Source organism: Phenylobacterium sp., assembly GCF_030693625.1.
GTDB lineage: Bacteria > Pseudomonadota > Alphaproteobacteria > Caulobacterales > Caulobacteraceae > Phenylobacterium > Phenylobacterium ferrooxidans.
The window spans coordinates 1-112,559 of the sequence record NZ_JAUYAF010000063.1 but is presented as its reverse complement, the minus strand read 5'-3'; the positions used below and the strand labels follow the sequence as shown (position 1 = coordinate 112,559).

General features: G+C 68.8%; 101 protein-coding genes, 2 pseudogenes and 1 other annotated feature (1 of these 104 running past the window's edge). Of the genes and pseudogenes, 49 read left to right on the top strand and 54 right to left on the bottom strand.

Annotated features, from left to right (window positions below):
- The 8 genes from Q8N10_RS13645 to Q8N10_RS13610 all read right to left on the bottom strand — a co-directional run.
- Window positions 1–388, bottom strand: the 5' end (the start) of a protein-coding gene (locus Q8N10_RS13645; protein WP_304783248.1) for an acetyl-CoA acetyltransferase. It extends 833 nt beyond the left edge of the window; 388 of the gene's 1,221 nt are visible here — the first part of the coding sequence; the start codon lies at window positions 386–388; the stop codon falls past the left edge of the window.
- Between the two features lie 70 nt (window positions 389–458).
- Window positions 459–1,517 (bottom strand): SO2930 family diheme c-type cytochrome, encoded by a 1,059-nt coding sequence (locus tag Q8N10_RS13640; RefSeq protein ID WP_304783246.1) that lies wholly within the window; start codon window positions 1,515–1,517, stop codon window positions 459–461.
- A complete protein-coding gene (locus tag Q8N10_RS13635; RefSeq protein WP_305663939.1) occupies window positions 1,514–2,806 on the bottom strand; it encodes a parallel beta-helix domain-containing protein in 1,293 nt (430 codons plus the stop codon). The genes Q8N10_RS13640 and Q8N10_RS13635 overlap by 4 nt, the downstream gene beginning before the upstream one ends.
- 80 nt (window positions 2,807–2,886) lie before the next feature.
- A complete protein-coding gene (locus Q8N10_RS13630) occupies window positions 2,887–3,630 on the bottom strand; it encodes an aminoacyl--tRNA ligase-related protein (RefSeq protein ID WP_304783241.1) in 744 nt (247 codons plus the stop codon).
- 238 nt (window positions 3,631–3,868) lie between these two features.
- Window positions 3,869–5,080, bottom strand: coding sequence for an acyl-CoA dehydrogenase family protein (locus tag Q8N10_RS13625; RefSeq protein ID WP_304783238.1), 1,212 nt, complete (start codon window positions 5,078–5,080; stop codon window positions 3,869–3,871).
- Window positions 5,081–5,174: 94 nt separating this feature from the next.
- Window positions 5,175–6,392, bottom strand: a complete 1,218-nt coding sequence (gene glcF / locus Q8N10_RS13620) for a glycolate oxidase subunit GlcF (RefSeq protein ID WP_304783235.1) — start codon at window positions 6,390–6,392, stop codon at window positions 5,175–5,177.
- The gene (gene glcE / locus Q8N10_RS13615) at window positions 6,393–7,442 is read right to left on the bottom strand and encodes a glycolate oxidase subunit GlcE (protein WP_304783232.1); all 1,050 of its coding nucleotides are present in this window, start codon (window positions 7,440–7,442) and stop codon (window positions 6,393–6,395) included. It lies immediately after the preceding gene.
- Window positions 7,420–8,919: an FAD-linked oxidase C-terminal domain-containing protein gene (locus tag Q8N10_RS13610; protein WP_304783228.1), complete on the bottom strand. Its 1,500-nt coding sequence runs from the start codon at window positions 8,917–8,919 to the stop codon at window positions 7,420–7,422. Before Q8N10_RS13610 ends, glcE begins: the two co-directional genes overlap by 23 nt.
- 122 nt (window positions 8,920–9,041) lie before the next feature.
- Between Q8N10_RS13610 and Q8N10_RS13605 the strand changes: the two genes are divergently transcribed.
- From Q8N10_RS13605 to Q8N10_RS13595, 3 genes are read left to right on the top strand one after another with little or no spacing between them, the layout of a single operon-like run.
- Window positions 9,042–9,812, top strand: a complete 771-nt coding sequence (locus tag Q8N10_RS13605) for an SDR family NAD(P)-dependent oxidoreductase (RefSeq protein WP_304783225.1) — start codon at window positions 9,042–9,044, stop codon at window positions 9,810–9,812.
- A gap of 10 nt (window positions 9,813–9,822) precedes the next feature.
- A complete protein-coding gene (locus Q8N10_RS13600) occupies window positions 9,823–10,398 on the top strand; it encodes a hypothetical protein (RefSeq protein ID WP_304783222.1) in 576 nt (191 codons plus the stop codon).
- Window positions 10,399–10,405: 7 nt separating this feature from the next.
- Window positions 10,406–11,131, top strand: coding sequence for a dienelactone hydrolase family protein (locus tag Q8N10_RS13595; RefSeq protein WP_304783219.1), 726 nt, complete (start codon window positions 10,406–10,408; stop codon window positions 11,129–11,131).
- 60 nt (window positions 11,132–11,191) lie between these two features.
- Here the strand turns inward: Q8N10_RS13595 and Q8N10_RS13590 are convergent, their stop codons facing one another.
- The 4 genes from Q8N10_RS13590 to Q8N10_RS13575 form a co-directional block, all read right to left on the bottom strand.
- Window positions 11,192–13,741, bottom strand: coding sequence for a TonB-dependent receptor (locus tag Q8N10_RS13590; protein WP_304783217.1), 2,550 nt, complete (start codon window positions 13,739–13,741; stop codon window positions 11,192–11,194).
- Between the two features lie 380 nt (window positions 13,742–14,121).
- Window positions 14,122–15,378 carry a cytochrome P450 gene (locus tag Q8N10_RS13585; RefSeq protein ID WP_304783215.1) on the bottom strand — a complete coding sequence of 419 codons (1,257 nt, stop codon included), beginning with the start codon at window positions 15,376–15,378 and terminating at the stop codon, window positions 14,122–14,124.
- A gap of 111 nt (window positions 15,379–15,489) precedes the next feature.
- On the bottom strand, window positions 15,490–16,776 hold the full coding sequence (locus Q8N10_RS13580) for an MFS transporter (protein WP_304783212.1): 1,287 nt from the start codon (window positions 16,774–16,776) through the stop codon (window positions 15,490–15,492).
- An 82-nt stretch (window positions 16,777–16,858) separates the two neighbouring features.
- Window positions 16,859–17,689 carry a 2-keto-4-pentenoate hydratase gene (locus tag Q8N10_RS13575; protein WP_304783210.1) on the bottom strand — a complete coding sequence of 277 codons (831 nt, stop codon included), beginning with the start codon at window positions 17,687–17,689 and terminating at the stop codon, window positions 16,859–16,861.
- Window positions 17,690–17,807: 118 nt separating this feature from the next.
- Here Q8N10_RS13575 and Q8N10_RS13570 point away from each other — a divergent pair, with 118 nt between their 5' ends.
- Window positions 17,808–19,139 (top strand): polysaccharide lyase family 1 protein, encoded by a 1,332-nt coding sequence (locus Q8N10_RS13570; protein WP_304783208.1) that lies wholly within the window; start codon window positions 17,808–17,810, stop codon window positions 19,137–19,139.
- A gap of 135 nt (window positions 19,140–19,274) precedes the next feature.
- Window positions 19,275–20,315 (top strand): LacI family DNA-binding transcriptional regulator, encoded by a 1,041-nt coding sequence (locus Q8N10_RS13565; RefSeq protein WP_304783206.1) that lies wholly within the window; start codon window positions 19,275–19,277, stop codon window positions 20,313–20,315.
- A 187-nt stretch (window positions 20,316–20,502) separates the two neighbouring features.
- Here the strand turns inward: Q8N10_RS13565 and Q8N10_RS13560 are convergent, their stop codons facing one another.
- Both Q8N10_RS13560 and Q8N10_RS13555 read right to left on the bottom strand, forming a co-directional pair.
- On the bottom strand, window positions 20,503–20,892 hold the full coding sequence (locus tag Q8N10_RS13560; protein WP_304783203.1) for a PIN domain-containing protein: 390 nt from the start codon (window positions 20,890–20,892) through the stop codon (window positions 20,503–20,505).
- A gap of 3 nt (window positions 20,893–20,895) precedes the next feature.
- Window positions 20,896–21,135, bottom strand: coding sequence for an antitoxin (locus Q8N10_RS13555; RefSeq protein ID WP_304783200.1), 240 nt, complete (start codon window positions 21,133–21,135; stop codon window positions 20,896–20,898).
- A 208-nt stretch (window positions 21,136–21,343) separates the two neighbouring features.
- Here Q8N10_RS13555 and Q8N10_RS13550 point away from each other — a divergent pair, with 208 nt between their 5' ends.
- The 5 genes from Q8N10_RS13550 to Q8N10_RS13530 all read left to right on the top strand — a co-directional run bounded on the left by Q8N10_RS13550 (window position 21,344) and on the right by Q8N10_RS13530 (window position 25,684).
- Window positions 21,344–22,882, top strand: a complete 1,539-nt coding sequence (locus Q8N10_RS13550) for a cryptochrome/photolyase family protein (RefSeq protein ID WP_304783197.1) — start codon at window positions 21,344–21,346, stop codon at window positions 22,880–22,882.
- Window positions 22,879–23,028, top strand: a complete 150-nt coding sequence (locus Q8N10_RS13545; RefSeq protein WP_304783194.1) for a DUF2256 domain-containing protein — start codon at window positions 22,879–22,881, stop codon at window positions 23,026–23,028. Before Q8N10_RS13550 ends, Q8N10_RS13545 begins: the two co-directional genes overlap by 4 nt.
- A gap of 31 nt (window positions 23,029–23,059) precedes the next feature.
- On the top strand, window positions 23,060–23,671 hold the full coding sequence (locus Q8N10_RS13540; protein ID WP_304783191.1) for a CDP-alcohol phosphatidyltransferase family protein: 612 nt from the start codon (window positions 23,060–23,062) through the stop codon (window positions 23,669–23,671).
- An 80-nt stretch (window positions 23,672–23,751) separates the two neighbouring features.
- Window positions 23,752–24,564: a DUF1499 domain-containing protein gene (locus Q8N10_RS13535; protein WP_304783187.1), complete on the top strand. Its 813-nt coding sequence runs from the start codon at window positions 23,752–23,754 to the stop codon at window positions 24,562–24,564.
- A gap of 13 nt (window positions 24,565–24,577) precedes the next feature.
- Entirely contained in the window at window positions 24,578–25,684 is a 1,107-nt protein-coding gene (locus tag Q8N10_RS13530; protein WP_304783185.1) for an NAD(P)/FAD-dependent oxidoreductase, read from the top strand.
- Here Q8N10_RS13530 and Q8N10_RS13525 read toward each other — a convergent pair.
- Both Q8N10_RS13525 and Q8N10_RS13520 read right to left on the bottom strand, forming a co-directional pair.
- Window positions 25,668–27,092, bottom strand: coding sequence for an NAD(P)/FAD-dependent oxidoreductase (locus Q8N10_RS13525; RefSeq protein ID WP_304783182.1), 1,425 nt, complete (start codon window positions 27,090–27,092; stop codon window positions 25,668–25,670). The two genes, Q8N10_RS13530 and Q8N10_RS13525, sit on opposite strands and share 17 nt — an antisense overlap.
- Window positions 27,089–27,805, bottom strand: coding sequence for a TVP38/TMEM64 family protein (locus Q8N10_RS13520; RefSeq protein ID WP_304783179.1), 717 nt, complete (start codon window positions 27,803–27,805; stop codon window positions 27,089–27,091). The genes Q8N10_RS13525 and Q8N10_RS13520 overlap by 4 nt, the downstream gene beginning before the upstream one ends.
- Before the next feature lie 220 nt (window positions 27,806–28,025).
- On the opposite strand from Q8N10_RS13520, the gene Q8N10_RS13515 reads away from it, so the two are divergent.
- Both Q8N10_RS13515 and Q8N10_RS13510 read left to right on the top strand, forming a co-directional pair.
- A complete protein-coding gene (locus Q8N10_RS13515; protein ID WP_304783176.1) occupies window positions 28,026–29,690 on the top strand; it encodes a class I adenylate-forming enzyme family protein in 1,665 nt (554 codons plus the stop codon).
- Between the two features lie 25 nt (window positions 29,691–29,715).
- Window positions 29,716–30,159 (top strand): GFA family protein, encoded by a 444-nt coding sequence (locus Q8N10_RS13510; RefSeq protein WP_304783173.1) that lies wholly within the window; start codon window positions 29,716–29,718, stop codon window positions 30,157–30,159.
- A gap of 19 nt (window positions 30,160–30,178) precedes the next feature.
- Here the strand turns inward: Q8N10_RS13510 and Q8N10_RS13505 are convergent, their stop codons facing one another.
- Window positions 30,179–31,429 carry an MFS transporter gene (locus Q8N10_RS13505; protein WP_304783170.1) on the bottom strand — a complete coding sequence of 417 codons (1,251 nt, stop codon included), beginning with the start codon at window positions 31,427–31,429 and terminating at the stop codon, window positions 30,179–30,181.
- Between the two features lie 157 nt (window positions 31,430–31,586).
- Here Q8N10_RS13505 and Q8N10_RS13500 point away from each other — a divergent pair, with 157 nt between their 5' ends.
- The 3 genes from Q8N10_RS13500 to Q8N10_RS13490 are packed head-to-tail and all read left to right on the top strand — an operon-like array spanning window position 31,587 to window position 34,089.
- A complete protein-coding gene (locus tag Q8N10_RS13500) occupies window positions 31,587–32,261 on the top strand; it encodes a hypothetical protein (protein WP_304783167.1) in 675 nt (224 codons plus the stop codon).
- 8 nt (window positions 32,262–32,269) lie between these two features.
- Window positions 32,270–33,496, top strand: a complete 1,227-nt coding sequence (locus Q8N10_RS13495) for a M48 family metallopeptidase (protein WP_304783165.1) — start codon at window positions 32,270–32,272, stop codon at window positions 33,494–33,496.
- A 2-nt stretch (window positions 33,497–33,498) separates the two neighbouring features.
- A complete protein-coding gene (locus tag Q8N10_RS13490; protein ID WP_304783162.1) occupies window positions 33,499–34,089 on the top strand; it encodes a hypothetical protein in 591 nt (196 codons plus the stop codon).
- A 45-nt stretch (window positions 34,090–34,134) separates the two neighbouring features.
- Here Q8N10_RS13490 and Q8N10_RS13485 read toward each other — a convergent pair whose 3' ends face one another.
- The gene (locus tag Q8N10_RS13485; protein ID WP_304783158.1) at window positions 34,135–34,935 is read right to left on the bottom strand and encodes a DUF2306 domain-containing protein; all 801 of its coding nucleotides are present in this window, start codon (window positions 34,933–34,935) and stop codon (window positions 34,135–34,137) included.
- An 85-nt stretch (window positions 34,936–35,020) separates the two neighbouring features.
- Between Q8N10_RS13485 and Q8N10_RS13480 the strand changes: the two genes are divergently transcribed.
- Window positions 35,021–36,046 carry an AraC family transcriptional regulator gene (locus Q8N10_RS13480; RefSeq protein ID WP_304783151.1) on the top strand — a complete coding sequence of 342 codons (1,026 nt, stop codon included), beginning with the start codon at window positions 35,021–35,023 and terminating at the stop codon, window positions 36,044–36,046.
- On the opposite strand, the gene Q8N10_RS13475 is transcribed toward Q8N10_RS13480, so the two are convergent.
- Entirely contained in the window at window positions 36,043–36,465 is a 423-nt protein-coding gene (locus Q8N10_RS13475) for a hypothetical protein (protein ID WP_304783148.1), read from the bottom strand. The two genes, Q8N10_RS13480 and Q8N10_RS13475, sit on opposite strands and share 4 nt — an antisense overlap.
- Window positions 36,466–36,613: 148 nt before the next feature.
- Between Q8N10_RS13475 and Q8N10_RS13470 the strand changes: the two genes are divergently transcribed.
- Window positions 36,614–37,552, top strand: a complete 939-nt coding sequence (locus Q8N10_RS13470) for a DUF808 domain-containing protein (RefSeq protein ID WP_304783145.1) — start codon at window positions 36,614–36,616, stop codon at window positions 37,550–37,552.
- A 2-nt stretch (window positions 37,553–37,554) separates the two neighbouring features.
- On the opposite strand, the gene Q8N10_RS13465 is transcribed toward Q8N10_RS13470, so the two are convergent.
- From Q8N10_RS13465 to Q8N10_RS13440, 6 genes are all read right to left on the bottom strand, one after another.
- The gene (locus Q8N10_RS13465) at window positions 37,555–38,964 is read right to left on the bottom strand and encodes an NAD-dependent succinate-semialdehyde dehydrogenase (RefSeq protein WP_304783142.1); all 1,410 of its coding nucleotides are present in this window, start codon (window positions 38,962–38,964) and stop codon (window positions 37,555–37,557) included.
- A 100-nt stretch (window positions 38,965–39,064) separates the two neighbouring features.
- Entirely contained in the window at window positions 39,065–39,424 is a 360-nt protein-coding gene (locus tag Q8N10_RS13460) for a YciI family protein (protein ID WP_304783139.1), read from the bottom strand.
- 125 nt (window positions 39,425–39,549) lie between these two features.
- Window positions 39,550–39,960: a glyoxalase/bleomycin resistance/extradiol dioxygenase family protein gene (locus Q8N10_RS13455; RefSeq protein ID WP_304783135.1), complete on the bottom strand. Its 411-nt coding sequence runs from the start codon at window positions 39,958–39,960 to the stop codon at window positions 39,550–39,552.
- 97 nt (window positions 39,961–40,057) lie between these two features.
- Window positions 40,058–41,314, bottom strand: a complete 1,257-nt coding sequence (locus tag Q8N10_RS13450; protein ID WP_304783133.1) for an RNA polymerase sigma factor — start codon at window positions 41,312–41,314, stop codon at window positions 40,058–40,060.
- The gene (locus Q8N10_RS13445) at window positions 41,311–41,682 is read right to left on the bottom strand and encodes a YciI family protein (RefSeq protein ID WP_304783130.1); all 372 of its coding nucleotides are present in this window, start codon (window positions 41,680–41,682) and stop codon (window positions 41,311–41,313) included. Before Q8N10_RS13445 ends, Q8N10_RS13450 begins: the two co-directional genes overlap by 4 nt.
- A 94-nt stretch (window positions 41,683–41,776) precedes the next feature.
- The gene (locus tag Q8N10_RS13440; RefSeq protein WP_304783127.1) at window positions 41,777–42,370 is read right to left on the bottom strand and encodes a TetR/AcrR family transcriptional regulator; all 594 of its coding nucleotides are present in this window, start codon (window positions 42,368–42,370) and stop codon (window positions 41,777–41,779) included.
- Window positions 42,371–42,439: 69 nt separating this feature from the next.
- Between Q8N10_RS13440 and Q8N10_RS13435 the strand changes: the two genes are divergently transcribed.
- Window positions 42,440–43,627 (top strand): serine hydrolase, encoded by a 1,188-nt coding sequence (locus Q8N10_RS13435; RefSeq protein ID WP_304783123.1) that lies wholly within the window; start codon window positions 42,440–42,442, stop codon window positions 43,625–43,627.
- A gap of 6 nt (window positions 43,628–43,633) precedes the next feature.
- Here Q8N10_RS13435 and Q8N10_RS13430 read toward each other — a convergent pair whose 3' ends face one another.
- From Q8N10_RS13430 to Q8N10_RS13410, 5 genes and pseudogenes are all read right to left on the bottom strand, one after another.
- The gene (locus tag Q8N10_RS13430) at window positions 43,634–44,305 is read right to left on the bottom strand and encodes a hypothetical protein (RefSeq protein WP_304783120.1); all 672 of its coding nucleotides are present in this window, start codon (window positions 44,303–44,305) and stop codon (window positions 43,634–43,636) included.
- Between the two features lie 168 nt (window positions 44,306–44,473).
- Window positions 44,474–45,145: an HAD family phosphatase gene (locus tag Q8N10_RS13425; protein WP_304783117.1), complete on the bottom strand. Its 672-nt coding sequence runs from the start codon at window positions 45,143–45,145 to the stop codon at window positions 44,474–44,476.
- On the bottom strand, window positions 45,142–46,110 hold the full coding sequence (locus tag Q8N10_RS13420; RefSeq protein ID WP_370690267.1) for a phosphoribosylaminoimidazolesuccinocarboxamide synthase: 969 nt from the start codon (window positions 46,108–46,110) through the stop codon (window positions 45,142–45,144). The genes Q8N10_RS13425 and Q8N10_RS13420 overlap by 4 nt, the downstream gene beginning before the upstream one ends.
- A gap of 111 nt (window positions 46,111–46,221) precedes the next feature.
- Window positions 46,222–46,533: pseudogene (locus Q8N10_RS13415) on the bottom strand (MerR family transcriptional regulator); the annotation flags it as partial.
- Window positions 46,534–46,667: 134 nt separating this feature from the next.
- Window positions 46,668–48,260, bottom strand: a complete 1,593-nt coding sequence (locus tag Q8N10_RS13410; protein ID WP_304783114.1) for an isocitrate lyase — start codon at window positions 48,258–48,260, stop codon at window positions 46,668–46,670.
- Window positions 48,261–48,406: 146 nt separating this feature from the next.
- Between Q8N10_RS13410 and Q8N10_RS13405 the strand changes: the two genes are divergently transcribed.
- Both Q8N10_RS13405 and Q8N10_RS13400 read left to right on the top strand, forming a co-directional pair.
- A complete protein-coding gene (locus Q8N10_RS13405; RefSeq protein WP_304783111.1) occupies window positions 48,407–49,816 on the top strand; it encodes a short-chain fatty acyl-CoA regulator family protein in 1,410 nt (469 codons plus the stop codon).
- Between the two features lie 129 nt (window positions 49,817–49,945).
- Window positions 49,946–52,090 carry a malate synthase G gene (locus Q8N10_RS13400; protein WP_304783108.1) on the top strand — a complete coding sequence of 715 codons (2,145 nt, stop codon included), beginning with the start codon at window positions 49,946–49,948 and terminating at the stop codon, window positions 52,088–52,090.
- Between the two features lie 166 nt (window positions 52,091–52,256).
- Here the strand turns inward: Q8N10_RS13400 and Q8N10_RS13395 are convergent, their stop codons facing one another.
- The gene (locus Q8N10_RS13395; RefSeq protein WP_304783105.1) at window positions 52,257–53,153 is read right to left on the bottom strand and encodes an aminoglycoside phosphotransferase family protein; all 897 of its coding nucleotides are present in this window, start codon (window positions 53,151–53,153) and stop codon (window positions 52,257–52,259) included.
- 110 nt (window positions 53,154–53,263) lie between these two features.
- On the opposite strand from Q8N10_RS13395, the gene Q8N10_RS13390 reads away from it, so the two are divergent.
- Complete coding sequence (locus Q8N10_RS13390; RefSeq protein WP_304783102.1) at window positions 53,264–54,748, top strand: NAD(P)/FAD-dependent oxidoreductase; 1,485 nt, start codon at window positions 53,264–53,266, stop codon at window positions 54,746–54,748.
- On the opposite strand, the gene Q8N10_RS13385 is transcribed toward Q8N10_RS13390, so the two are convergent.
- Both Q8N10_RS13385 and Q8N10_RS13380 read right to left on the bottom strand, forming a co-directional pair.
- A complete protein-coding gene (locus Q8N10_RS13385; protein WP_304783098.1) occupies window positions 54,745–55,239 on the bottom strand; it encodes a GNAT family N-acetyltransferase in 495 nt (164 codons plus the stop codon). The two genes, Q8N10_RS13390 and Q8N10_RS13385, sit on opposite strands and share 4 nt — an antisense overlap.
- Window positions 55,236–55,553: a MazG nucleotide pyrophosphohydrolase domain-containing protein gene (locus tag Q8N10_RS13380; RefSeq protein WP_304783095.1), complete on the bottom strand. Its 318-nt coding sequence runs from the start codon at window positions 55,551–55,553 to the stop codon at window positions 55,236–55,238. Before Q8N10_RS13380 ends, Q8N10_RS13385 begins: the two co-directional genes overlap by 4 nt.
- A 105-nt stretch (window positions 55,554–55,658) precedes the next feature.
- On the opposite strand from Q8N10_RS13380, the gene Q8N10_RS21055 reads away from it, so the two are divergent.
- From Q8N10_RS21055 to Q8N10_RS13345, 8 genes are all read left to right on the top strand, one after another.
- Complete coding sequence (locus tag Q8N10_RS21055) at window positions 55,659–56,069, top strand: GFA family protein (RefSeq protein ID WP_370690265.1); 411 nt, start codon at window positions 55,659–55,661, stop codon at window positions 56,067–56,069.
- Window positions 56,070–56,487: 418 nt separating this feature from the next.
- Complete coding sequence (gene kduI, locus Q8N10_RS13375; RefSeq protein ID WP_304783090.1) at window positions 56,488–57,333, top strand: 5-dehydro-4-deoxy-D-glucuronate isomerase; 846 nt, start codon at window positions 56,488–56,490, stop codon at window positions 57,331–57,333.
- Between the two features lie 5 nt (window positions 57,334–57,338).
- Window positions 57,339–58,094, top strand: coding sequence for a 2-dehydro-3-deoxy-D-gluconate 5-dehydrogenase KduD (gene kduD, locus Q8N10_RS13370; RefSeq protein WP_304783086.1), 756 nt, complete (start codon window positions 57,339–57,341; stop codon window positions 58,092–58,094).
- Between the two features lie 193 nt (window positions 58,095–58,287).
- The gene (locus tag Q8N10_RS13365) at window positions 58,288–59,766 is read left to right on the top strand and encodes a L,D-transpeptidase family protein (protein WP_305663938.1); all 1,479 of its coding nucleotides are present in this window, start codon (window positions 58,288–58,290) and stop codon (window positions 59,764–59,766) included.
- A gap of 299 nt (window positions 59,767–60,065) precedes the next feature.
- Window positions 60,066–62,912: a TonB-dependent receptor gene (locus tag Q8N10_RS13360; protein WP_304783083.1), complete on the top strand. Its 2,847-nt coding sequence runs from the start codon at window positions 60,066–60,068 to the stop codon at window positions 62,910–62,912.
- A 92-nt stretch (window positions 62,913–63,004) separates the two neighbouring features.
- Complete coding sequence (locus Q8N10_RS13355) at window positions 63,005–64,021, top strand: sugar kinase (RefSeq protein ID WP_304783080.1); 1,017 nt, start codon at window positions 63,005–63,007, stop codon at window positions 64,019–64,021.
- Window positions 64,022–64,145: 124 nt separating this feature from the next.
- Entirely contained in the window at window positions 64,146–66,263 is a 2,118-nt protein-coding gene (locus Q8N10_RS13350) for a M13 family metallopeptidase (protein WP_304783077.1), read from the top strand.
- 10 nt (window positions 66,264–66,273) lie between these two features.
- Window positions 66,274–67,083, top strand: a complete 810-nt coding sequence (locus Q8N10_RS13345; RefSeq protein WP_304783075.1) for an RNA methyltransferase — start codon at window positions 66,274–66,276, stop codon at window positions 67,081–67,083.
- Here Q8N10_RS13345 and Q8N10_RS13340 read toward each other — a convergent pair.
- The 5 genes from Q8N10_RS13340 to Q8N10_RS13320 all read right to left on the bottom strand — a co-directional run bounded on the left by Q8N10_RS13340 (window position 67,080) and on the right by Q8N10_RS13320 (window position 69,692).
- Window positions 67,080–67,490 carry a helix-turn-helix domain-containing protein gene (locus tag Q8N10_RS13340; protein ID WP_304783072.1) on the bottom strand — a complete coding sequence of 137 codons (411 nt, stop codon included), beginning with the start codon at window positions 67,488–67,490 and terminating at the stop codon, window positions 67,080–67,082. The genes Q8N10_RS13345 and Q8N10_RS13340 overlap by 4 nt on opposite strands.
- Window positions 67,491–67,730: 240 nt before the next feature.
- Window positions 67,731–67,982, bottom strand: a complete 252-nt coding sequence (locus Q8N10_RS13335; RefSeq protein WP_304783068.1) for a hypothetical protein — start codon at window positions 67,980–67,982, stop codon at window positions 67,731–67,733.
- The gene (locus tag Q8N10_RS13330; RefSeq protein ID WP_304783065.1) at window positions 67,979–68,503 is read right to left on the bottom strand and encodes a cysteine hydrolase family protein; all 525 of its coding nucleotides are present in this window, start codon (window positions 68,501–68,503) and stop codon (window positions 67,979–67,981) included. Before Q8N10_RS13330 ends, Q8N10_RS13335 begins: the two co-directional genes overlap by 4 nt.
- A complete protein-coding gene (locus tag Q8N10_RS13325; protein WP_304783062.1) occupies window positions 68,500–69,132 on the bottom strand; it encodes a GNAT family N-acetyltransferase in 633 nt (210 codons plus the stop codon). Before Q8N10_RS13325 ends, Q8N10_RS13330 begins: the two co-directional genes overlap by 4 nt.
- Entirely contained in the window at window positions 69,132–69,692 is a 561-nt protein-coding gene (locus tag Q8N10_RS13320; protein ID WP_304783059.1) for a hypothetical protein, read from the bottom strand. The genes Q8N10_RS13325 and Q8N10_RS13320 overlap by 1 nt, the downstream gene beginning before the upstream one ends.
- Window positions 69,693–69,796: 104 nt before the next feature.
- Here Q8N10_RS13320 and Q8N10_RS13315 point away from each other — a divergent pair, with 104 nt between their 5' ends.
- Both Q8N10_RS13315 and Q8N10_RS13310 read left to right on the top strand, forming a co-directional pair.
- Entirely contained in the window at window positions 69,797–70,774 is a 978-nt protein-coding gene (locus Q8N10_RS13315) for a LysR family transcriptional regulator (RefSeq protein ID WP_304783056.1), read from the top strand.
- Window positions 70,775–70,899: 125 nt separating this feature from the next.
- Window positions 70,900–73,344 carry an ATP-binding protein gene (locus Q8N10_RS13310; RefSeq protein WP_304783053.1) on the top strand — a complete coding sequence of 815 codons (2,445 nt, stop codon included), beginning with the start codon at window positions 70,900–70,902 and terminating at the stop codon, window positions 73,342–73,344.
- Between the two features lie 219 nt (window positions 73,345–73,563).
- Here Q8N10_RS13310 and Q8N10_RS13305 read toward each other — a convergent pair whose 3' ends face one another.
- Window positions 73,564–75,027, bottom strand: coding sequence for an NAD(P)/FAD-dependent oxidoreductase (locus Q8N10_RS13305; RefSeq protein ID WP_304783050.1), 1,464 nt, complete (start codon window positions 75,025–75,027; stop codon window positions 73,564–73,566).
- A gap of 57 nt (window positions 75,028–75,084) precedes the next feature.
- On the bottom strand, window positions 75,085–75,876 hold the full coding sequence (locus Q8N10_RS13300) for an enoyl-CoA hydratase (protein ID WP_304783047.1): 792 nt from the start codon (window positions 75,874–75,876) through the stop codon (window positions 75,085–75,087).
- A 149-nt stretch (window positions 75,877–76,025) separates the two neighbouring features.
- Between Q8N10_RS13300 and Q8N10_RS13295 the strand changes: the two genes are divergently transcribed.
- The 8 genes from Q8N10_RS13295 to Q8N10_RS13260 all read left to right on the top strand — a co-directional run bounded on the left by Q8N10_RS13295 (window position 76,026) and on the right by Q8N10_RS13260 (window position 84,728).
- Window positions 76,026–76,622 (top strand): TetR/AcrR family transcriptional regulator, encoded by a 597-nt coding sequence (locus Q8N10_RS13295; protein ID WP_304783044.1) that lies wholly within the window; start codon window positions 76,026–76,028, stop codon window positions 76,620–76,622.
- A 269-nt stretch (window positions 76,623–76,891) separates the two neighbouring features.
- A complete protein-coding gene (locus Q8N10_RS13290; protein WP_304783039.1) occupies window positions 76,892–77,869 on the top strand; it encodes an ATP-binding cassette domain-containing protein in 978 nt (325 codons plus the stop codon).
- Window positions 77,859–78,656, top strand: a complete 798-nt coding sequence (locus Q8N10_RS13285) for an ABC-2 family transporter protein (RefSeq protein ID WP_304783036.1) — start codon at window positions 77,859–77,861, stop codon at window positions 78,654–78,656. The genes Q8N10_RS13290 and Q8N10_RS13285 overlap by 11 nt, the downstream gene beginning before the upstream one ends.
- Window positions 78,653–79,432, top strand: coding sequence for an ABC-2 family transporter protein (locus Q8N10_RS13280; RefSeq protein ID WP_304783033.1), 780 nt, complete (start codon window positions 78,653–78,655; stop codon window positions 79,430–79,432). Before Q8N10_RS13285 ends, Q8N10_RS13280 begins: the two co-directional genes overlap by 4 nt.
- Before the next feature lie 41 nt (window positions 79,433–79,473).
- Entirely contained in the window at window positions 79,474–80,505 is a 1,032-nt protein-coding gene (locus Q8N10_RS13275; RefSeq protein ID WP_304783030.1) for an FAD-binding oxidoreductase, read from the top strand.
- A gap of 10 nt (window positions 80,506–80,515) precedes the next feature.
- On the top strand, window positions 80,516–81,682 hold the full coding sequence (locus Q8N10_RS13270; protein WP_304783028.1) for an acyl-CoA dehydrogenase family protein: 1,167 nt from the start codon (window positions 80,516–80,518) through the stop codon (window positions 81,680–81,682).
- A gap of 370 nt (window positions 81,683–82,052) precedes the next feature.
- Window positions 82,053–83,840, top strand: coding sequence for an ATP-binding protein (locus tag Q8N10_RS13265; RefSeq protein WP_304783025.1), 1,788 nt, complete (start codon window positions 82,053–82,055; stop codon window positions 83,838–83,840).
- Window positions 83,841–83,903: 63 nt separating this feature from the next.
- Window positions 83,904–84,728, top strand: coding sequence for a transglycosylase SLT domain-containing protein (locus tag Q8N10_RS13260; protein WP_370690263.1), 825 nt, complete (start codon window positions 83,904–83,906; stop codon window positions 84,726–84,728).
- Between the two features lie 490 nt (window positions 84,729–85,218).
- On the opposite strand, the gene Q8N10_RS13255 is transcribed toward Q8N10_RS13260, so the two are convergent.
- The 3 genes from Q8N10_RS13255 to Q8N10_RS13245 form a co-directional block, all read right to left on the bottom strand.
- On the bottom strand, window positions 85,219–85,701 hold the full coding sequence (locus Q8N10_RS13255; protein WP_304783020.1) for an N-acetyltransferase: 483 nt from the start codon (window positions 85,699–85,701) through the stop codon (window positions 85,219–85,221).
- 66 nt (window positions 85,702–85,767) lie between these two features.
- Complete coding sequence (locus tag Q8N10_RS13250) at window positions 85,768–86,964, bottom strand: CaiB/BaiF CoA-transferase family protein (protein ID WP_304783017.1); 1,197 nt, start codon at window positions 86,962–86,964, stop codon at window positions 85,768–85,770.
- A gap of 141 nt (window positions 86,965–87,105) precedes the next feature.
- Window positions 87,106–88,917: an ATP-binding protein gene (locus Q8N10_RS13245; RefSeq protein WP_304783013.1), complete on the bottom strand. Its 1,812-nt coding sequence runs from the start codon at window positions 88,915–88,917 to the stop codon at window positions 87,106–87,108.
- Between the two features lie 180 nt (window positions 88,918–89,097).
- Between Q8N10_RS13245 and spbR the strand changes: the two genes are divergently transcribed.
- A complete protein-coding gene (spbR, locus tag Q8N10_RS13240) occupies window positions 89,098–90,246 on the top strand; it encodes a pole-localized protein SpbR (protein ID WP_304783010.1) in 1,149 nt (382 codons plus the stop codon).
- Window positions 90,247–90,288: 42 nt separating this feature from the next.
- Complete coding sequence (locus Q8N10_RS13235) at window positions 90,289–91,074, top strand: NUDIX hydrolase (RefSeq protein ID WP_304783007.1); 786 nt, start codon at window positions 90,289–90,291, stop codon at window positions 91,072–91,074.
- A gap of 39 nt (window positions 91,075–91,113) precedes the next feature.
- On the opposite strand, the gene Q8N10_RS13230 is transcribed toward Q8N10_RS13235, so the two are convergent.
- From Q8N10_RS13230 to Q8N10_RS13220, 3 genes are all read right to left on the bottom strand, one after another.
- Window positions 91,114–91,596 (bottom strand): Hpt domain-containing protein, encoded by a 483-nt coding sequence (locus Q8N10_RS13230; RefSeq protein WP_304783005.1) that lies wholly within the window; start codon window positions 91,594–91,596, stop codon window positions 91,114–91,116.
- A gap of 109 nt (window positions 91,597–91,705) precedes the next feature.
- On the bottom strand, window positions 91,706–92,491 hold the full coding sequence (locus tag Q8N10_RS13225; protein WP_304783002.1) for an NAD kinase: 786 nt from the start codon (window positions 92,489–92,491) through the stop codon (window positions 91,706–91,708).
- Window positions 92,492–92,522: 31 nt separating this feature from the next.
- A complete protein-coding gene (locus Q8N10_RS13220) occupies window positions 92,523–93,650 on the bottom strand; it encodes a DUF2336 domain-containing protein (RefSeq protein ID WP_304783000.1) in 1,128 nt (375 codons plus the stop codon).
- A gap of 118 nt (window positions 93,651–93,768) precedes the next feature.
- Between Q8N10_RS13220 and glpK the strand changes: the two genes are divergently transcribed.
- Both glpK and Q8N10_RS13210 read left to right on the top strand, forming a co-directional pair.
- Window positions 93,769–95,268 carry a glycerol kinase GlpK gene (gene glpK / locus Q8N10_RS13215; protein ID WP_304782997.1) on the top strand — a complete coding sequence of 500 codons (1,500 nt, stop codon included), beginning with the start codon at window positions 93,769–93,771 and terminating at the stop codon, window positions 95,266–95,268.
- Window positions 95,269–95,344: 76 nt separating this feature from the next.
- Window positions 95,345–95,397, top strand: a sequence feature (sul1 is cis-regulatory element that is thought to sense ions involved in sulfur or methionine metabolism; They are found in Alphaproteobacteria).
- Window positions 95,398–95,466: 69 nt separating this feature from the next.
- Window positions 95,467–96,945 carry a SulP family inorganic anion transporter gene (locus tag Q8N10_RS13210; protein ID WP_304782994.1) on the top strand — a complete coding sequence of 493 codons (1,479 nt, stop codon included), beginning with the start codon at window positions 95,467–95,469 and terminating at the stop codon, window positions 96,943–96,945.
- Window positions 96,946–96,948: 3 nt separating this feature from the next.
- Here Q8N10_RS13210 and Q8N10_RS13205 read toward each other — a convergent pair whose 3' ends face one another.
- The 3 genes from Q8N10_RS13205 to Q8N10_RS13195 are packed head-to-tail and all read right to left on the bottom strand — an operon-like array spanning window position 96,949 to window position 99,898.
- Window positions 96,949–97,725, bottom strand: coding sequence for a dienelactone hydrolase family protein (locus tag Q8N10_RS13205; protein WP_304782991.1), 777 nt, complete (start codon window positions 97,723–97,725; stop codon window positions 96,949–96,951).
- Window positions 97,726–97,760: 35 nt separating this feature from the next.
- On the bottom strand, window positions 97,761–99,143 hold the full coding sequence (locus Q8N10_RS13200; RefSeq protein ID WP_304782988.1) for an MmgE/PrpD family protein: 1,383 nt from the start codon (window positions 99,141–99,143) through the stop codon (window positions 97,761–97,763).
- Complete coding sequence (locus tag Q8N10_RS13195) at window positions 99,140–99,898, bottom strand: IclR family transcriptional regulator (protein WP_304782985.1); 759 nt, start codon at window positions 99,896–99,898, stop codon at window positions 99,140–99,142. The genes Q8N10_RS13200 and Q8N10_RS13195 overlap by 4 nt, the downstream gene beginning before the upstream one ends.
- Before the next feature lie 100 nt (window positions 99,899–99,998).
- Here Q8N10_RS13195 and Q8N10_RS21050 point away from each other — a divergent pair.
- Window positions 99,999–100,220: pseudogene (locus tag Q8N10_RS21050) on the top strand (carboxylesterase family protein); the annotation flags it as partial.
- Between the two features lie 56 nt (window positions 100,221–100,276).
- Window positions 100,277–101,593: a carboxylesterase/lipase family protein gene (locus Q8N10_RS13190; RefSeq protein ID WP_304782982.1), complete on the top strand. Its 1,317-nt coding sequence runs from the start codon at window positions 100,277–100,279 to the stop codon at window positions 101,591–101,593.
- Here the strand turns inward: Q8N10_RS13190 and Q8N10_RS13185 are convergent.
- The 3 genes from Q8N10_RS13185 to selD form a co-directional block, all read right to left on the bottom strand.
- A complete protein-coding gene (locus Q8N10_RS13185) occupies window positions 101,590–102,432 on the bottom strand; it encodes a DUF523 domain-containing protein (RefSeq protein WP_304782978.1) in 843 nt (280 codons plus the stop codon). The genes Q8N10_RS13190 and Q8N10_RS13185 overlap by 4 nt on opposite strands.
- Window positions 102,433–102,595: 163 nt before the next feature.
- A complete protein-coding gene (locus Q8N10_RS13180) occupies window positions 102,596–103,201 on the bottom strand; it encodes an HAD-IA family hydrolase (protein WP_304782976.1) in 606 nt (201 codons plus the stop codon).
- A gap of 10 nt (window positions 103,202–103,211) precedes the next feature.
- Window positions 103,212–104,258: a selenide, water dikinase SelD gene (selD, locus tag Q8N10_RS13175; protein ID WP_304782974.1), complete on the bottom strand. Its 1,047-nt coding sequence runs from the start codon at window positions 104,256–104,258 to the stop codon at window positions 103,212–103,214.
- A gap of 99 nt (window positions 104,259–104,357) precedes the next feature.
- Here selD and mnmH point away from each other — a divergent pair, with 99 nt between their 5' ends.
- From mnmH to Q8N10_RS13155, 4 genes are all read left to right on the top strand, one after another.
- Window positions 104,358–105,413, top strand: a complete 1,056-nt coding sequence (gene mnmH / locus Q8N10_RS13170) for a tRNA 2-selenouridine(34) synthase MnmH (RefSeq protein WP_304782971.1) — start codon at window positions 104,358–104,360, stop codon at window positions 105,411–105,413.
- Between the two features lie 77 nt (window positions 105,414–105,490).
- Entirely contained in the window at window positions 105,491–106,261 is a 771-nt protein-coding gene (locus Q8N10_RS13165) for a class II aldolase/adducin family protein (RefSeq protein WP_304782969.1), read from the top strand.
- 281 nt (window positions 106,262–106,542) lie between these two features.
- On the top strand, window positions 106,543–107,778 hold the full coding sequence (locus Q8N10_RS13160; RefSeq protein WP_305663937.1) for an efflux RND transporter periplasmic adaptor subunit: 1,236 nt from the start codon (window positions 106,543–106,545) through the stop codon (window positions 107,776–107,778).
- Window positions 107,778–111,002 (top strand): efflux RND transporter permease subunit, encoded by a 3,225-nt coding sequence (locus tag Q8N10_RS13155; RefSeq protein WP_304783259.1) that lies wholly within the window; start codon window positions 107,778–107,780, stop codon window positions 111,000–111,002. The genes Q8N10_RS13160 and Q8N10_RS13155 overlap by 1 nt, the downstream gene beginning before the upstream one ends.
- Before the next feature lie 259 nt (window positions 111,003–111,261).
- Here Q8N10_RS13155 and Q8N10_RS13150 read toward each other — a convergent pair whose 3' ends face one another.
- Window positions 111,262–111,768 (bottom strand): cytochrome c family protein, encoded by a 507-nt coding sequence (locus Q8N10_RS13150; RefSeq protein ID WP_304782963.1) that lies wholly within the window; start codon window positions 111,766–111,768, stop codon window positions 111,262–111,264.
- Window positions 111,769–111,943: 175 nt separating this feature from the next.
- Window positions 111,944–112,411, bottom strand: a complete 468-nt coding sequence (locus tag Q8N10_RS13145) for a YaiI/YqxD family protein (protein WP_304782960.1) — start codon at window positions 112,409–112,411, stop codon at window positions 111,944–111,946.
- Between the last annotated feature and the right edge of the window lie 148 nt (window positions 112,412–112,559).

Below are 112,559 nucleotides of genomic sequence, written 5' to 3'. Positions count from 1 at the left end.
CCAGATTCTGGGCGGCCTGCTGGCCCGAGACATTGCGCATCATCTCCAGGCCGATGACGCAGGTGGTATCGTAGCGGCCGGCCTCGATCTCGGCGGTGGCCGCCAGGATCGCCACGCTGCCCGAGGCGCAGGCCGCCTCGTGGCGGGAGGTGGGCATGCCGTCGAAGTCGGGGTGGACCAGGCCGAAGAACCCGCCCAGCAGGCCCTGGCCGGCGAACAGGTCGCCGACGAAGTTGCCGACGTGGCCGGTGTCGATGTCCTTGGGCTCCAGGTCCACGGCGGCCAGGCCCTGGCCCACCACCTCGGCGAAGGCGTCGGCGAAGTCCATCTGCTCGCGCGCCCAGTTCTTCGAGAAGTCGCTCTGCCAGCCGCCCAGGATGTAGACCATGACCTTCGTTTCCTCTTGGGGCGCTCTTGCCGTCGCCCTGTGGCGACAAGAGGCGTCCCCTGGTTGGGTGTCAACGCGAAGCCGGAAGGCTCCGCAGATAGTCGGCGATCAGGGCCACGCCTTGCTCATCCACCAGGGAGCGGCCCAGCTCCGGCATCATCACGCCCGGTTCGCGGGACTTCATGCGGTGCAGCAGGATGGAGGTTTCAGGACGGCCCGGATCGATATCGAATTCGAGGCCGCCGGACCCGCGCCCCGCCGCGACCGGCCGCCGGCGGACGCCCAGGTTGGCGGGGTCGGTCTCCTCCAGGTGCAGGAAGAGCCCGGAGTTGCTCGCCATGCCCTCGGGGTTGTGACAATGGCCGCAATTGGCGTCGAGATAGGCGCGCGCCCGGTCGGCCAGGGGCTCGGCCGGGTCGTTCCAGACCGCCGTGCGGGGCGCGGCGTGCGGATCCGGCGCGCCGGCCAGCAGGCCCGTCCTCGTCCAATGGGCCAGCTGGTTTTCGCGCCGCGACCCATAGGCCAGGTCGCCATTCAGGTTGCGCGCCTTGGGACCGATGGGCGCCAGCACGCCGGAGAGGGAATGGCACTCCTTGCACTGGTTGGTGTTGGGGACCGCGTAGTCGATGGTCAGCGGCCTGCCAGCGTGGTCGATCACTGCGACCGGCAGCCGCGCTCCGGCGCGCTTCAGCACCGCCTGGGTCTGCTCGGGGTTCCAGACATAGGTCAGGGCCACCCAGCCACGGGGCTTGTGGATCAGCAGGCGGGTCTCGATGAACCGCACCTGATCCCCCGGTTTCCGCAGGTCGGCGGGATAGGCGAAGGTCTTCACCAGGGCCGCCCCCACCGGGAAGGCGAAGGCGCCCGTGGCGGCATAGGTCGCCTGGGTCCCCGGCGGCAGGAACAGGAAGCGGGACTTTTCCGAGTGGTCGCTGAACAGCGGGGTGTTCAGGGCATAGGGCGTCAGGCCGGCGTTCGGAGCCCGCGCGCCCTGGTCGGTGAACAGCCGGTAGGCGTCGAGGGTCGGCGCCGGCGCCTCGGCCAGCAGCGCGTCCAGCGCCACGGGCGCGGGCTGGGGCGCCGCCCCAAGCGACAGGACCGCCGCCAGCAGAGCGGCGAGACGGATCATTGGGCGGGCTTGTCCTGGCCGACCGGCAGCACCACGGCGGCGCGCTCCGGGAGGCCTGGCGATCCGAGGGTCGCGGTGACCGTCGGCTTGGCGGCTTCCACCTCGCCCGCCTTGGGAAGGTTCAGGTTCAGCACCGGGCCGTCCTTCAGGTAGAGGCGCGGGGCGGGTCCGTCGTAGCCGGGATAGGTGGTGACGCCGTCCCAGAGGATCGGAGGCAGAGACCCGCCGGTCGCCGCGGCGAGCATCTTGCCGCCGGGCAGGCCGGGCAGCCAGCCGTTGCGCCCCAGCCGGTTGTCCCGCACCACGATGTCCCGGGGCAGGGGGTTGTAGCTCTTGTCGTCGAAGCTGCGGCTGAAGCTCACCAGCATCACCGCGCTGGTCTGATTGCCGGAGATGTCGTTGTCGAACACGTGGACGTCGCGGTTGGCCATCAGCATGATCCCGACCCCCACCGGCACACTGGCCACGATATTGCCCTTGGGCGCGAAGTTCGGGTTGTCGTTATCCACCACCTTGTTGCGGAAGATGCGGGTGGAGTGGCCGCCCATCACCGGCAGGCCCGGCAGGTCGAACACCAGGATGCCGCCGGTGTTGTGGGTGGCGACATTGTCGAACACATCGGCGTCGGTGGAGTTCTCGATCTCGATCCCGGCGACGTTGAACTCCGCCAGGCTGTTGCGGACGATGATGTTCTTCGACTGGCCGACATAGATGCCGGCGTCCGAGGCGCCGCGCCCCGTGACCTGGTCGATCAGCACATTGGTGGAGGATACCGGATAGACGCCGTAGGCGCCGTTGGTCTCCTTGGGGCCGCCGGTCCACTGCACGGTGAGGCTGACGAAGCTGATGCGGTCGGCGCCCTTGGACTTGATGCCGTCGCCCTTGCTGTCCTGCAGGGTCAGGTCGCGCACCGTGACACCGTCCGAGGTGATGAGCAGGCCCTCGCCCGCGCCCTTCTGGCCGGCGAAGGACAGCACCGTCTTGCCCTGACCCGCGCCGGTCACGGTGACGTTGTCGACGTCGAGGGAGAGGCCGTCGGTGAAGTCGAATTTGCCGGCCCCGAGGGCCACCACGTCGCCCGGCTTGGCGTCCAGCAGGGCGGTCTGCAGCCGCTCCTGGGCGTCGGGCCCGGGGTTGACGGTCAGGGTCGCCGCCTGGGCCGTGGTGGCCACCAGCGCGGCGGCCAGGGTCGCGCCCCAGAGCGCCCGTTTCGATGTGGCCATGACGTCGTCCTCCGTATGGGCGGCGCTCTCGCGGGCGCCGCTCTCTGGATACGGAGAATGGGCCAAGACGGACGCCTTGTCAGGGCTGACCCAAGGGAAGTGGGGCGAGGTTTTCCCCGGCCGGCGGACCGGCCGGGGCAGGGCGCCTACCGGGCGTCGGCGACGCTCCAGTTATAAACGCAGCGGTCCAGGCCGATGGCGATCTCCAGCACCAGGACCGCCACCTCGCGCACTTCGCCGGCCTTGGTGGGGAAGCGGGCGACTTGCGGGAAATCGGTGCGCCGGGAGATGGAGCAGACCTCCATCCACTTGTCGCCGTTGTCGACCTCCACATCCATGGTCACCTGGGAATAGGCGGGCAGGCGGTCGGAGGGCACGATGCGCGTGGGCAGGCGCACCATGGCCTCGATCATCGCGCGCAACGGCTCCAGGCTCGCGGCGTGATAGTCGTTGGCGGTATCGGCGGTGTAGGCGCACTGGAATTCCATCTGCCAGAACTCCTTCAGCCGCATGTGCTTGCTCACCTGGTCCTGCTCGCGCCGGAACGACTTTCCGGACTGCCAGACACACAGGGGCATGCGCACCCTGGCGTGACTGTTGAGCAGGTGCTGCATGTAGGCGTAGGTCGAGGGCGTGGTCTCCGGCCGCAGGACCAGCTGGGCGTCGCCCAGGCGCTCGATGAAGAATATGTCCTCGGGCCCATAGGCCTCCGACACCAACTCGCGCGGCGTCAGCTGCGGCGCCTCCACCCGGCGGATGTCCCAGGCGGGGTTGGCGTTCGTCAGGAAGGCGGACACCTCAGCGGCGAAGTGGGCGGCCATCATGTCGCGCAGGCGAATCTCACGGTCGGTCCAGTGGACCAACCCATTGGATTGGTAGAGGGAAAGCACGGCGGCTCCTCCAGATAGATTTGGGAATGTCAGGCGGTGGTTTCACGTCCCCGGAGCGCCCGGGAACGGCTCACGCCTGGTCCCGCGGTCTATCCGAAGACGCGCAGACCTCGGCCGCCGCGGGCGTTCAGCACGCTCCGCAGGTCGGTCATCGCAGCACTGGCGGTCGAGGTGGCCATGGCGGCGCTTTAGGCGTCGGGCGCGCGCGGGTCAACCGCACGCGCCGGAAAGCCCAATCCTAGTAGGTGTGGATGTTGGTGTCGGGCAGACCCAGGATCCGCTTGGAGATGATGTTGTTCTGGATCTCGTAGGACCCGCCGGCGATTGTCCCGGACTTCACTCGCAGGAAGGCCCGCGCGGCGGCCAGCTCCTCGGCGCTAAACTCGTCGCCGGCCCAGGCCAGGCCGTTATAACCCATGGCCTCCACCACCATCTCGGCGTGGTTCACATTGATGCTTGAGGAGGCGTTCTTCATGATCGAGGTCGCCGCACTGGGGCCGCTCTGGTTTCGCGCCTCCAGGGCCACCCGGGCGTTGGTGAGCTGGTAGGCGCGGGCGTTCATGTCCTGCTCGATCAGCCGGGTGCGGAAGTCGCGGTCGGCCAGCCGGCCGGTCGCATCGACGCCGATGTACTTCTTGGCGATCTCGCGGAGCGCCCCCGGATTGCTCCGCGCCGGCGCGCCGCCGCCACCTGACAGGCCGTTGCGCTCGTGCTGCAGCAGCCGCTTGCCCACCGTCCAACCGCCGTTCAGCGGCCCCACCAGGTTCTCCTTGGGCACCTTCACATCGGTGAAGAAGGTCTCGCAGAAGGGCGATGACCCCGAGATCAGCAGGATCGGCCGCGGCTCGACGCCCGGGGTCTTCATGTCGATCAGCAGGAAGCTGATCCCCTCATGCTTCTTGGAGGGATCAGTGCGGGTCAGGCAGAAGCACCAGTCGGCGTACTGAGCGCCAGAAGTCCATATTTTTGAACCATTTACGAGGAAATGATCACCCATGTCCTGAGCTTTGGTCTGCAGGGACGCGAGGTCAGATCCCGAGCCCGGCTCGGAATAGCCCTGGCACCAGCGTAGCTCGCCGCGGACGATGGGCGGGATGTGGCGCTGCTTCTGCTCCTCGGTGCCGTATTCCAGCAGGGTGGGGCCAAACATCATCACCCCCATGCCGCCGATGGGGTTCCAGGCGCCGACCGCGGCCATCTCCTCGCGCAGCACCCGGGCCTCGGCGCTGTTCAGGCCGCCGCCGCCGTATTCCGACGGCCAGGTGGGAACACCCCAGCCCTTGGCGCCCATGCGCTCCTTCCAGAGCTTGTAGTCGCCTTCGACGGGGACCGGAGCTTCGGCTGCGGCGATGTCGCTGCGGCTCTTCAGGGACGGGGGGAAGTTCTCCGCCAGCCAGGTCTTGGCCTGGGCGCGGAAGGCGTCGAGATCGGCGCCGCCAAAATCAGCCATGGTCGTTTCCCTAAATGTCTTTGCGCCGACGTGGTCGAGCCCGCCCGCTTATCGCGACATGAGACTGCCGCAGCGGCAGGCTGTCAACGGCGAGTCAGGGCCGGGTGACCTCGTCCACCGCCTCCAGCCAGTGGCGGACGGGCGCGGTGGAGTCGGGCGCCAGGTGCATCCAGCAGCCGATGTTGGCGGTGTAGATGGCCGCCGGCTGGTGGGCGTTGAGATGGGCCAGCTTGGCGTCCTTGAGCTTGCCCGACATCTCCGGCTGCAGCAGCGAATAGGCGCCGGCCGAGCCGCAGCAGATGTGGGCGTCGGCCACGGGCTGGGGGTCGTAGCCCAGGCTGCGCAACAGGGTCCCGATGGCACCGGTCAGGCGCAGGCCGTGCTGCAGGGTGCAGGGCTCGTGGACCGCGATGCGCGGTTGCGCGGGGGCTCGGCGCGCGGCGAGGTCGGCCACCGACAGCAGTTGGACGGGATCGCGCACCAGGGACGCCACCACACGGGCCTTCTCGGCATAGGCGGGATCGTCGCGCAGGACGTCGGGATAGTCCTTGATGAAGGCCGCGCAGCCGCTGGAATTGACCACCACCGCCTCCGCGCCCGCCTCGATGTCGGGCCACCAGGCGTCAATATTGGCGCGCGCGGCGGCCGCGCCCTCGTGCGGCGCGTCCAGATGGAAGCTGACGGCGCCGCAGCAACCGGCGCGGGGGGCTTCAACCAGGCTGACCCCCAGGCGGTCGAAGACACGGGCGGTGACGGCGTTGAAGTGCGGGGCCGCCGCCGACTGGGCGCAGCCGGTCAGCATCAGCATCCGCCGGAGGTGATGCGGGGCCGGGCGCGGGCCTGGCGCGACGTGCGGGGTGATCTTCGCCTGCAGGGTCCTGGGCAGGATCGGGCGGACGAGCCGGCCCACGATAAGCACCGCGCCCAGCAGGGCCGCCGAGCGGGTCACTCTGCGGATCACCGTCCGCGCCAGCCGCTCGGTCCAGGGCCGGCCGACCTGATCTGCCACCGCCTCGCGGCCGATATCGTAGAGCCGGTGGTACTGGACGCCGGAGGGGCAGGTGGTCTCGCAGGCCCGGCAGCTAAGACAGCGGTCGAGGTGCTTCAGCGTGGTCTGGCTGACCGGCTGGCCCTCGAGCGCCTGTTTCAGCAGATAGATGCGGCCGCGCGGTCCGTCGAGCTCGTCGCCGGTGATCTGATAGGTGGGGCAGGTGGCGTTACACATGCCGCAGTGGACGCAGGCGCGCAGGGCCCGGGCCGCGATCTCGCCCCCGGTCGTGTCGGCCAGGGGCCCCTGGATGACGGTCTTCATCTAGAGGCCCTCATACATCCGGCCGGGATTGAAGATCCCCGCCGGGTCCAACGCCGCCTTCACACGGCGGTGCAGGTTGAAGGCGCCCGGCGCAAGCGGCTGGAAAACCTCGCCGTTCCCGGCTTGGCCTCTGTACAGGGTCGCGTGCCCGCCGAGCTGCGCGGCGCGCGCCCAGACGCCGGGATCGACCGTGTCGGCGGTGAGCCAGCGCTGGCCGCCGGCCCAGTCCCAGGCCGTGGCCTCGAAGCCTTCGGCGGGCCCCGTCGGCGGCAGGGACACCCGCCACAGGACTGGCGCCTCGAACACAGGGTGGGTCATGTGGCGGAAGGCGTCCCAGGTCTCCAGCGGCTCTTCCTCGCCCCCCAGTTCGGCCCGGGTCGCCGCGACACCTGCCCCGCCGCCGGAGAGCCGCAGGTGCAGGCGGTGGCCGTCATGGAAGGCGCCCGACAGGGGCAGGGGGCGGCCCATCAGGCCGGTCACCCAGGTCCGCGCGGCCTCTCCCGCCATCTCGAAGACCAGGGCCAGCTCGGCGCGCGGCCGGGGCGTCACGCGCAGGGAGATGTCCAGGATCGGACCGAAACAGCCCAGGGACCCGGCCATCAGCCGGAAGGCGTCGAAGCCGGCCACGTTCTTGAACACCGTGCCGCCGAACCGCAGGACCTCGCCCTGGGGGTTCATGATCCGGGCGCCCAGCACATAGTCGCGCAGCGGACCCACGAAGGGCCGGCGCGGCCCCGACAGTCCCGTCGCCACCGCCCCGCCAAGTGTGCCGGCAGGCCCAAACACTGGCGGTTCGAAGGCCAGCATCTGGGTCTCGCCGGCCAGCAGGGTCTCTATCTCTGACACCGGTGTCCCAGCCCGCGCGGTGATCACCAGTTCGCTGGGATCATAGTCCACGACGCCCCGATGCCCGGCCAGCGACAGCAGCTCACCCTCGAAGGGACGGCCATAGAAGGCGCGCGTCCCGCCGCCCTCCAGGCGCAGAGGACCCCCGGCGCGGACGCGCTCGGCCAGGCTCTCGGTAAGGTCAGAACCGGGGGAGGTGCGCAAACGGCAGTTCCCCATGGTGGATGTGCATGCCGCCGAACTCCGCGCAGCGGGCGAGCGTCGGGATGGCCTTGCCGGGATTCAGCAGGCCCTTGGGATCAAAGGCGGCCTTCAGGGCGTGGAAGGCGTCGATCTCGGCGCTGCTGAACTGGACGCACATCTGGTTGATCTTCTCGCGGCCAACCCCGTGCTCCCCGGTGATGGTGCCGCCGACGGAGACGCAGAGCTCCAGGATCGCGCCGCCCAGGGCCTCGGCGGCGTCCTGGTCGCCGTCCTTGGCCGCGTCGTAGAGGATCAGCGGGTGCAGGTTGCCGTCGCCGGCGTGGAAGACATTGGCCACCGCCAGGCCATGGACCTCCGACAGCCGGGTGATCTCGGTCAGCACCTGGGGCAAGGCCCGGCGCGGAATGGTGCCGTCCATGCAGTAATAGTCCGGCGCGATCCGCCCGACGGCGGGAAAGGCGCCCTTGCGCCCGGCCCAGAACCGCCGGCGCTCGTCCTCGTCACGGGCCTGGCGGACCTCGGTGGCGCCGCTGGACGACAGCAGGGCCGAGACCCGGGCGATTTCCTCGGCCACATCAGGCCCCGCGCCGTCCAGTTCGCACAGCAGGATGGCGGCGGCGTCCTTGGGGTAGCCCGCGAGCGCGAAGTCCTCGGCGGCGCGCAGGGCCGGGCCGTCCATCATCTCCAGCCCCGCCGGAATGACCCCCTCGGCGATGATCTCGGCGACAGCCTGGGCCGCGACCGCCACATCGTCGAAGGCGGCCAGCAGCACCTGGGTGGTCTCGGGCAGGGGCGTCAGCTTGACGGTGATTTCGGTGACGACGCCCAGCAGCCCCTCGGACCCGGTCATCAGGGCCATCAGGTCGAAGCCCGGCGCGTCATAGGCGTCGGAGCCGAGGTGCAGGACCTCGCCCTCCAGGGTCACGATCTCCAGCTTGAGCAGGTTGTGCACCGTTAGGCCGTACTTCAGGCAGTGCACGCCGCCGGCGTTCTCGGCGACATTGCCGCCGATGGAGCAGGCGATCTGGGAGGAGGGGTCGGGGGCATAGAACAGGCCGAGGTGTGCGACGGCCTCGGAAATCGCCAGGTTGCGCACGCCGGGCTGTACCCGCGCGGTCCGCGCCTGGGCATCCACCTCCAGTATGCGGCTGAACTTGGCCAGGCTCAGCAACACGCAACCGGGATAGGGCAGGGCGCCGCCCGAGAGCCCAGTGCCCGCCCCGCGCGCCACCACCGGGACGCCGAGCGCCGAGCAGACCCGCAGGATCGCCTGCACCTGCTCCACGCTCTCGGGCAGGGCGACGACGGCCGGCAGGGAGCGGTAGGCGGCCAGGCCGTCGGTCTCGTAGGGCCGCAGGGCCTCCACAGTCGTCTTCAGCCCCTCGGCCGGCAGCAACGGCTTCAGCGCCGCGATGAGCCGCGCGGAGTCGACCGGCGGGAAATCGGCGTCGAGGCGGGCGTCGAACTGATCGAGCATCACCCTTCTTGGTCCGAGCGCCGCAGGGGCGTCAATCACTTGGAACGCCGAGCTCAGAAAGACCTCGCGGCGGGCCCCGCCCGCGCTAGAAAGGTCGCAACAAACAAAACGGGAGTTAGGCCATGGATCTGCAACTCAGGGGCAAGACGGCGGTGGTCACCGGCGCGACGCGGGGCATCGGCCGGGCGATCGCCGAGCTGTTCGCCGAGGAGGGTGCCAATGTCGCCATCTGCGCCCGCAACGCCGACCAGGTGGCCGAGACCGTCGCGGCCCTAAAGGCCAAGGGCGTCGAGGCCTGGGGCGACGTGGTGGACATCGCCGACGGCCCGGCCCTGAGGGCCTTCGTCAACACCGCCGGCACGACCCTGGGCGGCATCGACATCCTGGTCTCCAACGCCAGCGCCCTGGTTCAGGGCGCGCGGGAGTCCGACTGGAAGGCGATGTTCGACATCGACCTTATGGGGGCGGTCAACGCCTATGAGGCGGCCAAGTCCTTCCTGGAAAAGGCCGGCGAGGAAAAGGGCGACGCCTGCATGATCATCACCTCCTCGGTCTCCGCCGCCGAGGCCACGAGCGCCTCGGCCTATGGCGCCATGAAGGCGGCCCAGATCCACTACGCCAAGGGCCTGGCCAAGGAGGGCGCCGCCAAGCACGTCCGCTGCAACGTGGTCTCGCCCGGCACGGTGTTCTTCGAGGGCGGGGTCTGGGGCAATGTGAAGGCCGGGATGCCGGCCTTCTTCGAGCAGATGATCAAGCGCAACCCGACCGGCCGCATGGCGATCCCGGAGGAGGTGGCCGCGGCCGCCGTCTTCCTGGCCAGCCCGCGCTCGGCCTTCACCACCGGCATCAACATGCTGGTGGACGGGGCGATCAGCGCCCGAGTGAACTACTAGGACCAAGGCCATGGCCTACGACTATTATTCCCTGACCCTGGGCCGTGAGCGCATGGCCCAGAAGGCGCTCTCCGATCACCTGCGCGGGGCCATGGGCGCAGAACTGGTGGCAGTGTTCGCGCCGGTCCTGGGCTTCGCCTCCGACACAGCCCTGGTGCTGGTGAAGGATGCTGGCGGCGCCGCCGCTATCGCCTCGGCGCCGGGAGTGGTCGCCTCCGAACACCACAGCCTGACGCCCACACTGCGGCCGGCGGACGATGTCCCGCCCATGGCCGGCGGCATCTATGTCCACAACTGGTTCACGATCGACGGCGACGCGGTGGACGAGTTCGTGCGCCTGTCGGGCGAGGCCTGGCCCGACTTCGAGGCCCGCTTCGAGACGAAAATCTTCGGCCTGTTCCTGGCCGCCGAGAGCGACGCCGACCGGGTCAGCGGCGCGCGCCGTCTGCTGCTGATGACCCGCTACCGGGACCTCGGAGAGTGGCAGACCTCCCGCGACCCGACCTCGGCGGCGATGCAGGTCTTCGCCCGACGCCGCCAATTGACCCGGGTGTCGCTCGCCCGCGCCTGCCAGCTCATCTCCTGAGGACGCCATGATCGAACAGACCGTCGATATCGCCACGCCGCACGGGGCGACCACCACCTTCATCGTTCACCCGGAGCGGGACGGGCCGCATCCGGTGATCCTGTTCTACATGGACGCCCCGGCGATCCGCGAGGAACTGCGCGACATGGCCCGGCGGCTGGCGACCGCCGGCTACTACGTCGTCCTGCCCAACCTCTACTACCGGGCCGGGGTGCTGGAGCTGGGCGGCTTCGCCACCGAGGCCGATCGGGCGCGGATGTTCGAGCTGATGGCGTCGATCAACATCCCGCTGGTGATGTCCGACACCGCCGCCCTGCTGACCTATATCGACAGCGATCCCGCGGCCCGGAAGGGCCCCATGGGGGCGGTGGGCTACTGCATGAGCGGCCAGTACGCCATCAACGCGGCGGCCTACTATCCCGACAAGGTCAAGGCGGCGGCCTCCATCTATGGGGTGTCCCTGGTCACCGACGACCACGACAGTCCCCACCTGGCCGCCCAGAAGGTTCAGGGCGAGGTCTATTTCGCCTGCGCCGAGATCGACGCCTATGCGCCGTTGGAGATGGTGGAGGCCCTGGCCCAGTCGGTGACCGCCAACGGGGTCAATGGTGAGGTGGAGCTCTATGCCGGCGTCCACCACGGCTTCGCCTTCCCCCAGCGGCCCGCCTACGACAAGACCGCCGCCGAGCGCCATTGGGAACGCCTGCTGGCGCTGTTCAAGCGCAACCTCTAGCCACGAAAAAGGGCGGCGCCGAAATCGGCGCCGCCCCAGTTGTCGTTCTCAGTCCGTGGCTTAGAAGCGGTATTGCACTTCCACGCCGTAGGTGCGCGGGAAGTTCAGCTTCTGCGTCTGGCGCTGGTTGCCGCTGGAGGACGGCGAGCCGATGGTCGAGCTCTGGATCGCCACCTCGTCGGTCACGTTCTTGACATAGCCGATGATGGTGAAGCGATCCGCGGTGTCCTTCCAGAGGGCCCGCACATCCGCCACCGTGTTGGAAGGCGAAGTGTAGCCGTCCTGGGCGAAGATCGTGACCTGCTGGTCGCCGGTATAGGTGGCCGTGGCGCCGAGCGTCAGGCTGCCCGCGTCGAAGTCGAAGGTGTAGTTGGCGCCCAGGTTGAACTTATTCTCAGGCGTCAGGGGCAACTGATTGCCCACGAGGGTCTGCGGACGGCTGCCATTGGGCAAGACCACGCCGGTGGGACGTGCGCCGGCCTTCAGGGCCTTCGCATCGGCCGTATCGACGAAGCAGCAGCCCGTTTGCAGTTCGGTGTTCAGATAGGCGTAGCTGCCGAAGATCGACAGGTTTTCGATCGGCGCCCACTGCACTTCAAGTTCCAGGCCCCAGTTGATGGAGTCGAGGTTCAGGAACTGCGTGCCCGTAGAGCCGGTCGTCGAGTTCAGCACCACGGTGAGCGGAGCCTGGAAGCCCTTGTAGTCGGCGTAGAAGATCGACGAGTTCACCTGAACGCGACCACCGAAGGTCTTTTTCAGTCCGATCTCGTAGTTGTCCACGTATTCCGGATCGGCATAGGGGGACGGCGAGAGACCATTCGACGCGATCCAGCCCCCGGACTTGTAGCCGCGGCTGTAGCGGGCGTAGCCGTTGGTGTCGGAGTCCGGCTGCCACTGCAGACCGATCGTCCCGGACCAGGCCTGGTAGTCGGCCGCCATCTTGCGGCTCAGGCCGCCGGTCGCCACCTGGGTCAGGTTCGCATAAAGCGGATTGGCGAGGCAGGTGGCGATGGTCGGGCCGCCGCAGACCACGAAGGTGGTGAAGTCGACGGCGAGGTCGCCGGCCGCAGCCAGTGGCACGCCGCCGGACCGAAGCACCGTGGTGGTGGTCGGGCTGCGGGAGACATACCTGGCGAAGTCGGTGCCGGTCTTGTCGTCGGTGGTGTAGCGCAGGCCGGCCTGGAGGGTGAGGCTCTCCGTCAGCTTGTATTCGATCTGGGCGAAGGCGGCGTAGGAGTCGACCTGCAGAGTGCCGTCAACCAACAGGTAGTTGCCGTTCGGGTTGGGCGCTGCTGCGCCGCCGGTCGCCAGGTTGATCGGGTTCTGAACCGTCGGGTCTCCCAGGACGCGCAGACCCTGCGGCTGAGAATATTCCTGATGGTACTGATAGATGCCGCCGATCCAGGACAGCGGGCCATCGCTGTTGGAGGACAGGTTGATCTCGTTCGACCACCACTTTTGCTTCTCCTGGTAGAAGAAGCGCTCGCGCGGCGAGACGTTGCTGGCGGTGTAGGCGCCGAACGGCGTCACCGAGGAGACGTTGAACAGGCCCGCTCGTGAAGAGCGATCTTCGTCGCCATTGGTGTTGTAGACATAGGCTTGATAGCCCGCGATGTATTTCAGGGAGGCCCAGCCTAGATCCCAGGTCATGTCGAAGTTCAGACGGTGGTGATCGGAGAGTTTGCCCTCCATGGTGTCGTTCATCGAGATGGTATAGGGATCGGCGGTCGAAGGATTGACGCCGGCGAAGCCCAAGGTCGGGTTGTAGTAGAGGGCCGAGTTGCCCAGACCGACGACCGAAGTGGTGTCGTAGGGGCTGACCACGGCTTCGTGGATGTTGCCCACGCCGTAGCTGTCGTCCCAGTCGATCTTGCGGTAGCTGAGGCGGGCGGTGATGTTCTCACCGAGGTCAGCTTCGATTTGAGCGTCGATCAAGTAGCGCTTTACGGCGCTAGTGTCCCCGCCCGGCCCATTGTTGTGAATATAGCCTTCATCGCGGCGTTCAAGCGAGCCGCCGATCGAGTAGCGCAGGCCGTCGGTGATCGGGCCGCGCAGCAGGGCTTGGGTCGTCCAGGTCCCGTAATTGCCGACCGAGGCGCGAACTTCGCCGTTGAAGATGTCCGTGGGGCGCTTGGAGATGATGTTCATGGCGCCGCCGATGGAGTTCCGGCCGTAAAGCGTACCCTGCGGACCGCGCAGGATTTCCGTCCGCTCGATGAACAGCGACGGAGTCGAGGCGTCCGACATCGAGTTGGAGAAGATACCGTCCGAATACAGGGCCACCGACGGGTCTGTGCCGATGGAGTTGGTCAGGCGCCCAAACCCGCGGATCGAGATCCGGTCATTGTTGGTGTAGGCCATGCTGGGGCTGACGCGCGCCAGGTCCTCGACAGTGGCGACGCCCAGAAGGTCGCGCTTTTCGCTAGTATAGGCGGTGATCGCCACCGGCACGTCCTGCAGGCTGGCTTCACGCTTTTCAGCGGTGACCACCAGTTCCTCGATCATGAACGGAGCAGCGCCCGCTTGCGCCATGGCCGAACCGGCCGAAGCCAGAGCGACGGCGGAGACGCCGGCAACCAGCGCGCTCCGCATAAGCAGAGAATTCCTCATCCTAGTACCTCCCAACGCGTCCGGAGCTCTTGTACGGCTCTCGGCGGCAATACTTCGAGATAGCAGACTCGAACGGCGTTCGGATAGAGGTGAATTTGTGTGTAAAATCAATGTCGCGCTTGACCTTGGGTAACCGTCTCACCCGTTGTCAGTTGAAAATTGACCATACTCTTGTGCGCGCATGTCAATAAAACAACGTTCTACCAACATTCACCTCTCTATAGCCGGGAATTGACGGAACGGCGTTATCTGGTCCTGACCGCGGGAAAGCCCGATCGAGAAAGGAATTTGCGCCGGCGGGCGGGCGGGACAGCAAAACGCCGCCCCCAGATTGGGGGGCGGCGTGATTATTGCGCGATACTGTCAGAATTTGGCAGTGATCAATAACGGGTAGGAATGATCACCTTCATGCTCTCGTAGCCCTTCACGAAGCTGGAATAGACCCGCTTCGGCTCGGCGACGACCTGGATGTCGGGGAAACGCGCCAGGATTTCTTCCCAGATGATCTTCAGCTGAAGTTCGGCCAGGCGGTTGCCCACGCAACGGTGGATGCCGAAGCCAAAGGAGATGTGCTGGCGGGGACGTTCGCGGTCGATGATGTAGGCGTTCGGGTTCTCGATCACCTCGTCGTCGCGGTTGCCCGAGACGTACCACATGACGACCTTGTCGCCCTTTTTGATGGTCTTGCCGCCGATGTCGAAGTCGCGGGTGGCGATGCGGCGCATGTGGGCCAGCGGGGTCTGCCAGCGGATGGTCTCGGAGACCATCGACGGGATCAGGCCCGGGTTTTCCCGCAGCTTCCTGTACTGGTCGGGGTTCTGGTTCAGCGCCAGCACCGAGCCGGTGATGGTGTTGCGAGTGGTGTCGTTGCCGCCGACGGTCAGCAGCACGACGTTCCCGAAGTACTCGCGCGGCTCCATGTTCCGGGTGGCCTCGCCGTGGGCCAGCATGGAGATCAGGTCGCCGGCCGGGGGCGCGTTGACCCGCTCGTTCCACAGCTTGGTGAAATAGGCATGGTACTCGACGAAGATTTCCATCTTCTGCTCGATGGTGTCGATCAGGCCCTGGCCCGGCGCCGCGGTGACCACGTCGGACCAGTAGGTCAGCTTGCGACGGTCTTCCTGCGGCATGTCGAACAGGGTCGCCAGGGTCATGGCGGTCAGTTCCATGGAGACCTTGTCGACCCAGTCGAACTCCTCGCCGATCGGCAGGCTGTCGAGGATCTTGCTGGCGCGCTCCCGGATCAGCGGCTCCAGGATGGCGAGGTTCATCGGCGAGACCGCCGGGCTGACCGTCTTGCGCTGCACGTCGTGCTTGGGCGGATCCATGGCGATGAACATCGGCAGGGGGCCTTCGCCGGCCGTCTGATTGGCGATCGTGATGCCGCCCTCGGAGGAGAAGGCCTCGTGGTTGGTGTCCACGGTCATGATGTCGTTGTACTTGGTGATCGACCAGTACGGGCCGAACTCGTGCTCGGCGGTGTAGTGGACCGGGTCTTCCTTGCGCAGGCGCTCGAAGATCGCCCAGTGCGCGTCCTGGCGGAACAGTTCCGGCTGGGCCGGATCCAGCAGTTCCAGAGGCGTGGCATAGACCTTCGCGCGCACGTCGCTGTTCAGGTCGATCGATCCGTCGCTCATGTCCGTTCCTCCGGTTGACCTGCCATTGGCGGAAAATGACGCCCGCGTCAACTTGAGACGGCGCCGGCGGATCACAAGGGCTCGTGATGGGCCCCCAGAAGCGGCCTTCGCCTAAACCTTTGCCGGGGCCATCCTCGGGGAGAGCAGGTGCACAGACAGCAGGGCCAGGAAGTAGATGCAGCCGCAGACCGCGAAGATCGGGCCATAGCCGCCAGCGGACTCCAGCACTTGGCCCACCGACTTGGCCATCACCATGCCGCCGATCCCGCCCAGCATGCCGCCGATGCCGATGACCGAACCCACGGCGCTTCGGGGGAAGACGTCGCCGGGCAGGGTGTAGAGATTGGCCGAGAACGCCTGGTGCGCGGCGGCCACGAGGCCGACCACGGCGGTCGCCGTCCACAGGTCGTCGATCTGGGTGATGAAGAAGTAGGGCAGGGTGGCGAAGGCGCAGACCAGCATGGTCATCTTGCGCGAGAAGTTGAGGCTGCGCCCGGCCTTCATCAGCCGCGAGGACATCCAGCCGCCGCCGACGCTGCCGACGTCGGATATCAGATAGACCGCCGCCAGCACCAGGCCGAACGTGGTGACACTCAGGTCGAAGGTCTTCTTGAAGTAGTCCGGGAGCCAGAACAGCAGCATCCACCAGACCGGATCGATCAGAAACTTGCCGAGCGCGTAGGCCCAGGTCTCCCGCTTGGTGGCCACCTTCAGCCAGCTGACCTTCTGGTCGGAATCCTCGGGGTCGGAGCGGATGTGGGCGAGCTCGGCGGCGTTGACCTTGGGCTCCTTTTCCGGCGACCGGTACATCACCAGCCAGGCCACGATCCACAGCATGCCGATCACGCCGGTGATGATGAAGGCCGCGCGCCAGCCGTAGGCCAGCATGATCATCGGGGCCACCAGGGGGGTGATCACCGCCCCGATATTGGCGCCGGCGTTGAAGATGCCGGTGGCGAAGGCGCGCTCCTTCTTGGGGAACCACTCGGTGACGGCCTTGACCCCGCCCGGGAAGTTGCCGCCTTCACCGATCCCCAGCAGGACGCGGACCAGGAAGAACTGGTTCAGGGTGCTGGCGCCGGCGTGCGCGATATGGGCCAGCTGCCAGATGATGAAGGCCGTGGCGTAGCCGATCTTGGCGCCCACCCGGTCCACGAAGGCCCCGAACAGCAGGTAGGAGGCGGCGTATGCCGCCTGGAAGTAGAAGACGATGTCGGCGTAGTCGGTCTCGCTCCAGCCCATCTCGTCGGACATGAAGGGCTTGAGCACCCCCAGCATCTGCCGGTCGACATAGTTGATCACCACGGCGGTGAAGAGCAGGGCGCAGATCACCCAGCGGCGGCGGGTCATCTTGCCGTCCGCCGCGGCGGCGGGCCCGGTGTCGGTGGTGATGGTCATGGACAGAACGCCCTTTTGTTTCTTCGCCTTGGCGACATCTCTTGAACCCCCGCGCCGTCGCCGAGCGCGGGAGATTGTCTCGTCAGGTCGCGGGCTTGGCGGGGTAGGCCGCGCACGCGATCTCGCCGTAGCCCTCGAAGCGCACGGCGCCCCTCTCGCCCGCGGCGATGTCATGGATGCCAGCCGCCGCGCCGGTGCAGATGTACATGCCGGCCTTCAGCGGACGGCCGCGCCGGGCGGTGTGCTCGGCCAGGAAGCGGATGGATTCCACCGGCCCGCCCGGCAGGATGAAGGCGCCGCCCTGGCCCACGACCTTGCCCTCGATCACGGTCTCGCAGCGAAGGTCCTCCAGCCGGCGTTCGCGCCAGTCGGCGATCTCCGCCCCCACCATCAAGCCGGCGTTGTTGCCGAAGTCGGAGACCACCACCGTGGGGCCCAGGAGGTTGATGCTGGCCAGCGGGCTGCCCGCCGGCTCCATCCCCATGTGCAGGGCGCCGATCAGGGCGGAGGCCTCCTGCGCGGTCCAGGCCAGCTTGTCGGCCGGGGCGTCGAAGGCGATGCGCGCCACATACTCGGCCTCCACGGCCGCGAACCCGCCTTCGAAGACCGGGAAGGGGGTCACCTGGCCGGGCTTCACATGCCACAGCGCCTTGGCGAAGATCGGGCCGCAGATGCGGTTGCTGTTCAGGCGCGCCTCGTGTTCGGGCGGCACCCGCCCGACCTTCCAGCCGACCACCTCGTCAGGCCACAGCGCAAGCGCCGCGTCCTGCACGCGATAACCGGTGGCGAGGTCGCCGGGCACGGGGCCGGGAAAGTCTGGAAGGGCGGCGGCCGACAGGCGCGCGCGGACGAACCGCGCCGCCACGTCGTCCGTGGGAAAGCCATCGGCCGTGCTTGCCGCCGGAACGCTCACGCGGAATCGCCTCCCACTCCCTCGCCCCCCGAAAGGCGCTGTTGTCTCTAGAGGAAACCGGTGTCATTTTCAAATCAAGTCCCAAATTCGCAATTTTGGGGACATCAGGGAGAACCTCATGGGCATCCGTCTCGCCATCGCCGCGGCGCTTTCCATCCTGCTGGCCGCCGGCGCCGGCCAAGCCGCAGATCCCCTGGCCTTTCCGGGCGCGCAGGGCTGGGCGGCGACGACCCCTGGCGGGCGCGGTGGCCGGATCATCAAGGTCACGACGCTTGCCGGCGACGGCCCTGGTTCCTTCCGCGAGGCCGTGGAGGCCAAGGGGCCGCGCATCGTGGTCTTCGAGGTGGGCGGTGTGATTGACCTGGATCGCAAGACCATCAAGGTCACCGAGCCCTTCCTGACCATCGCGGGCCAGACGGCGCCCTCACCGGGCGTCACCCTGATCCGCGGCGGCATGGACATCGGCGGCCACGACGTGGTGATCCAGCACATCCGCGTGCGCCCAGGCGAGGCCGGTCAGGCCAAGAAGAGCGGCTGGAACGAGGACGCCATCTCCACCGCCGGCGCGGCCTGGAACATCATCGTCGACCACTGCACCCTGACCTGGGCCAGCGACGAGAACCTCTCGGTCTCAGGCCCCCGATTCACCGGGAACACGCCAGAGGAATGGCGTGCGGGCACCAGCCGCCGCATCACCTTCTCAAACAACATCATCGCCGAGAGCCTGGCCCACTCGACCCACGACAAGATCGAGCATTCCAAGGGCACCCTGGTCCACGACAACGTCACCGACCTGCTGATCGTGGGCAATCTGTACGCCCACAATTACGAGCGCAGCGCGCTGTTCAAGGGCGGGGTCCACGCGGTGATGGCCAACAACCTGATCTACGACCCCGGCCAGCGCGCGGTGCACTACAACCTGCAGGCCGAGGAGTGGAGCAGCCGTCCCTTCCAGGTCGGCAAGATCGTGGCGGTGGGCAACGCTCTGCGGGCCGGGATCGACACCCCGGTCGACCAGATCGCCTTCTTCCAGCTCGGCGGCTATGGCGACGTGGAGTACCACGCCCGCGACAACATCGCCGTGGACCGCATCGGTCGTCCGCTGCCCATGCTCGGGCGCTACACCACCTCGCCGGCCAGGATCATCGAGGTGAAGACCCCGCCGGTCTGGCCGCAGGGCCTCAAGCCCATGCCCGCCACCGCCGTGCAGCAGAGCGTGCTGATGACCGCCGGCGCCCGTCCCTGGGACCGCGACTATGACGACGTCCGCCTGATCGCCGACGTGGCCGAGGGGCGTGGCCGGATCATCGATTCCGAGAACGACCTGCACGGCTATCCTACCCAGACCCCCACCCGGCGGCCCTTCAACGAGGCCGATTGGAACCTGGACGACATGACCCCCAGGCGGCCCGAGGTGCTGGACTCCGGGACCAAGGCGCGGGGCACCTAGAGGCGGGCCCGGATCGCTTTCGAAGCTCGGGGCCAGGAGTAACTCGCCGGCCTGATCGGACCCCCGACAGGTCCGCTTGGCGCGACACCGCGGCGCGGGTTATGACACCGGGACAGGAATGAGGACATTTCCCCCGTGGCGGCACGCGATCCAGGCTCCGATAAGACCAAGCGGCACACCATCAACGACGTCGCCCGTCTGGCCGGTGTGTCGAAGAAGACGGTTAGCCGGGTCATCAACGAGAGCCCCTTCGTCAAGGAGGAGACCCGCAAGGCGGTTCTGGAGATCATGCGCGAGACGGGCTACGTCCCCGACCCGCAGGCCCGCGGCCTGGCCTTCCGCCGCTCCTTCCTGGTGGGGCTGATCTACGACAACCCCAACCCCCAGCACACCATCAGCCACCAGCAGGGCCTGCTGGACGCCATGGCCGGCTCGGGCTTCGAGCTGGTGGTTCGCCCGGTGGACCGCAACTCGCCCCGCCTGCTGGCCGACATGCGCGACTTCGTGGAGCGCCAGAAACTGTTCGCCGTGGTCCTGCCCTCGCCGGTCTCGGAGGACGAGAAGCTTGCCGCCCTGCTGCGCGAGCTGGACGTCCCCTATGTGCGGATCGGATCAGTGGCCCTCGACGAGCCCGACCGCATGCTGGTCAGCCACGACGGCCGCGGCGCCGCCCAGGCCGCCCGCCACCTAGCCGACCTCGGCCACACCCGCATCGCCCTGATCTCCGGTCCCCCCACCTTCCGCTCTTCGATCGAGCGCAAGAAGGGCTTCGAGGAAGGCCTCGCCGAGGCCGGGCTGACCCTCTCCCCCGACCTCGCCAAGATCGGCGCCTATACCTATGAGAGCGGCGTCAACGCCGCCCTGGAGCTGTTCGCCCTTGAGGCCCGCCCCACGGCTATCTTCTGCCTCAACGACGAGATGGCCACCGGCGTCTACACCGCCGCCCGCGAAGCCGGCCTGCGCATCCCGGAGGACGTCTCGGTGGTGGGCTATGACGACGCCCCTATCGCCGTGCGCCTGTGGCCGCCCATGACGTCGGTGCGGCTCCCCTTGCGGGACATGGGGCGGATGGCCGGCGAGATGCTGGTGCCCAACGCCCTGCGCGAGAAGCGGGCGGACGCGCACGAGGTCCAGCCGCAACTGGTGGTGCGGGGGTCTACGGGGAAGGTTGGGTAGGGGGGCCTGGCGCCGAACCTCCCAAGCCCGTGATCCTAGGCCTTGTGCCTAGGACCCCTGTTTCCGATCCATGGGCGCCGCAGGGTGTGGTGGCGCGGTTGAGGCTTTGACCTGCATCGCGATGTCCGCCGACAGAGGGGCCTTAGGCGCAAGGCCTAGGATGACGGGGGAGGGGATGGGCCGGGGCTCACCAGGCCAACAGGTCGAGCCCTGGCACGTCCTGGAAGTCCGCCGGGTTCTGGGTGACCAGGGTGGCGCGGTGGACCAGGGCCTGGGCCGCGATCATCCGGTCCAATAGCTTGCGCCGGGAATAGCCGGCAGACTCCATGATCACCCGGTGGGCGTCGGCGGCCGCGTCGTCGAAGGCCAGGACCGGCAGGGCGGCCAGGATGGCGTCGAGCCGGGGGCGGCGCAGGCTGGCCTGCGACGGATCGCGATGCACCCCGCCCTCGAGCTCCACGCGGCTGACGATCGACATCAGGATGGCGCCGTCCAGGGCCGAGACCCGGTTGGTGACCGTCGAGTCGCCGTCGCGCAGGCCGATCAGGACATTGGTGTCGAGCAGGAAGGCGGCCACGGCTCAGAGGCCCGGTCGCTCGGGCAGGTCCTCGACATCGCGGATCTCGATCTCGCGGGGCGCGGGGAGCGCCGCTAGGGTCTTGACCAGATCCCCGATAGGCGGCCGGCTCGGATAGATGGTCAGCACGTCGCCGGAGCGGATGATGGTCAGCTCCACCTCGCGGCCAAAGGCGACGCCCTTGGGCAGGCGAACGGCTTCGCTGTTCCCACTCCGGAAGGTGCGGCTGTCGGCGATGGTCATGGCGTCGCTCCACGTGATGACGTGTATATACGAAATCGCGACGGCGCCTTCAAGACGCGGCGCCTGCACCCCCCGAGATCACGGGGACAGGAGCACGGTTCCCCGGTAGGTAGGCCCTCGGTCTTCCAACCGCGCGAGGCGCCATGATCCCTGACTGCGCCCATGAGTCGGCGCCGCACGCCTCAACCCGCAAGGCAGGTTAGCGCCTTTGACCGTCCTCCGCGTCATCCTCGCCGACCAGCTCTCCACCCGGCTGGCGGTCGTAGCGGCCGCCGACAAGGAACACGACGTCTTCCTGATGGCCGAGGTGATGGCCGAGGCGTCGTACGTGAACCACCACGTCAAGAAGATCGCCTTCCTGTTTTCCGCCATGCGCCACTACGCCCAGGCCCTGCGGGCGGCGGGGTATCAGGTGCGCTATGTGGCGCTGGAGGATGCGGGGAACAGCCAGAGCCTGCAGGGCGAGATCCTGCGGGCGGTGGCGGACCTGGCGCCTGACCGGGTGGTGGTCACCGAGCCGGGGGAGTGGCGGCTGCGGGAGGGGTTCGAGGCGCTGAAGCTGGCCCTGCCGGTCAAGCTCGACATCCTGCCCGACACGCGGTTCCTGTGCTCGCACGACGCGTTCAACGCCTGGGCTGGCGACCGGCGCGAGCTGCGGATGGAGTACTTCTACCGCGAGATGCGCAAGCGCCACGAGGTGCTGATGGAGCCGGACGGCAAGCCGGCCGGGGGCCGCTGGAACTTTGATACGGAGAACCGCAAGCCGCCCAAGGCGGGGCTCAAGTCTCCGCCGCGCCTGAGCTTCAAGAAGGATGCGATCACTCGCGAGGCGCTGGAGCTGGTGCGGCGGCGGTTCCCGGATGGCTACGGTCGGCTGGAGCCCTTCCATTTCGCGGTGACGCGGCGCCAGGCCCTGCGCGAGCTGGACCACTTCATCGCCCATGTGCTGCCGGGGTTCGGCGACTATCAGGACGCCATGGTGGCGGGCGAGCCCTGGCTGCGTCACTCGCTGCTGGCGGCCTATATCAATGCGGGCCTGCTCTATCCGCTGGAAGTGTGCCGCAAGGCCGAGGCCGCCCATCGCGAGGGCCATGCGCCGCTGAACGCCGCCGAAGGGTTCATCCGCCAGATCCTCGGCTGGCGGGAGTTTGTGCGCGGCGTCTACTGGCGTTTCATGCCGGGCTATCTCGAGCAGAACGCCCTGGAGGCCAGAGAGCCGCTGCCCTGGTTCTACTGGAGCGGCGAGACGCGCATGGCCTGCATGCGCGAGGCCCTGGCCCACACCTATGACCACGCCTATTCGCATCACATCCAGCGGCTGATGATCACCGGAAACTTCGCTTTGGTGGCGGGCCTGGCGCCCAAGGCGGTGCACGAGTGGTACCTGGCGGTCTATGCCGACGCCTATGAGTGGGTCGAGGCGCCCAACACGCTCGGCATGGCCCTGCACGCCGATGGCGGGGTGCTGGCCTCCAAGCCCTATGCGGCCAGCGGCGCCTATATCCGTAAGATGAGCAACTACTGCCAGGGCTGCGCCTATGACCCCACCGTGGCGGTCGGGGACCGGGCGTGCCCGTTCAACGCCCTCTACTGGGACTTCATGGCCCGCCACCGCGAGCGGTTCAGCCGCAACGCCCGCATGCCCTTCGTCTACGCCACCTGGGACAGGATGGGGCCCGAGCGGCAGGCGGGCCTGCGCGATCAGGCGCAGCAGCACCTGACCGCCATGCGCGAGGGAGGACTGTGAAGGGCGTGGCCAAGGCCGACCTGCCCACCAAGCTGTGCGCGGTGTGCGGGCGGCCTTTCACCTGGCGCAAGAAGTGGGCGAAGGTGTGGGACGAGGTGCGCTACTGCTCGGACGCCTGCCGCGGGCGGCGAAGCGGGGAAACCTGACGGGCACACCTCTCAGGATAGGGCCTCTGCGATGTTCGATTCAAAGCTGCGACCGTGGATCGATCCGCCGCTGAAACGCTTGGGGCTGGCGCTGGCGCGGCGGGGGATCACGGCCGACCAGGTGACCGTGGCGGGCGCGGTGGCGGGCGGCGTGGCGGGTTTGGCCATCGGGTTGCAGCAGCCGCTGGCAGGGCTGGCGCTGATCGCGCTGAGCCGGATGCTGGACGGCCTGGACGGGGCGATCGCGCGGGCCACCCGGCCCACGGACTTCGGCGGCTATCTCGACATCCTGTGCGACTACGTCTTCTACCTGGCCGTACCCCTGGGGTTCGGGTTCGCCGAGCCGGCGCATCTGCCCTACGCCCTGGCCCTGGTGGCCAGCTTCACCCTGACCGCCGTGAGCTTCCTGGCCTATGCGACCCTGGCGGCCAAGCGCGGGCTGGAGAGCGTGAGCCACGGCGCCAAGAGCTTCTTCTACAGCACCGGCCTGGCCGAGGGCGCCGAGACCATCGCGGCCTTCGTGCTGATGTGCCTGTTTCCCGCCGCGTTCCCGGTGATCGCCAGTCTGTTAACGGTCCTGTGCCTGCTGACCGTGGTTCAGAGGAGTCTGATCGCCCGGGCCGAGTTCCGCCAAGACCGCTAGATCGTACCGACTCGCCTGCCTGGTTGACGGCAGACCCCGTCGCCCTTCCAACTGCACTATGGAAACCCGGGGCCGAGATCATGAGATTTAACCTTGCGCGGCTGTCGCTGGCCGTTTCCCTGCTGATCCCCGTCTATTTCATGGCCGCGGCCCTGGGGGTGAAGTTCGGCCTGTGGCCCTGGCAGTTCGGACTGGGGGTGCTGATCGCGAAGTTCGCCCTGCCGGTTTTGGGGATCGGCCTGGCCCTGGCCCTGATCGCCCTGATCGCCTGCCTGGTCCGCGCGCCCCGGCGGGGCTGGGCCATCGCCCTGGCGGCGCTGCTGATCCCGGCGCTGGGGGTCGGCTACCTGGCCACGGTGCGGGCGCGGGGCGCGGCCATTCCGCCGATCCACGATATCGCCACCAACGTGGTCGACCCGCCGATCCACTCGGCGAGGGTGCTGGCGGACCGCCAGGCGCAGGGCGCCAATCCGGTCAACGCGCTGAGTGCGAAGATGTCGACGCTGAAGCCCTATCAGGCGCCGCAGTTCGCGGCCCTGGGCCCACGGACCCTGGGCGAGGTCGGGCAGGCTGCCTATCCGGCCGTCAAGACGCTGGCGGTGTCGGCGACCCCCGCTGCGACCTATGACGCCGCCCAGGCGCAGGCCCGCGCCGAGGGCTGGACGCTCGCGGCCGGTGCGCCGAGCTCGGGGGTGATCGAGGCGACGGCGGAGACCTTCTGGTTCGGCTTCAAGGACGACGTGGCCGTGCGTATCCGGCGCGCCCCCGACGGCGAGGGTTCGCTCGTCGATGTGCGCTCCACCTCGCGGGTGGGGCTGAGCGATCTGGGGGCCAACGCCGCCCGTATCGAGGCCTATCTTGCGGGGCTGTCGAAGCGGTTGGCGAAGGGGTGAGGTCCAACCGGCAGTGACGGGGGTCCGCAGGCTGGCCCTGGTGGGCGCGGGCCATGCGCATCTGCACGTCATCCACCACCTCGATCGCCTGCGGGCGGCCGCTGTCGAGCCGACCCTGATCGCGCCGCGTCAGTTCCACTATTCGGGCCTGGCCACCGGCGTGCTCTCGGGCGCCCTCGAGGTGGCGGCGGCGCGCGTCGACGTGGGCGCGCTGGCGGCGCGACTGGGGGTGGCTTACCTTGCCTGCGAGGCGTCGGACATCGACCTGGCCCGGCGGCGCCTGATCCTGGACGACGGGACAGAACACGAATTTGACCGGCTCTCCCTCAATGTGGGGAGCGTCACCCGAGACCGCCGGGGCCTGGCGGCGGATCCCGGCGTCTGGACCGCCAAGCCCCTGGACAGGCTGCTTGATCTCCGGAGCGCGATCGAAAGGTTCCTGCGGGCCAGGGGCCGCTCTCCCAGCGTTGTCGTGGCCGGGGGCGGACCGTCGGGATTTGAGATCGCCGCCGCGCTGGCCGGGCTTCTGGAGCGTCACCGCGTGGTTCCAGATGTGAGCCTGGTGGGCGCGGCGTCCGGCTGGGCGCCGGCGGCGCCGATCACCCGGCTGACGCGCTCCCTGGCTCGGCGCGGCGTGGTGGTCCTGCCGGGCGAGGTCCTGGCGCGGGCGGGTGACCACTGTGTGCTGTCAGAGGGCGCGCAGCGGCCCTGCGACATGCTGGTGCTGGCCACCGGCCTGGAGGCTGCGCCGATCATCGCGGCCCTGGGATTGCCGGTGGACGGCCGCGGACGCCTGCGGGTCACGCCCGAATTGCGGTCGATCAACGACGAGGGTGTCTTCGCCGCCGGCGACTGCGGCGTGATCGACCTTGAGCCTAGGCCGATGGCCGGCGTCTTCGGCGTGCGGGCCGCGCCGACCCTCTTGTGCAACCTCACGGCGACAGCGGCCGGCGGCCTCGAGCCCTACCTTCCGCAGCGGCGGTGGCTTTCGATCATGGACCTTGGCGACGGCTCGGGCCTGGCGCTGCGCGGACGGTTCTGGTGGCAGGGGCGCAGCGCCCTGTGGCTCAAGCGCCGCCTGGACGTCGGGTTTGTCGCGCGGGTCAGGCGAACCGCTTGAGGATCGACACCAGCATCCGTGTCCGGTCGGAAAACAGGGCCGGTGTGTACCACTGGCCGGCCAGCCGCTTGCCGATCTCGCTGCGGACCGGATAGGGCGCGATGGCGCTGGTCATCTGACTGAGTTTCAGCCGCGACGACAACATCAGCGCCCAGATGTGAATGTGATCGCCGGCATGTCGCCCCACGATGGTGACGCCCAGCACCTTGCCCTTGCTGGTGGTGACCAGCTTGCCGAAGCCGCGGGTGTCGCCCTCCGCCTGGGCCCGGTCGTTGTCGGTGAATTCGAACGTCTCGACCCGAATGCTGTCGCCGTGGGCCTTGCGCGCCTCGTCCTCATTGATCCCGATGGCCGCGAGTTCAGGGTCCGCATAGGTCACCCTTGGGACCTGTAGGTCGTCGGCGTCGACGGGCAGGGCGAAGATCGCGCGGCGGACCACCAGGCCCGCATGAGCGCCGGCCAAGTGGGTGAACTGTCCGCGGCCGGCAGCGTCCCCGACGGCGTAGACCCGACGGTTGCTGCTGCGCAGGGACTTGTCGGTTCGAATGCCGTTGCGGTCGTAGGCCACCCCCGCACGATCGAGGTCGAGCGTTTCCAAGGCCGGCTGGCGGCCCACCGCCACCAGCAGGTGGGAGCCTGTAATGGCGCGTTCGCCCGCCTCGGACTGCACGATGACCGTCGGCCCCGCCTCCACCCGCACGGCCTTGTGTCCGCCCAGCAGCTCGATCCCGTCGGCCTCGAGCTGGTCGATGACGACCTGGGCCGCGCCGCGGTCCTCGCGGCCGAGGACTTCGCCGGCCTCGATGATGACCACCTCGGCGCCCAGCCTGCGGAAGGCCTGGCCCAGCTCGATCCCGATAGGCCCGCCGCCAAGCACGATCAGCCGTTCCGGCAGCGCCTTCAGGTCGAACACCGTCTCGTTGGTGAGATAAGGGACCTGATCGAGTCCCGGGATCGGCGGAACCGCGGCCCGCGACCCGGTGGCCACGACGATCTTGCGACCCACGACCCGGACGCTTTCGCTGGCCACGGTGCGGGCGTCCACGAACCGGGCGGATTCGCGCACCACGGTGACCCCCAAGCCTTCAAACCGAGACTGGCTGTCGACCGGGGCGATGGTGGCGATAGTGGCGTGCACGTGGGCCATCACGCGGGTGAAATCGACCGTCACGCCTTCGGTCGTCACACCAAGCCGGCCACCTGGGCGGGCGTCGTGGGCGGCGGTGGCGGCTGCGATCAGGGCCTTGGAGGGGACGCAGCCATAGTTGAGGCAGTCCCCACCCATCTCGCCCTTTTCGAACAGTACGACCTTCAGGCCGAGCTGGGCCGCGCCGGCGGCGACGGAAAGCCCGCCAGAGCCGGCGCCGATGACCACGATATCGGCCCGCATCTTTGCGATCTTGCTCATAGCGCCGGGCCCGATCTGGCGCGATGCCGCTGGAACAGGGTCGTCCCGAGGGAGAGGAGGCCGAGGGCGACCAGCGGCAGCAGGATCTTCGGCTCGAAGATCACGCCCAGATCGGGGGTCTCTCCCCGGGACAACAGTTCTCCGATGCCGGCGCCTATGCCGCTGTAGATGAAGGTGGCGGGCATGATGCCGAAGAACGTCGCCAGGGCGTAGGCTCGCAACGGCGCATGGGCCAGGGCGGCGGCCACGTTGACCAGCCAGAACGGGGCAAGAGGGATCAGACGCAGGGTGAGGATGTAGCCGAAGGCGCCCGCCTGAACACCGTCGATCACCGCTTTCAGGCGGCCCCCCGAAGCTTCCGCGCGATCCCGAAGCGTCTGGCCGAGGGAGGTCCTCACCGCATAGAAGACCAGCACCGCACCGATGGTGGCGCCGATAACCGTGGCGGCTCCGCCCAGCCAGGTTCCGAACAGGTATCCGCCCGTCAGGGTCAGGATGGTGGCACCCGGCAGGCTGACCGCCGTGGCCACGGCATAGATCACCACGAAGGCCGCCAGGGCCAAGGGTAACCGCTCCGTCACCAGCTGACGCAGGGCGGCCTCATTGGCCTGGAGCGCTTCGAGGCTGATGTAGCGCGTGACCCCGCTGGCCAACATGGCGCCGACGGCGACCAGCAGCAGCAACAGGGGGAGATACCGTTTGACGTGGCCCATTGGATCTCCGGTGGCGCGTTGAACACCCCGTCATAGGGTAAGCTGACGCTGTGATCGACTCATCGCAGCGCTTCGCCGCCCATAGGGCCCGCTATCGCGGCCTCACGGTCACCTGGCGGGCGCCCAAGGGCTACGCCGACTGGACATCGCTCTCGAACTCTGGCGCCTAGCGCGCACTTGGCTCGGCGCCAGTTCGGGCGACTTCAGGGATGTGAGACACGTGAACAGGATTGAGGCGCTGGCGCAGCTGACTGGCCAGGGGCTGCCCTATGAGCTGACCGAGATCGAGGCGTTGGGCCGCCGGGTGCGGGCCTTCGCCAATGCGCCGGTCAACCTGCGGACCCTGTTCGAAGCCGGGCGCAGCGACCTGCCGTTCATCGTCTATGAGGACGAGCGGCTGACATTCGAGCAGGCGTGGGCGCAGTCGCAGCGGCTGGCGGCGGCGATGGTGGCCGACTATGGCGTGGCCAAGGGCGACCGGGTCGCCATCTCCATGCGCAACTATCCGGAATGGATCCTGGGCTTCATGGCGGCCACCTCGATCGGGGCGATCGCGGTGGCGATGAACGCCCTGTGGCAGCCGCACGAGATGGAATACGGGCTGAAAGATAGCGGCGCCAAGCTGCTGCTGGCCGACCAGGAGCGGCTGGACCGCCTGGCCGCCTGCGAGGCGCAGCCCGAGGGCCTGTCGGTCATCGCGGTGCGGGCGACGTCGCCGCTGGCGGCGGGTGTGCGCAGCTATGGCGAGGTGATGGCCGGCGCGGGCGACGCGCCGCCGGCGCGCGAGGTCGGCCCCGACGACGACGCCATCATGCTCTACACCTCGGGCTCGACCGGGCATCCCAAGGGGGCGGTCTCCACCCATCGCAACATCATGTCGGCCCTGCTGTCCTGGGAGCTGGACGCCCAGGCCGGCATGCTGGCCGGGTTCGCGCCGGTGGCGGGCGGGCCGCAGCCGGCGGCGCTGCTGTCGATCCCGCTGTTCCACGTCTCGGGACTTCACGTCAGCCTGCTGCAGAGCTTCCGCGCCCAGCGCCGGCTGGTCTGCATGTACAAGTGGGACCCGGCCCGCGCCGTCGAGATCATCGAGCGCGAGCGCATCACCGGCTTCAACGGCCCGCCGGCGGTGACTGGCGACCTCGTGGAGATCGCCCGGCGCGAGGGCCGCGACCTCAGCTCGCTGATCGCCGTGGGCGGCGGCGGGGCGAGCCGCGCGCCCGAACAGGTCCGCGCCATCGACAAGGCCTTCCCCAACGCCGCCCCCAACACCGGCTGGGGCATGACCGAGACCAACGCCATCGGCACCAGCATCGCCGGCGCCGACTACCTGGCCCATCCGGCCAGCTCGGGGCGGGTGTCAGGCGTGCTGGACATCCGCATCGTCGATGAGGCGGGCGTTGAGCAACCCCGCATGGCGCGGGGCGAGCTGCAGATCCGGGGCGCCTCGATCATGCGCGGCTACTGGAACCGGCCCGACGCCAACGCCGAGACCTTCGTGGACGGCTGGATGCGCACCGGCGACGTGGCCTATGTGGACGAGGACGGCTTCGTCTACATCGTCGACCGCATCAAGGACCTGGTGATCCGCGGCGGGGAGAACATCGGCTGCGGGGCGGTGGAGGCCGCGATCCTGGAGCATCCCGAGGTGCTGGAGGCTAGCGTCTACGGCGTGCCGGACGAACGGTTGGGCGAGGAGGTGGGGGCGACGATCCATGCCCGTTCGCCCATCGACGAGGCCGAGCTGCGGGCCTTCCTCGAGCCGCGTCTGGCCCGGTTCGAAATCCCCCGATACTTCCATTTCGCCACCGAACCCTTGCCACGCATCGCCTCTGGCAAGATCCTCAAGCGGCAACTGCGGGACGAGGCGGCCGCGCGCTGGGGCTGAGCCTCGTCGAGAGAAGGAGCCGCCGATGGTCAGGGCCGCCTGTCACTGTGGAGCCGTTCGGATCACCCTGGAGCCGGCGCCGGCCTGGGTGCTGGATTGCAACTGTTCGATCTGCCGCCGCTACGGCGTGCTCTGGGCCTACCGCTCCGATCCCATCGGCAAGACCGAACTCAGCGTGGAGCTCGTCCAGGGCGAGGACGCGGTTGAGGCCTATATCTGGGGCAACCGGTGGATCGGTTTCTGGCGCTGCAAGGCCTGCGGCTGCGTCACCCACCACACCGCCCTGGACCAGCCCTCGACGATCCGCGCGGTCAACGCCCGCATGTTCGTGAACTTCGATCCCGCCAGCGTGATCCTCCACCGGAGCGACAACGCCCACACCGGCGCCTTCTGGACCCGGCCGGACGCCCCGATCCGGAAGGGCGGCCAGCCGCCGATGGACCCGCCCCGGCCTGACGACTGGCGCTAGGGAGGCGGCCCGCGCCCTCCTAGGCCGGGTCCCCATGCCGCGCGTGGCGAAAGGGGCTGGCGGCCAGGAAGAGGGTGACGGCCACGAAGCCCGCTATGGCGATCCAGAAGGTGGGGCGATAGCCCAGGGTGTCGGCCAGCCAGCCGCCCAGGGGCGCGCCGATCACGATCATGGCCCGGTTCAGGGAGCGCATGGTGGTGTTCATGCGGGCCTGCAGGGCGTCCGGCGTCACGGCCTGACGGTAGCCCATCTCGTTGGCGTTGGAGGCGCCCATGGCCAGGCCGTAGAGACCCTGGCCGACCGCCAGCGCCGCCAGGGTCCAGGCGCCGCCCGCGGCGGGGGCCAGGGCGATGACCGCCCATGCGCCGGGCATCAGGGCGCGGCAGGCGATCACCGCCCCGCCGGCTCCCCAGGCGCGTCCGATCCGGGTGGCCAGCAGGCTGCCCACCAGTCCGGTGACCCCTGCGGCGGCCAGCGCCAGCCCCATCTCGAACGGGGTGAGCTTCAGCTCCAGCAGGACGAAGGGCACGAAGACGGTGGTCAGCATGGAATTGAACAGGAACCAGCCGTGGGTGCCGACCGCAAAGGGGCTGAGCACCCGGTGGCGGTAGACGAAGGCCAGGCCCTCGCCGATCTCCCGGCGCAGGTGCGGGCGGAGGCCGGCGGCCGCGCGGCGCGGCTCCTCCACCGGAATGCGCCAGACCACCAGGGCGGAGACCAGGTAGGAGGCGGCGTCCACCAGCACGGCCAGGGGCGCGCCCACCGCGCTGATCAGGGCGCCGGCCACCGCCGGGCCGGAGGTCTGGGCCGCCGAGGCGCCCTGGTCCAGGCGGGCGTTGGCGGCCAGCAGGAAGGGGGCGGGAACCAGGCGCGGCACGAAGGACTGGGAGGCCGCGTCATTCAGCAGGGTCAGCACCCCAAACAGGGCCACGAACACCATCAGCAGCGGCAGGCTGAGCCCGCCCAGCCACCACAGCGCCGGGATCGCGCCCAGCAGGACGGCGCGGCCAAGGTCGGTCCCCACCAGCAGAGGCTTGCGCCGCCAGCGGTCCACCAGGGCGCCGATGATCAGGCCGAGCGCCAGATAGGGCAGCCACCGCGAGGCGTTCAGCAGGCCAACATCGGTAGCGCCGCCTTGCAGGGTCACCACCACCATAACCTGCAGGGCCAGGGTGGTGATGTAGGTCCCGAACTCCGAGACCGTTTCGGCGCTCCAGAAGGCCAGGAAGCCGGGGAGGCGGAAGACGTCGCGAGCTTTTGAACCTTTCATCCCACCGCCGCTCCCCAAGACGCGCCGCTATCTTAGGGCTGCGGCCTTCGCGAGGGCCAGGGGCTGGCCCGGAATCAGGGTCGACATGGCCACTGGGAAACGTCTAGGTTGTACCTGCGGTGCGTAGGCCGCGCTTAGAGCCGGGGGGCTTTCCCAGATGAAACGCATCGTTGCGGCGGTGGCCGCTTGCTGGCTGCTGGCCGCCTGCACGACCACCAGCACTCAACTGGCCTTCAAGGACGCGCCAAAGCCCCCGGCCGGCGCGCGCATCATCCTATTGCAGCCGGAAGTGCACCTCGCGGTCTTGACCGCATCGGGCCTCCAGGAGGCCCGCGCCGACTGGAGCCAGCAGGGCGAGGACAACCTGGCGGCCGAGATGTCGGCCTCGCTTAAGGCGCGCGCCCATCAGTTCAGGATGATCGATCCGGAAGGCGCGATGGAGGGACGGACCGGCCAGTTGCTGCGGCTTAACGAGGCCGTCACCCGATCCATCCCCTACGGCTACATCCCCACCAAAAAGGGTGCGTTCGACTGGACACTGGGGGAGGGCGCCCAGGCGCTCGGCAGCGCCTACGAGGCCGACTATGCCCTGTTCGTCACCGCGCGCGGAACCTATGCGAGCGGCGGTCGGGTCGTGGCCATGATCGGTTTCGCGGCCTTGGGGGTGAGCGTCCCCTTGGGAAACCAGTACGCCATGGCGTCCCTGGTGGACCTCAAGACCGGCCGAATCGTCTGGTACAATACTGCGCTGGCAGGCCCCAACGCCGACATGCGCCAGCCAGACGGCGCCAAGCTGCTGGTTACGGCGATGCTCAAGGACGCGCCGCTCTGAGGGCTTCATTGCGCGCCGGGTTACTGGCGGCCGTCGCGGTCGCCAGCCTGGCCGTCGGCTCCGCCGCCCAGGCGCAGCGGCTGGCCGGCGTGCGCCCCGACCTAGCCAGCGACGAAGGCGGACTCTGGTCTGTGTCGGACAAGGCGGAGATCGGCGCACGGCAGTCGGCGGAGCTGGACCGCGACCCGGCTCTGAACGCCTATGTGCGTGACGTGGCCTGCAAGGTCGCGCGGGACCACTGCGCCGACATCCGGGTCTATGTGATGGACCGCCCGTTCTTCAACGCCTCCATGGCGCCCAACGGCTATACTGAGGTCTGGTCGGGAACGCTGCTGCGGGCCGCCGACGAGGCGCAGCTCGCCTTCATCCTGGGTCATGAGATCAGTCATTTCGACCGCAACCACTCGCTGACCTCCTGGCGGCGGAGGAAGTCGACGGCGAACGCCATGATGGTGCTCTCCGCTGGAGTGGCGGTGGTGGGTGTGGCCGCGGCGAGCAGCGCCCACACCTACGACGGGGCAAGCTCCATTATGGATGCGACCCGGGGCCTGATCGACGTGGTCTATCTGGCTGGCATGGCCTCGTTGTTCGGATTTGACCGGGCTAACGAGTTGGAGGCCGACCGCCTGGGCCTCGGTCGCGCCGCGCAGGCCGGCTATAGGCCAGCGGCGGCGACCGAGATCTGGCGCGCGCAGATGGACGAGACCCAGGCGTCGGATTTCAAGCGGGTGCGCAATTCGGGCGCCCGCACCAACATATTCGCCAGCCATCCGGTGGACGCCGAGCGAATACAGGCGCTGCAGGCCGACTTGAAGGCTCTACCCGACGCCGGAGCACCCGGCCGCGCCCGGCATCGGACGGCGATCCGGCCGCACCTCGCCGCATGGCTGCGGGACGACCTGAGACGGCGCGACTTCGGCCAGACCCTGCATCTCATCGACCGGCTGGCCAGGGACGGCGAGGATCTGGGCGTGCTCAACTTCTATCGCGGCGAGGCCTATCGCCAACGGCGGGGCGATGGCGATCTCGCCCTGGCGCGGGAGGCCTATCTGGCCGCGGCGGCTTATTCAGACGCCCCCGTCGCCGTGTGGCGCGAGCTCGGCGATCTGCGGCGCAAGGAGGGCGACCCGGCCGGCGCCAAGGCCGCTTACGACAACTACCTGACCAAGGCGCCCGCCGCGGAGGACGCTTGGATCGTGCAAGACAGCCTGAACAGCCTGACATCGGGGAAATGACCATGCGTTTTGTAACTCGGCCCCTGGCCGCCGCTCTCGTCGCGCTCGCCCTGGCGGGCTGCGCCACCGTGACCGCCGCCCCGGCCGGCCGCTTCCAGGCAGGCGCCGGCCAAGAGGTGACCCTGGGCCGCATGTGGTCGGACATCACCCCGATCATGATCAACAGGGGCAAGAAGGTGCGGGTGCTGTCCATCGACGGCCCCCTGCTGAACGCCCTCTATGTAGGCAGTGGTCTGGTCCCCGGTGACAACATCGTGAGGTCGTATGTGAAGGAGCGCCCGACTCCGCTGATGCGCGCCGGGATGTCGGCCAGCGAAAGGCTGGAATTCGTCTCCGACAGCGTGGCGGCCATGGGGTATCAACGGGTGGAGCTGGTCCGCCCCCGCGCCGCGCTGTTGGGTGGGGCGCCCGGCGTGCGCTTCGATCTGAACGCCAGCACCAGTGAGGGCCTGGGGATCAAGGGCACGGGCGTTGTCGCCGAGGTTTCGGGCAAGCTCTACCTGACAGTCTATCTCGCGCCGGCCGAGCACTACTTCCAGGCCAGCCTCCCGGAGGTGGAGTCGATCCTGGCTTCCGCCCGGATCACCGGCTAGCCGCCATATGGGAGGTCGTCGCGACAGAGGGGCGGAGCGCGTACTCTAGAGCCGCGGCAGCCACATCCCCATCGCCACCAGCAGCACGCCCACGGCCGTCGCCAGGCTGAGAACGAGCAGAAGCGCGGCCATGGCGCCCTTGGCGCCCGCGCCGCCCCGCGCTCCGGCCGCCAGGTAGAGCTCCAGGATCACCAGGGGCAGGAGCACGTGGGCGAAGGCCAGGAAGATGTCGAAGGGGCCGTCGAAGGCGGCGGTGTGCCCCACTGGGCCCTGGTTGGCGGCGAACCACAGCATCATGCCCAGTCGGTAGAACCAGACAGCGTTGATCACCAGGAAGAGGCGCAGGGCCCAGCGCCGGTGGCTGACGAAGGCCCGCGCTCGCGCCGTGCGCCAGGCCTGGGCGGCGAAGGTCAGGACCAGGGCGGCGTTGAGGGCGTTGCCGACCGTCATATAGATCCCCGCCACCGCGCCGCGGGTCAGCGCGATGAAGAGGCCGCTCGTCGCCGCCACGACCGCGACAGCGACGAATAGACGTCCGTTCCACCGGTGCAGCGCAGGCGCGCGGGCGCGGATCTGGGGGACCAGTTGCAGCGCCCCGCTCAGGGTGACGATGAAGGCCGTCGCCAGGTGGGCGCCGAGCGCCAGATTGCCCTCGAGGTCGCCGGCGACATAGCCGTGGCCGTCGGGCAGCACCCGGTTCCAACGGCTGATGTCGCCTCCCGCCAAACCCGCGCCATAGAGGGCGGCGATGTAGGCGCCAAAGGCCCACAGCCCCGCGACCGCGATCGCGTACCAAAGGACCGCCGAGGCCCGCAGCAGCCGTTCGGCTTTCGGCGCGGTGGACATGACTTTACTCTCCCGGCCGGTGAAGCTTCCTTGTGCGACCCTAGGGCGGCGCGCCCGGCCGTCGATGACCGCAGGACCCAGACTTGTGACCTCAGGGATCAACCGCACGGACCGGCCCACCGTCTCGGCGGGCTACGCCCAGGCGCTGCTGGACTTCGCGGTGTCGCTGGGGGCGGGACGGGCAGAGCTGCTGGCGCGGTCGGGGATCACGCCCGACGCCCTGACCGACCGTGACAACCGCGTGCCGCTGGCGAGCCATGTGGCGCTGATGCGGGCCGCCAAGGCGATCTGCGAGGCCCCTGACCTGGGCCTGCGGTTCGGCGCGGCGACGAACTTCGAGGAGGTGTCGCTGGTGGGGCTGATCTGCCGCGCCGCCGGGACCATGGGCGAGGCCCTGCAGCAGTTGAACCGCTACCGACGGCTGATCGCCGAGGTGGACCTGGGGGGCGGGGAGCGGTTCGAACTGGTCCCCCAGGGCGCGGAGCTGTGGCTGGAGGACCGCCGTCCCGACCCCAACGCCTTCCCGGAGCTCACCGAGGAGACCTTCGCCCGCTTTGTCTGCGAGGTCGCGCGCGGCTACGGCGACTTCCCCTTCGTGACGGCGGTGGAGGTGACCCATGCCAGGCCCGCCCATGCCGAGGCCTATGAGGCGGTGCTCAAGGCGCCGGTGGTGTTCGGCGCGGCGCGCAACGCCCTGCGGATCGAACCGTCCTGGCTGTCTCTGAAGACCCACGGCGCCAACCAGTATGTGTTCGGCATCTTCAACGACCGGGCGCAAGCCCTGCTGGCGCGGCTGGAGGCCACCCGCACCGTGCGCGGCGAGGTGGAGCGCCTGCTGATGCCGCGCCTCCACCTGGGGGCGGCCGGCATGGCGGCGACGGCCAGGGCCATGAACCTCAGCCGCCCGACCCTCTATCGCCGGCTGAAGGCCGAAGGGGTGAGCTACGAACAGGTGCTGGACGAGCTGCGCCAGGAGCTCGCCAAGACCTACCTTGCGCGGCTGTCGGTGAACGAGACCGCCTACCTGCTGGGCTTTTCCGACCGCAGCGCCTTTTCGCGGGCCTTCAAGCGGTGGACCGGACAGGGGCCGCGCGGCTGGAAGGACGGCTAGGCCCGGCGCAGCACGCCGCTGGCCATGAGCGGCGTGAGCAGGCCGGCCATCAGCAGGGTGTTGGAGACCGCGTTGAGGCCAAAGCCGGTGGCGACGGAGATGCCTGAGTCGATCACGTACCAGACCACCGCGCTGGCGAGCCCGCCGCGCCAAGCCGGCCCGCCCGCCGCGCCCAGCCTGTGAGCTGCGTCGAAGGTCACGAGCAGGGTGAGCGCCCAGCCGAGGGTGACCGCCCCCATCAGACCCACCGCGAAACGCATCTGTGCGCTCAGGATCAGGTCCTCGGGGCCGTTCAGCACATCGAAGAGCAGGCGGGTCGGACCGCTCGTGGCCTCGAAGCCGGCCCCGGCCAGGACCAGACCGAACAGGACGACCGCCCAGCCCCAGACCGTCAACCAGTTGCGCCAGAACCTCGACATCGCTTCACCTCCCGTTTCACCTGGGATCAGACTAGGGGCGGCGTAGAAGCGGCGCCATTACCCGCCAGGTCATGGCCGCGGTGTTTCCGCTTGGAACCTCGGATGTTTTCACCGATTGGAGGCGGACCAATCTTTGAGGGACTGACCGATGGCTTCCGGCCTTGCGGCGCTGCTGGACGACGTTGCGGCGATCGCCAAGATCGCGGCGGCCTCGGTGGACGACGTGGCCGGCGCGGCGGGCAAGGCCGGGTCCAAGGCCGTGGGGGTGGTGGTGGATGACGCCGCCGTGACCCCCGGCTACGCCATGGGCTTCACCCCGGACCGCGAGCTGCCCATCGTCTGGAAGATCGCGCTGGGCTCGCTGCGCAACAAGTTCATCTTCCTGCTGCCCGGGGCCTTGGCGCTCAGCGTCTTCGCGCCCTGGCTGGTGACGCCGCTGCTGATGATCGGCGGGACCTATCTGGCCTTTGAGGCCAGCGAGAAGATCCTGGAGGCCTTCGTGCCGCACGAGGCGGGCGAGGAGATGGAGGAGCTGGCGCTCAGCTCCACCGCCCTGGAGGACCAGAAGGTGGCCGGCGCCATCCGCACCGACCTGATCCTGTCGGCGGAAATCATGTTCATCGCCCTGGCCGACCTGGCCGGGCGGCCCTTCCCGATCCAGGCCGTCGCCCTGGCGGTCGTGGGCCTGGCGATCACGGTCGGCGTCTACGGCGTGGTGGGCCTGTTGGTGAAGATGGACGACATCGGCCTGCACCTGGCGAAGGGCGGCACACGGGGCGGCCGCGCCCTGGGACGGGGCCTGGTGAAGGCCATGCCGGTCCTGCTGTCCGGCCTGGCGACCATCGGCACCGCGGCCATGCTGTGGGTCGGCGGTGGCATCCTGGTGCACGGCCTCGAGCACTACGGATGGATGGCGATCCCGCACCTGGTGGAGGGTCTTTCCCATTGGGCGGGCGCGGCGCCCGGCGTCGGCGCGATCACCGGCTGGCTCGGCTTCGCGGTGGGTTCAGCAGTTGTGGGCCTGGCGGCTGGTGCGGTGATCGTGGGCCTCGTCCACTTGGTCGGAAGGCTGCGGTCTCCGGCCTGAATCTATTCCGGTCCACCCGCCGGGACAGGGGCGGCATGGACCACGACGGTCTTGACGTTGACGAACTCGCGGATGCCGAAGCCAGCGCATTCGCGGCCGAAGCCGGAATCCTTGACGCCTCCGAAAGGCAGGCGGCTGTCGGATCGGACGTTCTGGTTCACGAAGCTCATGCCCGCCTCCAGCTCTTCGGTCGCGATCCGTTCACCGCGGGCCAGATCGCCGGTCAGGACGCCGGAGCCGAGACCGAAGGGCGAGTCATTGGCGATGCGGATGGCGTCGGCCTCATCGCGGGCTTCGATCACCGCAGCGACAGGGCCGAACACCTCATCGTCGTAGGCCGGCATGCCGGGGACGACGCTGGCCAGGACCGTGGCCGGATACCAGGCGCCGGGCTGGTTGGGGACTTGGCCACCCAGCAGCAGGCGGGCGCCCTTGGCGAGGCTCTCGGTGACCTGACGGTGGATCCCGTCGCGGGCCTCGACGCTCTGCAGCGGGCCGAGCTTGGTGTCCCTGGCGCGCGGGTCGCCCATCTCAAAGGCGCGCATGGCCTCAACAAGTGCGATCTCGAAGGCCTCTCGGATCTCGGCGACGACGATGAACCTCTTTCCGGCGATGCAGCTCTGGCCGGCATTGACCATGCGGGCGGCCGCGGCGATCTCCGCCGCGCCGGCCACGTCGACGTCCTCCAGCACCAGGTAGGCGTCGCTGCCTCCCAGCTCCAGCACGCTCTTCTTCAGCACGGCCGCCGCCTGTGAGGCCACCTGCTTGCCCGCCGGAACGCTGCCGGTGAGGCTGACGGCGGCGATCGCGGGATCTTCGATAATCAGCTTCACGGCCTTGCTCGGGATCAGCAGGGTGCGGAAGGCGTCGGCCGGGAAACCGGCCTCGCGGAACACCTCCTCCAGCGCGAGCGCGCAGCCGGGCACGTTGCTGGCGTGCTTCAGCACCGCGGTGTTTCCCGCCATCAAGGTGGGCGCGGCGAAGCGGATCACCTGCCAGAAGGGGAAGTTCCAGGGCATGACCGCCAGGATGGTCCCCAGGGGCCGGAAGGCGACCTTGGCCTTGGGGCCGCCCATGTCCACGGGCTGGTCGGCGAGGTAGGCCTCAGCCTGCTCGGCGAAGTGGTCGCAGTGGGCGGCGCATTTTTCGATCTCGGCCAAGCCCTCTGTGAGGGTCTTGCCCATCTCATCGGTCATGAGCGCCGCGAACTCCGGCGCGCGGCCGCGCAACACCTGCCCGGCGCGGCGCATCGGGGCGGCGCGCTCGGCGAAGTTGGTGCGCTTCCAGGTGTCGAAGCAGGCCCGTGCGGCGCGGGCGATCGCCAAGGATTCCTGGTCGGTATGGCCGACATAGGAACGGCCCGGCTGACCCGTGGCGGGATCGTGGGCCTGGAAAGTGGGCTGGGCGGCCATGGCTCGGCTCCGGATGCTGTGGAAAGGGAGAGAACCGCCGGCGACGGCCGGAGTTGCCCGTTCGGCGCGATGAGCGCCGGCGGTCCGGTCATGGCAAGCTCTAGGTCGCCGGCGGGTGGTCGGGCTGCAGGGCGCGGACCTCGATGGGCAGGGTGATGGCCTTGGCGAAGCGGCCCCCCCAGGCCAGGGCGGCGGTCTCGTCGGCGACCTCGATGACCGTGAACCCGCCGATCTGCGCCTTGGCCTCGACGAAGGGGCCGTCGGTGACCTGGACCTCCCCATCCTGCAGCTTCAGCACCTTGGCGCCCGAGGGCGGCGTCAGGCCCGCGGCGAACACCCGGGCGCCGGCGGCGCTGAGATCGGCGTTGACCTTGACCAGGTCCGCCATGATCGGCCCCAGGAATTCCGGCGGCGGGGGCGGACCGTCGGGCTGGATGATGCTGAGCAGGTAGCGGGGCATGGCGGTATCTCCTGACGTCGGGCCGACGCGACCCTGCAGACTCATCGAACGGGCGAGGTCGAAATCGACAGGCCCAGGACTCTTTCCTCCTCTGTCGCGCAGCGAACGGGGGAGAAAAGCGTGGCTCAGACGGGCTGTTCCGCAGGCTGGTTGAAGGCCCAGTGGACGCCGAACGGGTCCGCCATGGCGCCGTAATAGTCGCCCCAGAACATCACCTGCGGCTCGGAGGTGGGCTTGCCGCCCGCGTCCACGGCGCGCTTCCACCAGCCGTCGAGGTCGGCGACCACCAGCTGCATGGTGAAGCTGTGCGAGGGCTGATGGCCGTAGCCGCTCTCCGGGAAGGCGTCGCTGAGCATCAGGGAGCCGCCGTTGATCTCCAGGTGGATATGCATGAAGCGCTTGCCGTCGTCGGCGGGCATACGGCGCAGCTCCTGGGCGCCGAAGGCCTTCTGGTAGAACTCGGCGGCGGCGCCCGCGCCCTCGACGCTGAGATAGGGGATGACGCCCTTGAAGACGGGATCGAGGGTTTGGGTCATGGCGATGCTCCAAGTGCGCGCCCCTGCGGCGCGACGGTCTCAGGACGAATGGCGAGGCCCCGATCCGACATCGAATGGTGTTTTCGCTGCGTCTGACTCAGGCGCTCCTGGCGTGGTCCTGCTGCAGTCGGTCCAGGTGCATGCGGATATGGGCCGCTTCGGCCGGCGTATTGGCCAGCGCGATGGCGCGGTTGAAGGCCTCGCGGGCGTCGTCGGTGCGGCCGAGCTGCAGCAGCAGGGCGCCGCGGGCGCCGAAATAGTGGAAGTAGCCGCCCAGGCGATTGGCCAGGGGCTCGATCATGTCCAGCGCCGCCTGGGCCCCGCGCACCTTCGACACCGCCACCGCGCGGTTCAGGGTGATGACGGGCGAGGGGGTCATGATCTCCAGCGTCGCATAGAGGTGGTCGATCTGCCCCCAGTCGGTGTCCTCGAACCGGGCGGCGCGGGCATGCAAAGCGGCGATGGCGGCCTGCACCTGATAGGCGCCCGGCCGGCGATGGCGCATGGCCTTGTCGATCAGGGCCAGGCCCTCGGCGATGTTGCGCGCGCTCCACAGCGTGCGGTCCTGGTCCTCCAGGAGGATCACGTCGCCGGCGGCGTCGAAGCGGGCCGCCGCACGGGCGTGCTGCAGGAGCAGCAGGGCGGTCAGGCCCATGATCTCCGGCTCGGCCTGGAACAGGCGCAGCAGCAGGCGCGAAAGCCGGATGGCCTCTTCGCAAAGTGGGCTGCGGGCGGCGATCTCGGCCCCGCCCGCGGAATAGCCCTCGTTGAACAGCAGGTAGACCATGGCCGCCACCGCGCCGAGCCGCTCGGAGCGCTCCACCGCGCCCGGGGTCTCGAAGGGCACGTCGGCGCGGGCGATCTTGGCCTTGGCCCGGGTGATCCGCTGCTCCATGGCGCTCTCGCCCACCAGGAAGGCGCGGGCGATCTGCTTGACGGAAAGCCCCGAGACAATCCGCAGGGCGACGGCGATCTGTTGGGTGGGTTGCAGATCTGGATGGCAGCAGATGAACAGCAGCCGCAGGATATCGTCGCGGTAGTGCGCCCCGTCCAGCCGGTCGGCCATCGGGGTTTCCACGTCGTCGAGGTCGGAGATCAGGTCCTCCGGCGGAAGGGCCGTCTGCTTGGCCTGGCGGCGGACCTGGTCGATGGCGGCGTTGCGCCCCACCATGATCAGCCAGGCGGCGGCGTCACGGGGCGGGCCGTTTTCGGGCCAGGACTTCAGCGCCCGCAGGCAGGCGTTCTGGAAGGCCTCCTCGGCGGTGTCGAGGTCGCGGAAATAGCGCAGCAAGGCGCCGACGGCCTGGGGCCGGGCGGCGGTGATCGCCTGCTCGATCCAGGCCAGGTCGCTCATGCCACGTCGCCGCCCGGCAGGAAGAGGCGGATCGGGCGAATCTCGTAGCCGCCGCCCGAGCCGGGATTGGCCTTGGTGAGCTCCTTGGCGGTCTCGATGGCCTCCTCGAGGTCCTTGCACTCCAGGACATAGAAGCCGAGCAGCTGCTCCTTGGTCTCCACGAAGGGGCCGTCGGTGATCAGGCCGCCCTCGCGGTGCAGGCTGGTGGCCGCGGTGGTGGGGAGCAGGCGCAGCGAGGGGCCGAGGCGGCCCTGGGCGTGCAGCTTCTGATGCACGACGTCGAGGTCGGCCATGACCTTGTCGTCCTCTTCCTGGCTCCAGGAATAGACGATCTCTTCGGAGTTGTAGCAGAGGATGGCGTAGAGCATCTGGGCGTCCCTGATCGAGGCTAGGACGAACGAGTATGCCCTCAGCCGACAGGGGGCCGAAGAAAAGAAGACGGCGGGCCGCCTGCGAGGCCCGCTAGCGCGGACGGGCCGCCAGGGCCGCGAAGGCTGAATAGAACACCTCGTCGGGGACCAGGTCCGGGGTCATGAACCGCTGGAACAGCAGGCCCTCGGTCAGGGCGTGGATCACCACCACCAGGACCTCGGGCGCCATGGGGCTGTCGCCTGCCTCCATGATGTCAGCCAGCCAGGCCGCGCCGCCGGCGTAGCTCTCGGCGGTGATCTCGCGAACCCGGGCGCGGACCTCTTCGTGGTTGAGGGTGTGGGCCATGCCGCTGAGGCGGGCCGGGGCCGCCAGCCGTAGGTCCGGGGCCGCGGCCAGAGTCGCCTGGGCGAAGGCCTGCATAATCTCGGGAAAGCTCGAGCCTGGCGCGATCACCGGCTTGATGGGCGCCCAGTCGGTCTGGGCGATGGCCAGGAACAGATCCCGGCGGTTCCTGAAGTTGCCGTAGATCGCCCCGCTGGTCATGCCGGCGCGACGGGCGACATCCTCCAGGGTGACCGCCTCGAACCCCTTTTCACGGGTGAGCTGGCGGGCGGCTTCCATCAGGGCGGCGCGGGTGCGGGCGCGCTTGTCGCCCTTGGGTCTGCGGCGGGTCTCCTGGGTCATGGCCGGAATCTAGGCGATTGCCAATTAATAGGAAGTCTATTTTATAGGATGTCTATTTTGGAGTCGGCCATGGACGCGATCGAAAAGGCCCTGGGGGCGGTGGTGGCGGCCGGGGAGCTGGCCGGCGCCGTCGGCCTGGTCTGGCGGGGCGGGGAGGCCAAGGTCGCCGCGGTCGGATGGCGCGATATCGAGGCCGGGCTGCCGATGCAGCGGGACTCCATCTTCTGCATCGCCTCGATGTCCAAGCCCATCGTCTCGGCGGCGGCCATGACGATGCTGCGGGAGGGGCGCTTTTCCCTGGAGGACCCGATCTCCCGTGTGGCGCCGGAATTCCTGGCCATGCGGGTGCTGCGCGATCCCGACGGGCCGCTGGACGACACCACGCCCGCCGACCGCCAGATCACTTTCGAGGATCTGCTGACGCACCGGGCCGGCCTGACCCAGGCGGGCTTCCACACCGGTCCCATCGACGCCGCCCACCGCGAGGCCCTGGGACCGGATCTCGACAGCCCGTTGTCGCCCGACGCCTGGATCGCGGGCCTGGCCGCCCTGCCGCTGGTGGGCCAGCCGGGGGCGGCCTTCACCTATGGCCGGTCCACCGACCTGCTGGGCCTGCTGCTGGCCCGCATGGAGGGCGCGCCCCTGGAAGAGGTGCTGCGTCACCGGGTGTTCGAACCCCTGGGCATGACCGACACCGGTTTCTCCGTGCCGCCGGAGGCGCGCCATCGTCGCGCGGGGCTCTATGGCTTCGACATGGAGGGCCGGCTGAAGAAGCTGCCCACCGTTCCAGGCGGCGCGGCCCTGGCTGAGCGACCCGACGACATGGAATTCGCCTCGGGCGGGGCAGGGCTCTGGTCGACGGTGGACGACTACCTGGCCTTCGCGCGGACCTTCGTGGACGGACGCCTGCTCTCGCCGCAGACCCTGGCCCTGATGACGACCAACCGGCTGACGGAGGCGCAGCGGCTCGGAACCCTGATGTTCGGCATGCCCACCTTCGGCCCCGGCTGCGGCTTTGGCCTGGGGGTCGCGGTGACGATGGATCCGGCCACCGCCCCGGTGATCCGCGGCAAGGGCGGGATGGGCACGGTGGGCTGGCCCGGCGCCTATGGCGGCTGGTGGCAGGCCGACCCCACCGACGGCTCGGTGGCCATCCTGCTGATGCACAACATGCTGGAACTGGAGCAGCTGACCGCCGGCTACGGCTTGGGAGGCTACGGTGCGATCATGGCGTTCCACGCCCTGGCGACGGCCTAGAACCCGCTAGCTCTGTTCGAAGCGGACGCGCTGGTAGGTGTTGGGCCCGAACAGCACGGCGGTCAGGAACAGGAAGATGAATTCCGCCGCCAGCAGCCGCCAGGCCCCGGTCTGTTCGGCCACGCTGAAGGCCTCCAGCGCCTCGCGGCCGAAGAACAGCCAGGCCCCGCCCTCGACCACCAGGGCGGCCATCCCCCAGCCGACGGCGTCCAGCACGGCCTTGCCGGCTGTCCAGGCGGCCCGCAGCCGCAAGAGTAGGGCGATCAGCCCTAGCCACCATGGCGCCCACAGCCACCCGGCCAGCATCGCCGAGAGCGGTTCGGCCCAGGTGGGCAAGGCGGCGACCAGGTCGTTGATCAGGCTGCGCGGCGCCTGCGGCTCGAGGATCAGCGCCAGATGCGGGACCGCATAGAGGGCGGCGAACACCAGGAAGAAGGGGGCCATCCAGAATGCCGGCCGTCCATGGACCTCGCGCCAGGCCTTCACCAGCGCCGCCGCCGCCGGGTCCTGACGCGCCTTGGCCGCCCGCCGGGAGGCCTTCTCGCGAGGAGCCGGGTCGGCGGGCCTGGGCCTCCGCGCGGCGAGTGCCGCCAGCGCCGCCCTGAGCCGAGCCCACAGCGTCGACAAACCCGAGGGCTCGGGTCCGCTGACTGTTGGTTGGTCTTGTTTGCCGTCCATGCCTTCCCCCCGGAAGCTCCGGGGCAGGATGTACCAGTCGCAGAACGGCGTCACGCGACTTGTGGCGCGACCCTGCAATCCCACGCGCCGGCGCCGAACTAGGGGCCGCACCCCCTCTGCGCGCCTCCAGTTTGTCCTTCTCCCGCAAGGGGAGAAGGACGCGCGTAGCTATTTGGGCAAATGGGTATGAACCAGATCGCAGACATCATGGAGGTCGCGAACGACAAGGACGCAGAGCGCGCGAATGTCCTCGGTGGGCTCCGTCAGATCCGGCGCCATAACGGTCATCATGCCGGCCGCCGCCGCCGACCGGACGCCGATGTGGGAGTCCTCGAGGGCCAGGCAGAACCGGGGTTCGACGCCGAGCCGCTCGGCGGCTTTCAGGAAGGGATCGGGCGCGGGTTTGCCGTTCTCGTAGTCGCCGCGGCAGACGATCTCGGCGAAGCGCTCGGTCAGGCCGTGCGCGGCCAGGTGACGCTCGACCGTCGCGCGGGATGAAGAGGTGGCGATGGCGCGGGGCAGCCGGAGCTGGTCCAGGGCGTCCAGCAGTTCGAGAACGCCGGGCTTCATGGCGGGCCTGTTCTCGGCCACCAGCCAGAAGTGCCGCCGCCAATCGGCATGGAAGTCCTCAAACCGGAAGTCCCCGCCGAAGTGCGATCGGAACAAGGGGCCGCATTGCGACCGCCGCACGCCGATCGACCCGTTGTAGACCGCGTCCGGAATCGTGTGCCCAGCCTCGGCGGCGGCGGCCAGCAGACCCTCCTGCCACAGCGCCTCGGTATCGAACAGCAAGCCGTCCATGTCGAAGATCACGGCGCGTGGGCGGTAGGGCAGGGTCATGCCGCGTGCGGTTGGTGGAAATCGCCTAGAGCCGCTAGGACGCGCTCGTGCACTGGTGGCGCGGGCCGGGGCGGCTCGAACGCCCGCCCGGTGATCCGCTCGTGGGCCTCGACATAGGTCAGGGCGGTCTTCCAAATCAGCTCCGGGGGGATTTCCGGGACATCCTCGTTGTACGGGTCACATCGCGCGGCGACCCAGGCGCGGATCACGTCCTTGTCGAAGCTGTCGGGAGGCTCGCCGGCGGCGAGGCGCTGCGGATAGGTGTCGGCCCGCCAGTAGCGGCTGGAGTCGGGGGTGTGGATTTCATCGGCGAGGCAGATGGTTCCGTTGGCATCGACGCCGAACTCATACTTCGTGTCGGCGAGGATCAGGCCGCGCTCCGCGGCCAGCGCCTGGCCCCGGGCGAAGAGGGCCAGGGCGATCTCGCTGACCTGCCGCCATTGGGCCTCGCTGAGCAGACCGCGCGCGAGGATTTCGCTCTCGGTCAGCGGCTCATCATGGGCGCCGTCGGCGGCCTTGCTGGTGGGGGTGATGATCGGCATCTCGAGCGCCTGGTGGTCGGCGAGGCCGTCGGGCAGCAGATGCCCGTACATCTCGCGGCGACCGGCCCGGTACAGGGTCAGGATCGAGGTGCTTGTCGTACCCGCCAGATAGCCGCGCACGACGAACTCCACCGGCAGGATCTCGAGGCGCCGGCCGACCATGATGTTCGGGTCGGGATAGTCCAGCACGTGGTTGGGGCAGAGGTCGGCGGTCTGCTCGAAGGCCCAGCGGGCGACACCGTTCAGCACCTGCCCCTTGAACGGAATGCAGCACAGCACCCGGTCGAAGGCCGACAGTCGGTCGGAGGTGACCAGGATGCGCCGCCCGTCCGGCAGGTCGTAGTTGTCGCGCACCTTGCCGCGGTAGAGGCCCGGCAGGCCCGGGTCGATCGCGTCGGCCAGCACCTGGGCGCTGGCCGCCAGCCGGGCTTCGTCCAGCGTGGACATGGTGGTCTCCCTGACGAGGTCGATGAGGTCTTCCAGGGCGAGCCGCCCATCCCGCGAGACCTTCGTGCGGGCGGCCTGGACCGACTTGCGCGCCCGCTGCAGGTCATTGATGCGCGTGGTGAGCACGTCCTCCTGCAGGGCGAGCAGGGCCGGCAGGTCCGCGTCCCGCCCATCGAGAAGCTGGGTGATGCGGGCCAGGGACAGGCCCAGCGACTTCAGGGTCAGCACCTGGTGCAGGCGCTCGATCTCGCCTGGACCGTAGACGCGCCAGCCGGCCCGGGTCCGCCGGGGCGACACCAGGCCTCTCCGTTCGTACAGGCGCAGGGCCCGCACCCCGACGCCGAGGCGACGCGCGGTCTCGATGGGACTTAGAAAGCGCTCGCTCACTGGCGTCTCCATGGGATGCGCCACCTATGAGGCCGGACCCAGGTTCCGCCTCAAGCCCTATTTTCGGCGAAACTGCGAGGCCCAAGCAAAACGGCCCGGAGCGTGAGCTCCGGGCCGTCCTGTTGTCGTCCGTAGATCAGGTCGCTTTAGGCGAACTGGCCCATGGTGTTGTGGACGCCGCCGGCCTTCAGGGCCGCTTCGCCGGCGAAGTATTCCTTGTGGTCGTCGCCGATGTCGGAGCCCGACATGTTCTGGTGCTTCACGCAGGCGATCCCTTCGCGGATCTCCTTGCGCTGGACGTTCTTCACGTAGCCCAGCATGCCCTGCGACCCGAAGTATTCCTTGGCCAGGTTGTCCGTGGACAGGGCCGCGGTGTGGTAGGTCGGCAGGGTGATCAGGTGGTGGAAGATGCCCGCCCGCTTGGCGCCATCGGCCTGGAAGGTGCGGATGCGTTCGTCGGCTTCCACGGCCAGTTCGGTGGTGTCGTAGTCCACGCTCATCAGCTTGTCGCGGTCATAGGCCGAGACGTCCTTACCGGCCGCCTTGTAGGCGTCATAGACCTGCTGGCGGAAGTTCAGGGTCCAGTTGAAGGACGGGCTGTTGTTGTAGACCAGCTTGGCGTTCGGGATCACCGCGCGGACGCGGTCCATCATGCCGGCGATCTGCTCGACGTGGGGCTTTTCGGTTTCGATCCACAGCAGGTCGGCGCCGTTCTGCAGTGAGGTGATCGAGTCGAGGACGCAGCGGTCTTCACCGGTGCCTTCGCGGAACTGGAAGAGGTTCGAGGGCAGGCGCTTGGGACGCAGCAGCTTGCCGTCGCGGTTCAGGACCACGTCGCCGTTCTTCATGTCGGCCGGGGCGACTTCTTCGCAGTCGAGGAAGCTGTTGTACTGGTCGCCCAGGTCGCCCGGGGTGGTGGAGACGGCGATCTGCTTGGTCAGGCCGGCGCCGAGCGAGTCGGTGCGAGTGACGATGACGCCGTCTTCAACGCCCAGTTCGAGGAAGGCGTAGCGGCAGGCGCGGACCTTCTGCAGGAAGTCCTCGTGCGGCACGGTGACCTTGCCGTCCTGGTGACCGCACTGCTTTTCGTCGGAGACCTGGTTTTCGATCTGCAGGGCGCAGGCGCCGGCCTCGATCATCTTCTTGGCCAGCAGGTAGGTGGCTTCGGCGTTGCCGAACCCGGCGTCGATGTCGGCGATCACCGGGACGACGTGGGTCTGATAGTTGTCGACGGCGTCGATGATGGCCTTTTCCTTGGCCTTGTCGCCGGCCGCGCGGGCGGCGTCGAGGTCGCGGAACATGCCGCCCAGCTCACGGGCGTCAGCCTGGCGCAGGAAGGTGTAGAGCTCTTCGATCAGGGCCGGCACCGAGGTCTTCTCGTGCATCGACTGGTCGGGCAGGGGGCCGAATTCCGAACGCAGGGCGGCGACCATCCAGCCCGACAGGTAGAGGTAGCGGCGGTCGGTGGTGCCGAAGTGCTTCTTGATGGAGATCAGCTTCTGCTGGCCGATGAAGCCGTGCCAGCAGCCCAGGGACTGGGTGTACTGCGAGGAGTCGGCGTCATAGGCCGCCATGTCCTTGCGCATGATGCCGGCGGTGTAGCGGGCGATTTCCAGACCGGTCTTGAAGCGGTTCTGGACGCGCATGCGGGCCACGGATTCGGCGTCGATCGCCTCCCACGGACCCTTCTTCGACGAGATGAGCTGGCCCATCTGAATGATATGATCTTGGTACGCCATGTCGGCCTCGATGCCAGGAGTGATGTTGAGCGGGGCGATAGCAGAGCCGCTCACGCCTTGGGGAGAGCCTGCGAGGTCTAGTTGTCGAACTTTACGCGGCGTCGTTGTCATGTTGTAATGTTTCGACAACGGGATTTGTAACTGACATGGTCGCCGAACGCCGCCTCTATGTGGGGCCAAGCCTGCGCCGCCTGCGCCGGGACCTTGGCCTGACCCAGGCCGACATGGCCCGCGACCTGGAAGTCTCGGCCTCCTACGTCGCGCTGCTGGAGCGCAATCACCGGCCGCTCAGCGCCGAGATGCTGCTGCGCCTGGCCCAGACCTACAAGCTGGACATGTCGACCCTGGCCGGGACCAGCGGGGCCGACGAGACCGCGCGGCTGCAGGCGGTGCTGAAGGACCCGATGTTCGCCGACATCGACCTGCCGGCCCTCGAAACCTCCGACCTGTCGGGTAACTTCCCCGGCATCACCGAGGCCCTGCTGAGGCTCTACACGACCTATCGCGAGGAGCAGTTGGCCCTGGCCGACCGGGGCGCGGAAACCCACGAGACCGGCGGGGAGGGGAGCGACGCCACCGATCCGGTCGCTGAATCCCGGCGCTTCCTGGCCGCCCGGCGCAACAGCTTCCCCAGCCTGGACGACGCCGCCGAGCGCATCGCCCAGGGCGTCGCCGGGCAGGACAACCTGGTGGGTTACCTGAAGGCGCGGCACGGCCTGCGGGTTCGCCGCATGCCGTCGGCCGTCATGGTGGGCTCAATCCGGCGACTGGACTGGCACCGCAAGGAGATCCTGCTGGACGACGGCCTGGATACGGCCAGCCAGATGTTCCAGCTGGCCCTGCAGCTGGCCTATCTGGAGATGCGCGAGGAGGTGGACGCCGTCCTGGCCGAGGGGACCTTCGTCACCGAGAGCGGCGAGCGCCTGACCCGGCGCGCCCTCGCCAGCTATGCGGCGGCCGCGGTGATCATGCCCTATTCGGCCTTCGCCCGGGCGGTGGAGGCCCGCCGCTACGACGTCGAGGCCCTGGCGCGGCAGTTCGGCGCCAGCTTCGAACAGACCGCCCACCGGCTGACGACCCTTCAGAAGCCGGGACAGGAGCGGGTGCCGTTCTTCTTCATCCGCGTCGATCCGGCCGGCAACGTCTCCAAACGCCTGGACGGGGCGGGCTTCCCCTTCGCGCGGCACGGCGGCGGCTGTCCCCTGTGGTCGCTGCACCAGGTGTTCAAGACGCCCCGCGAGATCGTCACCCAGTGGCTGGAACTGCCCGACGGCCAGCGGTTCTTCTCCATCGCCCGCACGGTGACGGCCGGCGGCGGGTCCTTCGGCAGCCCAAGGGTGGAGCGGGCCATCGCGCTCGGCTGCGCCGCCGAGCACGCGGGCAAGCTGGTCTATACCCAGGACCTGCCGCCGGAGGCCGCGACCCCCATCGGCGTGACCTGCCGCCTGTGCCACCGCACCGAATGCACGGCCCGCTCGGCGCCCCCCATCGGTCGCCAGATCCTGCCCGACGACATCCGCCGCACCAGCCTGCCCTTTGGCTTCTCCGACAGCTGAAACTTGCGCCCTCCCTGAAAATGGGGGCTTCAAAGCCGCGCGCTTCCGTGCAGTAAAGCGCCCGTTGAGTGGGGCGCGTCGCCGGTGCGGCGGGCCCTTGAACGCCCAATTCGAGAGCCCGGTACGCACATGGATATCAGCAGCACCCTGACCGTCGACGACATCCTGCACGCCTTTGTGGAACAGGAACTGCTCACCGGGACCGGGGTGGACGCCGCCAAGTTCTGGGGCGCCCTGGAGTCCATCCTGGCAGACTTCACGCCGCGCAACGCCGAGCTGCTGGCCCGCCGCGACGCCTTGCAGGAACAGATCGACGCCTGGTGGAAGGCGCGCAAGGGCAAGGATTTCAGCGTCGCCGAGGAGATCGCCTTCCTGCGCGAGATCGGCTACCTGCTGCCGGAGCCCGCGCCCTTCGAGATCTCGACCGTCAACGTCGATCCGGAGATCGCCAAGGTCGCCGGGCCGCAGCTGGTGGTGCCGGTTTCGAACGGGCGGTTCGCGCTCAACGCCGCCAACGCGCGCTGGGGCAGCCTCTATGACGCCCTCTACGGCACCGACGCCCTGGAGCCGCCGACCGGCGGCAAGGGCTATGACCCCTTGCGCGGGGCCAAGGTAGTGGCCTTCGCCCGCGGTCTGCTGGACCGCGTGGCGCCCCTGGCGAGCGGCTCGCATTCGGACGCCACGAGCTATGTGGTGAAGAACGGCGCCCTGGCGGTCAGCCTCAAGGACGGCGCCACCACCGGCCTGAAGGACGCGGGTCAGTTCGCCGGCTGGCGGGGATCGGCGGAGGCGCCGGAGGGCGTGTTGCTGGCCCACAACAGCCTGCACCTGGAGATCCAGATCGACCGCGCCCACAACATCGGCAAGGACGACGCCGCGGGCGTCTCCGACGTGCTGGTGGAGGCCGCGCTGACCGCCATCCAGGACTGCGAGGATTCCGTCGCCGCCGTTGACGCCGAGGACAAGGCGGGCGTCTACCGCAACTGGCTCGGCCTGATGCGCGGCGACCTCTCAGCCAGCTTCCAGAAGGGCGGCCAGACCGAGACCCGGCGCCTCGACGCCGACCGCACCTATGCCAGCGTCAAGGGCGGCGAGCTCACCCTGCGCGGCCGCAGCCTGATGCTGGTGCGCAATGTCGGCCACCACATGCTGCTGGACGCCGTGCGCTTCAATGGCGCGCCGGTCTACGAGACCGTGGTGGACGCCCTGGTCACCGTCACCGCCGCCCTGCACGACCTGAAGGGCAAGCGCCTCAACAGCCCGGCGGGCTCGGTCTATGTCGTGAAGCCCAAGATGCATGGGCCCGACGAAGTGGCCCTGGCGGTTCGCCTGTTCGACCTGGTGGAGGACGCGCTCGGTCTCGAACGCAACACCGTCAAGCTGGGCATCATGGACGAGGAGCGCCGCACCAGCGCCAACCTGGCCGCCTGCATCCATGCCGCCCGCGAGCGGATCGTGTTCATCAACACCGGCTTCCTCGACCGCACCGGCGACGAGATCCACACCGCCATGGAAGCCGGCCCCGTGGTCCGCAAGGACGCCATCAAGGCCGAGCCCTGGCTGCCGGCCTATGAGAAGCGCAATGTCGAGATCGGCCTGGCCACGGGCTTCCCCGGCAAGGCGCAGATCGGCAAGGGCATGTGGGCCGCCCCCGATCAGATGCAGAACATGCTGGCGACCAAGGTCGGCCACCCCAAGGCCGGGGCCAACACCGCCTGGGTGCCGTCCCCCACTGCGGCGGTTCTGCATGCCCTGCACTATCACGAGGTGGACGTGCCCGGCCTGCAGTCGACCATGGCGGCCGCGACCTCCGCCACCGGCCTCGACGACCTGCTGACCCCGCCCCTGGCCCGTTCCAACTGGAACGCCGAGGACATCACCCAGGAACTGGACAACAACGCCCAGGGCATCCTCGGCTACGTCGTGCGCTGGATCGACCAGGGTGTCGGCTGCTCCAAGGTGCCGGACATCCACGATGTGGGCCTGATGGAGGACCGCGCCACCCTGCGGATCTCCAGCCAGCACATCGCCAACTGGCTGCACCACGGCGTCTGCACCGAGGCCCAGGTCCGCGAGACCTTCGCCCGCATGGCCAAGGTGGTGGACGGTCAGAACGCCGGCGACGCCCTGTACCAGCCGATGTCCGGGAACCCCGACAGCGTGGCCTACCAGGCGGCGCTGGAACTGGTGTTCGAGGGACGGTCGCAGCCCAACGGCTACACCGAGCACATCCTGTCGCGCCGCCGTCGGGAACGTAAGGCTCAGCTGGCCTGAAGTCCTTCTCCCCTTGCGGGAGAAGGTGGCCCTGCGGAGCAGGGTCGGATGAGGGGTCGCGCTGACCTATCGGGTTAGGGCGTTGCGAGATGCGCGGATGGGGGAGTGTGACCCCTCATCCGACCGGTCTCCGACCGGCCACCTTCTCCCGCAAGGGGAGAAGGGGTCAGATTCCCTCCCCCACCAAATCCACAATGATCGCGCGGCTCCTCGCCATCTCCTCCTCGCTCGACCCTGGCAGACCCGCCGCCACGATCAGCGCCTTCCAGATCGTCCAGCCTCGGCCCCGCGCCCACGTCGCCTGATCCAGGGGCAAGGCCTCGCGGAACGCGGCGCGCGCCTCGCCATGCAGCAGCGTCCAGGCGATGGCCAGGTCGCAGGCGGGGTCGCCGACGCCGAGGATGCCGAAGTCGATGACGGCGCTGAGCTTGCCGTCCCTCACCAGCAGATTGCCCGCCGCCACGTCGCCGTGCACCCAGACCGGCGGGTTGGTCCATTCCGCCGCCAGGGCCTGTTCCCAGATCGCCAGGGCTGTGGCCCCGTCGATGCTGGCGCCCAGATCCTCGATCGCCTTGCGGGTCTGGTCGTCATAGGTGGCCAGCGGGCCGCCACGGAAGAAGTTGTGCTGGCCGGCCACCGGGCCGTCGGTCACCTCCAGGGCCTGCAGCGCCTTCAGGAACGCCGCCAGGTCGCGGGCGAATTGCGGCAGGTCTGGGATGCGCTCCAGGCTGGCGGTCTCCCCCTGGATCCAGCGATAGACCGACCAGGGCCAGGGATAGCCTTCGCCAGGTTCGCCCAGGCCCACCGGCTCGGGAACGGGCAGGGGCAGTTGCGGGGCCAGCCTCGGAAGCCAGGCCTGCTCCTTCTCGACCTGGGCCACATAGGCCCGTGCGCTGGGCAGCCGCACGCTCATCTCGTCGCCGAGGTGGAAGGTGGTGTTGTTCTTGCCGCCGAAGACCACCGGGCGGACGGGCAGGTGGGCCCACTGCGGAAACTGGCCGGCCACCAGGCGGCGGACGAGGTCGGCGTCGAAGGGAATGCGCTTGGACTTGGTCTCGGTCATGGGGCGATGTTTCCACCCATGGCCAGGCTTGGCGAGTGCGGCGGCGTGGGGGCTTCCTTTCCGCGCGCGGCATGTGTCTATGCTGCCACGCAACATTTCGAGGATCGGGTATGGCGTACGAACATTTTGACGTGGTGATCGTCGGCGCGGGCCTGTCGGGCATCGGCGCGGGCTACCACCTGCAGGCCAACTGCCCCGAGCGGTCCTATGTGATCCTCGAGGGCCGCGACGCCATCGGCGGCACCTGGGATCTGTTCCGATATCCGGGCATCCGCTCTGACAGCGACATGTTCACCCTGGGGTACGCCTTCAAGCCGTGGACCCAGGCCAAGGCGATCGCCGACGGCCCCTCGATCCTGAACTATGTCCGCGAGACCGCTCGCGAGCACGGCATCGACCAGCACATCCGGTTCAACACCCAGGTGAAGGGCGCCTCCTGGTCGACCGAGGACGCGGCCTGGACCGTCGAGGTGGAGAAGGACGGCAAGCGCAGCCACGTCACCGCCAACTTCCTCTTCCTGTGCGGCGGCTACTATTCCTATGCGGGCGGCTACACCCCGGAGTTCCCCGGCGTCGAGAGCTTCAAGGGCCAGTTGGTTCATCCGCAGCAGTGGACCCCGGACATCGACCACGCCGGCAAGAAGGTGGTCGTGATCGGCTCGGGCGCCACGGCGGTGACCCTGGTGCCGGAGATGGCCAAGACCGCGGCCCACGTCACCATGCTGCAGCGCTCGCCGACCTATGTCGTGGCCGCGCCGGGGGAGGACAAGCAGGCCAACTGGCTGCGCACCAAGCTGCCGGCCAAGCTCGCCTACGCCATCACCCGCTGGCGCAAGGTGCTGTTCGGCATGGTCTTCTATAACTACGCCCGCAAACAGCCGGCCAAGGTGAAGGCCGGGATCATCGAGATGGTCCGCAAGCAGATGGGCCCCGACTACGATGTCGCGACCCACTTCACGCCCACCTACAATCCCTGGGACCAGCGCATCTGCCTGGTGCCGGACGCCGACCTGTTCACGGCGCTCAAGAGCGGCAAAGCCGAGGTGGTCACCGACCACATCGAGACCTTCACCGAGGCCGGGATCAAGCTGAAGTCCGGCAAGGTGCTGGAGGCCGACATCGTAGTCTCGGCGACGGGCCTGGTGCTCCAGGCGATGAACGGCCTGAAGCTGAGCGTCGACGGCCGGCCCATCGATCCGGGCAAGACGCTCTCCTACAAGGGCATGATGTATTCCGACGTGCCCAACCTGGCCTCGGCCTTCGGCTATACGAACGCCTCTTGGACGCTGAAGTGCGACCTGACCTGCGAGTATGTCTGCCGCCTGCTGAATCACATGAAGAAGACCGGCAATCGCCAGGTGACGCCGCGCAACGACGACCCGAATATCGGCGAGGTCCCGTGGCTGGATTTCTCGTCGGGCTACGTCCAGCGCGCCATGGCCAGCTTCCCCAAGCAGGGGACCAAGGCGCCCTGGAAGCTGCACCAGAACTACGCGCTCGACCTGATGAACCTGCGCTTCACGAAGATCGAGGACGGGGTCCTGGCGTTCACCAACAAGGCGGGCGCAAAGGCGCGGCGTCTGGAGGCGGCTTAGAGCTTCAGGCGCAGCAATCGCATCGGCTCGCCCTCCTCGACGAACTCGCGCAGGGGCGTGAACCCCACCGCCTTCGAGCAGGCGAGGGCGACCGTGTTGGCCAGCTCATGGGCGATGTAGGCGGTGGTCTGGGCGAAGTGGGGCAGGGCGAGGCCGCGCACATAGGCGTCCAGCATGGCGCGGCCCAGGCCCCGGCCGAGGAAGGCCGGCTCACCGATATGGAGGTCCAGGCTGATCCCGTCGGTCTGGCCGTCGGCGGCGTCGGGCCAGTCGCGGTTGCGATAGGCCTGCAGGTAGCCGAAGTCGGCGCCGTCGCTTTGCGCGACATGGCAGATGATCGGCTGCGCGCCCCGGACACGGGGGCCATACTTGCTGGCCACGTCCTCCAGGGTCATCGGGGTCTTCTGGACGAAGCGCCGGACGTGGGGCTCGGCGAGCCAGCCGGTCAGCATCGGAAAGTCGGCGGCGGCCAGCGGCCGGAAGGCGATCATGGCTTCAGCCGCGCTTCGAGCTCGTCCATCGTGCCCAGGAAGCTGGCCTCCAGATCCACCTCGTAGAGCCGGGCCAGGGTCATGACGCTCCACAGGCAGTCGGCCAGCTCGTGGGCCAGCTTGGCTTTCGCGTCGGGTATGGCGCGCACCCCCTCGGCGGCCTGGACCAGCTTGGCGAGGTCGCCGACGTCGCCCATGAAACCCAGGGCCACCTCCTCGCCGGTCCAGGGTCGGCCATAGCGCTGAGTTTCCAACTCGGCATAGAGCCGGCGGATCGCCCAGGCGCGCTCGTCGAGATCCTTGAAGTCGGCCATCTTTCGCCCCCATGGACGCAAACCCACGCCCGGCCTAAGTTCATCGCGCCGGAACGGTTTGAGCAAGCTCCCGCCGGCGCCCTTCCCAAAGTCGAGGAGCGACTGATGAGCACGATAACCGGCGGGTGCATGTGCGGCTCCGTCCGCTATGAGATCGACCCTCCGCCTCTGGGCGGCGGCCTATGCCACTGTCGCGACTGCCAGTACCGATCGGGCGGCGGGCCAGCGACGGCCATCGCCTTTCCGCGCGCGGCCTTCCGGCTGACCCGGGGGGTTTTGCGGGAATACTGGACTACGGCGGCCAGTGGAGGGCAGGTCGGTCGGACCTTCTGCGAGGTCTGCGGGACAGGAATCTCTGCGGCGAATTCACAGCACCCAGAGATGATCCCCATCTGCGCCGGTAGTCTTGACGATCCAACTCTGTTCCGGCCCCAGGCCCATGTCTGGACGGGCTCGGCGCCAGCCTGGCATCTCTTCGATGCGGATCTGCCCAGCTTCCCCGCTAGTCCAGGTTGAGTGGGTGGGAAAGTCCGTTGCGCCTGGAAATGACACCGGTTACCTTGTGTCCAGACGGGCTGTCGGCCCGCGCCCTCGGAAACGCCGTCGCACCCCACCATGCCCAAGTCGCTGATCCTCAGAGGCAGCCGATTTCGCCTACGGTCTGCCGAAACACGCCGACAGACTGCACTGGTGGCGCAGACTTCGTCCTTCTCCCCTTGCGGGAGAAGGTGGCCGGTCGGAGACCGGTCGGATGAGGGGTCACGCCTCGCTCTCAAGAAAACCAATTACGCCATCTCGGCTCACCGGTCCGCCGCGACTGGGGCGCCAATGAAATCTGCGGATACGGCCTTCGACCCCTCATCCGACCCCGCTCGGCGGGGCCACCTTCTCCCGCAAGGGGAGAAGGGCGCTATTGCTTCATAGGAACCTGATCATGTTCAAGAAAACCTACCACGCCACCCATCCGGACATGATGAAGGGCGCCGGCAATGACGATCTGCGCGACCGCTATCTGGTCCAGGACCTGTTCGTGGCCGACACGGTCAGCCTGAACTACAGCCACAACGAGCGGTTCGTGATCGGCGGGGCGGCTCCGGTGGCCGGACCGGTGAAGCTGCCGGCCCAGACCGAGCCGGCCTCGGCCGCCGGCCATCCCTTCCTGGAACGCCGCGAGCTGGGGGTGGTCAATGTCGGCGGGGCCGGGAGGATCACCGTCGATGGCCGGGCCTTCGACATGGCCCCGCGCGACGGGCTCTACATCCCGATGGGGGTGGTGGACGTGATCTTCGAGAGCGTGGACGCTGCGAACCCGGCCAGGTTCTACCTGGCCTCCACGCCGGCCCATAAGGTCTGCAAGCTGCAGCACATCGCCATCAGCCAGGCCAACCCCCTGGAGCGCGGCGAGGCGGCGACCTCCAATGAGCGCACCATCTACCAGTACATCATCCCCGGGGTCTGCGAGTCCGCCCAGCTGCTGCTGGGGGTTACCTTCCTGAAGCCGGGCAGCGTGTGGAACACCATGCCGCCGCACCTGCACGACCGCCGTTCGGAGATCTATTTCTATTTCGACCTGGCCGGGGACAATAAGGTCTTCCACTTCATGGGCGAGCCGGACGCCATGCGCCACATCGTGGTCGGCGCCGATGAGGCGGTGATCAGCCCGCCCTGGTCGATCCACATGGGAGCGGGAACCTCCAACTACGGGTTCATCTGGGCCATGGGTGGGGAGAACCTCGACTATACCGACATGAACGTCCTCGACATCTGCCAGCTGAAGTAGGGGTCATGTCTGCCTTCGATCTGACCGGCAAGACCGCCATCGTCACCGGGGCCAACACCGGCCTGGGCCAGGCCATCGCCGAGGCCCTGGCCACGGCCGGCGCCGACATCGTGGCCGTGGGCCGCACCCCGCCGGTGGACACCCGCTTCGCCGTCGAGGCCCTGGGGCGCCGCTTCCACGACATCTCGGCCGATCTCTCCACGATGGAGCCCATCGGCCGCATCGTGGCCGAGACCGTCCAGCATTTCGGCGGGATCGACATCCTGGTGAACAACGCCGGGATCATCCGCCGCAACGACGCCGTCGACTTCACGGAAGACGACTGGGACACGGTGATGGACGTCAATCTGAAGACCACCTTCTTCCTCACCCAGGCGGTGGGGCGCCGCATGATCGAACAGGGGCGAGGGGGCAAGATCGTCAATATCGCCTCGATGCTGTCCTACCAGGGGGGCATCCGGGTGCCGTCCTATGCGGCCAGCAAGAGCGGGCTGGCGGGGATCACCAAGGCCCTGGCCAACGAGTGGGCGGCCAAGGGGATCAACGTCAACGCCATCGCGCCGGGCTACTTCTCCACCAACAACACCACCGCCCTGCGGGCCGACGAGGACCGATCGCGCGACATCCTGGCCCGCATTCCGGCCGGACGTTGGGGCACGCCGGCCGACATCGGCGGGGCGGCTGTGTTCCTGTCGTCCTCGGCGGCGGACTATGTGCACGGGACGCTGCTGGCCGTGGATGGCGGCTGGCTCGGCCGCTGATCCGCCCGATTTCCAAGATCACCTGCGAGGTGAGCCACCTAGTCGCGGCTCGCGCGTTGCCCCATAGCTGGGGCCGTAAAAGCGTGGACTGGATTTGATGGTGTTCGGGGGCGGTGACGCCGTAGGGCGTCCGGGGGGCGAGGCCGAACCGGCGCGGGCGACGCGCCGGCAGTTTGGCGCGTGGGCCCTCGGCATGGGGCTGGCGGCTCCCACGATAGCCAGCGCGCAGCTTCTGCCCAATCCCACCGTGGACCCTCGCGTCCTGCAGTCGGTGGCGACCGATCCCCGCCTGATCCGCTTCTACGCCCTGCGCGGCTGGACCCCGGCCTGGACCGATGACCAGGCCAGGCAGTTCTCGCAGGCGCTCGACGGCGCCGTCCGTCACGGCCTGGACGGCGACGCCTTCCGGCCGCCCGCCGCACGCGATCCGGCCAGCCGCGAGGCGGGACTGACGCTCGCGGCGCTGACCTATGCCGACGCCCTGGCGCGCGGCCTCGTGGACCCCACCAAGCTTTTCAAGCTGTTCACGCTGGAACGTCAGACCGTGGACGTGGCGCCTGGCCTGTCCCAGGCGCTGGACCGCCGGGGGATCGGCGCCTGGCTCGACGGGCTCGCGCCGCGCGACGCGGAGTACAAGACCCTGTCGGCGGCCTATGTGGCGCTGCGGGCTCAGATCGGGCAGGCAGGGGTCTCGGCCATTCCCCAGGGCGGCGCGATCCAGCCGGGCGGCCAGGACTACCGCGTCCCGATGATCGCCCAGCGGCTCTATGACCTGGGCTACCTCACCGGTCCCCCCATGGCCTCCCAGACCTTGTCGGCGCCGATCTCCGAGGCCCTGAAGCTGATCCAGGCCGAGAACGGCATGCAGCCCACCGGCCGGGTGGGGAACACGACGGTGGCGGTGCTGAACGCCGGGCCGACCGACCACGCCCGCCAGCTGGTGCTGAACCTGGAGCGCCGCCGCTGGCTGCGCCGGGAGGCCCCGGCGACCCGCATCGACGTCAATACGGCCGCGGCCTTCCTGACCTTCTACCGCGACGGCGCCATGGATTGGGCGGCGCGGACCGTGGTGGGCAGCGCCAACCGTGCGACGCCGAGCCTGCAGTCGGCCTTCAGCCAGCTGGTGGTCAATCCGCCCTGGAACGTGCCGGCCAGCATCGCGCGGGCCGAGATCCTGCCGCGCGGCGCGGCTTATCTGCGTCGGCAGAACATGTACGTCACCGGCGGCCGGGTTGTGCAGAGGCCGGGGCCGACCGCGGCCCTGGGCCTAGTGAAGTTCGACATGCAGAACCCCTACGCCATCTATCTGCACGACACCCCGTCCAAGAGCCTGTTCGCCCGCGCCGCCCGCCACCGCAGCCATGGCTGTGTGCGGGTGGAGAACGCCGTGGAGTTCGCGCGTCACCTTTCGGAGCTCTATGGCGCTTCGGAGCGCTTCGAGGAGGTCCTGGCTTCGGGGAAGACCGGGGTCGTGCCGCTGGCGGCCATCATTCCGGTGCGGCTGCTCTACCACACCGCCTTCGTCGACGATCAGGGCAAGGTGGTCTACCGCTCCGATCCCTACGGCTGGGATATCACCCTGGCCACCGCGCTCGGCCTTGACCGCCCGCGCTCGACCCTGAACCCGGAAGAGGCCACGCCCGACCCCGATACCGCCCCCCTCGGTCCGTAGAGGCTGAGGCCAGATTGGCGCGAGGGGCTGCCGCACGCCTCGCCGCGTCGCGCCCATTTCCCCGTCTTCGCCAGCGTTTTCGGCCCACTGCACAGCTTTCGCGCAGGGACCGCTCGCGTTTGAAGCGACCCGTCTTGCGGATACGACAGAACCGTGGCTATTCTCATTGCCACCGGTGTCAGGGCCGCATAGCGGTCAATGACACCGGTGTCATAAATGGGGAAACGCGAGGAGCGCCGGTCAGGCGCCTTCCATCTGACGGCCTCACGCCGCTGGTGGCCTCGCACAGGGAGGGACAGATGGTCCGCACTCGGTCTTGGACGAAAACGCGCGCGCTGTTCAGCGGCGCGTCCCTGGCGGCGCTGACCATGGCGGTCGCCGCGCCGGCCTTCGCGCAGCAGAACGAAGTCGAGGAAGTCATCGTCACCGGCTTCCGGGGCAGCCTCCAGCAGGCCCTGGAACTTAAGCGCGGCAGCGCCACGGCCGGCGACACCATCCTGGCCGAGGACATCGGCAAGTTCCCCGACCTGAACCTCTCGGAATCCATTCAGCGGATATCTGGGGTGGCCCTGGCCCGCGACGGCGGTGAAGGCCGCCAGATTTCCGTCCGCGGCCTGGGGCCGCAATTCACCCGCGTGCGGATCAACGGCATGGAGGCCCTGACCACCGCCGGCGGCACCGACGCCTCGGGCGGCACCAATCGCGGCAGGTCCTTCGACTTCAACATCTTCGCCGCCGACCTGTTCAACTCGATCACCGTGCAGAAGACCTCGGCCGCCGAGACCGAAGAGGGTTCGCTGGGCGCCACGGTGGACCTGCGCACCGCGCGGCCGCTGGACTATGATGGCTTCAAGTTCGTGGCCTCCGCCCAGGCCAGCTACAATTCGCTGTCGGAGGACTCCTCGCCGCGCGCGGCAGGCATGATCTCCAACACCTGGGCCGATGGAACCTTCGGGGCCCTGCTCAGCCTGGCCTACTCCAAGCGCTCGTTGCTGGACGTGGGCGCCTCCACGGTGCGCTGGGCGGCGGGCGACCGCTTCGCGCCGGGCTTTGACGCCCTCCCGAACGGCGCAGGCCTGCCCACCACCGTCAATCCGGCCGCTGCGGCGAACAACGCCGCCTACCATCCGCGCTTCCCGCGATACGATCGCTATGACCAGGAGCAGGAGCGCCTGGGCGCCACCTTCGCCCTGCAATGGAAGCCGACGGACGCCACAGAGCTGACCTTCGACTACCTCTACGCCAAGCTCGACGGGAGCCGCCAGGAGCAGTTCCTGGAGGCTCCGTCCTTCAGCGTCGGCGGCGCCTGCACCGCGGCCAATGTCGCCACCTCCTGCGGGATCGCCGACACCAACGTGGTCTCCTCGACCATCACCAACGGCGTGATGACCGCCGGTACGTTCGACGACGTCGATCTGCGGGTCGAGGACCGCTACGACGAGCTGACCACCACCTTCAACCAGTACTCCCTGGACTTCAGCCATGCGTTCTCCGACACGCTGAAAATCCACGCCGTGGCCGGTCACTCGGAGTCCGACCACCAGAACCCGGTTCAGACGACGATCATCTGGGACCAGTTCAACGTCGACGGCTATCGGTTCGACTACGGCCAGGGCCGGGCCCCGCTGTTGACCTACGGGAACGCCGACCTGACCAATCCCAGCGCCTGGCGGCTCACCCAGGTGCGGATGCGGCCGCAGAGCGCGGTCAACACCTACGACACCGTCGCCTTCGATGGCGAGTGGAAGCCCAACGACATCCTGACCTTCAAGGCCGGGCTGTCCTGGAAGCAGTACGAGTTCGAGAGCACGGAACTGCGCCGCTCCAACAGCGCCTCCACCAACCAGGAGACCGTGATCCCCGCCGGCGTGGCGGCGATCGCCACCTCCACCTACGCCAAGACCGTCACCCTGCCCACCGAGGGGCTGGGCGTTCCGGGCGGCAGCACCACCTCGTGGATCTCGCCGAACTACTTCAGCGCGCTCACCCTGTTCCAACTCAACGACCCCACCGCCTTCGGCGGGGCCTGGAGGATGGGCAAGGAGCCGTCGCTGTCCAACAACAACTCGGTGGGCGAGAAGGACAAGGGCGGCTTCGTCCAGGCCGACTGGGACACCGAGCTGGCGGGCATGCCCTTCCGCGGCAATATCGGCGTCCGCTATGTGAAGACCGAGCAGACCGCCTCGGGCTACACCTTCCTGGCCGGCGCCCCGGTGCCGATCACCGTGGACCGCAAGTACGACGACACCCTGCCGTCGCTGAACATGGTGATCGAGCCCGTCGAGAACTTCCTGGTCCGCTTCGGCGCGGCCCAGACCATGTCGCGGCCGAACCTGGGCAGCCTGACCCCCGGCGCCAGCGTCAGCGTCTCGGGCTCCTCGCGGACCGTGACAGCGGGCAACCCGAACCTCGATCCCTTCCGGGCCAAGGCCTACGACCTGTCCTTCGAATGGTACTATCAGCCCGAAGCCCTGCTGAGCGTCGCCTTCTTCAAGAAGGAGATCGACAGCTTCGTGCAGACGCTCTCCACCCAGACGACCTTCACCGGCAACCCCTTCGGCCTGCCCGACAGCGTCGCCACCGCCGCCTGCGGGGCCACCGTCGGCTGCAGCCCGTCGGCGACCTGGAACTTCTCGACCCCGATCAACACCCCCGGCGGCGATCTCACCGGCTTCGAGGTCAGCTTCCAGCAGCCCTTCAGCTTCTTGCCGGGGCCGCTGGCCAACACCGGGATCATCGCCAACTACACCAGCGTGAAGTCGTCCATCGACTACTATGCGACGGTGGGCGGGGTGACGACCAAGGTGGCCACCAACGACCTCACCGGCCTGTCGCGCAAGGCCTACAACCTCACCCTCTACTATGAGGACGACAAGATCAGCGCCCGCGTCTCGGCCAGCCACCGCGACAAGTACCTGACCCGGGTCCCCGGTCAGGAGGCCGGCATGGTCTATGACGGGACCAACGAGACCATGAACCTGGACGCCTCGTTCACCTACACCTTGAACGACCACCTGAAGTTCACTCTCGAAGGCGTGAACCTCACGGACGAGTTCCAGGACCAGTTCAACGGGACCCAGGACCTGATGAACTTCTACCACCACACCGGCCGGGAATACCTGATCGGCGTGCGCTACACCTACTAGGCCTAGATCCCCCGAGGAGAGACTTACGGCGCGCCGGTTCCCCGGCGCGCCGCTTTGTCTAGGGTAGGGCGTTGCTCGAACGGGAGACGAATGTGGCGGCTGATGTGGTCTGTTTCGGCGAGGTCCTGGTCCGCCTGGCCGCGCCCGACAACGAACTGCTGCTGCAGTCGCCGACCCTCAAGGTCAGTTTCGGCGGGGCGGAGGCCAATGTGGCCGTCTCCCTGGTCCGCTTCGGTCATGGCGCCCGGATGCTCAGCGTCCTGCCTGACAACGGCCTGGGTCACGCCGCCGTGGACGAGCTTCGCCGCTATGGTGTGGACACGTCTGGCGTCCGGTTCGCGGCGGGGCGGATGGGGCTCTATTTCCTGACGCCGGGCGCGGCCCAGCGGTCGTCCCAGGTGCTGTACGACCGGGCCGACAGCGCCTTCAGCCGAGCCGCCTCGGGCGTCGACTGGGACACCGAGCTTACGGGGGCCGGCTGGCTGCACGTCTCCGGGATCACCGCCGCCATCGGGCCCGACACCGCCAAGGCCGCGGTGGACGCGGTGAAGGCCGCGCGCCGCCTCGGCCTGACGGTCTCCATGGACTGCAATTACCGCGCGACCCTCTGGCAGGCCTGGAACGGTGACGCCCCGGCGATCCTGGGCGAGATGCTCTCCCAGGCCGACCTGGTGTTCGGAGACCACCGTGACATCGCCCTGGTGCTCGACGCGTCCTTCGAGGGTCGGGGAGACGCCGACGGCCTGCGGCGCTGGGCCGCCGACATGGCCTTCAAGGCCTGGCCAAACCTCCAGCGCCTAGCCTGCACCGACCGGGTGCAGCACACGGTCAACCATCACGACCTGACGGGATTCCTGTTCTCGCGCGACGGCGCCTGGCGCACGGAAAGCCGGCCGCTGAACCCCATCATCGACCGCATCGGCGGGGGCGACGCCTTCGCCGCCGGGGTGATCCACGGCCTGCTGACCCGGATGGGTGAGGCCGACCTGCTGGAATTCGCTGTGGCCGCCGCGGTGCTGAAGCATGCGACGCCGGGAGACTTCAACCTGGCCACCGTGGCCGAGGTCGAGGCGGTCCGCTCAAGCCACAGCCTGGATGTCCAGCGGTAGGGCGCTGCGCCCTCATGACAGAAGATTAATCCGCCCGCAGAGGCGCCACCGCCGCTGCGGTGTATGAAGGCTCAAACGCTGAGAGCGCGCCGCGACGCGCCCGGTCCCTTGGGAGCCTTCGTCGATGACCAACCTGAAAGTCCTGCTGCTGGCCGCCTGCGCGCCAGTGATCCTCTCGGCCTGCGCGAGCCTGGGGGCGGCCCCGCCGGCCCAGCTCCCCGCGCCCGCGCCTGTCGCTGAGGCGCCCCGGGCCAAGCCGGTCTACGGGACCTTCGGGTTCGACACCGCCGGCATGGACCGGTCGGTGAAGCCCGGTGACGACTTCTTCGCCTACGCCAACGGGACCTGGGCCGCGACCACTGAGATCCCCGCCGACCGCTCCAGCTACAACACCTTCGCCGTCCTGCGGGAGGTCGCCTCCAAGCGCACCGTCGAGCTGATCGCGACGGCCGCCAAAACCCAGGGACCGGCCGGATCCGAAGCCCGCATGATCGGCGACTACTACGCCAGCTTCATGGACGAGGCGGCCATCGAGGCGAAGGGCGCGGGTCCGCTGGCCCCGGAGCTGGCGGCGATCGCCGCGATCAAGACCCGCAAGGACCTGTCGGCCCAGTTGGGCGCCACGATCCGCGCCGACGTCGACATCCTGAACGCCACCACCACCAAGACCGAGCGCCTCTTCGGCCTGTGGGTCGTGGAGGACCTGAACGACACCAGCCGCTACCTGCCCTACATCGTCCAGGGCGGCCTCGGCATGCCCGACCGCGCCTACTACCTCGACGCGGGCGCGAAGTACGTGGACCTGCGCGCCAGATACAGGACCCACGTGGCCAACCAGCTGCGCCTGGCGGGCTTCAGCGACGTGGACGCCCGCGCCGCCCGGGTCGTGGCCCTGGAGACCAAGATCGCTGCGACGCACTGGACCGTGGCCGACACCTTCGAGATCAAGAAGAACAACGTACAGTGGACCCGCGCCGAGCTTGCCCGGAAGGCGCCCGGCATGGACTGGGACGCATTCCTGACCGCTGCGGGCCTGGCCGACCAGCCAGTGTTCGGCGCCTGGCAGTCCTCCGCCATCAGCGGCGAGGCCAGGCTGGTGGGGTCCGAGCCCATCGCCGCCTGGCAGGACTACCTGGCCTTCCATGCCGTGGAGCGGGGCTCGCCGTACCTGTCCAAGGCCTTCGTGGACGAGAGCTTCGCCTTCAACGCCACCGCCCTGTCGGGCACGCCGCAACAGGCCGAGCGCTGGAAGCGGGGCGTAGACTTCACCGGGAACGCCCTGGGGGAGGCCATCGGAAAACTCTATACCGCCAAGTACTTCCCGCCGGAATCGAAGGCGGAGGTTCAGGAGATGGTGAAGAACATCCTGGCCGCCTTCGGCAAGCGCATCGACCGCCTGGACTGGATGGATGCGGCCACCAAGGCCAAGGCTCATGAGAAACTGGCCAACTTTCAGGTGGGCGTGGGCTACCCTGACAGGTGGCGCGACTATTCGGGCCTGAGCATCGTGGCCGGCGACGCCTACGGCAACTGGCGGCGGGGCGAGCTCTTCGAGTACCGCCGCAACCTGGCCAAGCTGGGTGGCCCGGTGGACCGTGGCGAGTGGTACATGACGCCCCAGACGGTCAATGCGCTGTACGCGCCGATGCAGAACTCCATCAGCTTCCCAGCCGCCATCCTGCAGGCGCCGTTCTTCGATCCGGCGGCTGATCCGGCGGTGAACTACGGCGCCATCGGCGGGGTGATCGGCCACGAGATCAGCCACGGCTTCGACGACACCGGGGCGCTGTTCGACGCCAAGGGCAATGTCCGCAACTGGTGGACCGACGCCGACATGGCCCACTTCAAGGCCTCCTCCAAGCAGCTGGTCGAGCAGTACAACCGCTACAAGGCCCTGCCGGACCTGTCGGTGAACGGGGAACTGACCCTGGGGGAGAACATCGCCGACCTGGCGGGGCTGGCGACCTCCTATGACGCCTATCATCTGTCGCTGAACGGGGCGCCTGCGCCGGTGATCGACGGGGTGACCGCCGACCAGCGGATCTTCCTGGGCTGGGCTCAGAACTACCGAGGCAAGTACCGCGAAGCCGCCCTGCGCCGCGTCCTGCTGACCGACGGGCACGCGCCCGGCGAATACCGCGCCGACACCGTGCGCAACCTGGACGCCTGGTATCCCGCCTTCGACGCCAAGCCCGGCGAGAAGCTCTATCTGGCCCCCGCCGACCGGGTGAAGATCTGGTAGTCCGCGCGTCGTGGCGCCCCCGATCATCCTGATCGACGACCCCGCCGACCCGCGCGTCGCCGCCTATCGCGACGTTCGGGAGCGCGACCTGGTGGGTCGTGAGGGCTTGTTCGTGGCCGAGGGCGAGGTGGTGCTCAATGTGCTGGCGCGCTCAGGGCTGTGCGAGCCCGTCTCGCTGATGATCGCCCGCAAGCGGGTAGCGGGCCTGGCCCCCCTGATCGCCCAGATGCCCGACGACGTTTCGGTCTATTCCGCCAGCCAGGAGGCGATGGACGCGGTGGTGGGCTTCCATATCCACCGCGGCATCCTGGCCCTGGGCCGCAGGCGGGCGGCCCCGGGCGCCGCCGACATGCTTGCCGGCCTGGGGGAGGGGAGCCTGGTCCTGGCGCTGTCGGGGATCGCCAACCACGACAACATGGGCGGCCTGTTCCGCAACGCCGCGGCCTTCGGGGTTGATGCGGTGCTGCTGGACACCGACTGCTGCGACCCGTTGTACCGCAAGGCCATCCGGGTGTCGGTGGGGGCGGTCCTGGCGACCCCCTTCGCCACCGCCCAGGGCGACCTGCTCGATGCGCTGGGAACGGCGGGTTTCGAGACCGTTGCGCTGAGCCCGGGTGGGGACCGCCGCCTGGTGGACCTCAGACGTGCGTCGAAGACCGCGGTGCTGCTCGGGGCCGAGGGGCCGGGACTGGCCGCCTCGGTGCTGGCGCGCGCCACGACGGTGGCCATTCCCATGGCCACCGGCTTCGATTCATTGAATGTGGCCACGACCGCGGGGATCGTCCTGCACCACCTGGCCTTCGCCGCCGTGAAGACCTAGCGGGCGCGCTTCTGGGCGGGCTCTTCGGTGTCTTCGATCAGCGACCGGGTCAGGTTGAGGATCGCGGTGCGCAGGGAAGGCTGCTGCACGCTGGCGAAGGCCTCCAGGAGCTGGACGGCGCCCGGCACGGCCAGCTTCTCGAACAGGCTCTCGTCGCCGGTGGGGCGGTCGTTCTCGCCGACCAGTTCGCCGACCGTCGTTTCCAGCTTCTCGGCGATGCGCACAAGCATCGAGGCCGAGGTGCGGTTGGCGCCGCGCTCGTACTTCTGGACCTGCTGGAAGCTGACCCCCAGGTGGTCTGCGAGGGTGGACTGGGAGATGCCCAGCCATTTGCGACGCACGCGAATGCGGTGGCCGACAGCGACGTCGATGGGGTCGGGGCCCACATCGTCAAGATTCTCGCCCACGGATATGTCCTTCTGGCGCGCACGCTCGAGTGCGCAGCGCCTTTTTGCACGCGTAAAAGCCGTATCGCCACCAATTTGTCACGCCTAAGACATAGGGCCGCAGTGCAGAGTTAAAATTCGCCTGCTTGGCGTTTCAAGGCCACTTCTAGCGCACAGCTGACACCCAGCAGACGAATACTCCCCATTTTGGGTAATGGGTGCATGAACGATCTTGCGGACCGAAACAATCCTAGATTGTATTCAGGCGTCCGAAACCCGGCCGTCGAGGATGCCGTGGATCTGATCGAGAACGGCGATGGCCACCTCCTCACCCTCTGACTCGGAGATCTCGGCGGCGCGGCGGACGATGACGGCCAGAGTGGCCATGTCCCTGGGGCTGAGCAGGCTGGCCATCTCCAGCAGTTCGGCCGTCTGGTCGGCGAGGTCCATCTCGGAGGGATGGCGTGGCGGTCCGGGCGGCAGGAAGCTGTGAGGGAATTTGAAATCGGTCATGGCATGTTCGCCGCGGCGAACCGCGAGGCGTCCTCGAAGAAAAGCTCACGGGAGGTGGTGACCCGCGCCCGGGGAGCGAGGGCGGCAAGCGGCTTGAGTAGGACCAGGCGGCTGGCGGGGTCGCCCCCCACAGCGTCATCGACCACCTCGACCGCCAGGTTGCGATCGGCCGCGGCGAAGGCGGTGGCCAGCACGGTGTCGGCCATCCGGAAGCCGATCAACACGAGCGGCCCGCCCAGGATCTGGGCGGTCTGGCTGAAGGCTGTGTTGGTGAAGGCCGAGGGGCCCTGGCGGACGAACACCGCCTCACTGGGCAGGGGCTCCAGGCCGGGGATCGGTGGGTCCATCGGCGCGCCCGCGACCCGGGCATGGACGTGCAGCACCGGCCAGCGCCGGCGGCGCGCCTGCTCCAGCACCCGGCGGCAGGCGGCGACCGTGGCGGCGGCGTTCTCGGTGGCCAGGCGTCCGCGCTGCAGATCCAGGCAGACCAGGGCCGAAGCGTCGGGGGCGTAGGTCCTCATCGTGACAGCCCGCCGGGATTGTTGGCGGCGCGCGCGGCGGACTTGTCCAGCACCCCGGGCTCGTTCCAGGCGCCCTCGGGGCGCAAAAGCTCGTAGGGATCGGAGTCCAGGTTCAGGGCGTCATGCGGCGGCACGCCCTCCACCACCATCTCCACATAGTCGTGATCGGAGACCACGAAGCCGTCGCGGCGGGGCCGGACATAGGCGTTGAAGTACTGCTCCCAGAACGGGATCAGCCGCACCTGGCCGTAGCCTAGGATCTTCCGGTAGTTCTTCTTCTCGGCCAGCCTCTTGGCGGCCAGGATCAGCATCAGGGTGGCGCGGCCGCGGCGATACTCCTTGCGCACAGCCACCCGCTCCACCTTGGCGAAGTCGGCGAACCAGCGGATGCGCAGGGTTCCAATCGGCTCTCCGTCGCGGCGCAGGATCAGGTGGGTGGCGCCGGCGAAGTCGTTGCCATCGTACTCCTCGTCATAGGGACAGGCCTGTTCGCCCATATAGACCAGGGCGCGCACCGCCATGGCCTGCATCAGGTCGGGCAGGGTGCGGCAGACCACGACCTCAAGCTGGCCCTCATCGACCTCGGCGGGCGCCCTGGCTTCCAGGGGCATGCGGACATTGGCGTTCATCAGGCGACCTTCCGTTTGGGGGTCCAGGTGGGGCAGACGACGAGTCCGCCGGGGCCTGGCACGGCGCGCGCGCCCATGCGGCGCAGCAGGGTGCGCTCGCCGCCCGGGGTGGCCGCGCGGCCATAGAGCGGGACGGTGTCATAGATCTCCCGATGGATCGCCAGGGCGCCGGCCATCACCACGGCCCGGCCGCGCCAGGTGACCCCGGCCATGCCCCAGCCATAGACGGCGATGACCGGGTCGGTGGGCCGGGCGACCATCGGCATAGGGGGCGCGACGCCGTCGAACACACCGGCGGCCAGGGTCGGCGCGGCCGCCGGGTTGAGGGGAATGATGCAGAGGACGCCGGCCAGTCGGCCATCGCCGTCGCGGTAGCTGAAGGCGGAGCAGCCGGTGAGGTCCTGGACCGCCTGCAGGGTTTCCACGGTCGCGACGGCGGGACAGACGGTGCGGGCCGCGATGTCACGGCCCTGGACGATCATGTCGGGGGTCGCCAGCATCAGGCCCAGCCGCGCAAGGTGCTCTCGCGGGCGGCTGGTGGTGTCTGCGGCGCTCGGCATCCTGGTCACCTGACTTGTGCAAACGGGTCTTTTGGTAGAGCGTCAGATCATCTGGGTGCAGCCGCCAAGTTCGTATGGGGGCGCCACGATACGGGTTGGGTGGGATGGACAATCACGACGGCGGGCGCGCCGACTGGGACGACATCAAGACCTTCGTCGCTGCGGCCCAGGCCGGCAGCTTCGGCGCGGCCGCGCGCCGCCTGCGGACCAGCCAGCCCACGATCACCCGTCGCATCGACGACCTGGAGACTCGGCTGGGCGTGCGGCTGTTCGACCGCGGCCTGCGCGGCGTCAGCCTGACCAGGGCCGGGGAGCGCATCTATGACCGCGCGCTGTCCATGCAGCGGGCCTCGGTCGACATCGAGCGCATGGCCCTGGAGGCCGACCGCCATGACAGCGGCGAGGTGACCATCGCCGCGCCGGAGGGCGTCGGGGGCTTCCTGTTGGGGGTCAAGCTCGCGGATTTCATGAAGGAAAACCCGGGCATACGCCTGGCTCTTGACTGCGGATTCTATCCTGAAAACCCGGTGGACGGTCACGTCGACCTGTCCGTCCAGCTCACGTCGCCCGGCGGCCAGCCGGATGTGGCGGCCACGGAGCTGGCCACCCTGCACTACGCCCTGTTCGCGTCGCAGGACTACATCGATACGTATGGGGCCCCCACGCGTCTGGAGGCCGCCGTCGGCCATCGCTTCATCGCGCACTCCGCGCAGGTCAGCGAAAAGGGCCAATGGCACGCCAGAACCGGCGCCTTCATGGAGCTGGCCGCGCCGTCCCTGGTGGTCAACTCCTCGACCGCCATGCTGCACGCCATCGAGCGCGGCGCCGGCATCGGTCCGGTGCCCACCGCGATCCTGCGCATGACCTCCAACCTGGTGATGCTGGACATCCCGCCGCTCGCCACCGGGACCCTGTGGCTCTGCCACCATCGCGATGCGCTGAAATCGCCGCGCGTCGCCCGGGTCGCCGAGTGGCTAGTCTCGATCTTCGACGCCCGCGAGCGGCCCTGGTTCCGCAGGGAGTTCATCCATCCCGCCGAGTTCGAAGGCTGGTCCTGGCCAGCAGCCAGCGCGCGCGCCTAACCCACCCAAGAGACACGGGAAATCACCTCGCGGCGCGGTCTTTTGACGCCCCGTATAAAGTCGCCCTTAACCCAAATCCGGTACCGCTGTTCTGAGAAGCAGACAGAGACCGGGGGGTTCGGCGCATGTCAGAGTTCAGATCGCCCGAGTCCGTCGCCGCAGACGCTGCGGCCCGCCCCTTCGAACTCGATCTCAGCCAGGATGTCTGCGACCGGGCCACGCGTCTGGCGCGTACGCTGTTCGGCGCGGTGGAGTCACAGGTCGTGCTGGTCAAGGACGGCCGCGCATGGCGCAGCCGCGATCCACGCGGCGAGTACGCCATCGCCCCCAACGTGCAATGGAGCCTCGACACCGGGGAGTTCCTCTGGATCGAGGACGGTCGCACCGATCCACGATCTTGCGACATGGATACGGTCACCGGCCCGCCCTATCTGCGCTTCTACGCCGCGGCCGCGATCCGCCTGGCGGACGGCTCCATCCCCGGGGTGCTCTGCGTGACAGGCCAGGAGGTGCGGCCCTATGAGGCCAGCCTGGCCAACCGGCTGATCGACCTGGCCGCCTTCATCGCCGACGAATGGGATCGCGCCCAGGCCACCAAGGCGCGCGAACACGGCCGGCGCGAGCGCGCCGCGATCATGTCGACCTTCGCCGCTGTGGTGCAGGCCATGCCCGCCTCGCTGGTGATCACCGATCGCAATCTGACCGTCCTGGGCTGTAGCCCCCGGTGGGCCGAGGAGGTGGGTCTCTCAGCCCTCGAAGCCACCGGACGTCCGATGATGGAACTGCGCCCGGCGGTGTTCGAGCGTTGGCGCGGGTCCTACGAGAGGGTGCTGGCGGGCGAAACGATCACTGCCGAGCGGGTCCCCTATCGCTTCGACGACGGCGCCGTCCGCTGGCTGACCGCCGAAATGGTGCCGTGGCGCAACGCCGACGGCGAGGTCTCCGGCATAATCGTCGCCAGCCACAACATCACCAAGATGGTCGAGGCCCTGGAGGCCACGGAACGCTCGGAACAGCGCCTGACCTTGGCGATGGAGATCGCCGACATTCACGTCTGGGAGATGGACTATCAGCGCCGCGAGCTGATCAAGGCGGGCGCCGAGGACACCTTCTTCTCCGAGGAGAAGACCTATGAGGAACTGTACCGGGACATCTACGCGACCATAGACCCGCGCGATCGCCCCGCTGTCGAGGCGGCCTGGAAGCTGCACGTCGAGGAAGGCGCGCCTTACCGTCCCGAGTACCGCCTCATCCGCGCCGACGACCGCGAGGTCTGGACCTCAGCCGCCTGCCGTCTGGTGAATGACCGCGAAGGCCGTCCGGTGCGGCTGATCGGGGCGATGCAGAACATCACCGAGCGCAAGGCGGCCGAGCGCGCCCTGATGCAGGCCAAGGAAGACGCCGAGATGGCCAACCGGGCCAAGTCCACCTTCCTGGCCACCATGAGCCACGAGATCCGCACCCCGTTGAACGGGGTGCTGGGCATGGCCCAGGCCATGGCCGCCGACGAACTGAGCACCCTGCAGCGCGACCGCCTGGACGTGGTGCGCCAGTCGGGTGAGACCCTGCTGCATATTCTCAACGACGTGCTGGACCTGTCCAAGATCGAGGCGGGCAAGCTGGAGTTGGAGGAGGCCGAGTTCGACATCAGCGAGCTGGCCCGCGGCGCTCACGCCGCCTTTACCGCCATCGCCAACAAGAAGGGCCTGTCCTTCGACCTGGCCGTCGAGGCCGGGGCCCGCGGCGTCTATGTGGGTGACTCCACCCGGGTGCGGCAGATCCTCTACAATCTGGTCTCCAACGCCCTGAAGTTCACCGAGAGCGGGGAGGTGCGGGTCTGTGTGGCGCGCACCGACGACGGCCTGCGCCTGACCGTGGCCGACACCGGCATAGGCATTCCGCCCGAGCGGCTGGCCAGCCTGTTCCAGAAGTTCGAGCAGGCCGACGCCTCCACCACGCGACGCTACGGCGGCACGGGCCTGGGCCTGGCCATCTGCCGGGAGCTCGCCCAGCTGATGGGCGGCGCGATCCGCGCCGAGAGCAACCCCGGCAAGGGCTCCACCTTCTTCGTCACCCTGCCGCTGATCAAGAGTACGGCCAGCCACGTGCCGCCGGCGCCTGACGCCGATGTGGTCGAGGCCATCGAGATGGAGGTTGGCGGCCTGCGGGTGCTGGCCGCCGAGGACAACACCGTCAACCAACTGGTGCTCAAGACCTTGCTGCACCAGATCGGCGTCGACCCGGTGATCGTCGAGAACGGCACGCTGGCCGTGGAGGCCTGGGCGCGACAGGACTGGGACGTCATTCTGATGGACGTCCAGATGCCCGAGATGGACGGACCCACGGCGACCGGCGTTATCCGGACCCGGGAAGCCGCCGAGGGCCGGGCGCGGACCCCGATCATCGCGCTCACCGCCAACGCCATGGCCCACCAGGTGGCGGAATATACCGAGGCAGGCATGGACGGCTTCGTGGCCAAGCCCATCGAGGTGGGACGCCTGTTTGCGGCCCTGCAGGCGGTGCTGGAGGTTGAGGACGAAGCCGAAGGCGGCGCTTCGGCGGCGGCCTAGGGTCGTGGTCCTTCTCCCCCTGCGGGAGAGCTGGCCGATGGGCCTGTCCGATAAATCTCCAACGTCATCCCGGCCGTAGCGAAGCGGAGAGCCGGGACCCAGGGGCCGCGATCAATCCCCCTGGGTCCCGGGTCTCCCCTACGGGTCGCCCGGGATGACGGCAGTTTTTGTCCTGAGAGCGGAGCGCGAGCCGACCGCGCAAGGGGAGAAGGGAAGGTGTTACGCCACCTCCACCGCCCGCATCACATCATAGGCCTCGAGGTCGAACCGCTCGACAGCCTGGGCGTAGGCGCGCGCGGTGTGGGGCCAGTTGTTGAGGATGCGGCCGTCGGCGGTCTTGTACCAGCTGGTGCAGCTGCCGGCCCAGGGCGTGACGGCCAGGGCCTTCTGGAGCTCGGCGTTGTAGGCGTCGGCGACCTCCTGCTTCACCGAGAGCGGCCCGGCCTGGGCGATGGCCTCCAGGGCCTGCAGCACATAGTCGGCCTGGGCCTCGATCATGAAGATGATGGAGTTGTGCCCGAGGTTGGTGTTCGGCCCGTACAGCATGAAAAGATTGGGGAAACCGGTGACCGACAGGCCCAGATAAGCCTCCGGCCCATCGATCCAGGCGTCACTCAGGCGCAGGCCGCCCACGCCGGTGATCCCGGTGTCGCCGACGAAGGAGCGGGTCTCGAAGCCGGTGGCGTAGATCACCACGTCGACCTCGTGTTCGATCCCCTGGGCGTCCACCACGCCGCGCGGGGTCATGCGCGCGATGGCCTCGGTCACCAGCTCGACATTGGGCCGGGTCAGGGCCGGGTAGAAGTCGTTGGAGATGAGCACCCGCTTGCAGCCGATCTCATAGTCGGGGGTCAGCTTGGCGCGCAGCTCCGGGTCGGCGACCTGAGCGTGCAGGTGGGCCAGGGGGATGGGGACCTCCTCCACCGGCGCGGTCCCGGCGCGCTTGGCCTCAAGCCGGGCCTCGGCCATCTCGAAGATGTCACCGCGCACCTTGGCCATCACCTCGGGCTGGGCGCGGAAACGAGCCTTCTCCTCGGCGGTGTAGGGCCGGTTCATGCGCGGCACGATCCAATTGGGTGACCGCTGGAAGAGGGTGAGGGATTCCGCGACCTTGGCGACCTCGGGGACGAACTGCACGGCGCTGGCGCCGTTGCCGATCACCGCGACGCGCTTGCCGGCGAGGTCGACGGAGCCGTCCCACTGGGCGGAGTGGAAGGCGGCGCCGGCGAAGTCGTCACGGCCGGCGATGGGCGGAAGCTTGGGCCGGTTCAACTGGCCCCAGGCGGTGACGAAGGTTTCGGCGGTGACGGAGCTCCCGTCGGCCAGACCGATGCGCCAGAACCCTGCGTCGTCGTCCCACGCCGCCGAGGTCACCTCAGCATTGAACCTCAGGTGCTTGGAAAGCTTGCGCTTTTCGACGACGCTTTCGATGTACGCAAGGATGTCGGGCTGGGCGGAGAAGATTTCGGGCCAGTCGGGATTGGGCTCGAAGGAATAGGAATAGAGGTGGCTGGGGATGTCGCAGCCGCTGCCGGGATAGATGTTTTCCCGCCAGGTGCCGCCAACCCGGTCGGCCTTCTCCAGGATCACGAAGGCGGTCTCGCCCCTGGCCTGCAGTTTCAGGCCCATGCACAGGCCAGCAAAGCCCGCGCCGAGGATGGCGACCTTGAAGTCCGCGCCCATGGTGTTTTCGTTCCCGACCTGTCGTTGGGGAAAGGCTAGCGATCGCGCCCTAGGTGATCAACGGTTAGTTCGGCGCGCCGCGCGGTTGGCCTGGAACTCGGCCATGGACCTGGCGGGCGCGTCGGTGGTCCAGGCCGCCTCGAAGGCGCCGATCCCGGCGGCGATGGCTTCCCTCATCGGCAGGTCTTCCCAACGGCGGATCAGCGCCTTCTGCAGGCGCACGGCGGCGGGTTCGGCGGCCAGCAGGCTCGTGAGCCAGGCCTCCACCTGGGCGTCCAGGCCCTCGGTCGGGACGACGGCTTCCACCAAGCCCCAGGACTCCGCCTCGGCGGCGCTGAAGGTCTCGCCCAGCAACAACATTTGCCGCGTCCGGCCCCAGCCCACCAGTGACGGGAGGAGGGCGGCCTCCACCACAGACGGTATGCCCAGCTTCACCTCGGGCATGCCGAACACCGCGCTGTCGGCGGCGACCCGCAGATCGCAGGCCGCGGCCACCTCCATTCCCGCGCCCAGGGTATAGCCGTTGATCCGACCGATCACCGGGACCGGCAGGTCGCGCAGCACCTCGCAGCAGCGGTGGACGCGGGTGATGAAGGCCCGCGCGGAGCCCGGGTCCAGCCCCGCCATCTCGTCGATGTCCGCCCCGCCGATGAAGGCGCGGTCGCCCGCCCCGGTCAGCACCACGGCGCGGAGGTGCTCATCCTTGGCCAAGGCGCCGATCCGGGCCGCGAATTCCTTCATCAGGGCGCTGTTCAGGGTGTTGAGCTTGCCCGCATTGTCGAGGGTGACATGGGCCACGCAGGCGCCGCCCGCCCGCGCCTCGATCTCGATCCGCACTTCGCCCGACATGGCCGTCTTCCTCCTAGAGCCGCTGCGTCAACCTGCGACGCGTATCGCGCCTCGACAACCGGCGGAAAGGCGGTGAACAATGATCACCTAGCCACGGGAGTCTGCATGCGCCGCCGTTCTGCCGACCTGCGCGACGGAAGGGGCCGCTGATGCCCTGGCCGTCCGTAGGCGCGACCCGGCGCCGGGGCTATCACGTTGGCAACCTGCGGGCTCAACTGCTGGACGAGGCTCGCGCCCTGCTGGAAAGCGGCGGCATCGGCAAGCTGAACCTCCGGGCCCTGGCCGCCAGGGCCGGCATCGCGCCGGGCTCGGTCTATCATCACTACACCTCCAAACAGGCCCTGCTGGCCGGGCTCGCCGCCGAGGGCTTCGGCGAGTTCGAGACCGCCCTGCGCGCCGCGGCCACGGCCGCCGCCGCCGCTCCGATCCGCGCCACGGCCCTGGCCTATTTCGGTTTCGCCCGGCGGCAACCGGCGCTCTACAGCCTGATGTTCGATCCCGCCGCCCTGGCCGATCCCGAGGTGGCCGCGGCCCGCGACCGCGCCTTCGCCGTCATCGAGACCGCCATCGCCGAGTCCCCCAACCAGCAGGAGCGGGACCCCGACCTGATCCACAAGGTGGCCCTGGCGGTCTGGGCCTGCGGCCATGGCGCGGCCTCGATGATGCTGGCCGACCCCGCCGACACCGAGGGCGGGTTGATGGAGGACGTGATCCAGGGGCTGGAGGTCCTGTTCCGCCCCCGCTGACCGCCGATATGGACCACGTCTTGCCGACGTGGGGCATGGCCGTGCGCGAAAGCCACACACAGCGCACCTTCGTTGCGCCCCGGTTGTGAATTCCAGAATCGCCGTCTAGACATGACGCCGTTCCGCGAACCTGTTCGCGGGTTTCCAAGCTGAGACGATGATCAATCTGTTTGGCCAGATGCCGTGCGGCAATGAGCTCTACCGGGCTCCGACGCCGCATGCCTCCAACTCGCCAGACTCATCGACCCCCTCAGAAATCGAAGCCCGCCATGTCCGCCGTCATCACCGTCAAGTCGCTCTCCAAGGCCTACCGCTACGCTAGGCGCCGCGGCGGCTTCTTCGAGGCCTTCTCCCCCGAACATGTGACCATCGAGGCCGTCGCCGGCGTCGACTTCGAGATCGCCAGGGGCGAGCGCGTGGCCATCATCGGCCCCAACGGAGCCGGCAAGTCCACGACCTTGAAGATGCTGTCGGGCATACTGGAGCCCTCCGGCGGCGAGGCCAGCGTGCTGGGCCTGACGCCCTGGAGGGAGCGCAAGGCGCTGGCCTACAAGATCGGCGTGGTGTTTGGCCAACGCTCCCAGCTGTGGGGCGAACTGCCGGCCCGCGAGAGCTTCACTCTGCTGCGTCACATCTACGACCAGGAAGCCGCGCCCTTCGCCAAACGGCTGGGCGAACTGACCGAACGCTTCGCCCTCACCGACCTGCTGGACCAGCCGGTGCACCGCATGTCGCTGGGCCAACGGATGAGGTGCGAGATCACCGCCAGCCTGCTGCATGGGCCGGGCCTGCTGTTCCTGGACGAGCCCACCATCGGGCTGGACGTCACGGCCAAGGCGGCGATCCGCGACTTCATCCGCGAACATGCCCGGGATCACGGCCAGACCGTGCTGCTCACCAGCCACGACACCCGGGATATCGAGCTGGTCTGCGACCGGGTGATCGTCGTCAACCAGGGACGGATCGTGGTGGACCAGCCCACCGACCAGCTGCGCCGTCGTTTCCTGGGCCGCAAGATCATCACCTTCCAGTCGGCGGGGCAGGGGGTGTCCCTGAACCTGCCCGGCGTGACGCGGCGGCTTTCCGAGGCGCACGCAACCATCCTGGAGGTGGATACGAAGCTCACGCGCGTGGAGCAGGTGATCGCCGCGGCCATGGCCGACGGCGGCATCGAGGACGTCACCATCGAGGATCCCCCCATGGAGGAGGTGATCGCCGACATCTACGCCTCGACCCATGCGACGTGACCTGACCGCGGCCGCCGTCGCCCTGCGGGTCGGGGCGGGCCAGGCCATGGCCGGTTGGACCGTGCTGGCCGGGCGCTGCCTGTTCTACGTCCTGATCATGACCGTGCTCTCGGCCCTGTGGGACAAGGTGGCGGCCGAGCCCGCGCGCGGCGCCATCGCCCTGCCGGCCGGCGGCCTGGTGCTCTACGTCCTGGCCACCGAGTGGATCACGCTCTCCCTGCCCGCCGTACACATGCGGTTCGAGGACGACATCCGCTCGGGGGGGCTGGAGCCCCATCTGCTGCGGCCCAAGTTCTACCTGCTGCAGAGCCTGGCCCAGAGCCTGGGCGGGACCCTGGTGCGACTTGCGGCCCTGGGGGGGACGGCGGTGGTCTGGCTGGCGGTGACTGGCCGGCAGGGGCCGCCCGCCGCCACCTATCCCTATCTCTTCGTGCTGGGCGTCCTGGCCGTGACCGTGGGCATGCTGCTCTATGCGGTGGCCGGACTGTGCGCCTTCTGGACCCGCCGCATCCTGCCCGTGCAGCTGGTGATCCAGAAGCTGATGTTCCTGCTGGGCGGGCTGTTTGCTCCCATCAGCCTCTATCCCGACTGGCTGCGGAAGCTGGCCGAGGCGACCCCCTTCGCCGCCCACCTCTATTGGGCCGGTGTCCAGGCGCTGGCGCCCTCCGGCGCGATGTTCCTGACGGCGGCGGCCTGGCAGGTGCTGTGGATCGTGCTGCTGTCCCTGCTGTGCCTGGCGCTGTGGCGCGCGGGCCTGGCCAAGGTGCTGCGGGAGGGCGGGGTATGATGCGCGCGTTCCGCCTCTACGCCGCCCAGTCGAGCGCGGCGATCCGCACCTCCTTCTCCGACCGGGGCAACTTCGCGATCCAGGTGGGGGGGATGATCGTCAACGACATCTTTTTCCTGACCCTGTGGGTGTTGTTCTTCGCGGGCTTCCGCTCGATCGGCGGCTGGACCCTGTCGGACATGGCGTTGCTGTTTGGGCTGACCATGTCGGTGGTGGGGATTTCCGGGGTGTTCTTCGGCGGCTATCGCGACATGGCCGCGACCCTGCTGCGGGGCGAACTTGACGCCCTGCTGACCCAACCCAAGGGGCTGATCCCGCGCCTGCTGGCCCGCGAGAGCATCGCCACCGCCTGGGGCGACCTGGCCGGCGCGGTCTTCGTGCTGGGGGTGTTCGCCAAGCTGGAATGGACGGACCTTCCCGCCCTGCTGCTGGCCATCGCGGCGGGGACCACCGTCTATGTCAGCGCCAGCATCAGCTTCGCCAGCCTGGCCTTCTGGGCGGCGGGCGCGCGCACCTTCGCCCGCGACCTGACCGACTTCATGCTGCTGTTCTCCAGCTATCCCGGCTCGATCTACCAAGGAGCGGTCAAGACCATCGCCTTCACCATCCTGCCCGCCGGCTTCGTGGTGCTGGCGCCGATGGGCATGGTGCGAAATCCGGGCGCCCAGACCCTGGCCCTGGTGCTGTTCGGGGCGGTGGTCTACGGCGCTATCGCGGTCGGCCTGTTCCACCTGGGCGTCGCCCGCTATCGGCGCGGCGCCTCACCCTCGATGTGAGATTTGCTTGATTTCGGCGCCGAAGCCCGCTGCTTAGGCCCATGAGCCGCAAGCCAAGGATCACGGTCGCGGGCGCGGGCGCGCTCGGTCTGACGACGGCGCTCGCCCTGGCCGACGCCGGGGCGGAGGTGGCGGTCTATGATCCGTCGCCGGACGGCGGCGCCGCTTCGGCGGTGGCCGCCGGGATGCTCGCCCCGGTGTTCGAGGCGGTGCTGGACGTCGAGACTCGCGCCCACTTCGACCTGATGCTGGCGGCGCGCGACCTGTGGCCGGCCCTGGAGACCCGGATCGGGATCACCGTGGACCGGGCCGGCGCCATGGCGGTGGGGGACGCGAGCTTCCTGCACGCCGCCGACGCGGGCATTCGCAAGCTGGGCCTGCATCCCACCGAATTGTCCCCCAACGCCATGATCGGCCTGGCGCCGGGCCTCGCCCCGGGTTGGGGCCACGCCCTGCTGACCCGCGAGGATTGGCGCATTGACGCCGCCGCCGCGCTGGTGGCCCTGCGCCGCGCCGCTCAGGCCGCGGGCGTCAGCTTCCACCCCCGCGCCGCCGACGGCTTCGAGGGCGGCGAGCGGCTGGTGATCGCCACCGGCATGGGGCGCGACCTAGGCGTGATCGCGCCGTCGCTGGCCCGGCTTTCCCCGATCAAGGGCCACATCCTTCGCACCGACGGCCCCGTCTACGAGGGCATCGTGGTGCGCGGCGAGGGCGCCTATATCACCGCGGCGCCCGGTGGCCTGACCCTGGGCGCCACCATGCAGGCCGGGGCGGGCGATCTGGCCGTCGAGGCCGATCAGGTCGCCGGGTTGCTGGAGGCCGGCGCGCGGCTGTTCCCCTCTGTGAGAGACGCCAAGGTTATCGCCCAGACCGGCGTCCGCGCCGCCACCCCGGACAGTCTGCCCATGGTCGGACGCGGCCGCCACCACGGCGTGCTGCTGGCCGTCGGGGCCCGGCGCAACGGCTGGCTGCTGGCGCCCCTGGTGGCGCAGATCATCACGGCTTGCGTGACGGAGGGGGACCTTGGTCCCTATGCCGCCCGGCTCGATCCGAGGCGGTTCGACAACATCTAGGGCGGAAACGATGAGCTTCTGGCTGAGCGACGAACAGCAGGCGATCCGCGACAGCGTCGCCCGGGTCTGCGCCGACTTCGACGCCGAGTACTGGCGGCGCACCGACGACACCGGCGACTTTCCCGAGGCCTTCGTCGCCGCCATGGCGGCCGGCGGCTGGCTGGGGACCGCCATGCCCGTCGAGCTGGGCGGGGCGGGTCTGGGCCTGACCGAAGCCGCCATCATGATGCAGGCGGTGGCGGAGTCCGGGGCGGGCTTCTCCGGCGCCAGCGCCATGCACCTGAACATCTTCGGCCCCATGCCGATCGCCAAGTTCGGCTCCGAGGCGCTGAAAGCCAGCGCCATTCCGCGGCTGATCTCCGGCGAGGACAAGATCTGCATCGGCATCACCGAGCCGGACTCCGGTCTCGACACCACCAGCCTGACCACACGGGCGGTGCGCACCAACGACGGCTATGTGATCTCGGGCCGCAAGGTGTGGACGACCATGGCCCAGCGGGCCAACAAGATGCTGATCATCGCGCGGACCACGCCCAAGGATCAGGTGCGCAAGGCCACCGAGGGCCTGAGCCTGTTCTACACCGACTTCGACCGCTCGAAGATCTCAGCCACGGTGATCCCGAAGATGGGCCGCAAGGCCGTGGAGTCCAACAGCGTCTTCATCGACAACCTGGAGGTCCCGGCCGGCGATCTGATCGGCGAGGAAGGCCGGGGCTTCTACTACCTGCTGGAGGGGTTGAATCCCGAGCGGGTATTGTTCGGCGCCGAGGCCGTGGGCCTGGGCCGCGCGGCCCTGGCCAAGGCGACGGCCTACGCCAAGGAGCGCATCGTGTTCGGCCGACCCATCGGTCAGAACCAGGGGGTGGCCCATCCCCTGGCGCGGTCATGGGCGGAGCTGGAGGCCGCCAACCTGATGGCCTTCAAGGCCGCGGCCCTCTATGACGCCGGCCGCGATTGCGGGGCGGAGGCCAACGCCGCCAAGTATCTGGGCGGCGAGGCGGGCTTCAACGCCTGCGAGGCCGCCGTCCTGGCCCATGGCGGCATGGGCTACGCCAAGGAATACGACGTTGAGCGCTACTTCCGCGAGGTGATGATCGCCCGCATCGCGCCCATCAGCCGCGAGATGGTGCTGAACTACATCGCCGAACGCGTGCTGGGCCTGCCCAAGAGCTACTGAGCTTCACCTCATCCCGGACGCCTGTCGGCGTCCGGGATGAGGTTGATCAATTCCCCAGAGTGAACCTGATCGGGATGCGCACAATGGCGTCATCCACCGGTTGGCCATCGCGGGTCTGAGGGCTCATCCTGAAATAGGCCGCGAGCCTGAGGGCGGCCTGTCCGAAGCCGGCGTTGTCGGGGCTCTCGGCCACCCCCTGGCAGGCGCTGACCGTGTCCGCATGAGGCTCAGGTTGTGGTCGCCCGATCAAGCATCTGCGACGCTTGGTCGCAAGTATTCGATGGCGACGAAAGTGAGGAAATACAAACCATTAATGCCGACGCAATCCCTTTCCTCCCAAGGTCTTTGAGAATAGAGGCGCAAATCAAAGATGTTCTCACGAGCCGTCGAGCCGCTGCCGTCGCAAGAGCTGGCGGCCGTCTATCGACCTGTCGTGCGCGGGTACCTGATCGCGGCCGGCATCTACTATGTGATCATCACCGCCAGTCATCCATTCTATGAGACCGGGTCGGCGCTGGCGATCCTGATGGGCCTGTCAGCGGTCTCCGCCGTGGTCTGCCTCGGCTTCCACCGCCTGCTCCGCAATCCGGGTTCCGCTCACCTGACCCTCGAGATGGCGGCCCTGGCCACCAACGCGCTGATCCTGGCCAATACCGTGGCCTATCTGGCGATCCATTTCGAAGCGCCCAAGCTGGTCTATTTTGTGATCATGGCCCTGGGGTTCGCCACGGTGGGGCCCAGCGTCCGCATTCTGGTCCCCTCCGTGGTGCTGGCGCTGACCGCCCTGGTGATCTTCGCGGGGCAGGCCGGGCCCGGCGCGGCGGGGCAATACGCCTTCGTGGGCCTGGCCGGGGCGTTTGGAGCCATGGGCCTGTCCACCATGACCCGGGGCGTGGTGATGCGCGAACTGCGCGCGCGCCTGGCCGCCGAGGCCTTGAACCGCCAGATCGAACAGGAGCTGGCCACCAACCAGGCTCTTCGTTTCCAGGCGCAGGAGCTGGCGCGGGCCGCCGACGCCGCCAATCGCAGCAAGACCGAGTTCCTGGCCACCATAAGCCACGAGCTGCGCACCCCGTTGAACGGCGTGCTGGGCATGGCCCAGGCCATGTCAGCGGATCCGCTCTCCAAGCTGCAGCGCACCCGGCTTGGCACCATCCAGGACTCCGGCCGCGCCCTGTTGGGGATCATCAATGATGTCCTCGACATCTCGAAGATCGAGGCCGGGCGCCTGGAACTGTCGCCAACGGTGTTCAACATGGCGGGCTTCGCCGAGGATCTGGCGGCGCTCTATGGCGGTCTGGCCCAGGAGCGGGGCCTTGAGTTCCGCCTGGAGATCACGCCCGCCGCCAAGGGCTGGCGTCGCGGCGACGAGGTGCGCCTGCGGCAGGTGATCTCCAATCTGCTGGCCAATGCGCTGAAGTTCACCGAGGCCGGCTCCGTTGTCGCCCGCATCGACGCCGACGGCGACCTGCTGAAGGTCAGCGTCACCGACAGCGGCATGGGCGTCGCCCCGGAACGCGCGCCGCAACTTTTCGAGAAATTCGTGCAGGCCGACGCTTCCACGACCCGCAGGTTCGGCGGCACGGGACTGGGCCTGTCCATCTGCCGTGAGATCCTCACCCTCATGGGCGGTGAGATCGACTTCACCACCACGCTGGGGGAGGGGTCCTGCTTCAGCTTCACAACGCCCTTGGCCAGCGCCGAGGCTCCGACCTCGGTGGCCCAGGCGCAAGAGCCCAGCTTCGACGAGGCTCTCAGGGTTCTGGTGGCCGACGACAATCCCACCAACCGGCTGGTGATCCGCACGCTGCTGGAACAGTTCGGGATCGACACGGTCACCGTCGACAGCGGCGCCGCGGCCATCGAGGCCTGGGAGGGCGCAACCTGGTCGGCCATCCTCATGGATATCCACATGCCCGGGATGGACGGGCTGGAGGCCACCCAGGCGATTCGCCGGCGCGAGCGGACCGGCGGGCGTTCCCGCATCCCGATCATCGCCGTGACCGCCAGTGTGCTCAGCCACGAGACTGACGCCTATTTCGCCGCCGGCATGGACGACTTCATCGCCAAGCCCATCGAACTGCCCCGCCTGCTGGCCAGTCTCGAGGAGTGCCTCAAGCGCACCGAAGAGAGCGCCGCCCGGAGGGCCGCAGACTGAGTGCGCTCCTCCGCCGCAGCATGGTTAGCGCTGCGTTAACCATGTCGGTGCAAACCAGGGATCATGGCGATCCAGGGTCTCAGGGGCGCGGTCGAAGCCGCCATCCAACGTGCGTCCAACGCGACAGGCGTGGACTTCACGTTCCTGATGAAAACCGCCAATCGCGAGAGCGGCTATAACCCTCGCGCCAAGGCCTCATCCTCGTCGGCCGCCGGCCTGTTCCAGTTCGTCGAGCAGACCTGGCTGTCCACCCTCAAGCAGCACGGCTCGAAATACGGCTACGCCCGCTACGCCGACCTGATCACCAAGGGCGCCAATGGCCGCTATTCGGTGAACGGGGCCGAGGCGCGCAAGGCGGTGATGGACCTGCGGCTGGACGCCCACGCCTCGTCGCTGATGGCCGGGGAGCTTGCCTCCGACCACGCCTCCTATCTGAAGGGCCGCACCGGCCGCACGCCCACGGCCGGGGAGCTTTACGCCGCCCACTTCCTGGGGCCGCAGGGTTCGGCCCGGCTGATCGAGGCGGCCAACACCCGCCCCGGCGCCTCGGCCGCCAGCCTGTTTCCCGAGGCCGCCCAGGCCAACCGCTCGATCTTCTACCGCGACGGCCGTCCCGCCACCGTCGCCGAGGTCTATGCCAACCTCACCCGCACGGGCGGCATGGGCCGGGCGACCAGCCCCGCCGCCGCGCCCGCCGAGGACGGCTTCATCCAGTACGCCTCAGCCCGCCGCACCGAACGGATGAAGGAGCAGGACGCCCTGGTGGACCTGATCCTGCGCGGCTCCCAGAGCCCCGACCGCGACGGCTCCAGCTCGCGCCTGACCGGCTCGATCTTCTCCAGCGAGATGCTGCGGGTGCTGTCCGACGCCCGGGACGGCAAGAGCTAGGTTTCTGACGCCTGGCGTTCCCCTGAGGGCTAGCGGCGCCTCTGCGGGCCTCGCCAAAATGCAGACCTTCCGAAGGTCGCAAATGGGTGGGTGGTTAGCGGTCGTTCCGGCCTGCAAGCTCCAGTCTCGCCAATGACGTAGCAGCGTACCGAAGCACATACGGCTTTGCCTCTGGCTTGTTAGTCGGAAACACTGATCCGAAGAATGCCACGTAGCAGTCATGCATGCCGATCTCATCGTCGCGCCAGCAATGCACCACGACGCCATACTCAGGTGTGCCAGTCCCGTCGTAGCGAACGGCTGTGCCTGGCGCGACGAAGGTGTCGGTGAAGCTGTCACTGCGCTCGATCATCGCTCCACCGTCGCGCTTCATCTTCCACAGGGCAAGGTCGCCTATGGGTCGCAATCGGCCTCGGGCTGGGCCCCCGCAAGCAGACGTTCCCCGAGAGCGCCGGAACCGACTTGGTCGATGTCAGCCAAGGGGGGGGACTCAGGCGAACCGCTTCACAAGGAGAAGGGTGGTGAGCCCGCTGGCCCATTCCTGGTCGGGATATCGGCCCTCTTCCAGGTAACCGCGGGCGGCGTAGAACGCCTGGCTGCGAACATTGAAGGTATCGGTTTCGAGGCGGACCGATGAAAACCCTGCGTGAGCGATCTCGGCTTCAGCATGGTCCATCAGCCGTCGCCCGACGCCCTGCCGGGCATGCGCCGAGCGCACGTGAAGCGCGTTGATGAAGTCGCCATCCCAATCGGCGAAGCCGGCGATTTCGCTGCCCACCTGCACGACCCAGAAGAGGAGCCCTCGCGAGCCGACGTAGGCAGCCGGTCGGTTCTCTTGGACGTAGGCCAGCGCAGCGCTCTCCGAGATATTTGGTCGCCACGTCGAGTCGAACGTGTCGAAGAGGACGCGCTGCAAGGCCGGTGCGTCCGCCGCAGCCGCCGGCCTCAATATTGAACTGCCGTAGTCGCCCATCCGACAACCATAGAAGCGCCGCGAACGGTCGCAATGGGTCGTCAGCGCTCGCGACCAGAGCCGCCGCTACCCCGCCGCGCCACTCGCCATCATCGCGTCGATCTCGGCGTCGGAATAGCCGATCTCGCCCAGCACCACCCGGGTGTGTTCACCGAGGCCGGGCGCCGCCGGACGCTGGGTGGCGGGCACGCCAGGGAACTGGGCCGGCGAATTGGGCGAGCGATAGGTTCCGCCGTGGCCGTCCTCCACCGCGACCAGGGCGCCGGCGGCTTCCACCTGGGGATCGGCGGCCACCTCGGCTGGTGTCTGGACCGGCGCCCAGACCAGGTCGGCCTCGTCCAGGCGGCGGGCGATCTCGGTGAAGTCGAAGGCCCCGAAGGCCGCCTCGAACTCGGCCACCAGCTCGCGGTTGTTGGCCTTGCGCGCCTTGCCGCCCTTGAAGCGCTCGTCCTCCAGCAGTTCGGGCCGTCCGCAGGCCTGGGCGAGAGCCGGCCAGTCGGAGCCGCCGCCGCGCGGGTTCAGCACGAACCACCGATCGTCGCGGCTCTTGTAGAAGTTGGCCAGGGGATCGAAGGGGTCGGTGCGGGGACGGTTGGAGGCCAGCTTGCCAAACACCAGCTGCACCGCCAGGTCTGACCCCACCACATAGGTGCCGGTGGCCAGCAGCGAGGTGGCCACAAGCCGTCCCTCGCCGGTCTTCTCCCGCTCATAGAGCGCCGCCAGGATCGCCGAGGTGGTGGCCAGGGAGGTGGTGTGATCTCCTACCCCGGTGCGCAGGATAAAGGGATCGGAGCCCTTGGGTGCGTGCATGCGGGCGACGCCGGCCCGGGACCAGAAGGCGGTCACGTCGAAGCCGGGCAGATGCGCGTCGGGGCCCTCCAGGCCATATCCGGTGACGACGGCGTAGATCAGCCGGGGGTTGGCCGCCCTCAGGGTCTGTTCGTCCAGGCTGTACTTCTTCAGGGAGGCGGGGCGCACATTGGTCAGGAAGACGTCGGCCTCGGCGGCGAGGCGGGCCAGGGCGTCGCGGCCCTGCGGCTTGGCGATGTCCAGCACCACGGCCCGCTTGCCGCGGTTGTCCATGCCGAAGGTGGGATTGCCGGTGAGCTCGCTCTTGGCGTCGGCGAAGACGTGCCGCATCGGGTCGCCCTGCGGCCGCTCGACCTTGATCACCTCGGCGCCCCAGTCGGCCAGGATGCCCGCCGCCCCGGGGGCGGCGATGTAGGAGGCGAATTCGACGACCTTCAGACCCTTGAGCAGCACGCGCGTTCCCCACCTGTTTTGGGGATCATACTGGGCGCCGAGCGCAATCCAACGAAGTGGTGGCCGGTTCGTCGGAAAATTGCGCGACCAAGCAAGAGTCGACCTGATCCGATTTCATCGGATAGTTCGCGGCCCCCTGCCTCAAGCCGTGAGGCGCGTGGGGATCTCTCTGCGGGTCACGGCGACCGCGTCGGCGACGGCGCGGGCCACGGCCGCCACGCTGACCGGCTTGCGCAGGACCGCGTCGGCGCCGGCGTCGGTGCATTCCCTGGCTTCCTCGGCGTCACCGCCGATCACCGCCACGATGGGAACCTGAGCGCCGGGGCCTTCCAGGCCACGCACGGCGGTGATGGTGGCGGGACCATCCATGTTGGGCATGCGGCCATCGATCATCAGCAGGTCGAATTCGCAGATCTTTGCCAGTTCGAAGGCGCGGCGGCCGTCGACGGCGTGAACCACCTGGTGCCCCAGCTGCTCGATCACCGCGCGCAGCATGGCGGCGTTCAGCGCGTCGTCCTCGGCGATCAGCACCTTCAGGGTGCGGCGCTCGCTGGGATCGGGGGCGACGGCCTCCACGGCCTCGATCCCCCGTTCGGCCACGGCCTGCGCGTCATAGGGCAGTTCCAGGCGGAAGCAGGACCCGACGCCGACGGCGCTGTGGGCGGTGAGGTCGCCCCCCATCAGGCGGGCGAGCTGGCGGGCCAGGGAGAGGCCGAGGCCCGCCCCGGAGGTCCCGGCGCTCGTGCGCTCGACGCGGGCGAAGGGCTCGAAGGCGCGCTCCAGCTCGTCGGAGGTGAGACCCGGGCCGGTGTCGGCGATCTCGACCGCCAGGCGGCCGCTCGGGGTGATCTCGAGGCGGGCCTCGACCCGGCCCCGGACGGAGAATTTCACGGCGTTGCCGATCAGGTTGGCGATGATCTGGCGGGCCCGGTGCGCGTCGGCCAGGGCCGCGCCGGCATGGCCACCCTCCAGCTCTGGCGGGACATGCAGGGTCAGCTCCAGCCCCTTCACGGAAGCGTTGGGGCGGTTCAGCAGCACCAGGTCGCGCAGCAGGGCCACGGGATCGAAGGGGCGGGTGTCCACCGATAGGCGGCCGGCCTCGGCGGTCTCGGAATCCAGGGTGGTGTTGAGCACGGCGATCAGGTCGTTGGCGGCGTCCAGGGCGGCGGTCAGCTGCTCGCGGGAGGGCGCGCCACGACCATTGCGACCGGCGGCTGCGGCCAGGACGTGGGCGACCCCGGTCAGGCCGTTGCGGATCTCATGGCTCAGCGTCGCCACCAGGTCGGACTTGGACTGGGCCAGGCGCTTGGCCTCTTCCACCTTGCCCGCCCGGTCGGCGATCAGAATCTCGCGCTCGGCGGCCAGGGAGAACTGACGGCGCAGGATGCGGTTGAGGATCAGGGCCAGCGCCATGGCCAGCGCGATGGCGCCCCAGGCGTTGCTGGCCAGGTCCTTGTCTTCGGGGCGGGAGAACAGCGCGATCAGTGGGCCGGCGGCGGCGGCGGGTCCCACGATCAGCAGGCTGGGCAACCAGGGGGAGGCGAAGAAGATGATCACCACCGAGGCCGCCAGGGCGGTCATCAGCAGCGGCTCGCGAGCGGGACCCGCGCCATCGGAGAAGGCGGCGATCTGCGCCACGGCCAGGGCCCAGATCAGGGCCGACAGGATCTGGACACGTCCCCGCTGCACGGTGTTGGCGGCGTTGTCGGGGTTCTTCAACCAGTTGACGACGCCGTAGAACGCACCCCAGGCGCCGGCGAAGATGGCGAAGGTGCCGGTCATCCAGACGGCGTTCACCGCATGGCTGCCGGCCCAGACATAGGCCGGGAGGCTGACGGCGAACACCGCCAGGGCGTAGGGCAGGAGGGCGGTCTGGGCCTCCAACGCCTGCTGTGTCGCCGATTGGCCGCCCCGAATAGGCTCGGCCGTCCGATCATCTTGGGTCGTGGCCATGGGGCGCCTCTGGGGGAGATATCGCCACGCAAGGTAGTGGTTCAGGGTTGGCGCGGAGTTACCGGCCAGGGTTAATCCACAGCTTCCCGACCTCACGGCCAAGCAACCGATCATTAAGCCTAACCAGTCACTATAACGGAGACGGACTCCGGTGATTCCGGGGCGGGGACAGGTGCAGGTATGGCGACCACGCGGGCGGCGCTGACGGATGAAGACATTCGCACCCTGGTGAAGGGCGCGACCCCGGACGAGCGGGCCGTGGCGGCCCACAAGCTGTGCCGGAATATCGACCGCTACGAGCTGTCGGACGAGGAACGTGTCCAGGCCCAGGAGATCCTGCGGGTCATGGCCGCCGACGCCGGCGAGCTGGTTCGCCGGGCGCTCGCCGTCACCCTGAAGAATTCCACCATCGTGCCGCGCGACGTCGCCCTGCGGCTGGCCAAGGACGTCGAGAGCATTTCCCTGCCGATGCTGTCCTCCTCGCCGGTGTTCACCGACGAGGACCTGGCCGAGATCGTGCGCCTGGGCGGCCCGGTGCGCCAGGTGGTGATCGCAAAGCGTCCCCGCGTCTCCCAGACCGTCACCAACGCCATCGTGGAATACGGCGTCGAGCGCGCGGTGGAGGCCGCCTGCGCTAACGACAACGCCGACTTCGCCGACCGGGCGCTGGCCAAGGTCATCGAGCGCTTCGAGAAGTCCGAGCGGGTCCTGGCCGCTGTCGCCTATCGCGCGGCCCTGCCGTTGGCGGTCACCGAAAAGCTGATCGACCTGGTGAGCGAGGAGGTCCGCGACCACCTGCTGAACCATCACGCCCTGTCGCCGGACCTGGCGCTCGAGATCGCCATGGGGGCCAAGGAGCGGGCCACCATCGACCTGGTGGACCAGGCCGGCCGCGCGCCGGACGTGAAGAGCTTCGTGGCTCACCTGCACAAGCACGAGCGGCTGAACGCCTCCCTGCTGCTGCGGTCCTTGGCCCACGGCCACATGACCTTCTTCGAGTGGAGCCTGGCCGAGTTGGCCAGCGTGCCGCACCACCGCACCTGGCTGATGATTCACGACGCGGGGCCGCTGGGCCTGCGGGCCATCTATGAGCGGGCAGGGCTGCCGGCCCGCCTGTTCCCCGCCTTCCGCGCCGGGGTGGACACCTTCCATTCCATGGAGTTCGACGGCGGCGCCCGGGACCGCGAGCGGTTCCAGGAACGCATGCTGCAGCGGTTCCTCACCCAGCCCGCCAACGCCGCCCGCGAGGACGTCGAATATCTGCTGGAGAAGATGGACCGTATCACTCACGAGGCCCGCAAGACGGTGCGGCTGTCCGAGAGCGCCTAAAAGCAGACTTGCTTGCTGCGCCTGTGGCGCCCAAGCTGGGGCATGACCGATATCGCCCCCGACGCGGACATCAAGCCCGCCGCCACCATCCTGCTCCTGCGCGACGACCCGACCTTCGAGGTGCTGATGGTCAAGCGCCATCATCAGATCGACTTCGCCTCAGGCGCCCTCGTGTTTCCGGGCGGCAAGTCGCACGCCGGCGACCATGATCCCGCCTGGGCCGGCCACACCCTGGGCCACGCCGACTTTGACGCCGAGCAGCGGGGCCTCCGGATCGCCGCCATCCGCGAGGTGTTCGAGGAGGCGGGCATCCTGCTGGCCTCCCACACCGACGGCTCGCCGATGGGCGATCAGATCGCGCCGATGAACGTGCGCCAGGCGGTGGATCGCGGCGAAATGGCCTTCCTGGACGTGGTGAAGGACCTGGACGCCAAGCTGGACCTGCACGCGCTCACCATCTTCGCCCGCTGGATCACCCCGCCCCTGACCCCCAAGCGTTTCGACACCTGGTTCTATGCGGCCCTGGCGCCCGCCGACCAGCTCGCCGCCTGCGACGGCCGCGAGACGGTGGACGCCGAATGGATCGAGCCGGCCGAGGTGCTTCGCCTGGCCGACGCCGGCGCGCGCAAGGTCATCTTCCCCACGCGCATGAACGTGCAGCTGCTGGCTGAGGCGACCAGCGCCGCCGACTGCGTGGCGCGCGCGCAGGGGCGCACCCTGGTCACCGTCCTGCCGAAGATCGAGGACCGCCCCGAGGGCCGCGTCCTGACCCTGCCGGCCGACGCCGGCTACGGCATCGTCGCCGAACCGCTGGCCAATGTGATGTGATCGGAGGAGACCTCTCTCATGGGAGAAGGACTCCGGGTCTTAGAGCCCGGTTTCGCGGACCTTGGATTCCAGCGCTTCGATCAGCGCCTTACCCACAGGATGTTCGTCGGTCTTGATGTCGTCGCGGACGGCGGCCTTGATGGCGTCGATGTGGGCGTCGATCAGGGCGATCGGCGCCTGCATGCGCTTGTCCTTGTCGTCGATCAGCCGGCACAGGGAGGCGCCGATGCGGGTGATCAGCGGGAATTCGTAGGTGGTGCCCAGGCCCTTCAGGTCGTGGGCGCGCAGGTAGAGGAATTCCATGGTTTCAGGGTTCATGCCCTCGCTCTTCACGCGCTGGCGTGCGGCTTCGAGCTTGATGACCTCGTCGTTCAGCCACTGCGAGAAGTTGCCCGAGAGGCTCTTCAGCGCGGCTTCGGCCTTGGCGATGGCGGCCGGATCGATCGCGCCGAACCGGCCCCCGACCTTCAGGCGAAGCGTGTTGGGGACCTGGATCACCTGACCGGAATTCTCTTGGCTCACGACTCGGCTCCTGAACTTAGTCCACAGAAACCTAGATCGCAGGCGTTAACAACGAATGAGGCGGGGGTGCGGCGAGATGGCCGCGCGGCGCGCGATCGCGCCCGACATCCTAAACCGCGAATTGCTCGGTCAGCATGCGTTCTTCCAGGCTGCGCCCGGCGTCGAACAGCATGTACATGCTGATCTCCCGGTCCTCGGCGACGTGGACCTCCAGGACGTCGCGGACCTCCAGGTTGTCGGCCACGGCGCTGACCGGCCGCTTGTCGGCCTCCAGGATCTCGAAGCTGACCTTGGCGGTGTGGGCCAGAAGGGCGCCGCGCCAACGCCGGGGGCGGAAGGCGCTGATCGGCGTCAGGGCCAGCACCTTGGCGTCGAGGGGGATGATCGGTCCGTGGGCCGAGAGGTTGTAGGCCGTCGAGCCGGCCGGGGTCGCCACCATGGCCCCGTCGCAGGACAGCTCGTTCAGCCTCACCTTGCCGTCGATGGAGATGCGCAGCTTGGCGGTCTGCCGGGTCTGGCGCAGCAGGGAAACCTCGTTGATCGCCAGCGCCCTGTGCTCCTTCCCGTAGGAGTCGACCGCGGTCATGGTCAGCGGGTGGATCACCGCCTTCTCCGCGACGTTGATCCGCTCCAGCAGGCCTTCCTCGCTGTACTCGTTCATCAGGAAGCCGACCGAGCCGCGGTTCATGCCGTAGATCGGCTTGTGGCCGCCGCTCATCTGGTCGTGCAGGGTTTCCAGCATGAAACCGTCGCCGCCCAGGGCCACGACGACCTGGGCCTCGGCCATCGGGGCCTCGCCGTAGCGGGCGATCAGGGCCCCGCGCGCTTCTTGGGCCTCGGGGCGGTCGCTGGCCAGAAAGGCCAGGCGGGTCACGAAGGGCTGCGCCTTGAACATGCGGCGAGGTGCGCGAGAAACGCGGGTCTTGTCAAACCTTGCCGGCCGCCTGGCGGAACGCGGCGTTGGCGATGTCCGGCGCGAATGGGCCAAAGGCGCCCCCGGCGCGGCGTTCGCCCTCCTGGCCGCCGCCGGGCTTGCCGCCGTTCAGCTCGCGGACGAGGCCCAGGATGGTCGGGAAGACGCTGCGGTCGATGCCGACGGCGGCGCAGGCCAGCGCCAGCAGTTCGGGCCGGTCCGAATCGACCGAGCGGCGCACGTGCTCGGGATCGAAGCGGCCCAGGGTCGCCAGGCCGCCGACGAACAGGGACAGCTTTTGCTCGCGCAGGGCGCGCAGCAGGTAGCCGGGACGCAGCTGGCCGGCGATGTCGAGCTTGGCGAGCAGCCGGCGCTCCATCTCCTCCTTCTCGCCTTCGCGCTCCCAGACCTCCTGCTGTTCGGGATGCTCTGAGACGACGCCGCCGTGGGCCTCGCGCACCGATTCGGCGATGGCGGCGTCCATCGCCTCCGGGTCGAGGCGGAAGCGGGCGGTGAGCGCCTGGCGCAGGGCCTGGCCCACCCAGATGTAGAGCTCGCGCGCCAGGTCGTCGGTCAGCCCCGGATGGTGGGCGCAGGGAGAGCGCAGGGACACGATCCGCCGCGAGGCCTGGACCAGGGCGGTGAGTTCGCTGTCGGCGATCTGGGCGGTGAGATTGCCGGCCAGGGCGGTCAGCACCGCCGGCTCGTTCTGATGCAGGATGGCGGAGACCACGGGTGGGCCGACATTGGGCCGGCGGGCCACCTCGATCTGGTGCTCGATCGTGGCTTCGGTGAGCAGGCGCACCAGGTCGGGATCCTGCAGGACCGGACTGGAGCTGATGATCGGCCGGGCGATCTCGATGTCGTCGAGGGCGAGCACATTGATCAGGGCGGCGGGCGCCCAGGCGGCGGTCGCCAGCTTCTCAGCCAGGCGCTTGCGGATGTCCCGCTCGGCCTCCACCACCAGGCTCATGAAGATGGAGGAGAGCAGGGCCTGGACCGGCCCCGAACTCATCACCGCCTCGGCGCCCTCGCCCGCGTCGCAGAGGTCGACGATGGCCAGCAGCAGGCGCTCGCGGTCCTGGACGGCGCGGCTCCTGGCCAGACCCAATATCTCTTCCGTCTTGGCGGCGACGCTCAAACCCGTTTCCTTGCTGGGAATCGTTGCGGTCTGATTCTGCTCAGACCCGTATGAAAACATGGTTACAAGCTGCCAACCACAAATCTGGCGGGCAGCTTGTTTAAGTGCGGGGGGCGAAATGGCCGAACCTTTGATCCTGGCGCTGGACCAGGGGACCACCTCCACCCGGGCCATCCTCTTCGACGCGCAGGGCCGCGCCCTGGCGCAGGCCGGGCGGCCGCTGGAGCAGTTCTATCCCGCGGACGGCTGGGTGGAGCATGACGCGAACGAGATCTTCGCCACCAGCGTCGCGGTGATCAAGGAAGCGATCGAGAAGTCCGGGCGACCCATCGGGGACGTCACCGCCATCGGGGTCACCAACCAGCGCGAGACGGTGGTGATCTGGGACAAGGCCACTGGCGAGCCGATCCACCGCGCCATCGTCTGGCAGGACCGCCGAACCGCCGCCACCTGCGAGCGCTTGCGCCGCGCCGGCCATGAGGCCCGAGTCACCGAGATCACCGGCCTCCTGCTGGACCCCTATTTCTCCGGGACCAAGATCGCCTGGCTGCTGGGGGATATCCCGGGCGCGAGGGCCAGGGCCCAGGCCGGCGAGCTGCTGGTGGGCACCATGGACAGCTGGGTCATATGGAAGCTGACTGGGGGGAGGGTGCACGCCACCGACGCCACCAACGCCTCGCGCACCCTGCTGTTCGACATCAGGAAGCAGCGCTGGTCGGAGGAGATGCTGGACCTGCTGGACGTGCCGGCGGCCCTGCTGCCCGACGTGCGCGACTGCGCCGCCGACTACGGCCAGACCGACGCCGCCCTGCTGGGCCGCGCCATCCCGATCCGCGGCGTGGCCGGCGATCAGCAGGCCGCCCTGATGGGGCAGGGCTGCATCCGGCCCGGTGAGATGAAGGCCACCTACGGCACCGGCTGCTTCATGCTGGTCAACACCGGCGAGACCGCGCCGCTGTCGCGCGCCAAGCTGCTGACCACCGTCGCCGCCCGGCTCAATGGCAAGACGACCTACGCCCTGGAGGGCTCGATCTTCATCGCCGGCGCGGCCCTGCAATGGATCAATGAAGGGCTGAACGTCCCCGGCGGCGGTTCGGCCATCGAGGCCCTGGCCCAGACCGCCAAGGACGACCATGGCGTGGTCATGGTGCCGGCCTTCACCGGCCTGGGCGCGCCCTGGTGGGACGCCGAGGCGCGCGGAGCCCTGTTTGGCCTGACCCGCGACACGACGCTCGCCGAGATCTCCCAGGCCGCCTTCGACGCCTGCGCCCTGCAGACGCGGGACCTGGTGGAGGCCATGCGCGCCGACGCGCCCAGCGCCTTCGGCGCGGCCGTGGAGATCCGCATCGACGGCGGCATGTCGCGCTCCTCCTGGTTTAGCCAGCGCCTGGCTGACCTCACCGGCGTGCCGGTGGGCCGGGCCACCTACCAGGAGACCACCGCGCTCGGCGCGGCCCTGTTCGCGGGACTGGGGGCAGGGGTCTACGCCACCGTCGAGGACGCCGCCGCCGCCCGCCCGGCCACCGAACGCCACGACCCCAAGCTGGACGGCCATGACCGCGAAGCCGCCTACGCCCGCTGGCTGGACGCCGTGGCCCGGGTGCGGACCGAGGGGTAGGCGCGGACCTGGCAGGGGCTTGCTGGCCTGAACCAACTTGCCTTAGGTCCGGCGCCGGGGCACAAGCCGGGCATTCATCGGACCCGGCTCGCCGGGTGGCTCGGCCGGGCGCCTATCCCCCGGAAACTCAAGCGACACAGACAGACCTGACCCGCCCCACAGCAGGCGCGGGGTTGCTTGGCCTCGATAAGGCTTTCCATGACATCTCTCGCCACCCTTCGGCGCGACTGGCTTTCCAACCCGCGCAGCGACCTGCTCGCCGGGACGGTCGTCGCCCTGGCGCTGATCCCTGAGGCGATCGCCTTCTCCATCATCGCCGGGGTCGATCCGGCGGTCGGCCTCTACGCCTCCTTCATTATCGCGGTCACCATCGCGTTCGTCGGCGGCCGTCCGGCCATGATCTCGGCCGCCACCGGGGCCATGGCCCTGCTGATGGGCGGCCTGGTTCGCGACCACGGAATCGAATTTCTGTTCGCGGCCAGCCTGCTCACCGGCGTCTTCCAGGTGGTGGTGGGGCTGCTGAAGCTCGGCCGCTATGTGAAGTACGTCTCGCGCTCGGTGATGACCGGCTTCGTCAACGCACTGGCCATCTTGATTTTCCTGGCCCAGATGCCTGAGCTGATCGGGGCCAATTGGCAGACCTGGGCCATGGTGGCCGCCGGCCTGGCGATCATCTACGGCTTCCCCCGGCTGACCAAGGCCGTGCCGTCCCCCCTGGTGGCGATCGTCGTGCTGAGCGCTCTGGCCATCGCCCTGAAGATCGACGTCAGGACGGTGGGGGACATGGGCTCCATGCCCAACACCTTGCCGGTCTTCCATCTGCCGGCCGTGCCCCTGACCTGGGAGACCCTGCGGATCATCGCGCCCGTGTCGGCGACCCTGGCCTTCGTGGGCCTGCTGGAAAGCCTGCTAACCGCAAACATCATCGACGACATGACCGACACCCCCTCCGACAAGGACCGCGAAACCCGGGGGCAGGGGATCGCCAACATCCTGTCGCCCCTGTTCGGCGGCATGGCCGGCTGCGCGATGATCGGTCAGTCGATCATCAACGTGACCTCGGGCGGCCGAGGGCGGCTCTCGACGCTGTGGGCGGGTCTCTTCCTGCTGTTCCTGATCCTGGTCCTTCGCGACTGGGTGGCGATGATCCCCATGGCGGCCCTGGTGGCGGTGATGATCATGGTCTCGGTCGGCACCTTCGACTGGGGATCGATCCTGCGGCTGCGGAGCTCTCCGGCGGTGTCATCGCTGGTGATGCTGGTGACCACCGTCACCGTCGTCGTGACCCACGACCTCTCCAAGGGCGTGGTCCTGGGCGTTCTGCTCAGCGCCCTGCTGTTCGTGCGCAAGGTCTCCAAGGTCGTGGTGGTCGAGGCGCTCGAAGACGGCGACGACCTGCGCCGCTACGTCGTGCACGGCCACCTGTTCTTCGCCTCGGCCGATGTGTTCGGCGCGGAGTTCGAGTTCCACGGCCATCCCAGGCGCGTCGAGATCGACATGACCGACGCGCACCTGTGGGACCTGACGGCGGTGGCCGCGGTGGACCGCGTCGTCTTCCGCTACCGCCGCCAGGGCGCCGAGGTCGCTGTCATCGGTATGAACGAGGCCAGCGCCACCCTGCTCGACCAGGTGGGCCGCCACGACAAGACCCACCTGCCGTCATCGGTGGGCCACTGACGCCTAGGCTCGACCGAGGTGGCGTTCCCAGAAGGCCAGCCAGCCGTCGCGCTCGTGGGCCGGGATTTCCACGTGGCGGCCTGGGTTGATGTGCATGGTCTTCTCAGTTGAGCCGAAGGCGCTGAACAGGGCCAGGCCCTGCTCGCGGGTCATCAGCTCGTCCTCCCACTGGTAGACGAACAGCAGCGGGATGCGGATGGCCTCGGCGGCGGCCTTGTGGTCCTCAAGGCCCGGGAAGACCCCGAACAGGCCGAAGATGGCCGCGGTGATCCGCGGCTCCTGCGCCACGAAGGGCACGCCGAAGCGGGTCCCCATGGAGACGCCCCAATAGCCCACCGGCTGGCCGGCGCCGACGAAGTCGAGGCCCTGGGCCGCGTCCAGGGCCGCCGTCCACTCCGCCACATGCTTGAGCGCCACCCCGGCGTCACGGGTCGGCCGCGCCGCCGCCTGCGGGCGCTCGCCCTGCTGGGCCTTGCGGCCGGCCTCGGCGGCGGCGGCGCGCGCCTTTTCCGCCTGCTCGCGGGTGATCCGGTCGCCGTGGCCGGGCGCGTCGATGGCCATGGTCGCATAGCCCAGCTTCTGGGCGTGGCTGATGGCGGCGGCCGTCAGGTTGGCGACCTTCTTGTGCTGCGAACCGCCGTGGCCCAGCAGGATCAGCGGGCGTGGGCCTTTCGCGCCCTCCGGCGCCCAGATGACGCCCGGCACGGCGTCGCCGTCCACGACCAGCCGAAACTCGCGCCGCGTGACGCCGTCCTGCGTCTTCTCGCCAATGAATTCCATGGGGTCTCTCCAGAGCCAGGCCGTCTTTGCGGCCGTCAGGTTGCAATCAGGTGGGCCAGGTCGGCCGCCTTGGGCAGGGTCTCGATCTGCGCGACGGCGCGCACCACCTCGGCGGCCCGCGCCGCGCCGAGCACCGGCGCCATCAGCTCCAGCGCCTTGGCCTCCACCTCGTCGGCCGTCATCGGATGCGACGGGAAGCCGACCACGTGGGGGACATAGACCTCCCGCACCGCGCCGTCCTTCAGGCGGACGATGACGCGGGCCGACTCGGTGCGCGGCTGGCCGGGCGGGGTCTCCTGGGCGGGGTCGTGGACCACGTCGACCCGGGCCATCAGCGCGTGCACGGCGGCGTCACCGGCCATCCGTTCCAGCGACTGGGCCGAGACGAAATCGAGCCGCCGGTCGATCAGCATGATGGCCGTCAGGTAGCGAAGGTTGAGGGCCGGCATGGCCGCGTCGCGGAAGGCCTGCCAGCGGCCCGGCATCTCGATGCGCACGCTCTCCACAGCCGAGGCTTCCAGGTCGGGCAGCAGGTCCAGCAGTCCCTTCACCGCCGGCTGGGTCGGCCCGCCGACCGGGTAGCGCTTGTAGGCGGTGTGGATCAGCTCGGTCCGCTCTCCCAAGCCCTCGATCAGGCCCGCGCGGTCTGCGTCCCCGCCGGTGAAGATCTTCGAGGCCATCCAGCCTTCGGGATGGTCCAGGCTGTCGCGCACGCCGGTGAAGCCCGCCTCCACCATCAGGGCGGCGCTGAGGCCCGCGCGCGCGCCCATGCCGGCGAACACGAAGGACTTTTCCACATGCTCGACGTCCAGCAGCCATTGCCAGGACCCGGCCGCCTGCTGCGCGCAATAGGTCAGCAGGTCGGGAATCCGATCCTCGGGGAGACCCAGGATCGAGGCCGCCGCCGCGCCCGCGCCGAACACCGGCCCGATCCCGTGATTGGCGATCCCGGCCCGCCGCAGGTTGCCGACCCCCAGCGCCTTGGGGATCCGGCCCGCCAGTTCGTAGCCGGTGATCACGGCGCGCAGCACCGCCTCGCCGGAGAGCCCGCGCTGCTCGGCCAGCGCCAGGGCGACACTGACCACCGCCGGGCCCGGCTGCACGAAGGCCGAGGGGATGAAGTCGTTGATCTCCGCGCCGTGGGCGGCCATGGCGCTGGCGAAGGCCGCGTCGCCGAGGGCGGCGGTGGCTTTCGTCCCCAGGATGGTGGCGGCGCTGCGCCGGGCGTCGCCGGACTGGGCGACGGCGAAGTCGCGGGCCAGGCGCGCCGGCGCCAGGTCACGGCAGGCGACGATGGAGGCCAGGGTGTCGAGGATGTGCAGCCGCCCGAGGCTGCGGAAGCTCTCAGGAACCGGCGCGGTCTGGCTGCCCGCGATGTACGCCGACAGCGCCGGTCCCGCGGCGTCGGCGGCGCTCATAGCCGTCCCACCTGTTCGGCCATGCTGGCGCAGGTCGAGAGCAGGTGTTCGATGATCTCCTGGCGGCCCTTCTCGTCCACGCGTTCGGCGGGCGCGGAGACCGAGATCGCGGCGGCGGCCTCCGGACCGCGCGCCATGATGGGCGCCGCGAAGCCCACCACGCCGGGCTGATAGCTGGCCATGGCGTAGCCCCGCTCGCGAACCTCCTGCAGCTCCACCGTCAAGGCCGCGACATCGAGGCGGCGCTTGCCGCCAATGCCGGCGGCGGTGCGCTCGAGGACCGCCTGGGCGTCGGGCGCGTGGGCCAGGATCGCCTTGCCCCCGGCCGTGAGCGGGGCGGGTACCCGGCTGCCGATGCGGGTGGTGAAGCGGATCGGGCGCGGCGAGATCATCTTGTCCAGATAGAGCACGTCGTCGCCGGCCCGGATCACCAGGCTGACGGTCTCGCCGGTGACCCGCTGAAGCTCCTGCAGGAAGCCGGAGGCGGCCCGCTTGATGGGGTGCTCGGTGATGACGTTGGCGCCCAGTTCCCAAAGCTTCAGGGTCGCGGAATAGCAGCCGGTCTCGGCGTTCTGCTGGACGTAGTCGAGGCCGATGAGCCCCGCGAGGATGCGATGCACCGTGCTCTTCTGCAGGCCGAGGCGCAGCGTCAGCGCCGACAGCCGCATGGGCTCCGGCGACCGGGTCAGGGCCTCGAGCACCGCGAAGGTGCGAGGCACCACCCCTTCCGTCGTCGAGACCGGCTCCGCGCTCATCGGCTCATTCCCCTTGGTTGACATGATCTGCCCTGGGGCCGACCATTCTGTCAATGGAACAACGTTCCACATGACGGAACGATAGCGAGCGGAGCGGGTGATGGGTAGCGACGTGGCGGCGGACGACAGCGTCCGCGCGGGTCCCGTGGTCGAGACGGCGAGCGGCAAGGTGCGCGGCGAAAGGTTCCGCGGCGTCTCGATCTTCCGCGGCGTCCCCTATGGCGCGCCCACCGGAGGCGCCAACCGCTTCCGCCCGCCGCAACCGGTGGAGGCCTGGAGCGGGGTGCGGGAAGCCATTCTCTATGGCCAGACCGCCCCCCAGACCCCCAGACCCGCAGCACCCTGTCCGACGGCGGCTATCCCGGCAACAAGCCGGAAATGGGGGAGGACTGCCTGGTCCTCAATGTCTGGACGCCGGGCGCCGACGAGGCGCGGCGGCCGGTCATGGTCTGGCTGCACGGCGGCGGCTTCGAGGCCGGCTCCGGCTCCTCGATCCTCTATGACGGGGTCAACCTGGCCTCGAAGGGCGACGTGGTCTGCGTCAGCCTGAACCACCGCATGAACGTCTTTGGCCACCTCCTGCTGCAGGACGCCCTGGGCGACGACTTCGCGGGGTCGGCCAACGCCGGCTATCTCGACATCATCGCGGGCCTGAAGTGGGTGCGGGACAATATCGCCAGGTTCGGCGGCGACCCGGGCAATGTCACCATTTACGGCCAGTCCGGCGGCGGCCGGAAGGTCAGCATCTCCATGGCGGCCAAGGGCGCCCAGGGCCTGTTCCATCGCGGTATCGTGCAGAGCGGCTCGCACCTGCGCCTGACCCCGCGCGACCGGGCCAACGAACAGCTGGACCGACTGCTGACCCTGCTCGGGATCGCCCGCGCCGACGCGCGCCGGCTGCAGGACCTGCCCTTCGTGGACCTGGTGAAGGCCAATCGGGCCCTGATGCGCGAGCACCCCGCGCGCTTCTCGCCCACCCTCGACGAGGTGGTTTTCGACGCCCATCCGTGGGATCCGGCGGCGCCGGTCATCTCAGCCCAGATCCCGATGATGGTGGGCACCTGCCGCACCGAACTGTCGAACCAGGTGGGCAGCGCCGACGAGACCACCTTCAGCCTGGACGAGGCCGGCCTCGCCGCACGCCTGACCAGCTACCTGCCGCAGGCCGATATTCCAGGCGTGGTGGCGACCTTCCGCGCCGAGAGCCCCGCCGCCTCGCCGTCGGAGCTGTTCTTCAAGATCACCACGGCCCGCGGCTACTGGCGCGACAGCGTTATCCAGACCCAGCTGAAGGCCGCCCAGGGGGCCGCGCCGGTCTGGTCCTACCGCCTGATGTGGCGCACCCCGGTGGAGGGCGGGCGGCGGATCACCCCCCACTCCCTCGACCTGCCGTTCATGTTCGACAACGTCTCCAAGGCCCCGCACATGGTGGGCGAGGCCAGCGAGGAGACTGCGGCCATGGCCCATCAGATGAGCCAGGCCTGGCTGGCCTTCGCCCGCACCGGCGACCCCAACACCTCGGCCATCCCGGCGTGGCGACCCTATGATCTGGAGCAGCGCACGGTGATGCTCTTCGACACTACGTCGGGCGCCGAAAGCGATCCGCATCGGACCGAGCGCTTGGCGATGGACGCCTACCCGACCCAGCAGCTCAAGGGCACCCTGCACCGCCAACCCGCCGCCGCGGGCGCCTAAGCCTGGAAGTAATCCCGGTACCAGTCGACCTCATGGTGGTCGCGCAGGTCCGGCCGTGATCTGAAGGCGGGGTTCAGCCGGCGGAAGACGCCGTTCAAGGTGCGGTAGTCGCGTTGGCTGACGACGGGTATGCCGTTGCGCACCAGCAGGGCCGCGCAGACGCCCTGGCCGATCTGGTGGGCGGACGATGCGCGGGCCCCCCGATAGATGACCTGGGAACCGCAGGCCGCGCTGATGTCCATCAGGATAGCCAGCCGAACCTGATGGGCTCTGGCGATCGCCAGCATGCGCTCTGCCGCCGCGATCATGCCCGCCGTCCAGTCCTCGCCGGTATCCGACAACACCTTCGCGTGGCCATCCAGGACGTCGTGCCCGTCGCCGCCGTGGATGTCTGGGGTGGCGCGGGGCGTGCCGAAGGCGAAGTTCTCCGGGCAGAAGGTCACCGCCCGCGCGTTGGGCAGGTCGATCAGCCGCCGGATAAGGGCATGGTCGCCATAGGTGGAGCCGTCCACCCCGACCGGCAGTCCGGCGAGGCAGCCGCTGACCAACAGGTTCAACGGGCGCTCGGCCGTGAAGTCCGGCCAGGACGCGATCAGGTCGACGCGCGGCAGGTGGGTCGGGACGCCGTCCTCATCGAAGGTCCGGCGCGCGCTCAGCCGCTCGACATGGACCTTCATCGCCCGCCAGCTCGAAAACCCGTACTCGCGGGCGATCTGGAGCTGCGCGGCGGCGAGCTTGGCTTCGGGCGTCACCCTCCGCGCCTGGGCCAACCGGTCCTTGGCGGTCTTGCGCAGCCATTCAAGGCTAGGGCGTGCGGGAATGGGCTTGGGTTTGGTCATGGGAACACCTTCTCCAATGCGCCCGGCGTCCGCGGTTCTCGGGCAGAAGAAGATGCTTCGAATGTGCCGTCTGCAGGCGGGTTCAACCCTTTACGCGGACCGTTGGTCGCCATGCTCGACCGGCGTCCAGTTTTCCCGTCCCCGAGCGGCGCGTCAAGTCTCGCTACGTCTCCAGTCCCGACAGCTCTTCCAGGTCGCGCAGGTACCGGGCGCGATCGGTGAACAGCCGCGCCTCCAGGCCGCAGGCGAGGGCCGCCTCGACGTTGGCGGCCTTGTCATCGAAGAAGATCAGCTCCTCGCGGGGGTAGGGGATCTGGGCCAGCATGGCCTCGAAGAAGGCGGCCTGGGGCTTGGCGGCGCCCAGGCGGCAGGAGATGAACAGGCCGTCCAACAGGGCGCCATAGCCAAGCGTCGTCTCTAGGTGCGCCGCCCAGAAGGCGTCCTGGTTGGAGCCGAGATAGCAGGCGACGCCTGCCGCCCGCAGCCGCCGGACGTCCTCCAGCAAGGCGGGGTCGGGGATGACCGCGCCCTCGGCCCAGCGCTCGAGATAGCTGGCCGCGTCGTGGGGCCAACCGGCCTGCGCCAGGGCCCGGCCACAGGCGGCGGTGAAGGCGCCCAGATCGGCGAGGGTCTCAGGCGCGGCGGCGGAATAGAAGCCGGTGACGAAGTCCCGGTGCCGCCGGGCGCTCCAGACCCAGTCCTCCGTCCCGAAGGGCCCGGCGTGCTGCAGCACCCCGTCGGCGTCGAAGATCACCCCGCTCAGCTTCATCGGCCGCTCCCTAGGTTCCGACCACCACGGGCTGGCCGCCGCGCGGGGTCAATCGTCCGACCACAGCGGCGGCGGCGAAACCCGCCTCCCGGACCAGGGCCATCACCGCCTCGGCGGCGGCGGGCTCGACGGCGATCAGCAGGCCGCCGCTGGTCTGGGGATCGCACAGCAGGTCGCGTTTCCAGTCGGGCAGGTCGCCCGGCGCGTCGACCGAGGCGCCGTAGCTCGCCCAGTTACGCCCCGAGGCGCCCGTGCGCACCCCGGCCCTGGCCAGGGCCTCGACACCCGGCAGCCGGGGCGGGTCGGGATCGATCCTGGCGGTCAGGCCCGCGCCGCGCGCCATCTCCAGGGCATGGCCCAGCAGCCCAAAGCCGGTGACGTCGGTCATGGCGTGAACGCCGTCATGCGTGGCCAGCGTCTGGCCCACGGCGTTGAGTTGGGTGGTCGAGGCGATCAGGGCGCCATAGCCCGCCGCGTCCAGCTTGTCCTGCTTGAAGGCCGCGCTCAGCACCCCGACGCCCAGCGCCTTGGTGAGGATCAGGACGTCGCCGGCCCGGGCGGCGCTGTTCTTCAGCACCCGGTCGGGATGCACCAGGCCCAGGGCGACGAGGCCATAGATCGGCTCGACGCTGTCGATCGAATGCCCGCCGGCCACCGGGATGCCCGCCGCCGCGCAGACCGACGCGCCGCCGGCCAGGATCTGGCCGATGGTTTCCGGCGCCAGCTTGTCGATCGGCATGCCGACGATGGCCAGGGCCAGGATCGGCGCGCCGCCCATCGCATAGATGTCCGACAGGGCGTTGGTGGCGGCGATGCGGCCGAAGTCGAAGGGATCGTCCACCACCGGCATGAAGAAGTCGGTGGTCGCCACCAGGGCCTGGGTGTCGTTCAGGCGCCAGACCGCCGCGTCGTCCGAGGTCTCGGTCCCCACCAGCAGGTTGGGGAAGGCCGCCGCCGCCGGCATCCGGGCCAGGATGTCCTGCAGCACCGCCGGGGCGATCTTGCAGCCGCAGCCGCCGCCATGGGCCAGGGAGGTCAGGCGGACGGCGTCGGTCATGGATAACTCTCGGACAGGGGAACCTGCCAACCTCTTAGTCCGCGCCACAGCGTCGGACCAGTCTCGCCACAGCGGCGCGCGCGGTGCTAACAGTCGGCCATGGGAATCCAGCTCACCGAGGCGGTCGACGCCCCGTCGCTCGCCCGCTTCGATGCGATCATCGACGTGCGCAGCCCGGGCGAGTTCGCCGAGGACCACGTGCCCGGCGCCGAGAACCTGCCGGTTCTTGATGACGCGGAGCGCGCGGAGGTCGGGACCATCTATGTCCAGGAGTCGCGCTTCCTGGCGCGGCGCATCGGCGCCGCCCTCGTGGCGCGCAACATCGCCCGTCATCTTGAAAACGCCCTGGCCGATCGGCCCGCCAGCTTCCAGCCGCTGATCTATTGCTGGCGCGGCGGCCAGAGGTCCACCGCCATGGCCACCATCCTGTCGCAGGTGGGCTGGCCGGTCTGGCTGCTGACCGGGGGCTACAAGACCTACCGCCGCGCGGTGAACGCCCGCCTCTATGACGAGGCGCCGGCGCTGAATCTGGTCCTGCTGGATGGCCATACAGGCACCGCGAAGACCGAAATCCTGGCGCGTCTGGCGGGGCAGGGGGTTCAAACCCTCGACCTGGAAGCCCTGGCGTCGCACCGCGGCTCGCTGTTCGGCGCGGTGGCGGGACACCCCCAGCCCAGCCAGAAGCTGTTTGAGAGCCGCCTGCTCGCGGCGCTGGACCAGCTCGATCCCTCGCGGCCGATCGTGGTGGAGGCGGAATCCAGCAAGATCGGCGAGCGCATGACCCCGCCGGCGGTCTGGAAGGCCATGCAGACCGCGCCGCGCATCGTGATCCAGGCGCCCCGCGAGGCCCGCGCCCGCTATCTGGTGGAGGCCTATCGCGACGTGATCGCCGACCGCGCCGAGCTGGAGGAGGCCTTTTCCCGCCTGCCGGTCTATCCCGGCCAGAAGCGGCTGGAGAACTGGCGCGGCCTGGCCGACGCCGGCGCCTTTGAGGATCTGGCGGGCGCCCTGATGGAGCACCACTACGACCCGGCCTACGACCGCTCCGCCCGCAAGGACGAGCGGCCGCGGCTGGGCATCGTTGAACTCGCCGATCTCGGCGCCGCCAACCAGGAGGCGGCAACGGCGGAGATCCGTCGGCTGGCGTCGATCTGAGCGCGGCCTTGACGCTAGGGCGCTGGGGCGCGACCCTATGAACAACGATCACAAACGATAAGACGAGGGAGGCTGTCATGGCCGATGGTTCGCTTGCAGGCGCTAATTCGCTCAAGGGCAAGGTCAGCGCCGAGGAATGGGAAGCGCGGGTCGATCTCGCCGCCCTGTATCGCCTGGTGGCGCTCTACGGGTGGGACGACATGATCTACACCCACATCTCGGCCCGCATTCCGGGCCCAGATCACCATTTTCTGATCAATCCCTACGGCATGTATTTCGGCGAGATGACCGCCTCGTCCCTGGTGAAGATCGACCTGGACGGCAAGATTCTCCAGGAGACGCCCTACTTCATCAACCCGGCGGGCTTCACCATCCACTCGGCGATCCACGCCGCGCGCGAAGACGCCAAGTTCGTGATGCACCTGCACTCCGACGACGGCGTCGCGGTCGCCGCCCAGAAGGAGGGCCTGCTGCCCCTTTCGCAGCACGCCTGCATCGTCCTGCCGCGGCTGGCCTATCATGACTATGAGGGCATCGCCCTGAACCTGGACGAGCGCGAGCGTCTCGTGGCCGATATCGGCGCCAAGACCCTCATGCTGCTGCGCAACCACGGCACCCTGTCCGTGGGCGAGAGCGCCGCTGACTGCTGGACGGGCATGTACTACCTGGAGCGCGCCTGCCAGATGCAGGTAAAGGCGCTGTCGGCGGGCCGGGAGAACGTGCTGTTCGCCCCCGAGGCCGCCCAGTTGGAGGTCAAGGGGCAGGTGATGCGCGGCATCGGCGGCAAGCTGGGCTGGCCCGGCGCCCTGCGCCGCCTGGACCGTGAACTGCCGGGTTACGACGCCTAACTGGTGGCCAGCCCGTTCGCCCGCCGCCCGCCGCTGATTCCTCACGCGGCGGGGTGGCGGCCCGACAAGGTCCGGGCCGGGACGATTCCGGCGAACGACAGTCTCTGGGCGCCGGGTGACCGGCGCCCTTTTTCTTGGCGCTAACCGGTTGATTCAAAGGCTATCGTCGATCAAATGCGGCGATTACACGGTGTAACCGCGGTCTATTTCCGACCAGACACGTACAGCCATCGTTCTGTCACTGGACGGGCGCTAGCTGGAAGCCATAAGACCGCTCGACTTTGAACCCACTGGCCGCCCGCATTATCGAGGCGACGGAGTCCCCCCGCTTGTTACGACGCCACTTCTTCCTCACCGGCGCGATCCTTGTGCTGATCCTCATGCTGGTCGCGGGCGCCTACAAGCTGACCCTCGGCAAGAAGCAGGGGCCTGGGGGTCCGCCTGGCGTGGCCATGACGCAGGGCCCGGGTGGCGGGCCGGGTGGTCGTCCAGGCGGCGGTGGCGGCCGGGGCGGCATGGGCGGTCCGGCCGATGTCGCCGTGGCGGTCATCCAGTCCCGGCTCTTCACCGACACCATCGAAGTGATCGGCGTGGCCAAGGGTCGCCAGTCGGTCACCCTGACCGCGGCGGCGACCCAGCTTGTTGAACGGGTACGCTTTTCGCCCGGTCAGTCGGTCAGCCGCGGCGCGGTTCTGGTTGAGTTGAAGGACACCGAGCAGGACGCCGGCCTCGCCCAGGCCCAGGCGAGCCTGGTCCAGTCGCAGCGCGCCTATGACCGTTACAAGACCCTGGGCCAGCAGGGCTTCGCCTCCAAGGCGATGATCGACCAGTACGAAGCCAACTATCTCTCGGCCAAGGCCAATGTCGCCGCCGCCCAGGCCCGCCAGGGCGACCGGCTGATCCGCGCCCCCTTCGCCGGCGTCGTGGGCCTGACCGACATCACCCCAGGCGCCCTCATCAATCCCGGCTCGGCGATCGTCACCCTGGACGACACCAGCGCCATCCGCGTCGATTTCCAGGTGCCCGACCGCTACATCGCTTCCGTCCGCCAGGGGCAGGCCGTCACCGCGCGGGTCGACGCCTATCCGGGCGAAGTCGTCCAGGGCCGCATCGCCCTGCTGGACACCCGCATCGACGAGCGGACCCGCGCGCTCACGGCCCGCGCCGAGTTTCCCAATCCGGACCGTCGCTTGAAACCCGGAATGATGATGCGGGTCGCCGTCGCCCAAGGCGGCCGCCAGGGGCTCTCGGCTCCGGAATCGGCGGTCTCCGTCCAGGGTGACAAGGCCTTCGTCTATGTCCTGGCAAAACAGGGCGACCGCACGGTGGCTGAGCAGCGCCCGGTGGTCACCGGCGTGCGCCAGGACGGCTTCGTCGAGCTGAAGGACGGCGTGGCCGCCGGCGACCGGGTCGTGGGCGACGGCCTCAACAAGATCCAGCCGAACCAGGCCGTGAAGCCGGTGGGCTCCGGCGGGCCTCCGGGAGCGGGCGGAGCCGCCCGCCGTCCCGCGCCATGATGCTCTCCGACATCTCCGTCCGCCGCCCGGTGCTCGCCGCCGTGGCGTCGATCATCCTGTGCGTGGTGGGGCTGGCCTGCTTCACCTCGCTGTCGGTGCGCGAGCTGCCCAGCGTTGATCCGCCGGTGGTCTCAGTCTCCACCACCTATCGCGGCGCCTCGGCCGAAGTCGTCGAGGAGCGGATCACTGAGGTGATCGAGCGCCAGGTGGCCGGCATTCAGGGTATCGACCGGGTGAACTCGTCCTCACGGGACGGCACCTCGCGGATCAACGTGTCCTTCACCCTGGATCGCGATCTGGACACCGCGGCCAACGACGTGCGCGACGCCGTCAGCCGGGTGACCTCGCAGCTTCCCGACCAGGCCGATCCGCCGCAGATCGCCAAGGCGGACGCCGACGCCTCGCCAATCATGTTCCTGGCGTTTTCGTCCACGACCCTGAACCGCCTGCAGCTCTCCGACTACGCCAACCGCTATCTGGTGGAACGCATCTCCACCATCCCCGGTGTCGCCCAGGTCCGGCTTGGCGGCAGCCAGCTCTATTCCATGCGCATCTGGCTCGATCCGCTGGCCATGGCGTCGCGCGGCATCACGGTCGATGACGTCGAGAGCGCCCTGAACGCCCAGAATCTGGAGCTGCCGGCCGGCGCCCTGGAGGCGCCCGCCAAGGACTTCACGATCCGCGTCGCCCGCGGCTATTCCACCCCCGCCCAGTTCCGCGAGCTGCCTGTGACCTCGGCGGCCCGCGCCGCCGCCGTCGTCTCCACCAGCGTCGCCGGCTCGGCCGGCGCGCTCGGCTCCACCGCGAGCGCCGACGGCGCCGTCACCGCCGCCGACCGGGGCCAGAACGCCTATGTCACCCGCCTGGGCGACATCGCGCGGATCGAGGAAGGGGCCGACGAACGTCGGCGCGTTTTCCGTTCCAACGGCCGCGACATGGTCGGCATCGCCATCACCCGCCAGTCCCAGGCCAACGATCTGGATATCTCCAAGGGCGTCAGCGATCAGCTGCCGGAGATCAACAGGTCCCTGCCGCCGGGCACCAAGCTGGAGGTCGGGGTCGACTTCACCGTCTTCACCAAGCACGCCATCGAGGAAGTGTGGATCACCATGGGGATCTCGCTGGCGCTGGTGGCGCTGGTGAACTTCGTCTTCCTGGGCACATGGCGGGCGGCGATCATCCCCTCCGTCGTGGCGCCGATCTGCATCCTGTCGACCTTCATCATCCTGGCCCCGCTCGGATTCTCCATCAACCTGCTGACCCTGCTGGCCCTGGTGCTGGCCATCGGTCTGGTGGTGGATGACGCCATCGTCGTGGTGGAGAACATTCAGCGCCGCGTGGACGAGGGTGAGCCTCCCGTGGTCGCCGCCCAGCGCGGCGCGCGGCAGGTGTTCTTCGCGGTGGTGGCCACCACCATCGTGCTGATCGCAGTGTTCGCGCCGCTGATGTTCCTGCCGGGCTATATCGGCAAGCTGTTCGTGGAGCTGGCCGTGGCCATCACCGCGGCGGTGGCCTTCTCGGCCCTGCTGGCGCTTAGCCTCTCGCCGATGCTGGCCTCCAAGCTGCTGCGCCCGGCCCATGGCGAGGGCTTCATCGCCCGGCGCGTGGATGCCGGCATGACCAAGCTGCGCAACTCCTACCACGCCTCTCTGGACGCCATGCTGGGCCGCCGCTCGGCCTCGGTGGCCACCGTGGCCCTGGTCGCGGTCCTGGCCGGACTGGCCTTCGCCCTGTTCACCGTCCTGCCGCGCGAGCTGGTGCCCGACGAAGACCGGGGCCGCGTCGATATCAACATGCAAGGCCCGGAAGGCGCCGGTTACGACTACACCTTGCCGGCCGCCAAGCTGGTGGAGGCCCGCCTACAGGAGCTGCTGAAGGACGGCACGATCAGCCGCTACACCCTGGGGGTGCCGCGCTTTGGTCAGAACCAGTTCAACACTGGCAACGCCAACGCCGCCCTGCCCGATGACGCCGAGCACAAGATCAGCTCACCAGACCTGGCCGCCCAGCTCAACAAGGACTTCTCCAAGATCACCGCCATCCGCGCCATCGCCTCGGTCCGTCCGAGCCTGCAGCGCGGCGGCGGCGGCGGCGGCAGTGTCGATCTGATCGTGGTCGGCAACGAGTACCCGGAGATCGAGCGCCTGATCCAGCCGCTGATGGCGGCCGTTCAGGCCAATCCCGGCATGGCCCGTCCGCGCCTGGACTATGAGCCCACCTCGCCGCGCCTGCTGGTGGACCTGGACCGCGACAAGGCGGCGACCCTGGGGGTCTCGGCTCAGTCGGTGGGCCGCGCCCTGGAGACCATGTTCGGCTCGCGCAAGGTCACGACCTACATCCGCGATGGCCAGGAATACGACGTCATCCTGCAGACCGACCGCGCCAATCGCCAGAACGAGAACGACCTGGCCAGCCTCTATGTACGCACCAACTCCGGCGCCACCGTGCCCCTGTCCTCGGTGGTCAGCACCGAGGTGCGTGGCGACACTCCGGACCGGTCACGGGTCGACCGCCTGCGGGCCATCACCCTCAGTGTGCAGCTCAACCCCGGCTACACGGTGGGCGAGGCCGTAAGCTTCCTGCAGGCCGAGGTCGCCAAGCGCCCCGGCACCACGGTGAAGTGGGGCGGCACGGCCCGCGACTATCTCGAGGCGGGCGGGGCCGTGGGTCTGGCCTTCGGCATGGCCCTGTTGCTGGTCTTCCTGGTCCTGGCCGCGCAGTTCGAGAGCTGGATCCACCCGGCGGTGATCATGCTGACCGTGCCTGTGGCCGTACTAGGGGGACTGTTCGGCCTCCTGGTCGCAGGCTCGACGATCAACACCTACAGTCAGATCGGGCTGATTATCCTGGTGGGCATCGCCGCCAAGAACGGCATCCTGATCGTGGAATTCGCCAACCAGCTTCGCGATGACGGCCTGTCGATCCGCGAGGCGGTGATCGAGAGCGCCTCCCTGCGCCTGCGTCCCATCATCATGACCTCGATCGCCGCCGCCGCCGGGGCCGTGCCGCTGATCGTCTGGGGCGGGGCGGGCGGCGAGAGCCGCAAGACCATCGGGGTGGTGATCTTCTTCGGGGCCATCTTCACGACCCTGCTCACCCTGTTCATCGTGCCGGTCTTCTACAACATGCTGGCCCGCTTCACGAAGTCTCCCCTGGCCACCGCGCGCCGCATCGAGGCCTTCGAGGACGCCGAGCAGACGCGCGCTGCGAACGCCGCCGAATAGGCTGGTCGCGCGAAAAGCCTCCCCGCCGAAGCGGGGAGGAGGAGAGACTGTCATTGGGATGGTCGCGCCGGCGACGACGGGGGCGTCGCGCCGGCGCTGATGCGGCTCCAGCGGGAGAGTCGCACCCCTAGCCCGTCACCCCAGGGGGAGATGATCGGGATCGATGCTGCAAGAGCTCGACCCCATTATGGTGATCCGCGCCAAGGTGCGCGTCAAGGTTGTCTGATTTCAAACGCGCGCTTTCCGAGCGCGCAGGCCGCTACTGCGGTTTGTAACCCGTCTCGACCTTCAGATAGGCGATCAGGTCGATCCTATCCTTGGCGTCCTTCACCCCCACGAAGCTCATCTTGGTGCCGGGCATGAAGGTCTTGGGACTGGCCAGCCACTTGTCGAGGTGCTCGGCGTCCCAGGTGAAGGTCGCGGCCTTGACGACCTCGGAATACTTGTAGCCCTCCGAGGTCCCCGGCTTGCGGCCGAACATGCCGTAGAGGTTCGGGCCCGTCATGTTCGCGCCGCCCGGCACGATGGTGTGGCAGGACTTGCAGACGGCGAACACCTTCTTGCCGTTGGCCAGGTCGCCGGTGTTGTAGGGGGCGGGCAGGGCGGCCAGCAGGGTCTGCTTCTCGGCGTCGCTCAGCTCCGGAGCGGCCGCCGGCGTCGGGGCCGAGGCGGGAGTCGAGGCGCTCTCCGTCCCGCCCGACTTCCCGCAGGCCGAAAGTCCGATGACGGCGACAGTGGCGGCGAGCGTCAGGGCGAGGTGGCGCATGGGAAATCCTCTCGAGAGCCTAGAGCGCGTCAGGGTTAAGTGGAGGCCGGTTAACCCGTCCGACGCGCCTGTCTTTTTGAATGAGAGCCTATTTGAACGGGTCAGATGATTCCATCTGACCCTAAAAGGCTCTCGGTGGGCGGAAGCTACTCGAAGCGCCGTCATTGGCAAGCGCTCAGCCCCGCCTGCGGCGTTCCTTCTGGATGATCTCGTCCAGGGCCTGCAGGAACCGCGACCGGTCGTTGCGGTCAAAGGGCTTGGGCCCGCCCATGATGTCGCCGGTCGAGCGCAATTGCTCCATCAGGGCCCGCTGGGCGATGGCCGCGCCGATGGAGTTCTCCGTGAATGGCTTGCCGTTGGGCGCCACCGCGTGTCCGCCTGCGGTCAGCACCCGCTCGGCCAGGGGAATGTCGTTGGTCACCGCCACGTCGCCCGGCGCCACATGCTCGGCGATCCAGTCGTCGGCCACGTCGGGCCCCGCGTCGACGATCACCCGCTCGATCATCGATGACCTGGGGATCATGATGAAGGCGTTGGAGACCACCCAGGTCTTGAGTCCATAGCGCTGGGCGACCTTGTAGATCTCGTCCTTCACGGGGCAGGCGTCGGCGTCGATGAAGATCTCGATGGGCTTGACGGTCATGACCCGTCCTAGAGCATGATCGCTTGAGACGGAACCGCGCAGCGGTCCCGGCTCAGGCGTGAATCATGCTCTCGCTTAAATCTGGGAGCCTGATCCACCGCATCGGCGGAATCGCGAAGCGATTCCACCTCAACGGATCAGGCTCTAG

Coding starts and splice junctions, on each gene's coding strand:
- selD (WP_304782974.1), bottom strand. CDS start 104,258: ATGACCGACGCCGTCCGCCTGACCTCCCTGGCCCATGGCGGCGGCTGC.
- Q8N10_RS13460 (WP_304783139.1), bottom strand. CDS start 39,424: ATGCCCCGCTACCTGCTCAGCATCATCCAGCCCGACGGTCCGCCCCCG.
- Q8N10_RS13195 (WP_304782985.1), bottom strand. CDS start 99,898: ATGAGCGCGGAGCCGGTCTCGACGACGGAAGGGGTGGTGCCTCGCACC.
- Q8N10_RS13390 (WP_304783102.1), top strand. CDS start 53,264: ATGGCGTACGAACATTTTGACGTGGTGATCGTCGGCGCGGGCCTGTCG.
- Q8N10_RS13190 (WP_304782982.1), top strand. CDS start 100,277: ATGGGGGAGGACTGCCTGGTCCTCAATGTCTGGACGCCGGGCGCCGAC.
- Q8N10_RS13290 (WP_304783039.1), top strand. CDS start 76,892: ATGTCCGCCGTCATCACCGTCAAGTCGCTCTCCAAGGCCTACCGCTAC.
- Q8N10_RS13590 (WP_304783217.1), bottom strand. CDS start 13,741: ATGAGGAATTCTCTGCTTATGCGGAGCGCGCTGGTTGCCGGCGTCTCC.
- Q8N10_RS13440 (WP_304783127.1), bottom strand. CDS start 42,370: ATGACCCAGGAGACCCGCCGCAGACCCAAGGGCGACAAGCGCGCCCGC.
- glpK (WP_304782997.1), top strand. CDS start 93,769: ATGGCCGAACCTTTGATCCTGGCGCTGGACCAGGGGACCACCTCCACC.
- Q8N10_RS13155 (WP_304783259.1), top strand. CDS start 107,778: ATGCTCTCCGACATCTCCGTCCGCCGCCCGGTGCTCGCCGCCGTGGCG.
- Q8N10_RS13485 (WP_304783158.1), bottom strand. CDS start 34,935: ATGTCCACCGCGCCGAAAGCCGAACGGCTGCTGCGGGCCTCGGCGGTC.
- glcF (WP_304783235.1), bottom strand. CDS start 6,392: ATGAAGACCGTCATCCAGGGGCCCCTGGCCGACACGACCGGGGGCGAG.
- spbR (WP_304783010.1), top strand. CDS start 89,098: ATGGCGACCACGCGGGCGGCGCTGACGGATGAAGACATTCGCACCCTG.
- Q8N10_RS13245 (WP_304783013.1), bottom strand. CDS start 88,917: ATGGCCACGACCCAAGATGATCGGACGGCCGAGCCTATTCGGGGCGGC.
- Q8N10_RS13610 (WP_304783228.1), bottom strand. CDS start 8,919: ATGCTCGATCAGTTCGACGCCCGCCTCGACGCCGATTTCCCGCCGGTC.
- Q8N10_RS13365 (WP_305663938.1), top strand. CDS start 58,288: ATGGGGCTGGCGGCTCCCACGATAGCCAGCGCGCAGCTTCTGCCCAAT.
- Q8N10_RS13205 (WP_304782991.1), bottom strand. CDS start 97,725: ATGGAATTCATTGGCGAGAAGACGCAGGACGGCGTCACGCGGCGCGAG.
- Q8N10_RS13325 (WP_304783062.1), bottom strand. CDS start 69,132: ATGAACGCCAATGTCCGCATGCCCCTGGAAGCCAGGGCGCCCGCCGAG.
- Q8N10_RS13395 (WP_304783105.1), bottom strand. CDS start 53,153: ATGACCGAGACCAAGTCCAAGCGCATTCCCTTCGACGCCGACCTCGTC.
- Q8N10_RS13585 (WP_304783215.1), bottom strand. CDS start 15,378: ATGAGCGACGGATCGATCGACCTGAACAGCGACGTGCGCGCGAAGGTC.
- Q8N10_RS13600 (WP_304783222.1), top strand. CDS start 9,823: ATGGCCTACGACTATTATTCCCTGACCCTGGGCCGTGAGCGCATGGCC.
- Q8N10_RS13505 (WP_304783170.1), bottom strand. CDS start 31,429: ATGAAAGGTTCAAAAGCTCGCGACGTCTTCCGCCTCCCCGGCTTCCTG.
- Q8N10_RS13350 (WP_304783077.1), top strand. CDS start 64,146: ATGACCAACCTGAAAGTCCTGCTGCTGGCCGCCTGCGCGCCAGTGATC.
- Q8N10_RS13295 (WP_304783044.1), top strand. CDS start 76,026: ATGCCCTGGCCGTCCGTAGGCGCGACCCGGCGCCGGGGCTATCACGTT.
- Q8N10_RS13405 (WP_304783111.1), top strand. CDS start 48,407: ATGGTCGCCGAACGCCGCCTCTATGTGGGGCCAAGCCTGCGCCGCCTG.
- Q8N10_RS13200 (WP_304782988.1), bottom strand. CDS start 99,143: ATGAGCGCCGCCGACGCCGCGGGACCGGCGCTGTCGGCGTACATCGCG.
- Q8N10_RS13490 (WP_304783162.1), top strand. CDS start 33,499: ATGCGTTTTGTAACTCGGCCCCTGGCCGCCGCTCTCGTCGCGCTCGCC.
- Q8N10_RS13385 (WP_304783098.1), bottom strand. CDS start 55,239: ATGATCGCCTTCCGGCCGCTGGCCGCCGCCGACTTTCCGATGCTGACC.
- Q8N10_RS13150 (WP_304782963.1), bottom strand. CDS start 111,768: ATGCGCCACCTCGCCCTGACGCTCGCCGCCACTGTCGCCGTCATCGGA.
- Q8N10_RS13335 (WP_304783068.1), bottom strand. CDS start 67,982: ATGACCGATTTCAAATTCCCTCACAGCTTCCTGCCGCCCGGACCGCCA.
- Q8N10_RS13185 (WP_304782978.1), bottom strand. CDS start 102,432: ATGACCAAACCCAAGCCCATTCCCGCACGCCCTAGCCTTGAATGGCTG.
- Q8N10_RS13360 (WP_304783083.1), top strand. CDS start 60,066: ATGGTCCGCACTCGGTCTTGGACGAAAACGCGCGCGCTGTTCAGCGGC.
- Q8N10_RS13540 (WP_304783191.1), top strand. CDS start 23,060: ATGTTCGATTCAAAGCTGCGACCGTGGATCGATCCGCCGCTGAAACGC.
- Q8N10_RS13180 (WP_304782976.1), bottom strand. CDS start 103,201: ATGAAGCTGAGCGGGGTGATCTTCGACGCCGACGGGGTGCTGCAGCAC.
- Q8N10_RS13315 (WP_304783056.1), top strand. CDS start 69,797: ATGGACAATCACGACGGCGGGCGCGCCGACTGGGACGACATCAAGACC.
- Q8N10_RS13445 (WP_304783130.1), bottom strand. CDS start 41,682: ATGCTCTACGCCATCCTCTGCTACAACTCCGAAGAGATCGTCTATTCC.
- Q8N10_RS13570 (WP_304783208.1), top strand. CDS start 17,808: ATGGGCATCCGTCTCGCCATCGCCGCGGCGCTTTCCATCCTGCTGGCC.
- Q8N10_RS13465 (WP_304783142.1), bottom strand. CDS start 38,964: ATGGCCGCCCAGCCCACTTTCCAGGCCCACGATCCCGCCACGGGTCAG.
- Q8N10_RS13525 (WP_304783182.1), bottom strand. CDS start 27,092: ATGAGCAAGATCGCAAAGATGCGGGCCGATATCGTGGTCATCGGCGCC.
- Q8N10_RS13260 (WP_370690263.1), top strand. CDS start 83,904: ATGGCGATCCAGGGTCTCAGGGGCGCGGTCGAAGCCGCCATCCAACGT.
- Q8N10_RS13470 (WP_304783145.1), top strand. CDS start 36,614: ATGGCTTCCGGCCTTGCGGCGCTGCTGGACGACGTTGCGGCGATCGCC.
- Q8N10_RS13165 (WP_304782969.1), top strand. CDS start 105,491: ATGGCCGATGGTTCGCTTGCAGGCGCTAATTCGCTCAAGGGCAAGGTC.
- Q8N10_RS13500 (WP_304783167.1), top strand. CDS start 31,587: ATGAAACGCATCGTTGCGGCGGTGGCCGCTTGCTGGCTGCTGGCCGCC.
- Q8N10_RS13255 (WP_304783020.1), bottom strand. CDS start 85,701: ATGGGCGACTACGGCAGTTCAATATTGAGGCCGGCGGCTGCGGCGGAC.
- Q8N10_RS13225 (WP_304783002.1), bottom strand. CDS start 92,491: ATGTTCAAGGCGCAGCCCTTCGTGACCCGCCTGGCCTTTCTGGCCAGC.
- Q8N10_RS13430 (WP_304783120.1), bottom strand. CDS start 44,305: ATGGACGGCAAACAAGACCAACCAACAGTCAGCGGACCCGAGCCCTCG.
- Q8N10_RS13410 (WP_304783114.1), bottom strand. CDS start 48,260: ATGGCGTACCAAGATCATATCATTCAGATGGGCCAGCTCATCTCGTCG.
- Q8N10_RS13320 (WP_304783059.1), bottom strand. CDS start 69,692: ATGCCGAGCGCCGCAGACACCACCAGCCGCCCGCGAGAGCACCTTGCG.
- Q8N10_RS13330 (WP_304783065.1), bottom strand. CDS start 68,503: ATGAGGACCTACGCCCCCGACGCTTCGGCCCTGGTCTGCCTGGATCTG.
- Q8N10_RS13535 (WP_304783187.1), top strand. CDS start 23,752: ATGAGATTTAACCTTGCGCGGCTGTCGCTGGCCGTTTCCCTGCTGATC.
- Q8N10_RS13280 (WP_304783033.1), top strand. CDS start 78,653: ATGATGCGCGCGTTCCGCCTCTACGCCGCCCAGTCGAGCGCGGCGATC.
- Q8N10_RS13265 (WP_304783025.1), top strand. CDS start 82,053: ATGTTCTCACGAGCCGTCGAGCCGCTGCCGTCGCAAGAGCTGGCGGCC.
- Q8N10_RS13455 (WP_304783135.1), bottom strand. CDS start 39,960: ATGACCCAAACCCTCGATCCCGTCTTCAAGGGCGTCATCCCCTATCTC.
- Q8N10_RS13640 (WP_304783246.1), bottom strand. CDS start 1,517: ATGATCCGTCTCGCCGCTCTGCTGGCGGCGGTCCTGTCGCTTGGGGCG.
- Q8N10_RS13510 (WP_304783173.1), top strand. CDS start 29,716: ATGGTCAGGGCCGCCTGTCACTGTGGAGCCGTTCGGATCACCCTGGAG.
- Q8N10_RS21055 (WP_370690265.1), top strand. CDS start 55,659: ATGAGCACGATAACCGGCGGGTGCATGTGCGGCTCCGTCCGCTATGAG.
- Q8N10_RS13235 (WP_304783007.1), top strand. CDS start 90,289: ATGACCGATATCGCCCCCGACGCGGACATCAAGCCCGCCGCCACCATC.
- Q8N10_RS13400 (WP_304783108.1), top strand. CDS start 49,946: ATGGATATCAGCAGCACCCTGACCGTCGACGACATCCTGCACGCCTTT.
- Q8N10_RS13595 (WP_304783219.1), top strand. CDS start 10,406: ATGATCGAACAGACCGTCGATATCGCCACGCCGCACGGGGCGACCACC.
- Q8N10_RS13625 (WP_304783238.1), bottom strand. CDS start 5,080: ATGGCTGATTTTGGCGGCGCCGATCTCGACGCCTTCCGCGCCCAGGCC.
- kduI (WP_304783090.1), top strand. CDS start 56,488: ATGTTCAAGAAAACCTACCACGCCACCCATCCGGACATGATGAAGGGC.
- Q8N10_RS13605 (WP_304783225.1), top strand. CDS start 9,042: ATGGATCTGCAACTCAGGGGCAAGACGGCGGTGGTCACCGGCGCGACG.
- Q8N10_RS13425 (WP_304783117.1), bottom strand. CDS start 45,145: ATGACCCTGCCCTACCGCCCACGCGCCGTGATCTTCGACATGGACGGC.
- Q8N10_RS13380 (WP_304783095.1), bottom strand. CDS start 55,553: ATGGCCGACTTCAAGGATCTCGACGAGCGCGCCTGGGCGATCCGCCGG.
- mnmH (WP_304782971.1), top strand. CDS start 104,358: ATGGGAATCCAGCTCACCGAGGCGGTCGACGCCCCGTCGCTCGCCCGC.
- Q8N10_RS13210 (WP_304782994.1), top strand. CDS start 95,467: ATGACATCTCTCGCCACCCTTCGGCGCGACTGGCTTTCCAACCCGCGC.
- Q8N10_RS13275 (WP_304783030.1), top strand. CDS start 79,474: ATGAGCCGCAAGCCAAGGATCACGGTCGCGGGCGCGGGCGCGCTCGGT.
- Q8N10_RS13285 (WP_304783036.1), top strand. CDS start 77,859: ATGCGACGTGACCTGACCGCGGCCGCCGTCGCCCTGCGGGTCGGGGCG.
- Q8N10_RS13475 (WP_304783148.1), bottom strand. CDS start 36,465: ATGTCGAGGTTCTGGCGCAACTGGTTGACGGTCTGGGGCTGGGCGGTC.
- Q8N10_RS13555 (WP_304783200.1), bottom strand. CDS start 21,135: ATGACCATCGCCGACAGCCGCACCTTCCGGAGTGGGAACAGCGAAGCC.
- kduD (WP_304783086.1), top strand. CDS start 57,339: ATGTCTGCCTTCGATCTGACCGGCAAGACCGCCATCGTCACCGGGGCC.
- Q8N10_RS13305 (WP_304783050.1), bottom strand. CDS start 75,027: ATGGGCGCGGACTTCAAGGTCGCCATCCTCGGCGCGGGCTTTGCTGGC.
- Q8N10_RS13310 (WP_304783053.1), top strand. CDS start 70,900: ATGTCAGAGTTCAGATCGCCCGAGTCCGTCGCCGCAGACGCTGCGGCC.
- Q8N10_RS13580 (WP_304783212.1), bottom strand. CDS start 16,776: ATGACCATCACCACCGACACCGGGCCCGCCGCCGCGGCGGACGGCAAG.
- Q8N10_RS13450 (WP_304783133.1), bottom strand. CDS start 41,314: ATGAGCGACCTGGCCTGGATCGAGCAGGCGATCACCGCCGCCCGGCCC.
- Q8N10_RS13145 (WP_304782960.1), bottom strand. CDS start 112,411: ATGACCGTCAAGCCCATCGAGATCTTCATCGACGCCGACGCCTGCCCC.
- Q8N10_RS13435 (WP_304783123.1), top strand. CDS start 42,440: ATGGACGCGATCGAAAAGGCCCTGGGGGCGGTGGTGGCGGCCGGGGAG.
- Q8N10_RS13520 (WP_304783179.1), bottom strand. CDS start 27,805: ATGGGCCACGTCAAACGGTATCTCCCCCTGTTGCTGCTGCTGGTCGCC.
- Q8N10_RS13270 (WP_304783028.1), top strand. CDS start 80,516: ATGAGCTTCTGGCTGAGCGACGAACAGCAGGCGATCCGCGACAGCGTC.
- Q8N10_RS13300 (WP_304783047.1), bottom strand. CDS start 75,876: ATGTCGGGCGAAGTGCGGATCGAGATCGAGGCGCGGGCGGGCGGCGCC.